Origin of the sequence: Paenibacillus sp. FSL R5-0887, assembly GCF_038002305.1 — a bacterium.
Lineage (GTDB): Bacteria > Bacillota > Bacilli > Paenibacillales > Paenibacillaceae > Paenibacillus_AQ > Paenibacillus_AQ odorifer.
The window spans coordinates 979,312-1,094,654 of record NZ_JBBOCE010000002.1 but is presented as its reverse complement, the minus strand read 5'-3'; the positions used below and the strand labels follow the sequence as shown (position 1 = coordinate 1,094,654).

Sequence of the window (115,343 nt, the reverse complement as noted above, 5' to 3'; positions counted from 1 at the left end):
TGATTCAGTCTTATATTGAGGCTTTACGTGAAAGCTTGTTGCGTTTGCCACGTGATATTGAGACAGCGCAGGACAGTGCGGATGAGAAGCTGAGCGATGCCCGCAGTGCTTTTGTCTCCAAAGAGAAGAAGAAAAATGCCTATATTGAGGCTAAAATCAATGAGTATTGGCTGCACGCCGATGTAGAACGCACTGAGCAAATGATTCAATTTTACGAGGACTTATATGAGCTCTTAAACGATGAGAACAGCCGGATTTACGGTGTGTTTACAGAGATTCTTAGTGCGCTTAGCTCGATTTTTGCCAAGAACGGGGACATCCTTATCAATGGCGAAGAGCAGGCAGACTATAAAGGAAACAAAACTTATTATTGGAACATTGTGAACGTGCCGGATATTTCGGCGACCATCTCCAAGATCATGGATCAGAAGGACGGCGACGACCTGATTCGTGACTTCACCCGTGAAATGCTGAAGCATTCCGGACGTTGGGTCAAAGAGCAGGAGATTGATATCGTTCGCTCAATTTCGGAATTCCTTAGCGATAAGTTTGGGGATCTGATTACCCGTTCGATGGAGGATTTCCTTGTGATGAAATTCGGCCATGAAGAGCCGCTGGATAAATTCGTTGAGCGGATTATTGCCGGTAAATTGGACGAAGAGGCTGTGCCTACCTTCCACCTTAGCAATAGCTCGGGTAGCTTACATTTCCCATCATGGGGTTTCGTTTCCGTGCCTGTTAAAGCGCCGGGTATCCTAAAAGGGATTCGTAATTATCAGAATAATGCGCTTGGCAAATCGCAATTTACGATCAAGGAAAGCCAAGTGAAAAATCGTATTTTCTGGCTTAATACACGTAATGGTGTGCCACTTTTCGTATACACGCCGCTGCGGGTGTTTGAAGAAAACTATGAGCGGACCATTCTCGACAAGGAAGGGATCGGCCGCCATCTCGTGATGACGGATAAGAACAACTGGACGTACCTGCCTTCTCCGATTCCAGAAAAATCATGGGGCGACACTTACGTCAATTCTCGTGTACGTGATTATAACGCTAGAGTGCGTGCAGACTTTGCAAAAGCGCTGGCAAGTGGAGTCATTATTGAAAAAGGTGTAGATGAGAACACAAGTAACAGATATTCTGTTGTGTTCACCAAACCTTTTGATCTGGACGCCATTTTGAACGGTTTCGATATGCAGCTGCAATCTACACGCCCAAATCTCGGTGAAGTGAAGAAGGCGGTTGATGAGCTGAAGAGCCTGCGTGAGAAGGGCTTGGAGCGGGAAGGCATTAAAGATATCTTTGGCAGCATCAACAAGGACATGGCGCAGGAGAATCTCATTCGTTCACCGCAGCTGATTTCACGTGTTCGTGTGGAGCTGGCTAAATATGCTGAACTGACTGCCAAAGCCGCTGAGCTTGAAGGTGTGCTTCATCAATATCTGGACGAAGATAAGTGGATGGATCAGTTCATTGAAGCTTTGTATACGGACAGCATTATCAAAAAAGGCGCACTCTACGTTTATGACCGTGATGAAGAAGAGGACGCTTGGGAGCCGTTTGCTAATTTGATGAAAGAGCGCAGCTACGTAGAGTATGCCGTGTATCGGCACTTCCGGGAGCTGGATGAGAAGAGCCGCAGCGTACTGCTGCGTAAGGCAGCACGTCGTGCAGGTGAAATGACTGCCGCTGAAGACGTTACCCCGCTGCTCTATAAGCTGGAAGGACTGTATGTATCATTCCTGGAAGCACGCGATAGCTTGGAGTACGAACGGGTAGAGTATGAGAGCGGCGATGAGATGTACGGATTCTACAAGAGCATGACTAGCAAGCTCGGCAGTATCCGCAGAAAGTTGAAATAGGCCTATGATCAAAACACAGGCATTATCTTATGGTGAACAATATGCGGTACAGGAAGAGGCACAGCGCAGCAAAGGGGATGGACGCAGCAGCATCCATTACCCTGCCCTGTTTCTGTTCGTAGGCGACAAGGTTGCTCCGGCCATCGGTCCGGTGCTGGATAGCTGCGAACGAAAATGGGATAACGCCGGCGGTGTTATGGCATTACATGCTGTGTCAGGTGCGGCAAAAGAGGGAATAGACGGAAGTATAAGTGGATCAGTTGCGGGAGGAAAAGACCGGGTGCTGGCCATGGCCTTGCCGGAAACGGCAGGGTCAGATCCACGCACTGTGCGTCATGAACTTTACCGCAAGTTTCATGAGGATACACGTTATCTTGCTGAAATGAATAAAGTTATCCGGCGGCTGAGCAACAGTATAGCGGATTATGGACGTCTATATTCATCTTTTGACGTCATCCATCTCTCTATCATTACGCGGGTTGATGATCCGCTTAATGTATTGCTGCCGGAAATTACACTGCTGGCTCGTGCTGTACTCGGCCAGTCCTTTAAGTCCGTACAGACAGATCTCTACGCTCTGATCAATGAGCGGGAGCAAGGGGATAATTTTGGATATTCCAGCTCAGTAGGGCTGGCTTTTCTGCGTGAATTGGACAGAATGCAAGCTACGGACTATAAGTTTAATGCGCCGTTACTTGTGACGGAAGACGGTCTGTCGATTCCAGTTGCCCATGGTCCTTCCGCATTATTTGACCTTGTGTATCTGCTCTCCGATAAGAATGAGCGCGGTATGATGTCTGCACACGGTATGGATGACAACTACGAGATTATTTCTCATATTAGTCTGCTCAAAAATCGGGTCCGCCCGGCTTCTGATCAGGCTACTGGTCATGGCGGATATAACAATATGACCTTCAAAAGCGGCATCAGGGGCAGCACTGGAAGACAAGGCTACGCCTCTGCTGGCTTTTCCGGGGTAAGAAGACCTAATGTTCAAATTGCTTTGGCGGTGCTGTATCATGCGTTCCGGCGGCTTGTCTCCGATATGCGTGAGGGCAGTTCGTGGACTATACGTGAACGGCAGGCTTTGTTAGGGCTGGACCCTGACAGCTTGCGGGAACACGCGGTACAGCTACTTCCGGAGAAAGACGGCCTGAATGAAATGACGGGGTTAATGAGTCACGGACGCCCTTCCTATAATGAACTGAAGCAGCTGTCACTTCGTGAAGCTGAACGGCAGTTGTTCGGTGACGGGGGCGAAGCTTATTTCCGCAATAACTTTGTGGCAGAGTCAAACCGGAGAGTAGAGGGAATGAATCCATTACGCCAATGGCGCACTATGCTGGCGGCACAGGAAACATCTACGCCAGCGGTAAGCTTTTATCAGCTTGCGGAGTGGACGGCAGATCGTGATGAAGCCGGAAGTGTGCTCCATCTTTTACGTCAGCATATGGCAGGCTTACGTTCCGCGATTCTCTCCATGCAGGAGGAGCTTGAGGATCTTTATGCAGAAAGCGTGGAGCGCCAGCCGTTCCAGCGTGTGCCGCTTTTTGACAAAAGAACAGTACGTAACTTCATTCATTACTTATTCTCAGCCGTATATGGCAAAAAATATGAACTATTGGGCCTAGAAAGTGAGCTTGCCCTATGCAGTCGTTTGGAATCTGCACTTGAGCAGCTTCATATGGAAAGTATGGCCCGTGTGAAAGCTATGGAGACTTTGGAGGAAGAATTGCGTATTACTGTTATGGACAGCATTGGGCGAACAAACGAAACAACGGGCCAGAACGTAATGGAATACTACCGCGTAGTCACAGAAGAAGTGATGAAGGATATCGAAACCCGGCGTGGACCTGGAATATTCTTCAGTGAGAAGTACATGGGCAGTATCTCCAAGCTCTTAGAACAAGGGAAAGAAGCTGTGATTGAGCGTTTGATTGATATTTGCCGCCGGGAGCTGCTGACAGCAGAACCTTTCAATTTATCTTTTGAGGAAGAGCTTCTGCGGCGTGCAAATGTTGCGGCAGCCTATGAGAATCGTCAGGTTCTATCGAGGGAAGAGCTGTTCAAGCGCTTGTATCATAATTTAGAAGAGGGCGCGGCCATTAATGTTCGGTTATTCGAATATACGCAAGAGCATCGTCATGAGGAGAAATATTTCTTCGGAGACAGTTCATCAGAGTTTCTACGCTACGCCTTTGGAGTAGATGAGACAACCCGGATTTACCGGTTAGGATTCGTGCATGAGCAGCGGAGGAGCGGAGTGGAGAAGCTAAACCTGATGGGCGGCTTTCATTTAGAAGACCTGCTCTATTATCGCAACGGTAAGGTCTATTATGAGACTTATGCTCAGAATGGCTATCAGCTCCATGGGCTGAGTGAAGATCAGCTTCCTGAGATGCGCTGATGGCGTAATAGTTAGGCCCCCTCACTTTGAGTCCCTTTATTGCCTTTGTGCAATAGAGTCATCGGATATAACGCTTAATTAGAGTTCCGGGATAGGGACATTTCTCCTTATTTCCAATGCACACTATGCAATAGAATAGAAATAGTTGTTCCTCCTACTCCATTCTATTGCACAAAGTGCAATCTGGGGGATGATATCACATCCGGGTAGCCCGTTTATCGGGCAGCATAACCCCCGGATTGTTTAAAGGATAAGAGTACAATTCAGATTTTACCCGGAAAGGAAGTATAACGATGCAGAGAAAAATCAATCTGCTGCTGCTCTTCTTCAGTCTGATCGGCGGCGGGGTCGCCTTTCTTTTTGGCGAATGGCTGCTAAGCTGGTATAACGATCTGCCTTCCATCCTGCTTGTGGGTATTTATTTTGCCATTGTGGCGCTGGGAGTCGGTGTAGGCTGCCTGCTTGCAGAGATGATCTCGCCACGGCTGAACGGAGCTTCATGGAAACAACGCTACCTGGGGTTATCGTGGAAGCTGCTGCCTCTGATGATTGTTCTTGCACTTGGTGTTGGAGCCTTAACGGAGTTTGTTTATGAGCTGAATTTTGGCGGAGCCAGACCAGTTAAGAATGTAGTAATGGCTATCGATGACTCAGGCAGTATGACACAGAGTGATCCCGATAATAGCCGGTATTCCGCAGCAAAAGCGTTAATTACAAAAATGGACACTGACAATAAGGTAGCCGTGGTGACCTTTAACAACGAAGCTGTAGTTGTCCAACCTTTAACGCCACTTTCAAATTCGGAGAATCGTGAGAAGGTGCTGACTGCAATCGATAATCTGCAGCCAACCGAAGGCGGTACGAATATTAGCGGTGCGGTCTCGGAGGCACTCAAGGAGATTGACAGTGACGGCAAAAAAGACCAAGGAGCCATGGTCATCTTGTTGTCTGACGGAGTGAGTAATTTCGATACCACAAGAGAGTTGCAGGCTTATGTAGAGCGCGGCATTGCCGTGAATACCATTGGTCTGGGCTTGAATGATCCAGCAGGCACTCAGCTGTTGCAGGATATTGCGAGAGTGACAGGCGGACACTATTATGATGTCAAGGATTCAGCCCTACTGGGCGATGTGTTCCAGCAGATCTATGACCGTCTGGGAGATCGGACGCTGCTAACTGAGCGCAGTGATTCAACGGCAGACAGTCCTTATTATGCTGCGGTTCGTATTTTGTCACTGATGTTGATGGGAGCTGCGCTTGGATTAGGTCTGGGAATTATGTTTGATAACCGTCATTTGGCTAAAAGCTTTGGGATTGGCGGCGTAATATCAGGCTTGTTCGCAGGACTGATTCTGGAATTTGGACTTAGCGGTGACTCCTTTACAGATAGTCTTATTCGTCTTCTGGCTGTTCTTATATTAGCTGCTATTATTGCATTATTTACAGGCGTCATTCCGGTAGGAGAAGGACGTATTTATCGAAATAGAAGAAACAATAACGCAGCGCCTGCACCAGCATCGGATAACTTTCCGGGTCGGCGCAGAAGCCGGAACAGCAAAGGATTCTAGTCTAGCGGAAAGGGGTTTACAGTAATGAGGTACGCCGAGGTTAATGCTTCCGCTCCGGGAATAACGGATGTGACATCCCAAGTGGATGACCGATTCTGTACGCTGAGATGGCGCTGGCCGGACGGCGTGCAGGCGGTGTACATCCACAAAACCTCCGCAGAAGCGGCTGACATGGGAACCGGAGATGATCCGCCGATCGGGATGAAGCTCTACACTCGTGAGGAATACAAATCTAACAATGGTTATCGTGATCGATTGGATGAGATCGGATTGATATCCTATACGATATTTGCTCGTCTTGCTGAGAACGGTGAGACTGCCCTGGTGAGGCAAAATGATGGTGTGAACCGGGTGATGGTCAGTGCAGGCAAAGCCCGGATCTATTATTCCATTCAACAAAAAAAGGCCTTATTCGGAAAACAAAAGACCGTACATATGGCGATTACGGCAGAAGTGCCCGTGGCACGGGATGTCCTCTGTTATGTCAAGAAACGTGGAGGGCATCCGGCAGGGAAAGAGGATGGTATTCTCTTTCCCTTCGTTCAGGATTTCGCTCCTGGACGCAATGTACTTCCGCCGATTGAAATCGGTAAGGATGATTTTGTACGCATCTTTTTCACCGATGGCAAGAAATATGGGCTTTATTACGAATTGGTACCGGAGTGAGACTCGGTCTACACGTACAAGCGGGTAATGAGCAGTGGCGTTCATAGCAAGTACGTAGATACAACTTTTGGGAGGATGAGTAGATGTCTTTTTTTAGCCGTTTTATGAAAAAGAATCAGCCGGAGCCGCGGCCGCTTTTTTACGATATAGTGTGTCCGTATTGCTTCACCAAGTTCTCTCCGGAGGATGTCGTCTTTCGGGCTATGCACAGCCGGGAGGACGATGAAAATTACGCATTGGGTGAGGATGACGCCTTGAACAAATACCGTGAGCGCTTTGGGCTTGATACGGTAGATGACATAGAAGCGATTATCAACCCGGCGGATATTCCGGAAGAATATCATCATTACACGGATCATGTGTTAACTGGGCTTACGGATCGTTACGGTGTGCTTACGCGCAGACGGCTTTGCCCGTCCTGCCATAATGAGCTGCCGGTGACTGCCGGGAAGGTGCCGAGTAACATCATCTCGATTATCGGGGCATCCCAAGTCGGGAAATCGGTGTATATGACCTCGCTGATCCACACATTGCAGCATACTACAGCAGGTCATTTTGATGCCGCTTGTATGCCGCTTAATGCAGAGATTAGCCGTAAGTTCCGTACATTATATGAGGAACCGCTTTTTGAGCGTGGGGATCTGCTGGCTTCTACACAGAAGGAAAAAATGCAGGAGCCTTTTATCTTTCAATTTGTCTTTAAGGATGAAAATAAACCGCCACTGACACTTGTATTCTTTGATGTAGCAGGTGAGGGGATGGTGGATCAGGATTATCTTGGACTTCATGGTCAGCATATCAAGAACTCTGCGGGTATTCTGTTTATGGTCGATCCGTTGCAAATCCGTTCTATCCGTGAAAAAATTCATATTAACATCGGTGACCGCCCGGGAGAATGGGTCTCACAATATGACGAGCCGCGCGATGTGGTGCTGACGATGTTCGGTGATTTTATTGCCTATCAGGAAAAGAGCAAAACAGACATTCCAACAGCGGTTGTGCTTGCCAAAAGTGATATGCTGCATTCACTGAAGGATGAGGATGGCGATTACATCAAGTCCAACAGCAATGTGTTCAATAACTATGTTCATCGCAAAACATTAAACATGGACGAATTCCATAATATCGACGGGGAAATTCGCAGATTTATTGGTAAGGTGGACAGACCCTTTAAAGATACAATGGATGTTTATTTCGCGAATACGGGTTATTTTGCAGTATCTGCGTTGGGCAGCAACCCTGTGAATCAAAAGATTGAGGGTGTAGTAAGCCCGATTCGTGTAGACGAGCCTTTTATTTGGCTGCTGCATAAGCTGAAGTATATTGAGGGGAGCGACGGCCCGTGAATGTTTTCTCAGGGTCAACAATCGCCCAACAGATGTACACCCGCGAACGCCGCGGAGTGTTTCGTTCCACAGAAGGCTTCGATACGGTAGCTAAATCAGATAGTCTAGACAATAATTTTGTGAAAAAAATCCTTCATCCCTTCTGCCTCTACGATGCTCCTGCGGAGTTAACCGCACGTGGAGAGAAGGATGAGGCTGCATATCCTGGTGCGCTGCACCTATTTCATGCTGAGAACGGGGATACAGTTATTGGGGTTAGTCGTTATCAAGCGGCCGATTTCACAGGCCAACGAAGCGCTTTTTTTGCACATAACTATGTAGTTCCTGCTTCACGTTCCGAAGAAATTGTGCAGAGCTATGTAGACTGGCTGCATGCTGATTTTGCAGAGCGTTATACTGGAGAGCTTGGTGGAACCTTGCCGGAGCTGCCCTCTATTCCAGTTGTTCGCACAGACCGCAGCCCGGATCCAATCGCAGGCTTACGTCTGTTAGGGATTGATGAAGGGATATTCAAGGCATTATTGCAAGCGGTGATGCTCTCTGTAGCAGGTAAGAAAAAAATCTACGTGGCTCTAAACGTACCTATCACCGAGTTGTCTGCGCGGGCGGTGGAGCTTACAGAAATTCTGTATAGCGTGCTGCCGTATGAATTCCGCCGTAGATTAGGCGTGATTACCTATGCGAATGAACCGCAAAGCCGTAAATATATACATCTTAGCTTTGTGGAAAAAGGTTCACTTCGTCCCGGTGACCGCAGTATTGAGAAGGATTATACCTTTGATTTGGCTTCCGGACGGATGGGGAATGTCGATTTTGGCGAGACCCGCCAGCCTTATGCTGATTTGGTGTGGAAGCTATTACTGCTGAATCCAGGAGATATTAACGACTTCGTTAGCTTCGCCGATCAGATTCTGCGTGGAGAGAGTCCTGAGCACAAGCTAACCCTTTCTTTCTATAATGAGCTGGCTATATTTTATGAGATTGAGCAAGGGAACGAGCATTTATATACGGAAAACAAGAGTGCGGTGCTAAGTGGTTTGCTTTCTTACCTTAAACCAGACGGTGCAATTCATTCTAGAATCCGCTTGAATGATATTTTCTTAGAACGGTTTGACCGGGAATTTGATCTGATTCGGCAAAGAAATGTGCCAGATCCGGCGATTATGGAATGCTTTAAAGAGTATTTTGTACTTAAGGATCACAATTACAGGGTCAGAATCGTGGATTATTTCATCAATGGGATGCTTCATAGTGTGGAAGCGGGCCGCAAGGATATTTTGAGTGCTGCTTACGGGATCATTGAGAGTAATGATGAGTTAAGTGCAGCTTACTTCCAGCGCGTGATGTCTGAAACTTATTTCCGTAAGCAGCTACTTGAGCCTTATATGGAATCAAGACTAGCTGCGGCGTCCAGATCTGCGGATATTCTGAGCTTTGTGCTCCATTGGGGGCGGTTCCTGCCAGTGGCGTTAGAGCAGTCTTTTGCTCAAAATGCTGTGAAGGATTATTTGCTAGAAAAGCTCCAGCTGGAGCATGATCCGGTGGCTTCTGTGGCGGAAATTCATGAAATTGTAGATAAGGCAGAAAAAGATCGCCGCAAAGGAACGGGAGTTGCTCCTAGAGCACTCTCCCTAATGCAGGATCTTGCTGCTTCAGCAGATAGATTCTTACTGAACCGCTTATCGCTTTCTGATATGACGCAGGAGGAGCTTCTGGAGGTAGTTTTTTTACGGTATGGTAATGTTGTCGATTGGCAGCCGCCACTGGATAGGATTAGCAAGCAGAAAGAGAATGCGCTGCGTGCCGCTTACCGCTGGTTTGGTGAAGAGAAGCCGAATGAGGAGATTTTTACAGGATTGTCTCCGCAGGAACTAGACGATGTGCAGCTACTGGGTCGTCGTTTGCTAAAAGAGGCGCGTGTTCTGGAACCCTTTGAACGGCTTCCGCTAGCCTTTTACTACACAACTCAGCGTGAAGGGGGTCCGCTGGATTACGATGCGCTTCTGGAGCTGTTAAAGCGTAAAGCCGGTTCCGACAAAGAAATCATCTATCGGTTTTTTGCTTGGTCGCAAGGCAATCCTTTATTTACGGTTTCGAATAAAAAGCTGCAACCGGGTTACCGTAAGGCGATTCTGAAGTATTTCCTGAGCAGTGATCGTGAAGCGTTCAAGAATCGGGAATTCCGAAAGAACTATGTCGCGGCAGCTCGGCCTGCTCTGCAAAATGTGTACAATGAAGCCCGTTCCCAACTGGCTTCCCCGCTGGCGCGCTGGATCAGCCGCAGCCGATTTCGACTCTTAATCTCCGGCTCCATTACGGGTATTCTGGTGATTATTGCAATTATCGTATTCAGTATGCTGCGTCCGGATGATACGAAGACGGCTCTGCCGGGGACAAGCCCTGAGCCGACCCCTGTTCAGAGTGCAGGCAATATGCTGCCTCCAGCTTCAGTATACTTGAAGGATCAGAGCGTCGAAGGAGATAAGGGGAGCAGCATATTGGTGTTCACCTTCGCAAGTGCAGATGACTGTGTGCAGTTTCAACCGACTGAGATTAGTTTAATGTCTTCGTCTACAGAGATAGATAAAAGCTTTAAGGTCGCTGCCACGAATGGCACTTGTCCAGTGCCGTTAACGGATGGGACGGATGAGGGAAACACCGCTGACGAGTCAGATACCGCTGGCACTACTGGAGGAACAGCAGAAGGTGCAGATGCTACTAATGCTGTAGCTGATGCATCTCCGTCTCCTACGCCTTCCTCTGATACTGAGGACAGCACTGGGTTGCCTTCCGCAACAGCTGTGACTGAAGGTGAACAACCTTCCTATCAGGTTGAGGTTACATTGGAGCCTGGAGTGACAATTCTAGAGAAAAGTATGATCAAAGCCGGAAGATTTACACTGATCGTAGATCCCGACCCTAATATTCCACCAGCTTCTGATTCAAGTGCTGAACCCTCCCCGACTGCAAGTCCGGAAGGAACAGCAGAATAACAAGCTTTCTGAACAGCAATACCTACCGGGAGGTGGTATATTGCTGTTCATTTTTTTTGCTGCCCATACTTAGCTTTTCTATAGACATGCTATGTATTAATAGATATGATTATGGATGTCAAAATAAGATACTACATACTGGAAAAGGTGCAGACTCTATCAATCTAGTCGTCTGCTTAAAAGGGAAGTCCGGTGCAAGAGTCCGGCGCGGTCCCGCCACTGTATGTGCGGAGCGTTTCTTCTATAAGCCACTGCCCCGAAGGTAGGGTGGGAAGGTGAAGAACAGCGATGAAGCATTAGCCAGGAGACCTGCCTTTTTCGTGAGCGTTTCTATTCTTCGTGGGGTAAGAATGTGGAACATATACAGATGGACTGTTGGCAGGAAGCAAGCGCCGCAGCCTCAATTTGTAATCTTCCCTGACCGCCCTCCAAAGGGGCGGTCTTTATGTTATGCGTCTTATTCCCGGCAGTACCCATTCTTATACAGAAAGAGGTTAAACAATGAAGAAAATCATGTCTTCCAAGTTTGTAGCACTTGGGCTGGCCTTATTCATGGTCATTTCAATTCTAGGAACATCTCTTGCTCCGGCGGGACAAATATTTGCAGAAGCGAGCGCTGGCGCCGGTCTGGAGGCAACTGCTGCGGAGCGGATTAATGTTGCGGATGCGACTTATGCGGCTGCAGAATATCTCTTGAAAGGTGGCGTGCAATCGGATTGGCAAGCCATTGGATTAGCGCAAGCAGGGTACAAGCTGCCAGCTAGTTACCATTCAGAGCTTGAGAAAAAAGTAAAGGATGCAGCTGGAAATTTCGCCAATGTAACCGATTATGCTCGAATCGTGCTCGCAGTGAGAGCGATTGGTGCAGATCCTACTAGCTTTGCTGGTAACGGAACGACTCCTGGCTATAATCTGATTGAGAAAATTTATAATAACAGCAAGCTCAGTGAACAGACGCTTAATAATCCGGTATATGCTTTACTTGCGCTGGATTCTGGTAAATATAATATCCCAAGTGACGCGAAATGGACGGCGGATAAGCTCCTTACGGAGATTCTCTCCAAACAGAATCCAGATGGGGGCTTTGCACTAACCTCAGGCGCAAGTGAGCCTGATATGACAGCGATAACCTTGACGGCTCTGGCGGCACATAAAAATAATCCCGAAGCCTACTTAGCAGGGCTACAAGCCGTAGCCTGGTTATCCGCAGCTCAAGATAGCCATGGGGGTTACGGTGACAGTGCTGAAAGTAGCGCACAAGCAATCCTTGGACTCACATCCTTCGGAGTTGATCCTAGTGGATTAGAATACACCAAAAACAAAGTGGATCTAATGGAGAACCTGCTTAGCTATCGTCTAGCTGATGGTAGCTTCACCCATAGCCGTGGTGGAAGCAGTAATGTTCTGGCGACAGAGCAAGGGCTTCAGGCGCTGGTTGCCTATAATTTGCTGTATAAAGGAAGCAACAGTAAGCTATACGATTTTTCCAAATCCTCCATTCAGAGCTCACTCATCTACGCTCCAGTAACGATTGAGGGACCACAGGCCACGTTGGCACAAGGGTACGCCTATGCTGGCAACGCACTTGGAGCGTTAGAGAAGCTGGCGCTTCAAACGAACTTGCCGATCACGAATCCTTCGGGCAGTTATGTGACTGGCATCGGAAGTATTGCTGCTGGAAGCTTTGGTGGTTATGACGGATGGATGTATGTTGTATCGCGTGACGGAAAATGGATTAATCCCGATGTAGGCATGAGTGATTTTGTACTTAAAGATTCAGATCAGGTACTGGTTTATTATGCCGGAGACGACACTAAGCTTGTGGATTCCGTTACGCTTTCCAAAGCAAATCTTAAAGAGGGCAATTCTTTTACCGTCACTGTAACTAGTAAGACGTGGAAATGGGACGCTGCTACGAATACTTCCTCTCCTGTAACTGCAAAAGCTGCGGGTGTTCAGGTCCAAATTGGAGCTCACAAGGTAACGACGAATGCTAAAGGTGAGGCCGTATTCTCAGGAAATATGCCCGCAGGTGACTATACACTGACTGTAACTGGCTACCGTGAAGGTAAAGCCCCAACGATTGCTAAATATACAAAAGCTCTAAAGGTGATTTCTAAGAATGTAACAGCTTCGCTTACCGTTGAAGGCCCGGAAGGGTTGATTAGTGAGGGGACTTTAAAAGCCTCCAATGCCCTTGAAGCGTTGCAACAACTAGGGTCTACCGATGATTTTAAAGTAGATATCACCAAATCGTCTTATGGCAACTTTGTATCAGGTATCCATGGAGTTTCGCAAGGTACTTACGACGGATGGTGGAGCTTCGTGGTATCACGCGGCGGGGAGTGGATATATCCAAGTGTGGGTATGGATGCGTTCGAACTACAGGAATCCGATCGTGTGCTTGTCTATTATGCAGGAGAAAATACACAGGTTGTAGATTCTGTGGTGCTTTCCCCATCACAGCCAAAAGCTAATGAAGCTTTTACTGTAAAGGTTTCACAGAAAAAGTGGGTGTGGAATCAGGAAAGCTTCACTTCTGATCCGGTTATCTCACCGGCTGCAGGTGTGCAGGTTTCGATTGGTGATAAGAAGGTAATCACGAATGAACAAGGTGTAGCTGTTGTTGATGGGGGTCTCCCGGCAAATAGCTATACACTGACTGTTACCGGTTATACTAAAGACAGCGTACCGAGCGTAGCGCGTTATACTCAGTCTCTGACTGTCGGATCGTCTGTTATTGCTCCAGCAAAAGCTACCGCTACCCTCTCAGTGATTGGAGATAGCCGGAAAGGAACCATCCTAGCCAGTACAACAGTAGCTCTAAAAGAGGGCGAAACGGCTTATAGCTTACTAGTCAGTCAATTAGGGACTAAGGTAGTATCATCCGGCAATGCTGGAAGCATCTACGTGAAATCTATTGACGGGTTGGCTGAATTTGATGGAGGTCCAAGCAGCGGATGGAAGTATAAAACGAACCGGGATGCGGATCCAAGCATCAGTGCAGACAGTTATATTTTGCAGAACGGTGATACTTTGTACTGGTACTATACCTCTGGAGAATAAGGAAGAGGAAGTTTGAGGAGGCGGGCACAGGGATTCGGAGTAATAGCGGATCGGGTGCCCGTCCTTTTTATATTTGAGGAAAGTCGTTTTATGACAATATATACTTTTATTCGACACAATATTTAAAAAATCATCAAACTCTTAGCCCTTCCGACCGATAAAAATAGATAGATCATAAGATAATGTGAAGGCGGAGTGTAGATGAAAAATTTGAAAGTGAAATACAAAATAGGGTTGCTTTTGGTATTCGCTGTAATCATGGTTAATGTTGTAGGTGGCATAGGCATCATTACGATGACCCAAATGGCCGAAAAAACAAATGAGACATATAATGAAAATTTATTGCCTGTTTCTTACGTAGGGCAGATGCGTACGAATAATCGGGCTATTGAATCCTATCTTTTGGAGCGTTTGATTAGCGTAAATGCCAGCAAAAACAAAGAACTTTCTGAGAGTATCCAAGTGAAGGTTCAGGATAATAATGAACTTATGAACAAGGTGAAAGCGATTCAGTATAATGATCCTGCTATTGTAAGTAAAATCAAAGAGTATGAATCCTTTTTGCCAGATTATCGTGCACAGCGGGATAACATTATAAAGATTGCTGATAGTAATCATAATCAAGAGGCCTATAAAGTATTTTCAGGCGAATTTAACGAATCCCGTGAAAAAATGATCAACCTACTTAAAGGAATTAGTGATTCTTTGCTTAAAGATGCTGATGAACACAATTCAGATTCCATGGCAACCGCTAAAAGCATGCGGGTAAACAATACCATAATGATTACGTTCGCCTGGGTGATTTGTTTCGTAATTAGTATTGCAATTATTCGACTGATAACAAAACCCCTTAAAGAACTGCAAGGACTAATGAAGCGGGCAGAAGATGGAGATTTGACTGTGGTAGCAACTTACACCGCTAAGGATGAGATCGGCCAAATTAACAGTTCATTTAACAATATGCTGCAGGGCTTGCGGAAGATGATGCAAGGGATTGCAGAGAGTGCAGAACTGCTGTCAGCTTCATCGGAAGAGATGAGCGCTAGTGCTGAGCAGACCTCATTGGCTTCACAAATGATCGCTGTATCTTCTGGAGAGATTGCTGCGGGATTTGATGAGCAGACAGAGAGCATTAACAGTACAACACGTTCAATAAAAGCAATGACCAATGATATTGCAGCCGTAGAGGGCAGCAGCTATGAAATGTCGGATCTTATGGGAGTAGTTTCCGGTTCATCGGATCGTGGAGTAGAGGCTGTAGACCAAATCATTGTGCAGATGAAGGAAATTGACCTCAGTGTAACTCAGAGTCAGGAGATTGTTTCTAATCTAGGGACATTGTCACAAGAGATTAATACAATTATTACAACGATTAACGGTATTGCTACACAGACGAATCTGCTTGCGCTCAATGCTTCTATAGAAGCAGCACGGGCTGGTGAGCATGGACGGGGATTTGCTGTAGTTGCTGGAGAAATTCGTAATCTGGCGGAAGCAACTAGAAATAGTTCTTTGCGGGTTACAGATATTATTACACATATCCAAAAGCAAACCGAAAGCGCAGTAGAATCCATGGCTTTGGGTACTGAGCTAGTCACCAATGGCGTAGTTCAAAGTCATCTGGTATCTCAAGCTTTTCATGAGATTCAGACTTCCATTAAAGAAGCTACCTTACAGACAGCGGAGATTAGAGAAGCGGTTGCTCATGTAGCCATGGAATCACAAGGTGTGGCAGCAGCTATGGAACAGGTCAACGTTATATCTAGCAAAGGTGCAGAAGGTGTTCAGGACACAAGTGCAGCGAGTCAGGAGCAACTATCCGCAATGGAGGAAATGTCAGCTTCAGCTCAGTATTTAGCGGTGCTCGCAGAAGATCTGCAAAAGACATTGTCCAGCTTCAAACTATAGGCTTCATAATATTGTTAAAACCAGCAGAGCAGCGGTTCTCCAGTAACGGAGATCGCTGCTCTGCTGTTTGTAATTATAGCAGATTGGGAGCAAGTGCGAGCCAACTGATCTCAGTTGGTCAAGGGGGAGGGATGTAAGCTGGTCTCAGTAGGTCAGGAGCGGATAGATGTAAGCTGGTTTCAGCGGGTCAAGGGGGGAGAGATGTAAGCAGGTCTCAGTAGGTCAAGGGGGGAGAGATGAAAGTTGATCTCAGTAGGTCAGGAGCGTATAGACGTAAGTTGGTCCCAGCAGGTTGCGGGCAAACATATGCTATGTGATCTCCAGCCCACACTAGTGGTAAGACGGAGGCGTGGAAACAATAAAAACCTAGGAGATGATCGGTATGCTCATACATCGTAACCCCGTACCCCGTAACTCGTATCCCGTACCCCGTACCCCGTACCCCGTAACTCGTATCCCGTACCCCGTACCCCGTACCCCGTACCCCGTACCCCGTACCCCGTACCCCGTACCCCGTACCCCGTACCCCGTACCCCGTACCCCGTACCCCGTACCCCGTACCCCGTACCCCGTACCCCGTACCCCGTACCCCGTACCCCGTACCCCGTACCCCATACCCCATACCCCGTACCCCTAGTGTTCCCGGCTGATCTCTAGTTTTTCAAACACACTGTCTACTTGATATTCCCCAGTTTAAGGTCATCTGGGTCCGATGCGTGGGCTCATACCCATCCCCATATGCTATCGGACTCAGTAGCCGCTATTTGCACATTTATCGCCTTTATAGCGAAGTTTCGGACACCAGTGCAGCTATTGGTGTGGAAAACGCTGATAACTGGTGTTTTTTGCACCAATAGCGGCTATGAGGTCCGATAGTATCCGAAATATAGCTAAATCCAGCAATTAAGGTCATCTGAGTCCGATAGCGTGGGCTCATACTCATCCCCATATGCTATCGGACTCAGTAGCCGCTATTTGCCCATTTATCGCCTTTGTAGCAAAGTTTCGGACTCCAGTGCAACTATTGGTGTGGAAAACACTGGTAACTGGTGGTTATTGCACCAATAGCGGCTATGAGGTCCTATAGCATCCGAAATGTAGCTAAATCCAGCAATTAAGGTCATCTGGGTCCGATGCGTGGACTCATACTCATCCCAACTGGTTTGGCGGACACAGCAGACGCCATTCGCTCATTTAGTGGCTTGGGAGTGGAGTTTAGGACTCAGCAGCCGCTATTTCCATATTTATCGCCATTGGAGCGAAGTTTCGGACTCCAGTGCAACTATTGGTGTGGAAAACGCTGATAACTGGTGTTTTTCGCACCAATAGAGGCTATGTGGTCCGATAGCATCCGAAATATAGCTAAATCCAGCAATTAAGGTCATCTGAGTCCGATAGCGTGGGCTCATACTCATCCCCATATGCTATCGGACTCAGTAGCCGCTATTTGCCCAATTATCGCCATAGGAGCAAAGTTTCGGACTCCAATGCAGCTATTGGTGTGGAAAACACTGATAACTGGTGTTTTTTGCACCAATAGCGGCTATGAGGTCCGATAGCATCTGAAATATAGCTAAATCCAGCAATTAAGGTCATCTGCGTCCGATAGCGTGGGCCCATACTCATCCCCATAGGCTATCGGACACAGCAGACGCCATTCGCTCATTTAGTGGCTTGGGAGTGGAGTTTCGGACTACACAGTAGCTGCTATTCGCATATTTGTCGCCATAGGAGCGAAGTTTAGGACTCAGCAGCCGCTATTTGCCCATTTATCGCCATTGGAGCAAAGTTTCGGACACGAGTGCAGCTACTGGTGTGGAAAACGCTGATAACAGGTGTTTTTCGCACCAATAGCGGCTATGTGGACCGATAACACCCGAAATAGAGGCAAATCCAGCAATTAAGGTCATCTGGGTCCGATAGAAAAATTCGGGAGCATGAATGTGGTTGGATTAAACAAAAATTAGTGTTTAGTTCAAGACCAAAAAAAGAGGGAATCCCAATAGCTAGTTCACAGCTGTTGGGATTCCCTCTTGATTTTTTTGAAAAACTCAGCGTGTATCCTTCCAGAAATTCAGAGGTTTCAGATCTGAGCTAATGACGTGGAATGTATATCCTTCTTTTTTCAATGACTCTAAGATACGCGGAAGTACTTTAAGCGTAGCTTTTTGATCATGCATCAGAATCACTGGATTGGTCTGCGATTTCTGCAGCTTATGAACCTGATTCATTACCGAATTATAGATCGTCGTACTAGCATCCTTGTATTTCCAATCCTCTGAGTCCACGTTCCAATCCCATAGATGATAACCTTGAGCCAAGACTTTATCTCTAAAGGCCTTTGTGAAATAAGGCTTGCTTCCATAAGGAGGACGAATCAGTGTAGTGCTTTGACCTGTAATCTTTTTCAAAATGGCATTATCGTTATCCATCTCTCCCAGCGCAGCCGCAGGTGAAGCATAAAACTTCTCTTTCCGGTGCGTCATTCCATGCAATGCGAGAGCATGCCCTTCATTCGCAATCCGTTTCACTTGCGCAGTATGCTGGTTCATATTCGGTCCGATCATGAAAAAAGTTGCCTTCGCATCATATTTTGCCAAAATATCAAGCAATGTAGAAGTTGTAGCCGTTGGCCCATCATCAAAGGTGAGGTATACGGTCTTACCTTGCTTCCCAACAGTTGGCGTAGAAGTTCCAGGAGTTGCGGTTGGCTTCAATTCCTTTTTAAACTTACTTACAAATGTTGCATCATCTAATGTAGCCGAGCCGTCTTTTACACGCAATAAATATTGATCTGCTTTAAAGGAAATTCCAAAACCAAGATAAGAGGTCAATTTCAGTGGAACCATTGTTTTTCCGTTTTTCAAAAATGTACTCATGGATATGGTCTTTCCATCGCCTAGAGTAGCTGTTGCATGATCATTCAGCAGTTTGATTGATCTGTTCTGACCTGTAACTTTTATCCCATCGCTCACTCCAGTTAGCGTTAACTTAAGTTCCTGTGATAGATCACGTAGAGGAACGTAATAGGTATCTTTTACCGAAACTGCTTCAATAGTTGTTAACTTATCGTTCACACCTAACCTAAGGGAGCCTGCACCTGCTGCATTCACTGAATCTATCGCTCGTATTGATCCGGAACCAATGAATAATACGATTAATAATAGCCATACTTTCTTTAAAGACATCGTCAAAAATCTCCTATCTATGTATATTTGTCTATTACCTTATCATACATTGATAGAATGAAATTTGAGAGATTGTAACCCCCAGCAGAATAATTTGTTACCTTTTAGAAGTTAACTGTGATTTCAACCACAATCATAAAAAGCACGCGACTCCGGCTAAATACTGGCGCATCAACAAAAAATGGTTAAAATCACCCCGTTTTGCGCAGAATAGATGTGTCTAAATTAGCAACTTTAGTAAACTATTGAACAAAGTTTGAACGGAATTTTTCAACCCATAAACAGCGCCGTTACAGTGATCTTTATCATACTATTAGAAACTTGTAACAAATTGATCACACATATTTAACTTGTTCGCCATTATTAAGGTCTTTTTTAGGCTAAATGGAAAAATAAGTCTTTTGCTTTCTTCCCCATAAATTCTTACTATATATTAAGGTTAATGTTGAGGGTTAATAAAAGAAGTATTGAAGGAAGGAGCTTAAGCATGAACAAAAAGGGACCGTTATACGCTTTATTTCTCAGCCTAATTTTACTCTTGCCAGGATGCAGTTCAATCGCTGTTCTGAATCCGAAGGGGCCGGCTGCAAGAACTTTATCTGACACGATCATTCTCTCCATTGTTATGATGCTCGGCGTTCTGGCAGTTGTCTACATCTTATATGTCTTTGTGCTTTTGAAATACCGTGCTAAAAAAAGCAACGAAGATTATATTCCTCCTCACGAGGAAGGAAACAAATGGCTGGAGGCTATCTGGATTACCATTCCGATTATTATCGTGGCATTCCTCTCCGTAGTCACCGTCAAAACAACAGTAGATGTAGAAAATGTTGCAGCGGATTATAAAGATCAGAAACCGCTAGTAATTTATGCTTCCTCCTCTAACTGGAAATGGCATTTCAGCTACCCAGAAGAAGGTATCGAAACAGTAAACTACGTTAACATTCCAGTTCACCGCGCTGTAGAGTTCAGATTGTATTCTTTCGGTACGATCTCAAGTCTTTGGATCCCACAATTGGGAGGACAAAAATACGCGATGAGCGACATGATCACAACCTTGCATCTTTCAGCTGATACTGTAGGTTCTTATGTCGGAAGAAATGCGAACTTTAATGGTAAGGGCTTTGCCCACATGGAGTTTGAAACACTTGCGATGACAGATAAGGACTATCAGGAATGGGTGAAAGACGTTAAAGAAACGGCGGGTCCACTGACGGAAGATGAATTTAAAGGTCTTTTGGAAATGGAACATGTCGGACGTAAAACGTATACGAATACTCACTTATCCTTTAGCCCGCCTCCGGGAAGCCATGGTGACCATATGAGTAATGGTGGCACTGAAATGGATACGGATAACGGAAGTATGGAGCATCAGGATAATAAAGAAATTCACCCGACTCCAGCACCATCCAGCGAGACGGAATTCAACACCGAGCCTAATCCAGAACTGGATGAGCCGACACCTAGTTCTCCATTAGAAGAGAGCACAACACATGACGGACACTAGTCAATGTTAATTGAACAACTTGAAAGGAGCGATTCCTAATGGATTGGGATAAATTTAAGGTCCACGGCGAACCCCTGATATACGGAGCTATGGCAAGTATTGTTCTGGCTACAATCGGGATTATCGTCGGCCTGACCTATTTTAAAAAATGGGGATATTTATGGCGCGAATGGTTGACTACTGTTGACCACAAACGTATTGGGATTATGTATATCCTCGCTGCATTGCTTATGCTTTTCCGCGGCGGCGTTGACGCTATTATGATGAAGCTGCAAACAGCAGCCCCGGACATGAAATTTCTTGACGCACAGCATTACAACGAGGTATTTACAACACACGGCTTGATTATGATCCTTTTTATGGCCATGCCGTTTATTATCGGTCTGATGAATGTTATCGTTCCGCTGCAAATCGGTGCTAGAGACGTTGCCTTCCCGCGTCTGAATGCTGTCAGCTTCTGGCTCTTCTTCTTTGGAGCTATGCTGCTTAACATTTCGTTTGTTATCGGGGGATCGCCAGATGCTGGTTGGTCCGCATATTTCCCGCTAGCAAGTTTAGAGTTCAGTCCAACGGTGGGTAATAACTATTACTCGCTCGCACTACAAATTTCAGGTATTGGTACGCTCCTCACAGGCGTTAACTTTATTGTAACGATTCTGAAAATGCGTGCACCAGGCATGAAGTTGATGAAAATGCCGATGTTTACTTGGTCCGTATTGATCACCAACGTAATTATCGTATTCGCATTCCCTGTGCTTACGGTTGCACTCGCATTGATGATGTTCGACCGGTTGTTCGGCTCTCAATTCTTTACGATGGCCAATGGCGGTATGGATATGTTATGGGCCAACCTGTTCTGGGTATGGGGTCACCCTGAAGTATATATCGTTGTCTTACCGGCATTCGGTATTTATAGTGAAATTATCGCCACCTTCTCTAAAAAGAACCTGTATGGATATACATCCATGGTATTCAGTATGTTGATCATTTCCCTCTTGTCCTTCCTAGTATGGGCTCACCATTTCTATACAATGGGTCAAGGTGCTATGGTTAACAGCTTCTTCTCGATTACAACCATGGCGATTGCCGTACCAACAGGTGTGAAAATATTTAACTGGCTATTTACCTTACGAAAAGGGCGAATAACCTTTACGACACCTATGCTATACACCCTGGCCTTTATTCCGATCTTTACGATTGGTGGGGTAACAGGTGTCATGTTGGCTATGGCCAGTGCCGATTACCAGTACCATAATACGATGTTCCTGGTTGCCCATTTCCACTACGTTCTTATTCCAGGTGCGGTCTTCGCCGTTATCGCAGGGTTCCATTACTGGTTCCCTAAAGTATTCGGTTTCCGTCTGAATGAACGTCTTGGCAAGCATGCCTTCTGGTGGATTATCATTTCCTTTAACGTATCGTTCTTCCCGCTGTTTATTCTCGGACTTAAGGGTATGACCCGCCGACAATACACCTATTCTGCGGATACCGGATTTGGCCCGCTGAGTATGGTCTCATTCGTAGGTGCGATCGGTCTCGCTATTGGATTTGTAATCCTGGTTTATAACATTTACTGGAGTACTCGTTACGAACCAAGAGATACTGATGGAGATCCGTGGGATGCACGTACTTTGGAATGGGCAACGAAAAGCCCGATTCCAGCTTACAACTTCGCAGTGGTTCCAAATGTAAAAACACGCGATGCTTACTGGTCTGCTAAACAAGATAAAGTACCGCTTTTTGAAGATAAGATTACTAAGATTCATATGCCTAGCAACACAGGAAAACCATTTATTCTGGGTGTTATCTTCTTCATAGCAGGGTTCTCTCTGGTCTTCAGTCTTTGGATTCCAGCGATCCTCTCTGGAGTAGGTATCCTCATTGTTCTAGCTGCTATGTCCTTTGATCGGGATCACGGATTCTACATCCCAGCAGAAGAAGTTATTGCTACTGAAAAGAAATTGCGGGGTGAGACAGTATGAAAATAGATGCGTCTAAGCCGCTTGAATACTCAACAGAAGAGAATAGTAATAAAATCTTTGGCTTCTGGGTTTTTCTAGGAGCGGAGATTGCACTGTTCGCTACGTTGTTCACTGTTTATTTTGTAATGGTAGACCGTTTTGCCAGCGGCCCTAGCGGGCCGGATCTTTTCGAAATTGGTCCAGTAATGATCGAAACATTGCTGCTGCTGACAAGTTCGTTCACGATTGGTCTTGCAGTTCATGCCATGCGGCATGGTTACCAAAAAGCCATGATGGTCTTTTTCGGACTAACCCTTCTAATGGGTCTCGGCTTCCTTGGTATTGAAATCACGGAGTTTGTCACTTATGTTCACGAAGGGGCTACACTTCAAACCAGTGGTTTCCTATCCAGTCTTTTTGTACTGCTGGGAACACACGGAGCTCACGTATCGTTCGGGTTCCTGTGGGGTGCGGCTATTCTAATCCAGTTGAAGCGTCAAGGTATTAATCCGGCTACGGCCAATAAATCCTTTATCTTCTCGCTGTACTGGCATTTCTTGGACGTTGTCTGGATCTTTATTTTCAGCTTCGTCTATCTGAAAGGACTGATGTAGCATGATGAAGCAATTGTTTCCAATTCGCCATGTGATGGGTTTCTTAGCCTCTCTTGTCCTTTCTGTGGCTGCACTTGCTGTAATCTACCTTGATCTATCCAACACTGCGAACATGGCTATCCTGCTTGTTACAGCCCTCATTCAGGCTTCCTTGCAGCTCTTCCTGTTCATGCATATTGGTGAATCAGCAGATACCAAGAAAGAACTTTACATCAATATCGCCTATGCCTTATTCGTTGGTCTAGTTACGATATTCGGTACGCTCTTCATCTTCGTATGGGGCTGGTATGCTTAATTACAGACACTAATACTCAAAGGGACGTCTCTAAAGCCAAAATGGCTTAGGGACGTCTCTTTTTTTGCGTTTATTTCGGAGGTTAGTTGTAGCGGATGCCCGGAAATGAGCATCTTTTTAGGCAATAGCTGCACGGGACTCCGAAACTTCGCTCAATAGGCGGAAAATGTGCGAATAGCGTCATTTGAGTCCGAAAGCTACGGGGGATGAGGTTGGCTCGGTGCGATCGGACTCAGAGGAGCTTAAAAGCGGGAAACAGCGTCATCAGGGTCCTAAAACTACTGTGGACGAGATTGGCTCGGCGCGATCGGACTCAGATGAGCTTAAAAGCATGAATTAGCGTCATTTGGAGTTGTAACGGACCCCAAAGCCGCTATTGGTGTGTAAAACGCCCAAAATGAGCGCCTTTCTAGGCAATAGTTGCACTGGAGTCCGAAACTTCGCTCAAAAGGCGGAAAATGTGCGAATAGCGGCATCTGGGTCCGAAAGCCGCGGGGGATAAGGGGGCTTGGCGCGATCGGACTCAGTTGAGCTTAAAAGCTGGAATCAGCGGCATTTGGAGTAGTAACGGACCCCAAAGCCGCTATTGGTGTGTAAAACGCCCAAAATGAGCACCTTTCTAGACAATAGCTGCAGTGGAGTCCGAAACTTCGCTCAAAAGGCGGAAAATGTGCGAATAGCGTCATCTGGGTCCGAAAGCCCCGGGAGACAAGGCTAGCTTGGCGCAATCGGACTCAGATGACCTTATAAGCAGAAATCAGCGTCATCAGGGTCCTAAAACTACTGTGGATGAGGTTGGCTCGGCGCGATCGGACGTAATTTTGATTAATAGTAAGAGATAGATAGATCCCCAAAGGATAATCTTGGGGATTTTTTGTTGACATATAAAACAAACTGTATTAATAATAGTAGTACAGTTAGTACACATCGTAATGGATTTAATGCAAGATAGTGGAAGGAGGGAAGTTATGTTCGAACTGGACGTTCGTAGTCGGAAGCCGATTTATGAGCAGCTGACCGATAAGGTCAAGGAGATGATTCTGCATGGTATTTTGCAGACGGATGAACAGCTACCTTCTGTAAGGACGTTATCCCAGCAGCTAACCGTGAATCCCAATACGATTCAGAAGGCTTACCGTGAATTGGAACGTGAGGGATATATCTATTCATTACAGGGGAAAGGAAGTTTTGTAGCCCCAGTGAAAAAAGAACAAAATGCGATCAAAAAAGCGGAAGTCCGGAACGAGTTGCTGAGGCTGATGGCGGAGGCGGTATACCTTGGGTTCACCGCAGCTGAGATTAGTTCTTTGTACCAACAAGTGGAGAAGCAAAGAGAAGGAGGGAAGAGTGATGATTGAGATTCGGGGAGTCAGCAAGTTATTTCAAGGCGAGAAGGCAGTCGACGATATCTCTTTAACGGTACATAAAGGAACAATTTATGGGCTGCTCGGCTCTAATGGCGCTGGCAAAACAACGCTGCTCAAAACATTGGCGGGCATCTACTCTCCAGATAAGGGGACCGTGCGGGTGGATGGTGAAGCGGTATTCGAACACCCGACGACTAAGCAACGGGTTATTTTTATGCCGGATGCTCCTTACTTTTTCCCACAATCCACCATGCTGCAAATGGCGGCCTTCTATCGCTCGATTTATCCGAGCTGGAATCAGAAGCGTTTTGAAGATTTGGGAACCGTATTTCAGCTCGATAAAAAACGCAAACTCAGTCGTTTCTCCAAAGGGATGCAGCGGCAAGCGTCATTTTGGTTATGTTTAAGCTGTATGCCGGATGTGCTGATTATGGATGAACCGATTGACGGATTAGATCCGGTGATGCGGCGTCAGATCAAAAACCTGCTATTTCAGGAGGTTGCTGAACGCGAGCTGACGGTAATCATATCTTCCCATAACCTTCGTGAGATTGAAGATCTGTGCGATCATGTTGGGATTATGCATGGTGGGAAGATGTTGATTGAGAAGGATCTGGATGATCTTAAGGCGGATACACATAAGATTCAAGTGGCGTTTCGGGATGAACGGCATGAGATTCCGTTAGCTGCCAAGCTACAAGTTCTGCATCAAGAGCGCCGGGGAAGTGTGAACCTATATATTGTAAAAGGGGATCGTGAACGGATCAAAGCGGCTTTTCAGGTGTACGAGCCATACGTATTCGATTTGCTTCCATTAACGTTAGAAGAGATCTTTATTTATGAAATGGGGGATGTCGGATATGATGCGCAGCCATTACTACTTTAATAGCAGTATTTTTCGCCAGAACTTCCGCCAGCATGGCTGGATAGGGATTATATATGCACTCGGCTTATTATTTGCACTTCCATTACAGCTCTTCATGAGCAGCAATCCGGATGCAAAACCGCAGGAAGTTGATCATTTATTTCGCATAGCTGGTAGTGTGCAAGCCTTGTTTATCATTACGATCCCAGTTGCCGCAGGACTATTCTTATTCCGATACCTTCAGGCAAAATCACCCGCAGATCTTTGGCATAGCCTGCCTTTACGCAGAGAGCATTTATTTACAGCTCATCTGACGAGTGGACTTACCTTACTATTGCTGCCTGTTTGGTTAACTGCTGGGGTGGTTGCCGTTGTTAAGCCGTGGAGTGGTAATTTTTATATTTTTCAAGGCGCAGATATTTGGCAATGGTGTATTACAGTTAGTATTCTGACTTTGTTCCTCTTTTGCTTTAGTGTTTTTGTGGGAATATGTACGGGCCAATCTATTCTTCAGGGAATTATCATTTATATTTTGCTTATTCTTCCTGCTGTACTGATCTCATTAATCCACAGCCATTTAGCTATGTATCTTTATGGATATGCAAATGCAAACTCTAACTTGCGTGATTCTATTTCGCAGATATGGTCTCCTTTTGTTCATATCGTGTATTATTTTACCGGCAAACCCTTCACCAATACAGAATTATGGATTTATGGGGTATTGGCACTTCTATTTATCGAGTTGTCGTACCTGTTATACCGTAAACGTAATACGGAAAAAGCGGGTCAGGCTATTGCCTTTGGATATTTCAACCCACTGTTTAAAGCAGGGGTTATGTTATGCGCCATGCTTATTGCCGGTAATTATTTTGCGCAAATGAAGCAACAGCAAATGGGCTGGGTGATTAGTGGATATGCCATCGGAGCCATTATTGGTTATGTTGCCGCAGAAATGATTGTTCGGAAAACATGGCAGATTATGACGCGTAAAATGGTAGCTGAGTTTGCAGTTTATGCGGTAATGATAGGGTTACTTCTGTATATCCCGGTATCAAGTGTTACGGGGTATGAAGCTAGAGTGCCTTCCGGTGATAAGATTAGCGGTGTATATATGGGAGCTAACTACCGGTTGTATGCCCCAACGGATGATTTGTACACTACACCCTACATGGGGCAGAACCCTTTTTCCGATGATAAAGATTATATAGAAGCTGTCCGTAAACTCCATCAAGCGGTAGTTGCGGTACGTCCAGAACTTACCTCACAACAATACGTTTATGAATATTTTACTCTGGCTTATCAATTGGAGAATGGTCACAAGCTAGTGAGGGAATACTGGATCCCTAATAAGGGGTTTGAATCAGAGCTCAAGGCGGTTAAGGATACCGAAGCTTACAAGTATGAAAAGTATAATTTAGCTCTCTTAGACAAAGACCTGGATTATATGTGGGTTACTAACAGGAATAAAAAAGTAGCGATCTCTGATCCCGGGGAAATTTTAGAGCTAAAGGAGATTATCAAACGCGAAATTTTGAATATGTCCTACGAAGTACAGATAGATAAGGATGGAATACCTGATGTGGCTAATATCCAAATAGAGGTAAAGGCAAAAGAGGACAGCAATCAAGTTTCTTCAAGTTATGGTTATAATTATCCATGGAAATCTTCTTTCCATGAGCTTGAAAAGTGGATGAACGAAAAAGGTTATGCCGATAAAATACGAATAACAGCTGAAGATATCCAATCGGCAGAGATTATAAAAGATGATTATATGGACGAGCAAACACCTAAGAACCCTACTAGTCCTGAACAAAGAGTAGCGCTTGCACGCGAAAAGAATCGTACGGCTGTTACGAAGGATAAGACATTATTAACAGATATTTTGGACCATCATTTCCATTATGGTGTTGAGAATGGCAACTACATTGTGAAGTTGATGTACAAAGAGGGTTATAGCGATTTCGTAATGTTAAAAGAATCGGATATGACGCCTGAATTGAAAGCATTGTTGGAATAAGTTAAGAATAAGTTTAGAATAAGGTAAGTAAAAGATTACAGATAAAAGACTACTGGTTGACATAAACTGGATAGTTGGATTATGCTTTTGGAGATACGATAAGGATGATATGGAACTTTCAGGTCAGCCTCTGAACCAGTATATTCGTTTCCGGTAAAATAACATCGCTGTATTAACTGGTAAGGAGTTTTGTATTTAGGTGAAGCCCGACCATGGACGATAGAGTCCATGGTCTTTTTTGCATAGTAAGAGGTAATACATGGATGTGTGATTGCTGTAATGCCTCTGGAATCTGCTTCGAAGAGATCCTTTACTGTAGAATAATATAAATAGGAAAAATTGAGGTGAAAATATAATGTTAAGCATTACAGCGGAAGTGTCGTTAAGTAAATTTATGACTAAGCTGCTTCGGCATACCCCGGAGCAATATGGTCTTATTTTGGATCCAGAGGATGGTTCCTGTAGGTTGGATGATTTACTGTCTGTTATTGTAAGCACTCCTAGATGGTCAGAGGTGACTGTGGGAGATATTCGGCAAGTGGTCGCAGATTGTGACAAGCAACGATTGGAAATCATTGACGACCGGATCAAAGCCCGGTACGGGCATAGCCATACAAAAATCACTTATGGGCCGGGGACTCCGCCTGCTATACTTTTTCACGGAACTCATTCTGGTGTGCTTTCTGTGATTTTGGAGGAGGGGCTCCAATCGATGGGACGGCAGTATGTTCATTTGTCTGAAGGGACTCATTTTGCCAGTTTAGCCGGAAGTCCGCAGAGGGAAATTGATATTGTTAACCGTTGATACGATTAGAGCGGGTCAAATGGGTGTAACCTTTTATAAGGCGGGTAATAAGGTATGGTTGGCAGGTCATATACCGCCTTCCTGTCTTAAGGTGTACCCCGTAAGTTGAACTAGATCGACGTTTGGTCAGGAGGCATAATAACATGGATGAAATTCCAGATCACTTAGATCACGGATTACAGATTGTATTTATTGGATTCAATCCTAGTATCCGTTCTGGCGAGGTAGGACATCATTACGCGAATCCGCGGAATAATTTCTGGAGAATATTACATCAGTCTGGACTTACTCCCCGGTTGTATGATGCGTCTGAGGATGGGGACTTGCTTAAGCTGGGCTATGGGTTTACAAATATTGTTGCCCGTCCCACACGGGGAATCGACGATATTACTCGTGAAGAATACCAGGAGGGTCGGGAAATGCTTCGCTCCAAGCTGGAGAAATATCGGCCTCAAATCGCCTGTTTTGTAGGTAAGGGTGTGTATACAGAGTTTAGCCGCAGAACAAAAGCTAACTGGGGATTTCAAGGGGACGTGCCTCCAAAGGTAGATGGTGTCCGTGAATTTGTTGCACCCTCTTCTAGCGGATTAGTTAGAATGCCGATGGAAGAGATAGTTGGGATTTATCGCAGATTAGCCGAGTTTACGCAAGAGAACGATGGGTGATTGATGTATTCGGAGGTAGGGTGCTAAAGGACACAGGAGTCGTTAAAAGTAACAAATCACTCTAATTTGCGTGCTATCGGACTCCGATGCAGCTATTGGGTGGAAATTGACTGATTATGAGTCCATTTTGAGTAGATAGCGTCTCTGGAGTCCGAAAACACGACTAAATGGCCGAAAATCCACGAATAACGGCGCTTGAGTCCGTAAGGATAAAGGCTGGAGAGTTCGCTAGATCTGTGGATCTCTGTAGATCCCGCAGATAGATCGCCGATAGATCTTTTCCCGCAGATCCCCGATCCCGCAGATCCCGCAGATCCCGCAGATCTCTTCCCAGATCCCGCAGATCCCGCAGATCCCGCAGATCAGATCCCGCAGATCCCGCAGATAGATCCCGTAGATCACCGATCTCCGTAGATCCCGCAGATCCCGTGAGTTTTAACCAGCGGCAGAATGTAGGATAGAAAGACTGAGCAGTAACGCTGCAAATGGAGCTAAAGGACACAGGCTAAAAGTAACAAGTCACAATTTGTGTGCTATCGGACTCCAATGTCTGATTATGAGTCCATTTTGAAGATAGCGTTTCTGGAGTCCGAAAACAAAAATGGCCGAAAATCCACGAATAACGGCGCCTGAGTCCGTAATAAAGGCTTGTGTGGATCTCTGTAGATCCCGTAGATCGCCGTAGATCTTTTAGGAGATCCTCTTCCCACTTGCAGCAGAGTGTAGGTTAGAAAGACTAGCAGTAATACTGCAAATGGAGCTAAAGGACACAGGAGTCGCTAAAAGTAACAAATCACTCTAATTTGTGCGCTATCGGACACCAATGCATATTGAAATAGACCGAATCCATTTTGGGTAGATAGCGTCTCTGGAGTCCGAAAACACGACTAAATGGCCGAAAATCCACGAATAACGGCGCCTGAGTCCGTAAGAGTAAAAGCTGGGGAATTGGCCATGGATCTACGTAAAATTCGTAGACCCTGTAGATCCCGCAGATCCCGTAGATCCCGCAGATCCCGCAGATCCCGCAGATCCCGCAGATCCCGCAGATCCCGCAGATCCCGCAGATCCCGTAGCTCTCGCAAGGTCTGGCAAACTCTCGCATCTTAGCTATCTCTCGCTACTCTAGAATACCCTCAAACACAAAAGGAGCAAGATTCCATATCGGAATCTTGCTCCTTTTATAACTTCAAAGGGCAGTCTCAGTATATGAGACATGCCCTTAGTCCCTAATACATTAGGTCTCAATCAGCAGCAGAATGATAGAGGATAAGGATAGGCAAACACTAATCAGGCAAAGCACGGCAACGACCTGCTTCTGGTTCAGGCCTGCCCGAAGCAGGCGGTAATGAGCCTGGGTGGCATCGGCTTGATAAATGGACTTGCCTTGGATGAAACGTTTGACTACGACAAAAATGTTGTCGAAGATCGGTACGCCCAGCGCCAGAATCGGAATGAACAGCGACAGGACGGTGGCTTGCTTGAACGCTCCGTCGAGTGCAATTACCGCTAGGATGAAGCCGAGAAAGGTTGCCCCGGCGTCGCCCATAAAGATTTTGGCGGGCGGCTTATTGTAGCGCAGATAAGCAAGCGTAACGCCAATCAGTGAAATTGCCATAATGGCAGATGAGGATTGCCCCTTTGCCAGTGCGACAACAAATAACGTAATCGCCGAAATGGCCGTCAAGGCACCAGCCAGACCGTCCATGCCATCCGAGAAATTAATAACTGTGGTTACACCGAAGATCCAGATAATCGTCAGCAGAAACGATAGAATGACAGGCAAAACGATATAATCGCCTGAGAATGGATTGTAGAATCCGGTAAAGGCATTGCCAGAAACATAAACCAGGATCGCTGCGCTAACTTGTACAATTAACTTGGGCAGAGCTGGGAAATCTTTGCCTTTCGTTTTGTACCAATCATCCACCGTGCCTATGGTCAGCAACAGTACGCCACCTACAAATAATGCGACAGTCTCCATGGAGAAATCACGCGCGAACACCAGATAAGTGATAAAAAATCCGATGAATATGGCGTAGCTGGCCGTTAGCGGAATGGGCTCTCTATGAATTTTACGCTCAACGTCCTGCCGAGGCTTGTCCACAAAATCAAGCCGAAAAGCAAGCTTGCCGAGCGGCGGAATTAGAAAGTAGACGATAAGAAATGACATTAGAAATGATAAAACGTATAAAATGACGCTCACCACCGTTTTCTTTTTAAAATACCACAGATCGATTAAATCTACCTTAAAAAAGTAAAATTTTGTCGTGAGGGGTGTGAAGTTGACTTGCCAGCAACGCTGTAGTACCTTGTTGAGAAAAGCCTTTGGGGGATATTTATGAAATACGATGTTATTTTATTTGATGCCGACGATACGTTGTTTGATTATGGAATGGCAGAAAGTCACGCGTTGTCTAATGCCTTTCTACACTTTGGGATGCCCACAGGTGCAGCAGATTATGCTGCCAGTTATCAAGAGATTAACCACGCATTGTGGAGGGATCTAGAACAAGGAAGGATTTCATCTGCGGCGTTGCGGGTAGAGCGGTTTAATCGGTTGTTTGCTGCACATGCGCTTGAGCTTGATCCTGAAACATTCAGTGAGGCCTATCTACGTTTCTTAGGCGAAGGAACCTTTCTGATGCAGGGAGCAATCGAGCTATGCGGAGAGCTTGCAGATTGCCGCCTGGCGATTATCACGAATGGAATCAAGGATGTGCAAACTTCCAGAATCCAAGGCTCGCTGCTGAGTGATACATTTGAGCAGATCATTATCTCAGAGGAGGCAGGATGTCAGAAGCCAGAGACGGGGATTTTTGATTATGCTTTTGCCAAATTGGGGATTGAGGATAAGGAAAAAGTATTGATTGTGGGTGACTCCTTAACCTCTGATATTCAAGGCGGAATTAATTATGGGATTGATACCTGCTGGTTTAACCCGCTAGGGAAGATTAATGAGTCCGGCGTTCAGCCAAAATACGAAATCCGAAACCTGTCGGAGCTACTAGATATTGTTAGGGAAAGCTACTAACCTTCAATAAAAAAATAAGGTGTGAGCGCATAAGCGGCTCACACCTTTTATTTAGTAACCTGAAGAGGTTTATTGCCGAGTATCCAGCGGCTTCAGATAAGCCTCGATTTGCTGGCGTTTCGATTCCAGAAATGGCGGCAGCGCAAGGGATTCACCTAAGCTTTCCATAGGCTCATCTGTAGCAAAGCCTGGTCCGTCTGTAGCCAACTCAAAAAGGATGCCGTTAGGCTCGCGGAAATAGAGGGAACGGAAGTAGAAGCGGTCGACGAAACCGGAATTAGGAAGCTGTGCCTGGCGGATGTGTTCGATCCATTGCTTCAATTCGTCTTCATTATCTACGCGGAATGCGACGTGATGTACCCCGCCACGTCCCAAATGCTCTTGCTCCAGATCATTGCGTTCCTCCAGATGAACCTCAGCACCTGATCCGCCTTCACCAGTCTCGAATACGAGCACATCTGGCTGACCGGCAACTGTTGAAGGGTAGGTTCCTATACGGCGGAAGCCGAGCAACTGCTCCAGCACTACCGCTGTATGTTCTGCACTTTCTACTGTGAGATGTGCGGGTCCTAAGCCTACAATGCCATATTGGGCAGGTACTGGGCTTTTAGCCCAAGGAGTACCGCCGGCAACACCGTTATCATTTTCGTCGGATACGAGAATGAAACGTTGGCTCTCGTGATCGCGGAAGGATAAAGTCTGGCGTCCACCAAGTTCCTGTATCGTCCCATGCTCCACGTTAAGCTCGGTGAAGCGTTGCTCCCAGTAGGTAAGTGCGGCATCGCTTGGCACTCGAAGGGAGAGCGCGGAGATGCTGTTATTGCCCTCACGGTTGCGGCCTGCCATCGGAAGCTCGAAAAAGGTTAATTCGGTTCCGGGATTACCCTTCTCATCTCCATAGAATAAATGGTACACTGAAATATCATCCTGATTTACTGTTTTTTTAATGAGACGCAGTCCGAGTACCTCTGTATAGAACTTAAAGTTCTCCTGTGCTTTGCCTGTAATAGCTGAGACATGGTGAAGTCCTTTTAACGTTAAACTCATGGTAGTTACCTCCTTGTAAATGCTTTGGGTTTGTGGATTATTTTAATTTATTTTTAATATATCGATAGAATCTTTGGTGAATATTATTAAGTTACTATAATTTTAAAAGTAATAAGAAACTTTTGCAAGTGGATATTAATGTTTCATGAAATTTAATTCATACATAAGGAGAGAGTATAGTGCACACAACAACAAGCTTGATGAAACAATTACAGGAGTTAGGGATTGATCCACGGGGGACCATTCTAGTTCATTCCTCGTTAAAAAGTGTTGGCGAAGTAGAAGGAGGCGCGAACACGGTGCTGGATGCACTCAGTGAATATATGAAGGATGGGCTGCTTGTTTTGCCAACGCATACATGGGCTTATATTAATGCGGATAATCCGCGCTTCTCTGTTCAAGATTCCCCATCTTGTGTAGGGATATTACCGGAGCTGTTCAGAAAACGTCCAGGTGTTGTCCGCTCTTGGCATCCGACTCACTCTGTAGCGGCTTTGGGTGTTGATGCTGAGGCATTTACTGCAGGGGATGAACGTTGGGATACGCCATGCGCCCGTGGTTCAGTGTGGGGCAAGCTGCTTGATCGGAAGGCGGAAATTGTACTGCTGGGTGTCGATCTGCGGCGGAATACGTTCATTCACGGTATTGAAGAGTGGGTGGATATTCCGGGCAGAATGACGGATAGTCATGAGGAATTATATACGGTGACGCCGGCTGGCGATGAAATCATGGTGCCTTCTCGCAGACATTGTGGTCTCTCTTGGTCGGAGCATTTTTGGAAAGTGGAACGCGAGCTTGAGGAAGGCGGTGCCATGCGTAAGGGGAATTTCGGGGATGCGCTAGTTAGAGTGTGTGGAACAGTAGAAACGACGGATATTTTAAGCCAGATGCTAAAAGAGAATCCTGATCTTTTCTCCGATAATGAACCGCTACATGGTGAGTCCAAACCAGATCCGCTTCCAAAGACCAGACGTGAACAACCGTAGGTGGGAGAGGCTAAAGCATTTTTTCAGCACGCACAATCTGGAAGCCGCTATCAATGTATGGTATATTAATCTCACTAAAACATAGTAAGGAGATTGGAAATGGAAAAAACATTGGTCTTTGGACACAAAAATCCGGACACGGATACTATTTGTTCGGCAATTGCTTATGCAGCACTCAAAAAAGAATTAGGCTGGGATGCTGAGCCAGTTCGCCTGGGAGACGTTAGTGGTGAAACGCAATTTGCGCTTGATCATTTCGGAGTAGAGGCTCCTCGTCTGGTAGAGAACGTAGCTGGAGAAGCTAATCAGGTTATTCTTGTTGACCATAATGAACGCCAGCAAAGTGCGAATGACATTGATCGAGTGCGTGTAATTGAAGTTATCGACCATCACCGGATCGCTAATTTTGAGACTGCACATCCGTTATACTACCGTGCTGAGCCAGTAGGCTGTACTGCTACTATTCTTAATAAAATGTATAAAGAAAACGGTGTAGCTATCCCTAAAGACATCGCCGGATTGATGTTGTCTGCAATCATTTCTGATTCCTTACTGTTTAAATCTCCAACCTGCACCGCTGAAGATGTAGCTGCAGCACGCGAATTGGCTGAAATCGCTGGTGTAAATGCAGAAAGCTACGGCCTTGATATGCTGAAGGCTGGTGCTGATCTTAGCGACAAGAGTATCGCTCAACTGATCTCCTTGGATGCTAAGGAATTCAAAATGGGTGAATACAAAGTAGAAATCGCCCAAGTGAACGCGGTTGACGTTAATGATGTACTCTCCAAGCAGGCTGAACTGGAAACTGCACTGACTTCCATTATTGCTGAAAAAGAATTGGATCTGTTCCTGTTCGTAGTTACTGATATCCTCAACAACGATTCGGTGGGTCTGGCTCTGGGCCGTGTTGCAGGTGCAGTAGAACAGGCGTACAACGTGAAGCTTGATGACAATAAAGCACTTCTTAAGGGTGTAGTATCCCGTAAATCGCAAATCGTACCGGTACTTACAGAGACGATTGCTAAACTGTAAAGCATTTTGACAGTTGCGTTGTATTTTGTACAATAGAAATCCTGTCTATGAGAGTAGATTGGATAAAAAGAGCTCATGCCCCATCAGTAGTTAAGATGGTGACATGAGTTCTTTTTGTTTTACGGCGTATTCTGCTACAATATTTTGGGAGGGGATCCAACTGATCCTCTTCCAATTGCATGAACTTTGAACCAGCATGAGGAATATGACAAAGGGATAGGGGATATTGGAAATGGAATTGTTTGCAGCATTGGAACGGGACGACTACGAGGAATTATTATTTTGTCAGGATAAGGCATCGGGATTAAAGGCGATCATCGCGATTCATGACACGACACTGGGACCAGCACTGGGTGGAACACGGATGTGGACCTATGCTACGGAAGAGGAAGCTATTGTTGATGCGCTTCGATTAGCAAAAGGGATGACCTATAAAAATGCAGTATCCGGCCTGAATTTGGGTGGTGGGAAAACAGTAATCATTGGAGATCCCAAGAAGGATAAAAATGAAGCCATGTTCCGTGCTTTCGGAAGATACATACAAGGTTTAAATGGACGGTACATAACTGCTGAAGATGTAGGGACTACGGAAGAGGACATGAACATTATTTATCAAGAGACAGATTATGTTACTGGCACCTCACCTACGTACGGTTCTTCGGGCAATCCGTCACCAGCAACGGCTTACGGTGTTTACCAAGGAATGAAGGCAGCCGCTAAAGCCGCCTTTGGCAGTGATTCGCTTGAAGGGAAGACAGTAGCTGTTCAAGGCGTGGGGAACGTGGCCTTTACACTGTGCAAACATCTTCATGAAGAAGGAGCACAGCTTATCGTAACGGACATCCATAAACCAGCCGTTCAACGTGCAGTAGAGGCCTATGGCGCCAAGGCTGTAGATCCAGGCGATATCATCAGTGTAGATTGTGATATTTATGCTCCTTGCGCTCTTGGAGCGACAATTAACAATGAATCCTTACGGGTAATCAAGGCGAAAGTGATTGCAGGAGCTGCTAATAATCAGCTGAAGGATTCCTCGCATGGTGATGCACTTCATGAGATGGGGATTGTATATGCTCCAGATTACGTGATTAATGCAGGTGGCGTCATTAATATTGCGGACGAGCTGAACGGCTATAATAAGGAACGTGCCTTTAAGCAGGTGGCGAAGATTTACGACAATATTACCCGCGTAATGGAAATTTCCCGTTTGAACGGAATACCTACTTATGCCGCTGCGAACCAGCTTGCAGAGGACCGGATAGCGCTATTAAGAAATAGCCGCAGCACCTTCCTGCGTAATGGTCAACATGCACTTAGCAGAAGATCGCTGCGGGGATAAGCTGTAAAAAAACTCGGCAAGCTCCATCCGATTACAACTTCGGAGGGACTGCCGAGTTTTTTATGTTCTTTTATTTCTACAAGAAACGTTTATTCTCTTTCGAGGACGGTAACGTGGTTTCTGCTTATTCCTAATTACTGAACCTTTTGCGGTTCTGGGTAAGTGACGCCGAAGGTGTCGACCGTCACTTTTTTCATGACTGGTGGCTCATCTGGACGATCAGAACCGTCACGAGGCAGGCTCACAATTCTTTTTACAGCTTCGATACCTTCAGTTACTTTACCAAAAGCGGCGTAGCTTCCATCTAGACTAGGGTAAGCTGCATCCATAATAAAGAACTGGGAACCGGCAGAGTCAGGAGCCTGTGATCTTGCCATGGATAGAACACCTTCTGTATGCAGAAGGTTATTGGTGAACCCGTTGCCAGAGAACTCTCCGGCGATACTGTAACCCGGGCCTCCCATACCTGTACCATCAGGGTCGCCGCCTTGAATCATGAAGTCAGGAATTACTCTATGGAATATAGTGTTATCATAAAATCCTTTTTGAATAAGTGAGATGAAATTGTTTACGGTGTTAGGGGCAACCTCAGGGTATAGCTCAGCTTGGATGATATCCCCGTCTTCCATTTCAATGGTTACTAAGGGATGACTTGCCGTAGCTGAAGGAACGCCTTCAGTTGGGGCTGCACCTTCCCCAGGTGCTGATCCGCTGCTTCCATTATTACTGCTTGCATTGTTATTGTTTGGTTTGTTACCGCAACCTGCCGCAATAACCATGACCAGGCATAACATGATCAGAAGAATAGCGGATTTTGTTCGTGTAGACTTCACTAAATAATCTCTCCTTTTTATTGAATAATCTCGTAGGTACTTCCCATAATACCTCCTTTGTCCTATTACATGCAAAGGTCAGTTATGACTTCTGGGATTGGCACATCTTAAAAAGAAGTTTACAATGGTAGGATGTTTCCAAAGAGAACATCGAGAAAGGATGTGCATAGGATGCTCTTTTCGTGGAAGCGGAATTTGATCGTGCTTTGGATAGGGGTTTTCTTTTGTAGTACAGCTTATTCGATCTCGATTCCCTTCCTTTCCATTTTTTTGAGCGACGAACTTGGGGTTTCAAATCATTTGGAGATTTGGTCAGGGGTTAGTTTTGGAATAACCTTTCTTGCCAGCGCTTTAATCTCTCCCTATTGGGGTTCGCTAGCCGACAAGTATGGTCGGAAACCGATGCTTATTCGCTCGGGTTTTAGTCTGGCAGCTTTATACCTTATTAATTATTTTGTACATGATCCTTATGTTTTTTTGATTGTGCGTGTGCTGCAAGGACTGCTTGCCGGTTTTGTTCCAGCAGCTATTGCAATGGTAGCCACCAATACACCTGAGCATAAGACGGGGTACGCTTTAAGTATTATGTCTACAGCCGGAGCGACAGGTAGTATTATTGGACCATTAATTGGCGGTGTAGTGAGCTATTATACCAGCAACCGGATTGCTTTTTTATTCTCAGCGGGTATTGTACTTATCTCAGCGCTCATTGCTACTTTTTTTGCAAAAGAGGAGAACTTCGACCGTTCGGCTCCAAGGTCACATGTAAGTGATGATATCAGGGAAGCGAGAAGTAACCGAGCTTTTATTACTTTGCTCTCGCTGGCGGGAATCAGTACCTTCTCCGTTATGATTCTGGAACCGTTAATCCCAATTTATCTACTGGACATGGGGATCTCCAAAAATAGTGCCTCGCTAAGCTCGGGAATCGTATTCTCCGCTGTGGGGATTGCTACGGTGCTGATGGCTCCGCAGTGGGGCAGACTCGGCAGCCGAAAAGGCTTTGGGATGATCTTATTTATTGGACTGATCGGGGGCGGCATCGGTAATATTCTGCAGTTTTTTGTTTCGGGCTATGTAGAGTTCGCTATCCTTCGCTTTGCTTACGGCCTGTTCTATGCAGGTGTGCTGCCGTCAGTGAATGCCATGATTGTACAAGTAATTGAGCCGGGATTCCGTGGACGGGCCTTTGGCCTGAATCAGGCGGCATCTCAGCTTGCGACGATGGCTGGACCGATTATCGGCGGCTTATTAGGCGCGGTGATTCCAATTCGCTGGGTGTTTGTAATCAATGGAGTGATGCTGCTGGTAGCAGCGATATTGGTTAAGACCCGCAAGCTGGAAGCACAAATCGCCGCTGCTCGTCCCGCAGAACAGCCAACAACGATGCAGGGTTAACTGCTAACTCAATGAGCATGTCGTTATTTAGAAACAACATAAAGCCGCCGGGCTCATAGCCCGGCGGCTTTATTCATATTAAGCTGCTATTCTCCCTGCGAACCGTTCAAAACGTCTGTTCCCGGCATAACATCCACTGGCGGGGAGGCAGGGTCAATAATGGAATTTGGATATACATCGTCTGCATCTGGAACATCCTCTAGCGGCTGATCTTCTTCTTCCATCTCCAAGAGTTCCTCATCCTTAGTATAATCCGTATCATCTAGGGTTAATCCTGCGGTTTCAGCGGCTAGATATGCATCGGATTCCACTAACTCATCTCTTTCGATTACATCCTTAGGTGAGTTTAAACCAATATCTGCTGCCAAGTATTTATCGCCAACCAAGACAGGATCTGCGTCATCATCAACAATATCCTCTTCATCCATATCAGCTTGTATATAACGTTCATATTCAAAGTCAGCCTCAGTTTTATTTGGTGAACTATCCATAGCCGTTCACTCCTTTTTTATGATAAAATTTGAACTTCCTATGTTTATCTTTACCCGTTTGACCATGATCGAATCGCTGATCCAATAAATGGGTATGTCTATATTAGATTAGTAAAAAATGGGTGAAAGCAAAAGCCGATGAAAAACGTTCTTTTTCGAGAAAATTTACAAGAATAGGCAGGGATAGTGCGAAGCTTGTCGAAATTAAGAAGCATATATGAACGTTTAAACAACTAATGAATTACTGAGGTGCTACGATGAAGTTGCCAAAGCCCAATATAGCGGCTGCTTTTTTATTAATTCTACTGCTGACCGCTATGGTTCCTTTTGGTACGGCGATAGTGAGTGCTGAATCATCAGACTCTACGCTGCCCAATTGGGAGATTAAATTTGAACGTATAGAAATAGATCATATTGAAGAAGCTGTGGCAGCTCTTGATGAAGAATGGACTCGTGTTATGCCTCATGGGAAAAGCCCAGAGACTCCAAGTGGAGCAACCTCAGCCTGGCTGCGGTTTACTTTACCACAAATTAGTGATAAATCTGCGTTATTCATAGATAAAGTATATGGAAATAATGTTAAGGCTTATTTAAATAACGAATTAATATATGATTCCGGAAAAGATTTTAATTTCAATGGCAGTAAGGTTTTCATTCCTCTGTCCAAAAGTGTTGGAGGACAACAGCTATATTTATGGACCCATGGTGGCAGCAAAGACTTAGGGATCCACGGCGAAATAAGAGTAGGCCAATACGATGAGCTGTTATCTGTTTATGTAAAGCAGGGCTTAATGGATCTGATCATTGGAACGACGCTTATTTTTATTGCGATTGTACTGCTGATCTGCTCGCTATTCATGAGAAAAGGCTATTTTTCAGGCGGATTTCTATTGGTGCTGATTATTTTATCCATTGGCGTCTTAGTGGTAACGTATTCATCATTCCTGCCGACAATCCTCGGCGATTATGGAGAGATCGTACTTGTTTTCTTTGATGTAGCTTTATATACGCTTTTGCCATCCTTTACATTTTATTTTGAGAAAATATTTGGTCCAGGGAAAAAGAGAATCGTTACACGATTCCGTAAGTTTCAAATTGTCTATTCTGTATTTTGTTTTTCCCTAATGGTTATTAATATTCTTCTGTCCTATCAGTTGGATGACTTTTATCGATTGATGACTACGAGTGTGCTAGGTATTCTTATGATTGTACAAATTATACTTTTGATCAGCTTAGCGTTTATACACGCGAACCGTGGCAATGTAGATGCTGTTATTTTTACTTCAGGGTTCTCAATATTTGCTTTCATGTCTCTTAGTGAACTGGTCATGTTCTATGCATCGGGGCAATCCTATCAATTATATTGGTGGAAATGGGGAATGGTGATTTTCGTAATTGCCTTAATCGTCATTCTGGGAAGAAGGTTTACTCGAAACCATGAACAGCTTATTGAATATTCCCATCAGCTTGAGAAGTTCAATAATGATTTGCAGCGCTCGGAGAAGATGGAGATTATTAGTGAGCTGGCAGCTTCGGTTGCCCATGAAGTACGGAATCCATTGCAGGTTACCCGGGGGTTTCTGCAGATTCTTGGGGAGCGTTCAGATCAAAAGGAGCGGGAATATCTGCAAATGGCAGTGACAGAACTGGATCGAGCTACGCTCATTATTACAGACTTCCTAACCTTCGCTAAACCAGGACTTGAAACCGTAGAGCAGCTTGATGTGTCCGAAGAGTTGAGGCATGTGACGGGTATTCTTTCTCCGTTAGCGAATCTGCAAGGGGGCGTCATTGAACTTAATCTGCAGCCAGGACTTTACGTTACTGGATCATCTGCCAAGTTCAAGCAAGCGTTTATCAACATACTCAAAAATAGTATTGAAGCTTTAAAGGACAATGGGCTGATTAAAGTCACAGCCTGGAAGTCTGGAAAACATATAATAATCAGTGTTCATGATAATGGGGAAGGGATGAACCGGAATGAGCTGGCTCGGTTAGGGGAACCATATTACTCCAATAAGACCAAAGGAACGGGGCTTGGACTGATGGTAACCTTTCGGATTATTGAGGCGATGGAGGGATGCACTGAGTTTCGCAGTGAGAAAGGGGAAGGGACTGAAATTATAGTAAAAATACCAGAACTTAGAAGAATTTAGAAGTAATTTATGATAATTCCGTTTTTTAGAAGGAAAGAGTGAGGGGCTGAGCGAAGTAGTACAGACAGAATATTGTTTCTGATACTTACTTCTGAGGTGCATATATGCGCTTGATGATTAAAGTCCTACATATAGCAATAGCTCTTACTCTCCTTCTGATAGGATATAGTTCAATTGTTGTATCAGCAGCGACCCCATATCCATCCCAAGAAATTACCAGTTGGCAGATGAGATGGGGCGATGGAACCGAAAACAGCGGCATAGAGGTTCCACAGAATAATGACCAGCAGTATTGGATAAATGTGAATGCTACGAAGGAAATCCCACATCTGCCATCAGGCGTATCCACTTCTTGGACTCGTATTTCCATACCTAACTTTAGTTATATCTCCCCTTCAATCTACATTGATACTTTATATGCTCTTCATGTGAAGGTGTATGTGAACGACCGTTTGATCTTCGAGGAAGATCGTAATTATATTAAGGATAACTATTCTTTGTTGTTGCCTTTGAGTCAAAGCGATAGTGGGAAAACATTATACATTTGGACTGAAACGCTGCAGGATAGAATCGGAATTAAAAATGAAGTAGTGATCGGTGAACACAACCTGTTAATCAATGATTATATTAAAAATGGACTCAGCGATGTGATTTTGGGCTGTGCTTTTTTTCTTGTGGCTATCGTTCTATTTATAAGCTCTCTCTACATTAATAGGGACTATTTTTCCAGTGTGGCTTCACTAGCCGTTGTAATAGGTTCCACCGGAATTCTCTCGATAACCTATTCTCCTTTTATTTATACCTTTTACAGCGATTTAGGCGCGATTAGTAATGTATTTCTTGATTTGGCTTTATTCTCACTTTTACCGGCGCTTACTCTTTTATTTGAAAAAATATTTGGCAGTGGAAAATATGCGATCGTCCGTCGTTTTCGTCAATTTCAAGTCATTTACTCCTCATTTTGTTTGCTATGTCTTTTGATCAATTTTCTATCGAATAATAGCTATATTGAGTTTTATTATTTTGTATCCACCACTATTATCGGGTTCATCCTCATCCTTCAGTTCATCTTGCTGATCGTATGTGTGATTATATTTTCGCTTAAAGGGAATAGGGACGCTATCATTTTTGCCATTGGCTTTGGAACGGCTGCATTTACTGTAGTGTCAGAGTTACTGTGGTATTACATTCATAAGGGGAACTATGATTTATTCTTGTGGAAGTGGGGCATTGTTGCCTTCATAATCTCCTTGATCGTAATTCTGGAGCGAAGACTAGCCTATAGCCATCAACAGGTTGTTAACTATTCTAAAGAATTAGAGCGTTTTAACAACGAATTGCAGCGTTCAGAAAAAATGGAAATTATTAGCGAGCTTGCTGCATCTGTTGCTCATGAAGTGCGGAATCCACTCCAGGTAACTAGGGGGTTCCTTCAGCTGCTTAGCGAGAAATCCGTTGGTGAAGAGGAAATATTTATGTCGATGGCCCTTAGTGAGCTGGATCGTGCTTCCGGGATCATTACGGATTTCTTAACCTTCGCAAAACCGGAATTTGAGACGATTTCCAGTCTGAATTTGTATAATGAATTTAAGCATATTGAGAGTATTATGCAGCCGCTTTGTCATTTAAATGGAGGAAAAATGATTCTCGATGTATCGGGCGAATTATGGGTGAAGGGGAATTCCTCAAAGTTTAAGCAAGCCTTCATCAACATTATCAAAAATAGCATTGAATCTTTCCGTGACGAAGGGTTTATCTATATGTCGGTGTATGCGGAAGAGGAGAACGTAATCATTCATATCAAAGACAACGGGGAAGGGATGGACGCGGATGTCCTGCACCGATTGGGAGAGCCTTATTTCACTAAAAAGAATAAAGGGACAGGTCTTGGATTAATGGTCACTTTCCGTATCATCGAAGCTATGCAAGGTAAAGTGAAATTTACAAGCAAAAAAGGAGTGGGAACCGAATCCATCACCATACTGCCATTGGCAGAAGCTCCGGATGATTCTCACTCCTTAGGGGGTTAATCTTGTTGTCTTACCACGAACCGCGTGGTGCTGCGGTTGCCTTCAATACATCGGAAGTAGGACTTGGTGGAATTACAAGATAGAATTCGTTGGAGCCTTCTTCAACGGCTTTCAAGGTAACGCTGTCGGGAATGATTACGCCTAATGCTTCTTGGAGAGCCGCTTTTGGGTCTGAGAGTAGTCTTTTCTTGAAACTTGGATCTTCCCATGCCTTTTGAATGACTTGATTTCTAAGAATTGCTTCTGACATAATAATCACCCTTCCCAAATTGTATATATTTACCTTTAATAATATAACATAGCAAAACTACTAATACTATTCTTTTTATTACAAAATAATAGAATTAATGGACATTTTTTGACAACCAATGATATAATCCTCCGTTTAGCAAGAGCTGCTTGTCCGCTTCGATGGAATCAGAGATCTGCTGTAAGTTACTTACTAGCATGGAATGGAACGCAATAAGATGAGGGGCATCAAGGTCGGAAGCTGTAACTTTGTTATGTGTGTCGTGTGCTAATTGCGTATAGGTATGTAGACCATTTGCAGTGAATAGATAAAATTCGACCTCTTGCGTAGTGAGTTTAGCTGCACTGCTGTTTGGCAGATGTTTGCGAGTTAGGGAGAGAAGACAATTATAGTTGCCCGCGGATAAATCTTCTTTCCAGTCCTCATAGTCATCCAGCATTTGCAGTGTAAGCAAAACCGAATGGATAAGTTCTTCAGCTTGCGGCACTAAATCACTCTTTCCAGACATCAGAAGGGCAGCGGTGCTGGAAAGCTTGAGCGGACTGGCTTTATAGGAGATTTTGACCCGATCATTAAGAAAATAGTCACTGGTATTTTCGTTGCTAACACTATCTGCCCACTCCATGATATAACGATTAAATAAGATCCAGAAAGCGGATGGCTCCGGAAATAGTATCCGGTAGATATTTAAAAATTCGACATAAAGCAAATTTGCCAAGGGCAATTTTTCGTATGCGGAGGATTCTTGGCTGTCCATCAGGTCATCCTGTATGAAGAAATACAACATAAAAAAGACGTTGCCCATCGACATCTGGCGAGTAACCTCTGCAGAGATTCCGCATCCCTTCTGCAGCCAAAAGGGTAAAAGATAACATATGTAGTTTTTGTGGCTTTCAGCGTTAAATACGTTAAAATGCTCAAGATAGGACATGCCTTGTTGATTTAGAGGTTCTGGAAATTCGGAAATAATCCGTCTGCTTTCTTGGAATACCAAGCGCAGTTCATCTTCGTAGTCATTTAGCCAATCCATAACAATCCTCCTATAAAATTTTTACGAAAATGGTTCTTTTGCCCTGATTATAGCTTTCTCTTTATTCCATTACAACTAAAATTTAGGAGGTATTAGCAAATATGGAATGGTATACTTTCGGCCAAATGCTTATGGCTATTCGAATGGGCCAAAAGGCGGAAACACCGGATGGCCGCATGGTTATGCGTACCTCCACAGGACTTTTTTGGATAAACGGAATCCTGCAGGGAAAAGTGGTAGAAATTAAAGACTATCTGTTCTCTGACCTATGGCGAATCTATGAGGATCAGGAAAGCCAGCAGGAGGGAATTGGCAGGGAACAACACGAGCAACGTGAGCGGGAGATGCTTGAGAATCAATATGAAGAGCTGCGTTGGGCGAACCGAAAACGTTAGTTCAACGTTCGATTACCCAACAGCAGCTATATAGTGAATCTTAATAAGAGGGATTAGGAACTTACGGATGCGGAGAGCTCTGATTTTAATGCTTCATATTGACTCCGCAGGCGTTGAAGTTTCGAGATACTTTGCTCCAAGCCGCCGAGCCGGTTGCGTTCCGTCCACAAGAGACGATATTGGTGAAGGAGTACATCAAGATCATTGATTTGCTTTGTAATCAGCGCAGGATCAAGCGAATCTGGTGCTGATGTCAACTGTAGCTTGATTCTGCCAAGCTGCACAGCATGCTTCACGAAATGGATGCCATTACTCAGTTCTTTCAACACAAGAGCAGCATCCTCGCATTGAAGATCTAGCCCCGATAGCCGCGCCTCAATGGAGAGTAGATATTCTTCGAGATCATTGAAGTGTTCCTCAGTAAGCTTCTCTATGATTAGGAAATTGTCCAGATGGGTACGCAGCAGCAGGGACATTTCTGCATCATTTGAACGGTTGATACTGGATTCAAGCTGATAGTAATTGCCGAGATCCAGGAGCAGTTGGCCAATTCCCTCAGAACGATCTGCAAAAATAAATCTATTTAAATACTGTGCAGTATCTGCTTCCAGATTATGATCTACACTCCAGGATAGGGCTGCGCCGTAGGCGAAGCCGGCATAGCTGACCGGCAGATGCTGCCAGTGTCCAAAATCTCCCCAATCCGTAATGAGATAACCGATAGCGCCGTTGTTTTTGCCATGAATAGCTGCACTGCGCAGGTTGGCTAACATATTGTCTGTGCGTCCTGTAATGGAGTTCCATGAGCTGGTGCCTGGGCAGACATAAAAAGGAATACCTGCTTCACGGAATTTGAGCGTATCGGACTCGAAGGGATGCTCCGCGCTATAACCCCATTCCATAGCAATAATATCCTTAGGAAGCTGAGGAATCAGTTCGGGATGCTGGATAATGATATCGCCCCAGAATTGCATCGTTTTGCCACGTTTTGTAACCAACTCATAAATTTTTTGCAGGAATGATAAATAGAGTTGACCTTTGCCTTGAGTTTCTGCCAGAGCTTTATTTTTACCAAGGCCGAGTTCATAGGTCTCATCGCAGCCTACATTAAACTGATTGGAGCTAAAGTAGGGCAGCAGATCGTCAAACATTTTGTCTAGCAGAGGTAGTACAGCAGGATCTTCGGTATCAAAAGTACCAGGGTGCATAAATAAGCCTTCTGGATAAACGTCCTGCGCATACAAATTCTTCGGAAGCATAAAGCCTTCGGGAATTTCAGCTAAAGCGTTGAATTCTGGACGAGAAAGCCAGCCCTCCATATGCCCAAAGCTATTCTGATTGGGAACAAGCTCTATATAACGTGCTTTGCAATAGGCATCCAGAAGCAGGATTTCCTCTCCGGTAATTGGGGTTTCAAGCTCCCAGACTTGAGGGAAGGATTCATAAGCGAACGGAGCACCTTCTATATATAGCTGAAGTTCATTCATCTTCAAATCAGCCATAAGGTCAATGATCCGGTACAAGGTTTCTTGCTTCGGGATTTTATTGCGGCTGATATCTATGAGCAGGCCTCTGGCTCCAAAATCAGGTTCATCGCGAATATGCAGCTGAGGTATAGATTTTCCACTTTGTTCTATGATTTGTTTCAGGGTTGCTGCTGCGTAGAAAGCGCCTACAGGAGAGCTATAGGAGACAACGATACCCTTCTGTTCGACAACAATCTCATAGGCCTGTGCAGACAATAATGGCACATAGTTAAAGTTACAGACAGATACAACGGTTGGACGTAAGCCAATGGATAAAGTCAGCTGCAGATTCAATGCTTGTGCAATTACTTCCTGTAGTTTTCGTGCAGCTGGCATGGCAGATTGTTCTTCCATATTAGGAAGCACGATGCTTCCGCTTGTTGGGAAATGGAAGGAGCCTTGTGACAATGTGATTTCACGCGGATTAGGGAAAAGCAGTAGTGTAGAATGATTAAGCATAGCGTGGACACCTCTTATTCATGTAGAATATGATCATCTTCACAATAACCTTATCACTACTAAACAAGGGGAGGAATGCCTATAATGTCCAAGCACATGGATTATATGATCAGTCCATATCCAATAAGAATTATTGATCCCAAGGTTGAATCCTCCAAGCTGAAGCTCAAGAATATAAGGGTGGGACAGGCAGGACATCTGCCAGGAAGAACGTTATTCCGTTCAGGTGTAGTTTTTGAGCACTGGGCCATTGTTTACATAGTGTCAGGTAGTGGCTCCTACATGGAGATTGGGGGAAAAGAGCAGCAGGTGCGTGAAGGCAGCTTATACTTTTTCCGCCCAGGTTACAGTTATAACTTTGGTCCACCACCGGGAGGCAGCTGGGATGAGTATTATATTAACTTTAATGGCACGCGTGTATCGGAATGGCTGGAATCGGGCCTCATAGCCGGGGGAAATGTTTTTCAAGCCCAATCTATAGTAGGTCTTACTACCTTATTTGAAGAAGTGCTGGAACGGATGGAGAGCGGAGAACCTGTAGATGCGGATCGGGCAGCATTATTGCTCGAAAGAATGCTGCTGGAGTGTTCTTTTATAATAGAAGAAAAAAGTTGGAATTCTCAGGCTGATTATATGCGTCAGATTCGGGAAGACCTGAACTTATGCATTTATGGTGAAATGGACCTAGAACAAATAGCGGCAAAACATCATGTTTCGATGTCTACGCTTCGTCGTCTTGTTCGGCGCAGCAGTGGATACCCGCTTCATGAATATATTCACCGTCTAAAAATGGCGGAAGCCAAAAAGTTGCTTTTCAACACCTCATTACAAATTAAGGAAATTTCTAGTATGCTTCATTATAATGATCCGTTCTATTTTTCTCGTTTATTTAAAAAATATATGGGGATCGCACCCCAGCTTTGCCGGAATAACATTTAAATCGACATCATCCTACTAGAGTCCCAACAGCAATTGTTATAATTTGTATAATTGTTGTCGTTTTATAAGATATGTTGAAAATTATGGATTAATATTACATAAATACGTTAGTTCTTATTAACTATAGTGGATAAAATTCCAAATTTTAGTGATAAAACCTACTAAAAAAATAATAAATTTTTTGTAACTATTTTTCAAATGGAAGCGCAAACATGGGAAATGTCAACTTGTTATTGTGATTTTTCTCATGTATGATGCTTTTATCGAGCACAGTACAATCTTGCATTTTCCAAAAAACTGGAGAATAGGGTGGTGGGATGAAAATCAAACCAACTGCAGAAGACAAACTGATTGCGTATTACAGGTATTTTTCATTGTCCCTCACATCACTCATGTATCTTCTAGATCAGACGGGACCTTCCATAATTTATAAATCACTTATTATTGCTATACTTGTTATGTTTGCACAAACGTTCTCATTTTGTTATCGAAGGCTACGCAGCAGGCCGAAGACTCTCGTCCTGGCTGTTAGTATAGAGATGGTGGGAATTATCGCATTGACCTTGTTTACGGGTGGGTACGAAAGCTCTTTTAGGCTTTATGTGCTAAATCCTGTATTGATTGCTGCAGGCTCATTGTCCATTTATTTTGGATGGTCGTTGCTCTTAAGCTACATCAGTATTTTTGCGGTGCTCTGTTATTTTTTTATCAATTCTGCGAACAGAAATTTTCTGGAAATTGTATTTATAAATGGAAATCTGTTTCTAACACTGGTACTTACGGTTATAATAATGCAGATCGTTAATCGGATGAAGCGGCAACGTGAAGAATCGAATGCTCGCACGAAAGAGACGATGGAGCATATCAAATCCCTGTACCATATCGTGGAAACCTCAAGCCAACATGATTTCATGAATATCGGTCAAGTGATCACCGATTATGTTGTTAAGCTAACGAAGCTGGATAAGGCTTTGTTTTGGTTCGCCAAGAAAAGCGGAGAACCAGCTCCGCAGAGCAGGCAGACCGGCTGGCAGCAGGAAGAGGAACAGTTCCTATTCTCAGAACTGGGAAAACATGAGCATGAATGGAGATTGCAGCGAGAGCCTATTTTTAGAAATCTGCCGGGATTAGGAGATTTCCTGCTGATGCCTGTACGGATGAGCACCCGTTTTGTAGGGATGATTGGACTCAAGCTGGAGTCTACAGAGGGGCTGGAAGGCCGCAGATGGTATATTCAACAATTGATATTCTTATCTGAGCTAAGTGCGAATATTCTTGAAAGACATGAGCTTGGTGTGATCGAGAACCGGTTGATCATCACGAACGAACAGAACCGGATTGCGGATGAAATGCACGACAGTGTATCGCAGAGCCTTTTTGGTATTGTGTATGCGACGCATTCGCTGAAGGAATCGTGGAAGAGAATGTCAGATCATGAGCTAGAAGAACAAATTGAGCTTATTCATGATTCTGCTACAAAGGTTGCTAAAGAACTGCGGATCACGATCTACAGTCTTAGCTCCAAGAAGAGTGGCGGTCCTACTTGGTTGGGCATGGTAAGATCACATTTGAAGAGCTTATCCAGGTTAAATGATGTTGATATTGATTTAAAAATAACGGGCGATGATTTCAGTCTCCCTTATCCTTACCACAAAGCGCTTTTTCGGATTATCTCCGAAGCCACTGGTAATGCCATCAGGCATGGTGCTGCCAGTCGAGTGGATGTAGAACTGTCTCTAAAGCCGACTTGGATTCGATTATTGATTTGTGATAATGGTGTTGGTTTTGATACTGATTTGTTATGGATTGAATCTGAAGATAGTGTAAGCGGACTTGGCATGAAGAATATGCAATATTTGACCCAGTCGCTCGGAGGCGACTTTCAGTTGTCCAGTAATGAGAGCACAGGAACAAGAATTATGATTTCGATTCCTGTCGGTGTAGCTGAATTAAAGAATGCATAAACTTTAGGCGGGAGGTCGTTTCTGTGAAAATCGTCATTGTAGATGATCATCCTTTAGTTAGAAGAGGACTGGCATCTGTCATTTCAATGCAGCCGAATGTGCAGTTTGCAGGTGAGGCAACGAATGGCCAAGAAGCGCTTCTTGTGATTGAGGAGACGCAGCCTGATCTTGTATTGATTGATCTTAAGCTAGCAGATGAATCGGGATTGGATGTCATTAAGACAGCACGTGCTCGTGGTATCGTTAGTAAGTTCATTTTGTTGACGTCATCTGCGAGCAGAGAGGATTTCCTGAAGGCTGAAGAAGTACTGGTAGATGGATATGTACTGAAAGAGGCGTTGCCTGAGGAGTTACTATTTGCTATCCAATTGGTGCACAAGGGAAGAAAGTATTACGATCCTGGTCTGATGGAAGATAAAATGCGCATGAGTGGAAGCAGCCCAACGGATGAATTGACACCCAAAGAAAAGGAAGTCCTGATCGAGCTGGGGCAGGGCGCATGCAACAGAGAAATTGCTTCACGTCTTTTCATTAGCGAATTTACGGTGAAAAAGCATGTCAGTCAGATTTTAGCTAAATTACAGGTGGCTGATCGTACACAGGCAGCGCTTTATGCAAATGCTGTCGGATTAACCAAATATGAGATGTCATACGAGTGAAAATTGAAATAATTCGTAAGGATTGTACATGAACACGGACAGGTTGTCCGTGTTTTTTTGTGCGTTAAAACTTAAATTAGCCCTATATATGGCACTAAAGTATACCTAATCCCCCTCTTAAGAGGTATAACGTCTTACTCCAAAGTGAAGAGGAAAGTGATGGTATGAGCCATGTGGCGAATGGTGTGGATTGATAGAATTAAAGCAACAACTGAAACTTTCATGAATGCTTTCAGAATGTAATTTTAGCGGAAGGAGGGTTACTGTGGAAAAGACGATTCTGGATTACATTAACCTGATTAAAAAAAGGTTTTGGCTCATCATGGTGTTCGTTTTGATCTCCTGTGCTACGACTTACTATGTTAGCAAAAACTTCGTTGAACCCGTCTATTCCGCTTCCGGACAGCTGCTTGTCAACAACATTGCCAAAGCTCCCGAGAGCAACAATCTTAACGATTTGAGCTTTAGCCTGAATTTAATTGAGAGTTACAAGGAAATTATGAAATCACCAACCATCATGAAAAGCGTAATAGAAAATCACCCGGAGTTTGGTCTCACGGCCGATGAACTAAGTCAGAAGCTTGAGATTAAAACTTCAGAGAAGAGTCAGGTGATCAACCTCAATGTTCAGGATGAAAGCTACACCAAAGCTGCCGGGATCGTAAATGCGGTATCGCAGACATTCATTCGTGAATTGCCGTCGCTGATGAGGGTAGACAATGTTACCTTGCTGACACCGGCCGATCCGACTGATGTTCCAGGGCCCTCGAACGGCGGGTTTGCGATGAATCTCATCATTAGCTTTGTTGTATCCCTTATGGCTGCCTTAGGAATTATTTTGCTGATGGAAACACTTAACGGCACATTAAGGTCTGAAAAGGAAGCGGAATACGACCTTGGTCTACCGGTAATTGCTTCGATCGCAACCATTCGCAAACGTGATTTGGGTAAGACGGCAGGCGACACTAGAGTGAAGGAGGGTGCTTATGTTGCGGCTAAATAAGAGTCTGGTTACAGACGTTAATCCGTCCTCACATATCTCCGAATCGTTCCGATCACTGCGCACATATATACGTCAGCTTGGACTAGCGCAGGGCGGTGGAGGAAAAGTGTTGCTCTTTACGTCAGCAGAAGCTGGAGCAGGCAAGACGACAATCTTGTCGAATCTCGCGGTTTCTTTCGTCCAGGACGGCAAAAAGGTAGCGGTGGTTGACTGCAATCTGAGACATCCCGGTCTCCATACCGTGTTTGAAGTAGAGGGGAGTGACGGGCTTGCGGCTTATCTAAGTGGGCAAGAGGAAGCAGATAACATCGCAGTCCTCGGAAACTTAGCCAATCTGTCAGTCATCCCGGCGGGAAAAACTCATGTTAGTCCGCCGGATTTGCTGGGGAACCCCAAAATGACCGCTTTGCTTGAGGAACTAAAAGAAAACTACGATCTGATCCTGCTGGATTCTCCTTCGGCAGTCGATTTCAGTGATGCTCGTATATTGGCACCTCAAGCGGACGGCGTGATTCTGGTGGCCAGATACGGAAAGTCCAAACGGGAATCGATTCGCAAAGCGAAGACGCTGCTTGAACAGACCGGCTCTAATCTAATCGGAATTGCCATGAACCAGGCGAAGTAAATGTTTATGCTTTCGAAGTAAGTTTTGCTCGAAGTCAAATCATTGAAGCTAATGCTCACAAAACTTAAGTTTATGCTTTCGAAGTGAGTTTTGTACGAAGTCAAATCATTGAAGCTAATGCTCACAAAACTTTTAGGAGGTAAAGTGCGATGAAAAAGGTAAAAAAAGTAATCATACCCGCGGCAGGACTAGGTACGCGCTTTCTTCCTGCAACGAAAGCCATGCCTAAAGAAATGCTTCCGATTATCAATAAACCAACCATTCAATACATTGTTGAGGAGGCTATTGCTTCCGGTATTGAAGATATCATCATTGTTACTGGTAAAGGTAAAAGAGCCATTGAGGATCATTTTGACAATGCGTTTGAGCTGGAGTCTAGGCTTCTGGAAGATGGAAAGCTGGATCTGCTTAAAGAGGTTCAACGTTCAGCTAAGGTAGAAATTCACTATATCCGCCAGAAAGAACCGAAGGGTCTGGGGCATGCCGTATGGTGTGCAAGACGGTTTATCGGAGATGAGCCATTTGGTGTCATGTTAGGCGATGATATCGTCACAGGAGCCGTACCTTGCCTTAAGCAGCTGATCGATCAATATGAAGAAACACAAAACTCGGTTATCGGAGTTCAAGAGATTCCTGATGAATTCACGAATCGTTACGGTATTATTGAACCGGATTTACAGGACGGTAAATTGTATCGGGTTAACAATTTTGTAGAGAAGCCGCCACTAGGTACGGCACCTTCCAATCTTGCGATCATGGGCCGGTATGTGTTTACTCCGAAGATCTTTAAGTATCTTGATTTGATGGAAGAAGGCGCTGGCGGAGAGATCCAATTGACAGATGCCATTCAGAAGTTGAATCAGAGCGAACGGGTATATGCCTATAATTTTGACGGAACAAGATATGATGTCGGCGAGCGGCTTGGATATATTTTGACAACACTTGAATTTGCACTGCAAAGCGAAGATTTGCGCTATCCGGTGATGGATGCAATGGCGGAATGGCTGAATAAAATGGGACAAACCAGCTTGAGTAGTTAAGTTGAGTTCGCAAAATTTTAGATGAGGAGGATGAGCATGCAAAAACTGCCGGAAGACTACGAGGCGGTCCTGCCGAAACTTTACATGCTGCATACCGATGAGAGAAGGAAAGAAGCAGAGTCCTATTTGATAATGAAACGGATGATCGATATCTTTTTTTCCGCTCTTGGTCTTCTCGTGTTAATGCCATTATTTGTTGTCGTGGCGATTCTGATCAAGCTGGAGGATCCGAAAGGAAAGGTGTTCTTTCGGCAAAACCGGGTTGGGAAGAATGAAAAGCAATTCCCGATGTATAAGTTCAGATCCATGGTCAGTAACGCTGAGGAGTTAAAAGAAAACCTGATGGCCTATAACGAAGTGAGCGGTGCCATGTTCAAGATTAAGAACGATCCGCGGATCACACAAATAGGGAGATTCCTGCGCAAGACGAGCATCGATGAGCTACCTCAGCTGTGGAATGTGCTGATAGGTCAAATGAGTCTGGTCGGTCCTCGTCCTCCGCTGCCAGAAGAGGTGGCTCAGTATACGGATTATGACAAACAGCGTTTGACGGTTACTCCAGGTTGTACCGGATATTGGCAAGTAAATGCCCGAAACAGTGTCGGCTTCGACGAAATGGTACAGCTGGACTTAACCTACATCCATATTCGGAGCACCATGCTGGATCTAAAAATCATTGCTAAAACCGGACTGATGTTACTCGGTTCAAAAGATGCTTATTAATAATGTGGAAATTAGGTGAATGCCGATGCGTGAATACGGAGACGTTCCTAAGCTTTCCATTATCATCTGTACCTACAACAGAGCACCTTTATTGATCAAGACGCTTCAGTCACTTTTAAAGCTGGATCACTTAGAGCAGGCGGAGATCATTGTTGTGGATAATTGTTCCAAGGATGATACTGAAGCTTGCGTCAAAAAGTTTATAGGAAAGCATGGAGCTGATGTGGATATCCGCTACATGATGGAGCCGATGCAGGGGCTTTCAGCGGCTAGAAATACAGGAATTCTGGCTTCCAAATCGCCGCTGATTGCCTTTCTCGATGATGATGCCATACCTTGCCAGCGTTGGATAACAACGATTGTCAGTACTTTCGAGAGTAAACCGGAGGTCATGGCTATGGGAGGCAAAATCGCTCCGATATTTGAAAGTAAACGTCCGGACTGGTTGATTAAACCCTTTGAGCTTCCGTACACGATTGTTGATTTAGGTAGCCGGATTAAGGAATATCCCAAGCAACTTCATCCTTGTGGGGCCAATATGGCGATGCGGAAGCTCGTATTCGACATCAGTCTTTTTCCCCTAGATCTCGGAAGAAAGGGTGATTCTCTGCTCTCTGGTGAAGAGACCTGGTTATTCGGACAGATTCAAAAAGAAGGGCATTCCATCCTCTACCATCCGGAAATGGCGGTTGACCATTTCGTTCCGGCGGCCCGTTTGACGGAAGACTGGATTATGAGGCGCTATTATAGCCAAGGTATCTCTAACGCTATGAAAAGCGAAGGACTAAAAGGCAAGCTGCTTCTAGTGGGAAAGACAGCCGCTAAGCTCGTGTATATCCTGGCTGATTCTATCCTCTCAAGAAGTAAAGGAAGAAGGCTTTTGAACAAATGCAGGCTGGAGAGTATTCGTGGAACGCTTCATATGATTCTCAATCGGGAGAGGCATTCCGCAGCGGGGTGAGGGATTAACATGACAAATTTTGAGTGGGGCTCCAAATTAAATGTTTTGCCATACGGGATGCTCTATCTCATGTCGGCCCTGTTCTTTGGAACGGCGGTCATCTACCAGCCGATGATTGCGATAGCTGCCGTGCTTCTGATAATTTTGCTGGGAATCTCGATTTCACGGCCTGAACTGATCAGTTATTTCGTTCTAATCACGACTGCAATATCGATTAACTTTTTATATGATGGCAGCATGTTCGGAATGGAGATACTGTCCCTTTATAAATTGGTTATCGTGATGCTGCTTGTTCCTTGTATTCTGGTCAATGGCTTGCGGTTTCGTCTGAGTCACCCCTTGTGGGCAATGGTAGCGCTGCTGGTGATTACCTTTGGGTCTTCGATCTGGCTGCCGGAAATGACCTCATCCATTGCAGTTAAAGCTTTTATCGGTCTATCCATTCCATTCGTATTTTTATTAATCAACTGGAAAAAGAATGTAGCCGAGCTGCAAATCAAAATTATCTGTATGCTTCCCCTTGTTAGTGTAGTGGTTGGTTTGTTGCTGCAGCTTGCGCATGTTCATAATTTTCTCAACATCGAGTATACAGGCGCTGTACGGATTCAGGGGGCTAATATTCCTGCGCATCTAGCGATGCTGGCCTTTATGGGAGTAGCGATTCCATTTATAGAGGTGAAGCGGAATCCGCAGCAAGCACGCTTTTTCTATATCATGTTAGTTCTAAATTTCTTTATCTTGATTGGAACAGGAACAAGAGGGCCTATATTGGCACTTGGACTTACCGTTCTCTATTACTTCTATGATATTCTCCGCCAATATTTGAAGGGCAGAACCTATCTGCTAATTCCGTTGATGGGTGCATTTTTCCTGATTATGGTCGCCGTTTTCTGGCAGCTCGATAATTTTGAGAAACGTTCCTTTGAGAGACAGACAGATACGGCTGTTGATTTATCAGGAAGGTCAGAGGCATGGGAGTATTTCTTAAACAAGGCTGCGGACTCTCCTTGGTCTGGTAGAGGGCTTGGAGCAGTGACGGTAGCAAATGATGGAACATTGTATAAGGGTTTTGTAGTTCCGCACAACGAGTATATCCGCTTTTACTTCGATGGGGGATATATTGGCGCTATTCTGTTGATGTTCTCTTTATTGGCTGTATTTATTCTGGTGTACAGAGCATTGGCTCCGCCGATCAAACCTTATTATCTGTTATTTATTGTAGCGTTTTTAATCTACTCATTCTCCGATAACACGCTGTCGACGGTCCAATTTATTATTCCGTTCTGTTGGTACCTGAACTGCCTGTATCGATCTTCACAGCCAACCGATTCCCCACAAAAAGAAGTGATACGATGAGTCAAGTGAATATGTTCGATGTCAATTTTGATAACTATGATTTCATGGATTTGCTTGATTACATTGATAAAACCATTCAGGAGAGGAATCAGTCTTATATCCTCACTTGCAATGTAGATCATGTGATCAAGCTTCGTAAGGATAAAGAATTTCAAACGGTATATTCGAAGGCAGGCGCAGTTGTTGCTGACGGAATGCCACTGATCTGGGCATCCAAAATGCTAGGCAAGCCGCTTAAGCAGAAGGTATCCGGCGCGGATCTATTTAATCGATTGGGCAACGCCTTTGAGCAAAGGAAGTACCGGCTGTTCTTCTTAGGCTCAGCTGAAGGTGTGGCGGAACGGGCAGCGATGAATTTGAAAACAGCACATCCCGGAATAAATGTGGTTGGCTGTTATTCTCCATCCTATGGATTCGAGCACAATGAGGAGGAGAATGAACGCATTATAGAAATGCTGACAGAGTGCCAGCCAGATATCGTGTTTGTTGGTGTAGGAGCACCTAAGCAGGAAAAGTGGATTTACCGCCACTATACCTCTTATCAAGCTCCGATATCGATCGGAGTGGGAGCGACCTTTGATTTTCTGTCAGGCTCAGTGAAACGAGCGCCTAGCTTCATGCAAAAAACAGGGTTCGAATGGTTCTGGCGGCTTAGCCAGGAGCCGGGCCGGCTCTGGAAAAGATATCTTGTGGACGATGCACAATTTCTACTTTTATTACTTAAGGAACTGCGTAAGCGGGATAAGGTGAAGGAAGGAGGCTTGGAATGAGTGTATTTACGCCCCCATCACTTAGGTTCATCAAGACAGTTGGATTAATAGGGGGGACTGCTGCTGTAGGTGTCTCTCTTCCGCTGATCATCGGCTTCTCCAGTGCGATGCTGAGTTCATCGAACAGTCTGCAGGGAGCCATTCTCTCAGCCATCCTATTCCCAGCTTTCTTGTTAGCCATACTTAGACCGAAAATGCTGGTTGCTTATACCTTGCTAATCTGGGCCGTAGCTCCAGAGCTGCGCCGCATTGCTGACTGGTCAGAAGGAGTGTATCACTCTGTATCCTTGCTGAGCTTAGCTCCCTTGTTAACCGGTGTAACCTTGATCATTCCGCTGCTGAAGGAGATTCATAATATTCAAAAAGCCTCCACGCGGATCATGTTAATGTTCGCAGTTGCGCTGGGTTATGGTGCTTTAATCGGTTTGGCTAAGAATGGCATGGGCTCAGTTTATGACTTAGCGAATTATATAGTGCCACTGCTGTTATTGCCGTACTTTGCCGTCACGAAGTTCAAGCCGAAGGATATCGATCGACTGCTTACCGCTTTTGCCAATATTGCAGTCCTAGTTGCCATTTACGGGATTGTTCAGTATTTGACGGTGCCACCTTGGGATGTGTTCTGGATGAAACATGCGGATATGATGTCCATCGGAAATCCATATCCATTGGAAATCCGAGTATTCTCTACGCTGAATTCGCCCGGACCGGCTGCAACCTTCTTAGCGTTTGCTTTAGTTCCGATGATACTGGAGAAAAAATGGCGGGGAACATTGCGCTGGATCGGCGTTCTGCTAGTTGTAATCTGCCTGCTGACTACTTTGGTACGTGCGGCATGGCTGATACTCCTGGTGATGCTGCTCATGTATATTGGAACCTCTCCTTCTAAGGGAAAGTGGAAAACCTTGATCCAATTAGTTTTTGTAGCTGCTGCGTTGTTCTGGGTTGTGCCGAAATTGCCTGGTGCCGAAGGACTGGTTGCTCGGGTAGAGACACTTTCTTCTGTTCAAGAAGATCACTCTTATAATGAACGGCTAAGCTTATGGCAAAACATGCTGCCGATGGTTGCCGCCAATCCAGTAGGTCAGGGAATTGGTAGTGTAGGCCAAGGGACTAAGCTTGGTAATGACGGCGAGCTTGGAGAGTACGGAATTATGGATAACGGAGTTATCGCTTTACTGCTTACCTTTGGTGTTCTGGGTGCTGTTTTCTTCTTCGGAGCTTTAGGCGCAGTTGTCAAACAGATATTCGCTAGAGTAATCAGCAGGGACCAATTGCAGCCCTACGCCCGACTTGCGTTAGCTACTTGGACCGGTGCGATTGTCAGTCTAGTTTCAGATAATGGGTTTCCCGGACTCAAGGGATACTTAATCTGGATGCTGATCGGTCTTGGCCTCAGCGCAAGGGAGATTACTCAAAGTAGAAGGAAGGGAACACCGTATGCAGCAGTTGAATGCAAAATCTCTCCCCGCTAGAACGATCTGGTCATCTTTTAGATTGTTCGCCAAGAGCAAGGACAACAGCTCGGCAGCCGTAAAAACTATGTTTGTCAGTGTCATGATCCTATTGATTAACATGTTAACTGGTGTACTGACCGCACGTTATCTTGGACCGACAGGTCGTGGGGAACAGACGGCAATGATTAACTGGTCACAGTTTCTGGCGTTTAGCATGAGCTTTGGCATTCCTTCAGCTCTCATCTATAACGCGAAGAAAAATCCGGAGGATGCCGGAGTGCTTTATCGTATGGCATTGCTGCTCGGTACCATTTTTGGAGTCATAGCGATGATTATAGGTATCGTGGTCTTGCCTTATTGGCTGAAATCCTTCAGTCCGGAGGTCGTGACCTTTGCTCAGTGGTCTATGATTCTGTGTCCGATTATAGTGATCTCTCAAATTAACAATGCAGCTTTTCAATTCAGAGGTGAATACAAGAGGTTTAATTGGATTCGCTATCTAGTGCCGTTGCTTACACTGACGATGATCGGGATATTGATCGCGCTGGATCAGATGAATCCATTTACAACTGCAGTTGCCTATCTTCTTCCGGGAGCGCCGCTGTTTATCGGAATGACGATTTCCTTGCTTCGTACCTATAAGGTGAAGATGAGAGGGGCCTATCAGAATTTAAAAAGATTGTTTACTTACGGACTTGGTTCCTACGGCAATGACTTGCTTGGCAATTTCTCTACCTATATCGATCAGATCGTTATTGCCGGTTTGTTAAGACCTGCTGATTTGGGGCTGTATGTAGTGGCTGTGAGTCTATCACGAATGGTTAATTTTTTCTCAAGCTCAATTACGATCGTGTTGTTTCCTAAGGCTTCTGAGCTGTCCAAAGAACAGGCAGTTGAGTTAACATTCAAAGCCTTCCGAATAAGTACGACCTTCACCATGCTTGGCGGGGTATTCCTGATGCTCTTAGCCCCTTTAGTAATTCCGTTGATGTACGGCAAAGACTTCAATGCGGCATTAACCGTGTTTCGCTTATTGCTCCTTGAAGTGACCATTAGCGGAGGGACGATCATTCTGGCGCAGGCATTTATGGCGTTAGGCAAGCCAAAAGTGGTTTCGATGCTTCAAGGTTTCGGCTTACTTTTGGTTATCCCAATGTTGTTCCTGCTCATCCCTAAATTTGGCTTACTCGGAGCAGGGATAGCGATGTTGTCATCAGCAATCCTGCGATTTTTCTTCATTGTTCTCAATATAAAGTACACCTTAAAAGTTAAACTTCCGCGGTTGCTCATTACCCGGGAGGACATTCAGTGGATGAAGACGACGATGAATTCTTACATTCGCAAGAAACCTATGGATATGAATGGATAATGCGAAAGATAAAGGAGGAAACCTTCATGGATTCAGTAAAAAGCGTGGTAGGCGGCCAAGGCAATTATCCAATATCGGCTGTCATCATCGCTCAGGATGACGAAGTTCGAATATCTAAGGCCATACAATCCTGCAGGTTATTCGCCGACGAGGTGGTTGTGATTGACGGAGGCAGCAAAGACGGGACAGTACAGCTTTCTGAAAGCTTGAATTGTCGTGTATACGTCAACCCTTGGCCCGGATATGCGAAACAGAGGGAGTTCGGAGTAGAACGCGCGGTTCATGATTGGGTCTTCCTTATTGATACTGACGAAGTGGTCAGCGACGAGTTGGCCGCGAGTATTCTTGAACTGAAACCGGGGCTTATGGATCAATCGGTTGCCTATTCTATCTACCGGATTGGCGATTTTATGGGCAGATGGCTGGATCGTGGCGAATATCTAGTGCGCCTTTACAACCGCAAAGCGTATGGCATTCGAAATAGCTTGGTGCACGAGATGCCCGAGGTCTCTGAAGAGCGAACCATACGTTTGACAGGAACCCTCTGGCATTATGGTTACCGCAGTATTAACGATCATGTGGCACGTTTCAATAAGTACACTGACTTGGAAGCTGAAAGTGCGTATGCCAAGGGCAAACGATTTCGGGTCAGTCATCTGCTGTTAAGACCACCAGCCCGTTTCCTGCAAAAGTATTTCTTACACGGGTTGTTCAAGAAGGGAATGTCAGGTTTCGGAGTATCCGTATTCTGGGTCATGTATGAATTCATGGTCGGCTTCAAGCATTACGAATTAATTAGATCGGGAAAGCTGACTCAGCACAATGCGAAGACGAGTCAGACCGAGAAGGAGAATAAAGGAGAGAGAAGCTATGCCGTACAGTGACGGATTGAACATTATGACGACAGGCCTTAGCTGGCCGTCGCTACAGCCGGGTGGGCTTAACACGTATTTCAAATCCGTTTGCGAGCAACTCTCCTCACGTAATCGGGTGCATGCGCTGATTTGCAGTCAAGAGACGCCTGCTACCCCTGAGGAATTGATTATTCACAATGCCGGAGATCCAAAAGATGGGATCTGGAAACGTAAGGATGCTTTCCAGCGTAAGGCGGCCGATCTGATGGGAGAGGGCAGTGGCCGTATAGATATTTTATACACTCACTTTGCTCCTTATGGTATTGGTCCAGCCTTGGAAGCAAAGAAACGTGGGATTCCTGTAGTGATGACTTTTCATGGCCCATGGAATGAAGAAATGAAAATCGAAGGCCAAGGCATTAAGCACCGGGTCAAAACAACCATCGCCAAATCCATTGAACATAGAGCCTATAAGCTTGCGGATAAGTTCATCGTGCTTAGTGAGACGTTCCGCGATATTCTCCATAAGCTGCACGGAGTGCCACTACACAAAATTATTGTGATTCCAGGCGCAGCTAATGTGGAACGTTTTATTCCCGCTACGAATCGATTGGCGATTCGCCGGACCTTGAATTTACCTGAGGGAGCAACAACCGTGCTGACTGTCCGGCGTTTGGTCAATCGGATGGGACTACTCCAGCTGCTTGAAGCCTGGAAGCAAGTTGCGGAGCGATTCCCAAATGCAATTCTGCTGATTGGTGGTAAAGGGCCGTTGCGGGGGGAACTGGAAGAAAAAATCGCCGACTATGGCTTAAGCAACAAGGTAAGACTGCTAGGCTACATTCCTGATCATGAACTAGCCTCTTATTATCAGGCAGCGGACATGTTCGTGGTTCCCTCACAGGCATTGGAGGGCTTTGGTTTGATTACCGTTGAAGCCTTATCTTCAGGATTGCCAGTGATGGCTACACCGATTGGCGGCAATAAGGAAATTTTGCAAGGCTTCCGGCCGGAGTTGCTATTTAAGAGTTCAAGTAGCGACCACATGGCTGAAGGCATGATCCATATGCTTAGCAATCGAAAACTGCTTCCGAGCCGGGATGAATGTAGGGAGCATGTACTGGAGAGATATACCTGGGAGCATGTTACGGATCAAGTAGAATCCGTGTTCCTACAAGCTTTAGGAGAGGAGGTGACCACGTAATGCTTAGAGTGGCTTATATAGATCACACTGCTAAATGGAGTGGTGGAGAAGTTGCCCTGTTTAACATCCTTACCCATATTGGAGAACAGATCGATCCCCTGGTAATCCTGGCTGAGGATGGTGCCCTGGCTGAACGGCTACGTGAAAAAGGAATGGATGTCCGTATTATTCCGCTGGATGAGAGCATCAGAAGTCGTGGTAGAAATGCAGTCAACTTGGGAGCACCTGCTGCAGCCTTCAAGCTGTTGGCTTATGGCCGCAAGCTTGCGCCGCTTTTAAAAGCGGAGAAGGTAGATTGCGTGCACACCAATTCCCTGAAATCTGCATTATACGGAGCCATCGCTGCAAAAATAGCGGGCGTTCCATTGATCTGGCACATCCGGGATCATATTGGAGCTCCTTATTTAAAGCCAATCGTTGCCAAAGGAATTCGTTTGCTGTCGCGTCTGCTCCCCAATGGAGTCATCGCAAATTCACATTCTACGCTGAATGCTTTGGAGCTGCCGCGTTCGAAAAAAACGCTGGTCGTATACTCCGCTTTCGCTAAAGCGATTGGTAATGGGATCGGTATGCGGGACCAGAAGGATTTTAACGTACTGCTAGTTGGTCGATTGGCGCATTGGAAAGGTCAGCATATTGTGCTGGAAGCCGCAAAAAGCTTTAAGAACGAACCTCGTGTGAAATTCTGGCTGGCCGGAGACGCTCTGTTTGGAGAAGAGGCTTATAAGCAGGAATTGCTGCAAAAGATAAAAAACGACGAGCTTACTAATGTAAGCATGCTAGGGCATGTGGATGATATTCAAGGCCTTATGAATACTGCTGATTTACTGATTCACACTTCGGTAACTCCTGAGCCTTTTGGCCAAGTTATCGTTGAAGGAATGGCAGCGGGATTGCCGGTGATCGCCTCCAATGAAGGCGGGCCGGTAGAAATTGTAGTTCAAGGTGAGACAGGGCTACTGATAGAGCCTGGTGACGCGGCGATACTGGCAGACTCCATTAAATGGATGCTGGATCACCCAGAGGAAAGACGGCGGATGGCGGACAATGGGATGAAACGAGTGAAAGAGCATTTTGTTATCGAGAATACGGTCAAGGACATCGTTGACTACTATAAAGGTTTGTTGGCGGGCACCTGACAGATGATGATATGACGCGGTAATTCTGAAGATGATGCTCCATAAAACTTTGAGGATGATTCACATGAAAATTGCGATAGCGCACGATTACTTAATCCAAATGGGCGGCGCGGAAAGAGTGGTGGAAGTCTTTCATCACATGTATCCCGAGGCTCCAATCTACACAACGGTTTTTAACGGAAGCCGCCTTACTGACAATCTCAAAGATGCGGATATCCGTGCCTCCTGGCTGCAAAAGATTCCGGGGGTAAAGACCAATTTTAAAGGGGTGCTGCCACTTTATCCAATGGCCATCCGTGATTTGGACTTTCGCGGTTTCGATATCGTCCTGAGTTCCAGCAGTGCTTTTATGAAAAGTATTCAAGTTCCTAAACATACGTTTCATCTTTGTTACTGCCATACGCCTATGCGCTTCGCATGGGATTATGACACCTACATGGAACGTCAGTCGAATTCCGGGCTGTTCAAAAAAATGCTTAAGGTATACATGCAGCAGCTCAAAACGTGGGACCAACGGACTTCCAAAAATGTGAATCAGTTCGTAGCCAATTCTTCAGTAGTGAAGACGAGAATTCAGAATTATTATCACCGGGATGCAGATGTCATATTTCCACCGATTAATACAGCCCGGTTTACAAGCTCTTCTACCATTGGTGACTACTATTTAATTGTCTCCCGGCTTGTTTCCTACAAGCGGATTGATCTGGCAGTAGAGGCTTTCAATCGTAACGGTCTTAAGCTTTATATCGTAGGGGATGGACCGGATCGCAAGCGTCTCGAAGGCATGGCTAAGGATAATGTATCGTTTTTGGGCCGGCTGGAAGATGAACAAGTAACTGGAATGATGGCACAGTGTAGAGCATTTATTTTTCCAGGAGAAGAGGATTTTGGAATTACACCGCTGGAAGCGAACGCTGCAGGAAGACCGGTAATTGCTTATCAAGCAGGTGGGGCACTAGATACTATTATTCCTTATGTAAATGGTGTGTTCTTTCAGCATCAAGAAGTGGAGGATCTACTTAAGGCTATTTATGAGGTAGAGTCCTACGCTTGGGATATCGATCAAATTATGGAACATGCACGTAAATTCGATGAGCAGGCGTTTATGGTTAAGTTCAAGCAGTATGTTGAGCAGGCGTACGTCAATTTTCTAAAAGGAGGATGATTATATGAAGCTGACAGTAATCGGTACTGGGTATGTGGGTCTTGTATCTGGCGTGTGCTTTGCACTGGGCGGACATCATGTCATCTGTGTGGATAAGGACGAGGAAAAGATTAAAAAGCTGAAACAGATGGAATCGCCCATCTATGAGCCGGGAATCGAGGAACTGATTGAACTGAATCTTCGTGAGGAACGGTTATCTTTTTCTGCAGATCTTCAAGCGTCGGTGCGCCGTTCAGATATTATCATTCTTGCTGTAGGTACGCCATCATTGCCTAACGGTGAAGCAGACTTAACCTACATTGAGGGTGCAGCCGCTGAAATCGCCAAAGCGATGGAAGGGCACAAAATTATAATGACTAAATCTACAGTTCCAGTAGGAACAAATGAAAAAATCTCTCAAATGATCTCTAAGTATACCCAACATTCTTTTGATATCGTGTCTGCACCTGAGTTTTTACGTGAAGGGTCAGCGATTCGCGATACCCTCCATCCTGATAGAATTATCATTGGCCTTGATAATCCAGAGCTGGAACCAACAATGCGCGAGCTTCATAAGGGTTTCACAGAAAATGTATTTGTAACAGATATACGCAGTGCTGAAATGATCAAATATGCTTCGAATGCATTTTTGGCCACGAAGATTTCCTTTATTAATGAGATCGCCAATATTTGTGAAAAAGTGGGAGCTGATGTAACCGAGGTAGCACAAGGAATGGGTATGGACCAAAGAATCGGGTCATCCTTCCTGCAGGCTGGTATCGGTTATGGAGGCTCCTGTTTCCCGAAAGACACTAATGCGCTCATTCAAATTGCGGGCAACGTCGATTACGAATTCAAATTATTGAAATCTGTAGTCGAAGTGAACAAGGGACAACGGTTTATGATCATCTCCAAGCTGCATGAATCACTTGGCAGCCTGCGCGGTTCGACGATTGGGATATGGGGGCTTGCCTTTAAGCCTAATACTGATGATGTCCGCGAAGCTCCCGCCAGAGAGATTGTTGAGGCACTGGTGGCTGAAGGGGCAACAGTCAAACTATATGATCCAATCGCAGCTACAAATTTCAGGCAGCAATATGATCATCCGCAGCTTCGCTGGTGCAATCTGCCTGAGGAAGCGGCTGAGGGCAGCGATGCCGTATGCCTCTTGACCGATTGGAGCCTACTCAAGGATATTGATCTGCATCAGCTGGCGAAAAGCATGCGCAATGGGGTGCTGATCGATGGACGCAATGTGTATTCCAAGGAGCAAATTGAGGGTACCGGACTCGTTTATCATTCTGTCGGCCGCCCGCAGATGGGTGGATTGAGCGGTTATTCTGCTAGTGTGGCTGGAGCGGTTTAATGATTTGTGTTAAGTGTCAGTCGCAACTGCGGTGAATGTTTGGACTTCCAGCCGCTGTTGTCTGCAGATTTCCTGATTTTAACCGCTGATAGCGGTAGAAATCCGCAGACAAAGGCGGACGCTATCGCTCTTACAGTTCCAAAATTCCCCTCCGCCCCTTCGTTCCCTTATCTTAAGTTTCTAAGCAATTTATAAAGTTAGGTACTCTGATTATATACCGCAGTAGCAGTAGCAGTTGTAGTTGTAGTTGTCATTGTCTCTGTCTCTGTGGTGGCAATTAGTCTTGCTCTTGTAGTTGCAGTTGTTCTTGCAGTTGCAGCTGCCTCCCCCGGAGCAGAAGCAAATCTTTAGAAAAACGTGCTTGCTTCCGGCTGGTACAGTCCGGTACGCACGGATCAAGTATTAAGAAGAAGTTGGTTAGGTGAAGAACGGAAAGGGAATTTGGAACTGTAGAAACGGAGTGTTCGCCCGAAAGATTTCCGTAGGAAAGCTAGCTTCGAAAGCATATGCTATCCTCGGATTTCTACCGCGAGAAGCGGTTCAATCAGGAAATCTGAGGATAACAGCGATCGGAAGTCCAAAATCCCTTGGAGTGGTTTCTACCTAACAAATTTTTTTAGTGCATCCGCTCGAAATAAGGCTAAGTGGAAGCTGACGTTTTGATAACAATTCAAATATGCTCGATTTCCATAATTCAAGGAGGGTTCATTCTATGAAAATGGTACTTCTATCAGGCGGTTCAGGTAAACGGTTATGGCCGTTGTCCAACGACTCACGTTCAAAGCAATTTCTAAAGGTACTTGAAAGCCCTCAAGGTGAACCAGAATCCATGGTACAACGTGTCTGGAGACAGCTGGAGGAAGCAGGGATGGCAGAATCATCTTATCTGGCCACCGGCCGCGGCCAAGTAGAAATGATACAAAGCCAATTGGGAAGTCATGTGCCGATTATCGTTGAACCGGAGCGTCGGGATACTTTTCCGGCTATCGCCTTAACAGCTACCTATCTTTATTCAGTGGCAGGTGTTTCTCCAGCGGAGACGGTAGCAATATTGCCTGTTGACCCTTATGTAGAAGCATCTTTTTTCGATACCATAGCTATGCTTGAGGGGACCATGCTGGAAAGTGGAGCAAATCTGGCTCTAATGGGTGTTGTTCCTGAACATGCCTCAGAGAAATACGGATATATTATTCCTACCACCGAAGAGGCGGGGGAAAATGGTTTTATGAAGGTGAGTCACTTTCAAGAGAAACCAGACCGCATACAAGCAGAACAGCTCATCGAACAAAATGCCTTGTGGAATTGCGGAGTGTTTGCCTTCCGCTTAGGGTACTTGTTAGATATTTTGCAGCGTAAAGGGTTGCCTTTAGGATATGAAGAATTGCAGAAGCAGTATAAGCTATTGTCTTCCATCAGCTTTGATTATGAAGTGGTGGAGAAAGAAGAACATATTGTGGTGCAGCCGTATGATGGATTCTGGAAGGATCTTGGAACGTGGAATACGCTGACAGAGGAAATGAGCAGCAAGCATGTAGGAAAAGGTTTTGTGACGGCGGATTCTGAGGGGACTTGCTTGATTAATGAGCTGGACATTCCGATTACGGTAATTGGTGCGAAGGATCTGATCATTGCGGCTAGCCCGGATGGGATTCTAGTTACCCATAAAGCTGAGAGCCCACGGATTAAAGAAGTGCTGAAGACCTTTGAACAAAGACCGATGTACGAGGAACGCCGTTGGGGCCATTACAAAGTTATTGATTATGTGAAATATGATGAAGGCAATGAAGTGCTGACCAAACGGATTTTTATATCCGAGGGGAATAATATCAGCTATCAATTACATCGCAAGCGTAGTGAAATTTGGACAATCGTCAGCGGCGAAGCAAGTATTGTGCTGAATGAGAAAAAACATAATGTGAAGGCTGGGGACGTGGTACGTATACCGGAAGGAACGAAGCACGCGATCCTTGCTTTGACGGATGTTGAGTTTATAGAGGTACAGACGGGGTCTGAATTAGTAGAAGAAGATAACATACGTATTACTTTAGACTGGAATGATATAGAACTACAACAATTCATTTCATAGGTCTAACCTATCTATTTAACCAATTCAAAATTTCTTGAAACAGGTAAATTGACTCAATTATCAAAAAAAGTCATAAAAACACTAAATATATCATTAATTGTCGTCGATACTTACGGTAAGAGAGATTATTTCTCTTAAATTGAAAAGGCAAACCTATCGAAAGGTAGGGACGCAAAGCTATAGGGCCTTCGAAAGAGTGGCAGCCTGGCTACCGAAAGGGAGATTATTTTGAAAGCTTACCGTACGTATCGATTGTTTGGTGCATTTCTGTCACTCGTCCTGTTTCTGACTGCACTTCCGCTTGCTGTTGGAATTTCGCCGTCTGTTGTCATAGCTGCTTCAAATTCTGGAACGCCAGTTACCCCAGGTGCCTCACCTGAAGCCGTAAAGCTGCTTAACTATTTTTACTCGATCTCAGGAAAAGGTATTATTGCCGGTCAACATGACTATTTAGAAAGTCCAGATGAAATTAACAATATGCTGAAGGGAACCAGCGGGCAATATGCGGCTCTTCACGGTTATGAAATGGGTGCGATCAGTGGTCAGTCCGAAGCAACGATGGCTTGGCAACGTCAAAATGTGGTGAACAGCGCCATCAACTGGAATAAAGCGGGCGGGATCGTAGCTATGACTTTTCATGCTAACCTGCCGGGCACCTCTTATGACTGGGATAATGTGAAAAAAACACTTAGCCAGAGTGAGTTCGATAGTTACGTTACACCGGGTACCAAGCAATATAACAATCTGATCGCTGAGCTTGATAAGGTGGCCGTCTCTTTAAAAAGCTTGCGCGATGCCAATGTTCCGGTGCTTTGGAGACCCTATCATGAAATGAACGGGAACTGGTTCTGGTGGGGGAAGAAAAATAACTTTTCTAAACTATGGAATATTATGTATGACCGTTTTGTTAACGTTCATAAATTAAATAATTTGTTATGGGTATGGAGTCCGAATGCTCCCAATGTTTGGTCAGATCCTTATGCGCTAACTTATCCAGGTGCTGATAAAGTAGATATTCTGGCAGCAGATATATACGAAAATGATTACCAGCAAAAATACTATGACAGCTTATTGAGTCTAGCCGCAGGCAAACCGATTGCGATCGGGGAGAATGGTGAAATGCCTAATCTGGAGAAGCTTCAGCAATCGCAAAGTAAATGGACGTATATGATGAGCTGGGGAAAAATGCTTTACGAGAATAACAGTGCAGACACAATCAAAACATTTATGAATAGCAACTATACCCTGACCAGAGATAAATTAAATACTGGTCTGGCACCGACACCTAGCGCCGCACCAGCGCCGGCACCTTCCGAAGAAGAGGGGGAGGCAGCAATTCCTCTCGCGAAGGGGCTTGCAGGAGAGTATTACAACAACATGCAGTTGTCGGGAGCAGCAGCTCTTAACAGAACTGATGCAATAATCGATTTCAATTGGCGGCAAGGCTCGCCGGATGCCGCCCTCGGGATTGATCGGTTCTCCATACGTTGGAGCGGTAAAATCAAGCCATTATATAATGAGCAATATACATTTTACACTACCTCAGATGATGGTATCCGTGTCTGGGTGAATGGGGAATCCGTGATTGATAGTTGGACTAAGCAAAGTGGTACTGAGCGTAAGGGCACTATAACGCTGAAGGCTGGCCAGCTATATGATATCAAGGTGGAGTATTACGAGAATGAAGGCGATGCGAGAGTCCGCTTGATGTGGGAAAGTGCTAGTCAAGCTAAAGAGACAGTTCCAGCAAGTGCACTTTTTCTTCCGGATGTCTCCTGATTGATGAAAATTAAAGGTCGATCCTTAGTGGCTCTGCGTTATTGCAGAGCTACTAAGCTATAGTCCTCATTAGGTCAGAAGACGATTGTCCGATAACAGGTATGTTTTTAACACCTGTGGAGGCAGTACAGCTACCGAAAGGAGGATTTATTTGCGTAAATATTATAAGAAAAACAGATTGTTGTTTACTATGTTACCGGTCTTTATTATTTTTTCCTTGCTGCCTTGGGGAGAGGTTAAAAGTCTTCCGAAGGCTATGAGTGTTTCTTCCTCCCTACCTCCGGCTATACCAAGTAATCCTTCGGCTTCTGAAGAAGCCAAGCAACTACTAAGTAATTTGGTAAATCTACGTGGCAAAGGGCTCTTGTCCGGCCAGCATGATTATCTAGAAAGTCCAGATGAACTGGTTCATAAGCTGAAGAATACTTCGGGACAAAATGCTGTTCTACATGGTTATGAATTAGGGGCGATTAATAATCAATCCGAAGAGACGATCGCAGAACAGCGGCAAGCTGTTATAGACAGTGCAATTGAATGGCATCAAGAGGGTGGCATTGTAGCGATGACCTTCCATCAGAGCTTACCGGGAACCTCTCCAGAGTGGTCCAATGTAAACAGAAGTCTCAGTCAAGAGAAATTTAATGCTTATGTTACACCTGGGACAGCTCAGTATAAGAGGCTAATCTCAGATCTAGACGAGGTTGCTGGATATTTGGGTCAGCTGCGTGATGCCGGAGTTCCGGTCTTATGGCGACCTTACCATGAAATGAATGGTGGTTGGTTTTGGTGGGGGAAAAAGGACAATTTTTCAGAGCTGTGGAGTATTGTCTATGATCGTCTTGTAAACACACACAAGCTAAATAATCTACTGTGGGTGTGGAATCCGAATGCGCCGAATGAATGGTCAGATCCATATGCTGCATATTATCCCGGTGGGGATAAACTCGATGTTCTGGCTGCGGATATCTACAATAACGATTATAAACAGTCCTACTATGAGGATCTGCTCGCATTGGCCGAGGGTAAACCTATCGGAATCGGGGAGAGTGGGCAACTGCCGAACCCGGATGTATTAACTGAGAAACAAAATAAATGGGTCTATATGATGACCTGGGGAAAATTACTTACAGAAAATAATACGCTACAGTCAATTAAAAGCTTTATGAAAGACTCGTTTATAGTATCAAGAGAGGACTATGTTCTCACAACAGGAGGTCCTTCGATAGCACCCGTAACTCCGGTAACCCTGACGGGTTTAACTGGAGAATACTATAACAATACTGATTTAGAGGGAGAAGCGGTACTTATCCGCAATGACCGTAAGATTGATTTTAATTGGCATGGCGGGTCTCCTGCCTCAGAGATAAATGAAGATCACTTTTCTGTACGCTGGAAAGGGAAACTCAAACCCAAATTCAGTGAAAAATATACGATTTCGGCATCCTCTGATGATGGAGTCCGTGTCTGGATTGACGGAAAGCTGATCATCGACAATTGGAAAAATCAAAGTGCAACCCTTCATAAAGGAAGTATCCCGCTCACAGCCGGAACGCTTTATGATATCCAAATTGAATATTATGAGAATGAAGGAGATGCCAATCTTCGTTTGCTATGGGAGAGTTCCCGCCAGAAGCAGCAGGTAATTCCACAAGGGGCATTGTTCCTTCCTTAATCTAATGAAATGATAGGGTAAGACATTCCGGAAGAAAGAGAGGACCTATGGATGGGAATAACGAGGAGAATATCTAATAGAAAAAATAAGATATCTGCAAACAAACCATTACTGTTATTACTAAAATTCGCCGCATTAACCGTCTTGTTTCTGTTGTCTGTCTCTGTCTTCGGAACGAATAGGACAAACGATTATAAGGTAGGTGCCAATATACCGAGACTATCTGCAGGAACTGATGCTGCAGCAGAAATACCGGATGGTACTGTGATCTGGAATCTGGGACAACATGATGGCTCAGCAGCTGAATTCGCTGCGAGTGGCACTTCTGGCAGCAAGAAGGAATTTAATGTTACTTCTTCGGTACTCAAATCATCGGCTCTTCAGAGCTTGCCTGCAGGCTTGAATGGAAAGACCCAGCCGGAATTAACGATCACCTATCAGCTAAATAAGATCCCGGAGAATGGGGTCTTATTTAGCGTAGGTATTCTGGATGCTTATAAATCCGTGCCGCAAATGAGTGTGTTCTCCAATCATCAATTGTCGGGGATCATTCAAATTGCGGGCGTTGCTGGCACAGAAAGCGAATATAACTTTCAAAAGACCTATGAATTATATATTCCCAAGGAGCAATTGAAGATAGGAACGAATGAATTGAAGCTGCAAACGGTTCGCTGTTTATATTGCAGTGACAAAGAAGACGAATATTCCTGGTGGACTTGGGATAATCTCCGTTTAGAATCTCTTAACGCTCCAATTTCTGAGCCTATCCATGGCAGCTATACACTGACGGGAACAGTAGTGAATAATAAACAATTTTATTTCGATGAAGGTGCAGTTACGCACTTGCCTTATGTTATCAAATGGCTAGGGATGGCTTATAGCGGGAATGTGATGCGTACTAGCTGTGCCAGTGATGTCGGGAGATCCTGCTCGGATATGATGGAATATTACAAGGTATTGCAGGATTACAACATGCAGGCGGTTGCTTTGTATTTGCATACTGGTGATATTAAGCTTAAGGCAGATGGATCGTTGCCTGCTGACGCGGAGAAAAAGCTGACAGATTATTTTGAGCAATATAGCCCCTATTTTCAATATTATGAGGTAGATAATGAGCCGGGATTATTCAATCGTTCTAAGGCAGTGAACCTGGCGATTGCGGACTGGCTGAATAAAAAGGGCAAGCAAATCGCGCCCCATTTACAAACTGTTGCTCCGGGCTGGGCATATTGGCCGAGCTACAGTGAGGATTCTTGCGGTAATCAGAAGGGAACTGGGAAGGAATGTGGAGATCCGGATGGCTGGGAACGTGATCCAGAGCAACGTATGGAGCTGGAGAAGGTTACGGATTTGACCAATGGACATTCCTACGGCGACTCTTATATTTTTAGTAATGGAGGAAGCTTTACTGAGAATTTGAAGACCTTCACTGGCGCAGACAATGGACTCGGCAAAAAAATGCTGACCACTGAATTTGGTACCTCGGACAGTCATGTGGATGCCTATCAATACGGGGCAACGGAGCGGACAGCGGCTGTATTCGACCGGATCATGCGTGCACATATTGGTTATGCGGATATGTTTGTGCAGCATGCTGCTTTTTTTAAGGATTTCAGTTTATTCAAATACGGGTTTAATTTAGAAGAGCATGATCCGGCGACCACAGAGATTTATTATACAAAAGAAAATGAGGATTCACGTGTCAGCATCATGAGAAGGCTCAGTCTTGCCTATGCTACACATGGAGCTCCGCTAACTTATCAAATTGCCAACAAAGATGTGTTAGCCGACAAGCTGGTATATGTTCGGGCCGTGGATACTTCTACATTGAAGCCTCTTGCGGGAAGCGGAGCGACCTCAAATAAGGTGCTGGTTAATTTCGTTAACTTTGAATCTACTCCACAAACTGTGAGTGTAAATGTGACTATGCCGAAAAACGGGGTGTATGAAGGGGAACGTTTTGGAAACGGGGATACGTATGAAAAAGCAAGAAGTTATGTAACAGGTAAAAAGGCTACTCCTACGTTAACCTTTACGGAGACCCTTGCTCCAGGAGAGGCTGTGCAGTATATTTTGCAGCCTTCCTCTGAAGTAAAGCCGTCGGCACCTAAAGGATTCAAAGCCGCAGCAACAAAAGGTTTAGCTGTAAAATTAAATTGGTTGGAGGCACCAGGAGCAAGCTATGAGCTGCTTCGCGCTGAAGGTAGCGGCGGGGAAATGAAGGTGGTGGCCACCGATGTGAAGCTTACAGAATATACGGATCATAATTTACGTGAAGGGACGTTATATACCTACGCGGTAAGGGTATCCGGCTCTAATTTACTGTCCGATAAAGTTCAGATTACAGCCACTGGACTGGTTCCTCTGGATCGTACTAAATGGAAGGTATCCTCAAATGTGAATACGGCAGCATCAGCTCCTAGTCTGGCTATCGATGGGGATCGGCGCACGCGCTGGGATACGGGGAAACATCAGGTATCCGGAGAGTATTTTCAGATTGATCTGGGTGAAGCACATGAAATTGAAAGAATAGATTTGGATAGCACGTTATCACCGTTTGATTATCCAAGAGACTATGTAGTCTATATTTCTGACGATGCTCAAAACTGGAAAAAACTCACGTCTGGAAAAGGTACGAAAGAGCTTACTAAGATATCCTTTTCTAAAGTGAAGACGAGGTATGTCAAAATTGTACAGAACGGAGCGGGTGGGAATTATTGGTCTATTCAAGAGTTACAGGTGTACTCCAGAGAATAAGCAATTATTTGAATTTATATAACTGTTAATAGAGCATACTAAATAACCTCAGCGGGATCCTTCTCCCGCTGAGGTTATTTTTGTGCTTTAAATAAAATGGAGGCCTGACATATAAGGTAAAGGAATTGCCTCAGATTCCCCTGAGGAATCAGAGGTGCGAAGCGGGCTCGCTGGATCAAACAGCAGCGAGATCAGCTCCTTGTCGTCCACGGACGACAAGTCGAGGCTACGATTGCGGCATACTTCCGTCTGCCGCAAAAGCGCTTCCCGGTCTGCGATGCAGACCGTCCCGCTGTTCGCGCCGGCGCTTAAGGAGGCGCCGGCGTCCCGCAGAAGCGCGAGCAGGCTGCGCTCCTGCCACGGCACAGGCACTTGCAGCGTGCCAACGCCGCCGCACAGAGCCGCCTTGGCCAGCAACGCCGCTACCGCTTGCGGCTGGCCCGCCCATTCCACCGCCGTCGCTGGGCTCGGCGCCGGCACATCCGCCGCAGGCACAGCCATCGCGGCGAACCCCTCGATGCTGCCGTCCCGCACGGCTACGAGTGTGCGCTGGGACAAGCCCAGCACACCCGCGTAAGCCTCGGCACCCAGCAGCAGCGCCAGCTCACCCGGACTGTACACCTGTCCGGCTTCGCGTTCATTCAGCAGCCGGTTGACGGCGAAGAAGTCGCCCGGCTGCATGGGCCGCAGCGTCCATTCTTCCCCTGCTGCGGCAGCAAGTGCGTGAGCCGAGCTTGCGTTCAGCTCGGCAAATTGCGTACCGCCGAACGGTACGCATCCCGCTCGGGTATACAGCGAGCGGTCACCCGAGACAAAGATAAGCGATGCGCCGGCATTCGCAGCATGGGTCTGGCATAGCTGTAGAAGCTGACCGGCTAGTCCCTGTCCGCGATAAGCAGGATCTGTGCAAACCGCGCCGATGGAGAACACGTTCAGGAGAGCTTCTCCAGTGCGGATCGTGGAGGGCACTAATCCCATAAAAGCAGCGATGTTACCGTCCTCGGCAACGGCTGCATAAGAGTGAGTGTAACCAGGGCTAAAAATCAGCGGAAACAGCTCTTTCATAGAAGTGTCGCCAGCTTTACGAAAGATGGAATGGGCTAGAAGAGCGGCTTGCTCCAGCTCCGCAGGTGTTATTAATCTCAATTGCATATACAGTCAGCCTCCTTATATGTAAATACGAGTAGGGTAGAAAGGAATTATTTTAAGTATAAGCCCCAGCGGATGAAATCTTCAATCCTGCTTATATTATTCAATGTCTCAAAAGGAGGTGGATAAGGGTAATAACGTACATAAATAAGGAAGCTTATATTTTAAGCTAGAAGCGAAAGGGAAGTGAATAAACGGTGACCCAACTTGCAGATAATATCATATTATTGCTGGCAGCTCTCTTACTTGTAGGTGTGTTTTCCACCAAATTCTCCACTAAATTTGGAATGCCAGCTCTAGTGCTTTTCCTTGCTGCGGGGATGGTACTGAGTCAATTTATCTTTTTTAACAATGCTTCCTTAACACAAATGGCTGGGATTTTTGCGCTGGTTGTTATCTTGTTCGAAGGTGGGATGCAGACCAGTATTAAGGATATCAAGCCTATTATTCGGCCGGCATTATCCTTATCCACGGTAGGCGTATTGTTAACGACAGCTATCGTTGGGGTGTTCGCTAAGCTGATTCTTGAGGTGTCATGGGCAGAAAGTTTTTTGTTCGGAGCTATCGTGGGTTCGACTGATGCGGCTGCGGTCTTTTCGGTATTAGGCGGTAAGAATATTGACAAACGACTGACCTCGACACTCGAAGCGGAATCAGGCAGCAACGATCCTATGGCGGTATTTTTGACAGTATCGCTGATCGAATGGATTCAGCATCCGGATATGGCGATATGGGGACTTGTGCTGTCCTTTATATGGGAGATGGCAGTTGGTTTGGTGATAGGGATTGTACTTGGTAAAGTCGCAGTATATCTTATCAATCGAATTAACCTGGATTCTACGGGACTTTACCCGGTATTGGCAATTGGATTTGCTGTCCTAACCTACGGCTTATCTGCACTCGTTCATAGCAGCGGCTTGCTGGCTGTCTATGTAATGGGTCTTACCCTTGGCAATTCCGAGCTGATGTATCATCGAACCATTATGAATTTTAGTCATGGCTTTGCTTGGATGATGCAAATATTTATGTTTATATTGCTGGGTCTACTGGTATTTCCACAGGAGCTGGCAGAGGTGGCTTGGCAAGGTATATTGCTGTCCGTCATTCTGATGGTTGTGGCAAGGCCAATAGGAGTGTTTATAAGCTTGCTCTTTTCCAGATTCTCTATTCGTGAAAAAACACTAATTTCTTGGGCCGGCCTGCGCGGAGCCGTTCCAATTGTGCTGGCAACCTATCCGCTGCTAGCTAATCTTCCCCACGGCCGACTGTTCTTCAATGTGGTATTCTTCGTCGTGCTGACCTCAGCAGTGATTCAAGGAACAAGCATTTCACCGCTGGCTTCCCGGTTGAAGCTGGTGGGGCAAGAGGATTCAGTACAGCCATCCCTGATGGAGCTGGTCGCCCTTGGCAAGACGGATTCCGAGTTCAACCACATAGGAATTGAACCTTACATGCCCATTGCCGGGCAGAAAATCTCCGATATCGGACTGCCAGATGATATCTTATTTACTGCTATTATCCGGAATAAAAGCATTGTCACCCCCCATGGCAGTACCGTCATTAAGCCAGGGGATACTGTATATGTCTTAAGTCCAAAGAGCAAACGCGATGAGATGAGGGCTTTTTTCCGGAGTCAGAAAGGGAAGACGGCGGAGGAAAATATATCTTTGATTTAAGTCTAGAAAGAGGACGTTATCCAGAGTGTGACAGAGATAATAGGCGTTATAACAAAAGTTATGCTAGAATCGGCAACATGCAAATCTTCAGAGTGGTTGCAAAAAGCAAAAGGATGTGTTAAATTATATATAGATTTAGAACGAGTCTAAATACAATATAATAAATTAACCATAGGAGGTTTTATTAATGACTACACAACTAAAGAGCCAAACTGAACTGCACGCTGCTTTGAACCGCCAGACCGCGAACTGGTTCCTGCTTGGGGTAAAGCTTCATCATTATCACTGGTATGTTAGCGGATCCCAATTCTTCACGCTGCATGAGAAGTTTGAAGAACTCTACAATGAAGCTGCTGGTTATGCAGATGATTTGGCTGAGCGCCTGCTTGCTATTGGTGGACAACCTGCCTCCTCTATGAAACAATATCTGGAGCTTTCCGATTTACAGGAAGCTCGTGGCGGCGAAGATGCCAAGGGTATGGTAATGGAGCTGGTTAGAGACTTTACAACTGTTTCTAAAGAACTGCAGGCTGCGATTGCTACTGCAGAAGAACTGGCTGATCAACCCACTGCGGATCTGCTGATTGGTATTAGAAGCAGCATTGAGAAACATGCTTGGATGTTGAATGCTTTTATCGCCTAAGACAACATTCTTATAAAGGATAGAACCACAAAGAGCGCCTGCGTATAGGATACGCATGGCGCTCTTTGTTTTGTTGTTTTACTGCTGAACACAACTATTTAATAAACACACCCCCGAAGGGAACTACCTCGCGTAGAAATCGTTTAACAATTCCATCATCGTTGTTATCTCTTTCGAATCGGCGGTTCTGACGTCCTGCCTGAAACAGCACAGGCCCGTGACCTGTCATCTTCCAGTGATAGCTCATATGCTGGCTAGCCAAATGGTTGCCGTAAACGGTGAGCTCCAGCTTGGCATTCTCAGGGTAGGCAATAATGCTGCCTGCATCGACATAAAGGGGGTTGGTCGGGTGCAGTACAGCTTCACAGACCGTACCATCCGTCAGTATGCCAATCATGCCATTGCCCGAGAATTTCACTTTTACAATGTCCCGTGTAACGAGCACATTCTTCATGCTTAGCACTCGGGTCTCCAGTGAAATACCTATACTGTAGAAGAAGAGATGCTTAAAGTCGTACAGCAGATCGCTTTTGCCATCGAGCTGCAGGATTTTTATGCGATAGCCTGGTGGAAGGGCGGCGACGAAATGGCAAGGACCTGCCATATCGGAACGAATCAACTTTCGCTTGCGGTATATGCCCTTCACATCCATAAATCTGTCCGCTCGTCCTGAGGAAGGACCTTGATAAGCGATAATTTGTTGTGGATGGAGTACATGAACCTCTTCCTTCTCCTCAAGGGAGAAGGCTACGGCTTGTCCGCTTCCACTGTCGCTTTCATCTTGGATATCGATGTTCATAGTTCATCTCCCTCATGCTGTGACTGTGATCTTCAATGAATACGTAAGACTAACGCAGACGGTCGCCTTTTCGCGAACGGTAAAGCATGCTGAAACGAATAAAACGGATCAGTATAAAATAACCTAGGATTAGTCCAATCCCTGTAAAAATAGTCACTTTGATTTTATGATAATATTCTTCGCGTGCCGTCCGGTCATTTTTTAATTCATCAACCATCTGCGTTAGTTGGCGATTCTGCTCTTGTAGGCTTTCGTTCTGTATCCGGTAAGCTTCTATCTCCTGCGTGGTATTCGCGAGCTTATCCTTTGCCTGCTGAAGCTCTTCAGCGGTTTGCTGAAAACCTTCCTTTAATTCATTCACTTCGTTTGGCAGCTCGGAGAAATTTTTAACTCCATTATAGATATCACTGAATATATTAGCTTTTGCTACAGGAGCTGGCAGGCATACAGTAAGCGTCAGCAAGAACAGGAGCGAATATAACAGCTGTAGATATGCTCGGGATTTATGTTGCTTCATCTATATAATCACCACCCAATTTAGGCTTGTAGTTCTTTTATTTTAACACAGCTTGACAGCTTCTGACAGCGTACGCCATGGGACTGGTAATGCTTATAATGAAAGTAATTTTTACCTCCTTAAGGTTTTCGTTTACTCATTATTAAACACGATCAGTCCGTGATTATCTCGATTGAGAAGAGGTACTATTTATCGTATACTTTGGACGAAAGGGGCTGCTGTCGATTGAACAAATGGCTTAAAACAATATTGCTTCTGATCGGATCTGCTTTTTTGACTAGATTGATCCCATTTTCATCTTTGTTTCGGAATTTAGACACGATGATTCATGAATTTGGTCATGCTCTGATGACCTTACTACTGTCGGGTAGTGTGCTGAGGATTGAATTATACGCAGATCATAGCGGTGTAACCTATTCAGCTATTCAAGAAGGGGGCAAGGCAATATTAGTTTCCCTCTCGGGTTATTTGCTAGCCTCCTTATTTGCACTTCTGCTCTTCTATTTATACAGTAAGGGACGCCATGATTGGGGCCTTATCTTAGCTACGGGTGTGGCGTTGATTATGCTCCTGCTATACGTGCGAGGAAGCTTTGGCATGATGTGGTTGGGCGGATTTATTGCGCTAAATATTCTAATGCTGGTGGTTTGGAAGAAGGCCAGCAAATATTATTATTTGTTATTGGCCTTTTTAACCTTGGAGGAGTCTGTAATGGGAAGTTTATTTCTGGTATACGCGGCTGCTGTATCACCGTCCCGTGCAGGAGATGCCAGCAATCTGGCAAGAATGACTCCCATACCCGCTATATTTTGGGCTACACTGTTTTTTATATTTTCTCTGTTGTGTGCCAAATGGGCACTGGGACTATTTTTCAAGCGAGAGCGAATGCAGACTAAATTAGGGAGTCGATGAGAAAAAAACATAAAATTTTCGTCATAAATAGACAAAAGGAGTTGTTTTTACAAGAGTCAGTCTACTAAGCATGTAGAATGACTCTTTTTTTGTCGATAATATAGAACCGAACATACATTCCATGACATGGAGTTGTCCGCCATTATTGGTACATTAATAGAAGACCCAAAAAAAGAAAGAGGTGGAAATAATGATAGAAAGTATTCATCCCGTATTCACATGGAGTCAAAATCGTATTTTTGCAGGCGGCAATCGTAATGTTATTTTGCTTGTCGAATGGAAAGGGAGTATACCTGCAGAGCACAGCCGACCCAGCAGTTATAAAGTGGTTGCGCGTGAAATTGAGCTGCGGGTTTGGCTTGAACCCCATGTAACTTTTAAGCGTTCGTATGGGTGTGAGTTTGAAGTCGGTGAAGGCAGATCGCTACTTCTTAAGCTTGGCAAAATAAAAACGGGGCAACGAAAGTTTATTGCTTTGGAATTCAATATCTCTACTACTATTGCAGGTAGATATGAAGCTCTTTCCTTACAGTGGAAATATAAAAAGCCAACCGTAGAGCGTGTTCAAGAGCTTCCAGTAAAGGTTCTTGAGCTAGAATACACGCATCATACTCAGGTTCTGAGTGAAACCTGCTGCTTTCACGTAGAGAAACATCTGGAATTGTTAAAAACAGCTGAAACGATTGAGGAGGCAACCACGTTGCAAAATGAAGGACAACATAGTCAAGCTCATGAAATGCTTTGCCGTCACGCAGATAAATTACTATTACTAGCCGTGCGTTCTGGAGATCCTTTACTACTTAAAGAGGCCGAAATGTTGTATAAACAGATTGGATTCGAGTATCAGAAGCGGGGGAAAACTGCTACTGGAAATTGATATAGGACATACAACTAGAAGATGCATATTGACGAAAAAAGACCTATACATAAATTTGTTTTGTCAGCGGGTTCGGCGGAAAATAATCAGAAGAATTGTAATATAAAATGTGGTAACATAGTAAAAAAGTTCTATCACAATATTACTTTTTTTCATAAAATAATGGGTCTATTTAACCATAAATCAAGGGGAACTGAATATGACAGACCGATTAATCCGACTGATGCGCATTATTACACTTGTTCAAGCCAAGCCAGGGATATTAGCCCGTGAATTGGCGGAACGCTGCGGCAACAGCGAGAGAACGATATACCGGGATATGGACGCGCTTAGCGCCATGCATATTCCTATAACCCACCTTGGACATGGAAAAGGCTATGCTTTTATTGGCAATTTTGCACTTTATCCTTTGGATTGGTCGGAAGAAGAGGCGTCTGCGTTTTCGCAACTACGCTATATTATGGAAGATATTAAACCCGTTCTGCCTATCGATTTTGAAGGCGCTTATGAAAAAGTAGTTGCAGCTGAATACAAGCGAAAGGCGGAGCGGGAAGAAACGATAGAACGTGCAAGAAGAGAAGCAGGTACAAGCTGGTTGGAAAGAAGCGGTGCACAGATGGAGCATCAATCTTTTTTAACACCTATATTGGAGGCTTTATTAAAGCAGAGGAGTATTCAAGCGAATTATTGTGAGAATGCAGTGGAGGAGAAAGAAATAACCATCGATCCTTATTGTTTAGTCCCACTGGAAAATCGTTATCATCTCATTGGATTTTGCCATCATCAGGGTGTTATTCGTACATATCATATCAACGATTTTTCAAACGTGAAGCCACTAAACCGCTGCTTCTCAAAGGAATCATTTGATTTGCAAGCTTTTATGAAGCAAAAATGGTCACTTGACCGCGACAGTTTGCAGGTAGAGTTTAAAGTGAAATTTTCGGAGCGAATCATGGAAGGGCTTAAGAGAGAGGATCTGCCCTATAAGCCGAATAAAGTAGACCGTCAAGCTCGGTGTTGTTATTTTAAAGTCGCGTTGGAACAAGATATTGCGTTTGTCCGCTGGATTAAGAGATTCGAAGAGGATGCTGAAATCATAGAGCCGTTATATTATCGTGAAGTGCTCAGGCAGCAGTTGGAGAAATGGATATCACAATATAAATAAGATGGATTCTCACCTTCAAATGAAATATTCGTTTACATATATTGTTACAAATCAAAAATTATAGAATATTTCTCTTGTTTGGTGAGTCTTTTTATAATATCATCATACATTAAATAACATAATTATAATTTATAGGGTTATTTTTATCCTCGAATTTGACCTTTGTTCAATTTTATATAGAAGAAAAGTATTCTCAAGATTCATTTGATTCTTAAAAATGAATATATTAATCCGGGTGAGGTTTCTGGGGGAGTGGATTATCCATTTTGTTGAATGTACTGGGCTTTAACGTGAAGAATTAATATCATTCGTGTTAGGTGTCTTTGCAGCCCTATTTAGGGGTGTCAGAGGCATCTTTTTTGTGTGCAAAAAGCCAAAATCATCGTTGTATATTGTCTAATTATAACAATATATAACTAAACATATACAAACACAACTGTACTTATAGAAAAACGAAAAACTGTATGCTAGAATAGCATCTAAATATATACATACGAAATTGGGAGGAATGGAAATGTTTAAGAAATGGGCACTCTCCGTGATGGGGATATTGGCAATCCTTCTGGTTGTGAATTTATCTGCAGGTTCAGGTGTAGAGGTGCAAGCAGCCACCAAGAAGACCGAAATTATTGTTTCCGCAGCGGCTAGTTTGCAAGACAGCCTGGATAAGATTGCTCTCCTTTATGAAAAGAAACATCCCGATATTGATTTGGTTTTTAATTATGCAGCATCCGGCACTCTGCAAAAGCAGATTGAGCAAGGGGCCCCGGCGGACCTGTTCTTCTCTGCAGGTGATAAACAGATGAATGCACTGGTGGAAGGTGGACTTATCTCCGATCATAAGGTTCTGCTTAAGAATCAATTGGTTGTAGTTGTACCCTCAGATTCAAAGGTCAAATTAACTACGATTACTCAGCTTACGGATAAAGCTTTTAAGAAGGTGGCAGTGGGACAGCCTGAATCTGTGCCGGCGGGTCAATATGCTCAGCAATCGCTGACAGCGAAAAAGGTATGGGATCCGCTGCAAAGCAAACTCGTATTCGCCAAGGATGTACGTCAGGTTCTCTCTTATGTAGAAACAGGAAATGCCGATGCCGGTTTTGTCTATAAGACAGATGCGCTTACTTCAAAGAAAACTAAAATCGCTTTGACGGTCGGTCCCCATGTACACAAAGCCATTAATTATCCGGCAGGCATCGTGAAGAGCTCGAAGAATCAAAAGGCAGCTAAGGAGTTGTATAGTTACCTTCAGAGCAAGGAAGCTAATGATATCTTTGTAAGTTATGGCTTCCTGCTTCCTTAAATAGAAATTACGAGTAGAAGCGGGTGGAATAAGGTTGGAAATAAACTGGACTGATTTCTTCGCCCCGGTATGGCTTTCCGTAAAAATATCTGTGATTACCAGCATTATTGTATTCATTTTGGCAACAGCTGCTGCGAAGGCCATGGCAGGCCGGAAGTTTCCTGGCCACAGCTTGGTAGAGACTATAATGCTGCTTCCACTCGTTTTGCCGCCGACGGTCGTAGGATTTGTACTTTTAGTTATTTTAGGCCGACGAAGCTGGATCGGTAGATGGTATGAACAGATGACGGAGCAGACGATCCTGTTCACATGGGGGGCAGCTGTTATCGCTGCTGTAGTTGTAGCTTTTCCACTCGTATATCGCACAGTGAAGGCGGGTTTCGAAGGGATAGAAGCAGATCTTGAAGATGCAGCGCGGGCACAAGGGGCAAGTGAACTGCAGGTACTGCGCTATGTCACGCTGCCGCTTGCGGGCCGGTCGCTGGCAGCCGGTTATGTTCTTGGCTTTGCCCGCGGTCTTGGGGAGTTTGGCGCTACCATTATGGTAGCTGGCAATATTCCGGGCCGTACGCAAACCTTACCCACAGCGATCTATGTTGCGGTAGATGGAGGCAATATGACGCTCGCGTGGATGTGGGTATGCTCAATTATTGTTATTTCAGCCGCTATGCTGATGTTTGTGAATCGGCGTTCTTAAAAAACACCAGACAGCGATTCTCCGGTTATGGGAGAGTTGCTGTCTGGTGTTTTTGGTTTGAAGCGGGCGGCTTGAGCAGATGCTGGGCAAGTGGAAACCCGGCGACTTTGATGCAGCTTTTAGCGCCGCCAAATTTTGATGGGAGTCTGTGAGTTAACTGCATTCTATACAGTTATTCGGTCTGCATAAGGGAACGTTCTAGTTTTAATTGTATTCTATACAACTAAAACTAGAAAAGACGCCTATGGGGTAGTAAATCAAAAGAAATAGGTGTACCAAATACAGTTATATCTAATTTGCTAGTTGTTCGAAGTTATATAGTTGTACGAAATACAGTTAAACGCTTCTGCAGATTGCTTCCTTCTTCTGTCTGCGACCATTAAGTCTCATAAATTATCGTCCCAGTTTCCGTGAGATCATATCCGTGAATGGATCCTAGCTCACTCTGGAAGGCTGGTGAACGCAAAATATCAATCACGGCAGCGATCCATTGCTCATGCTCCGGTTTTTTTATCATCACCAGGTCGTAGCACTCCTGAATCATAGGAATAAAATCAACGCCGTCGACAATCTTGGCGGCTTTCTCGGTGCCGATGGCTACATCAGCTTCTCCCCGGGCCACTTTACCGGCAACTGCCAAATGGCTGTTCTCCTCGTTCATATAGCCTGATAGGCTGGCTGCTGGAATGCCATGCAATCGAAGCTGTTCATCCAATAATACGCGTGCACCTGAGCCTCGTTCTCTATTGATCAGCGTGAGTCCATCCTGCTCTAAGTGAGACCATTCCTGAATACCTCTGGGATTCCCTTTTTGTACGTATAAACCAGCACTTCGGGTTAGCAGGCGAACTACAACATAAGAACATCCGACGAGTATTTTACGGATATAGGGTAGGTTGTATTCTCCAGTATCCCCGTCGAGTAAATGTGTGCTGACAATGTCCGATTCCCCTTTATACATGGCAATCAGGCTGTCTAGACTCCCGGCATAAGAACGAAGAGGACGTTCAGTAGGCAGAGCCCGTTCTAAATAGGTAGCTAGAATATCCAGTGACATATCCTGACCTGTAATCACCAAGCTGTGTCCTACAGCTTTAAGGTGAGGAGATTGTGCTGGATTTGTACCGGAAAAGGCCAAGGGGATTGCTGGTGGAGTCTGGCCCATTATAGTAGTAGGGTTAGCGGTAGACACCCCACTCCGTGTATTTTGTTTGTAGGCTTCCAAATCGGATTGATCCACGCGCATTTGTTTTCCTACACGGTAGGAGGGGAGCTCCCCTTTTTTAATTAGATCATATACTTTTAATTTTGATATTTTTAATAAGCGGGCAATTTCTTCTGTCGTATAGGATGTATTATCGGACATCACAAAAGCCTCCAGAACTTCATATTAGGACAAGACTACCCTATTTTGAAGTCCTGTGCAATTAGGCTATTGTTGTTTCCCAGCCTGTTGTGTACTGGATAATTTGATCAACTCAGAGACAGTGACAAATCGAAAGCCTTTCTTTTCTAATTCGGGCAAAATAATTTTAAGCGCTTCTCTAGTTTGTGACTGCCCGTGCACATGATCATGAAACAGAACGATGTCTCCATTACGTGCATTTCGAATGACCTTGTTCGAAATACTGTATACCCCTGGGCGATTCCAGTCACGTGTATCTTGATGCCAGGACCATAATATGGGCTTCAAGCCCATATTGTTAGACAGATCTACTAAGGTCTCGTCATACATGCCGCCTGGTGGTCTGAACAGTGAACTATGTTTACCGGAGACTTTTATAATCTCTTCTTCGGTCAATTTTAGCTCCTGCTCAAATTGGGCTTCATTAATAGGTCTTTTAAAATAAACGTGATTGTAGGTATGGTTAGCTAATTCATGCCCCTCAGCAATCACTCGTTTCGCTACCTCTGGATAGGCTGCAATTCTTTTTCCTATCGCAAAAAAGGTGCATTTCGCATGGTATTGATTCAATACCTTTAAGATTTGATCGGTTTCAGTAGGGTCAGGACCGTCATCGAACGTCAATGCAATCACTTTTTGGTTAGTATGTACTTCCCAAATCATGTCTCCTCTTTTTTCGTAGTAGTCGCGGTTTTTGCTTGGACTGCCTAGAGCAGAGTTCGTGAAGCATAAAAAGAGTGTAAGGGTGATCATCATAATTTTGCTGCGAGTTTTCATCATTTCACCTGTTTTTTTTATTTTAGAGTGCTCCTTTTGGGGGTCGGTATATTCATAGTTTAAGTTTTGTATAGACAACCAGTCTTTTTTTGTGCTCTTTCTTCTTTCTACTATCCTTCATGTACAGGTTATGAGATTCCTTTTGGGTTCTGATGATTACATAGTTATCGACATGCCCGTTTATAATTAAATTAGCTTTTGTATTTTGATGTGAAAATAGTTATGAAAATGCCTTATAATGAAGTACTATATACAGACATTTGGTTAGGGGTGGGAATATGACACTTATTGAAAAAAGAGAACACCGGCAATATCCGGAGATTACCCGCCTTGAAACGTCGAGAGCTGCTTATGAGCGTGATTATTCACGCCTGATTCATTCGCCTACTTTCCGTAGGCTACAAGGTAAATCACAAGTATTCGGAGCAGGGACGGGTGATTATTACCGTACGCGTCTGACTCACTCACTTGAAGTTGCGCAGATTGCCCGTGAGGCGGCGAAAAGTCTGCTGCGATCGTATCCAGAAGTGGAAACCACTAAGGCGGAGAATCCGGGTCTTGTTATCGATCCAGAGGTAGTGGAATGCGCAGCTATCGCTCATGATTTTGGCCATCCTCCCTTTGGACATAAAGGGGAAGAAGTGCTGGATAATATTTTGGAACAGCTTATTGAAAAGAAAACTAACGAAGCTGCGCTGCAATCAGGCGCAACGGGTGTGGATCGGCTGCTGATCCATGAGCAGATGAAGCAACGTTATGAGCATTTCGAAGGCAATGCCCACAATTATCGGCTGATTATGTTTCTGGAGAAGCGTGAAAATATTGATGGCCTAAATCTGTCGGATGCTGTGCTGCTAGGCATAAATAAGTATCCTTTTCCCGGCACCTCGCTGAAGAAGGGGATGTACCTGCACGAATGGGGATATATTTCGGAGATCCGCAAAGAGTGGGGAATACCAGCAGGTAAGAAAACGTTGGAGGCTCAGCTTATGGACCTTTGTGACGATATCGCTTATTCTGCACATGATCTGGAGGATGGGATTAAAGCCGGAAAGATTGAAGTGCATGAACACTTTATGCATGATTCTTATATCCAACGGTTAATCGTGGAGAAAATCACCACGCTCGAGGATTTCTTCTGGAAGGGCTGGGAAGAGGAAGGCATTCGCGCGAAGGTCGAGGAAGTGCTCAGTTCATTTCTTCGGGTTTGGAAGGAAAAAATGCCAACCTGTGAAAACGACTATTCCCGCACTCGACGTGAAGTTAAGGCTTATTGGGTAAGTACCTTTGTCGCAAGCTTGGGAGTGATCCAAGATGGAGACTGGAAGAAGGTCACCTTTATAAAGGAAGGAAAAGAAGATGAAGATATGCTGCGGACCGTCAGTGTGTTGAAAAGCTTCGCATGGGTCACTATGATCCGTGATTTGCGTGTGCAGCGGCTGCAGAAACGTAGTGAGTGGATTTTGCGCCGACTATGGGGAGCATTTCTGGATCCACAGACCTCTAAAGCCATTATTCCATCGGATTGGCTGCAGCGCTTTGAGAAAGATCAGAAGCAGGCAAAGCCGATTTGGACTTGGGAGCATATGGTGATTGATTATATCGCAGGGATGACTGATGCTTTTGCAGAGAAAATATATAATGAGCTGTACGGACTGAAAGTCGGCTCGATTTATGATTTGGATTAGAGGCTCTTAGACAAGTAGTCCCTGCTGTTCATTTAGGATGATCTAAATGAACAGCAGGGGCTATTTTTATAAGGGTTATTGATTTAAATACCACTCATATGCAGTTTTTTCAAGCTTAACCACAAATTCTTCTTTCCCGTCTATATAAGCTCCAATATCCTCTGGGAATTGTTTGGCAAGAGTATCTTTTAAATCTCCGTACTGTTTAACCGCCTCCGGATATGATCGAAGGTAGTCTCTTACAGCCAGATGACGACCGATATCTATCTTATTATCCATTTGGAAGACATGAACATGATGGGTTCTGCTATTTCCGCCTTTTCTGAAATATCTTCTGCCACTGATACCGAACTCACCCATACATTCATAACCAAGTGCTGTCATTTGCTGGTTGAACTCATCTACAGCTTCGATATTTCGTACTACTGGCATTATATCTATGATTGGTTTCGCTTTGAGTCCGGAAACAGAAGTGCTGCCAATGTGGTGAATATCAACGAGGGCATCAGCAAAGATATCTTTAATCTTCTGAGCTTCTTCGTTGAACATTAGACTCCATTGTTCGTTAAATTCTGTGACCGTGACCTTCATTGCACTAACCCTCTCTTTATGGATAACTTTGGATTTTCTTATTATAGAACAGATGTTCTTGTTTTGTAAAGCTTATTATTAATATTGCCGGTCATAATCAACAAGATTTAGAGAAGGTGTGCCTGATGATAAGTAAGACTTCACATTTTCGGTAAAAATATTAACGATCCGGTCAGCGTATTGATCTGTAATTCCAGCGGAGTGTGGAGTGATAATAACCTGCTCCATAGACCAAAGCGGATGATCCTGCGGAAGGGGTTCGGTCTCAAAAACATCCAACCCAGCACCACGGAGTTGTCCGCGATTCAATGCATCGATCAGCGCCTCTGTATCGGTAGTTGCGCCCCGGCCAATGTTAATGTAATAGGAGCCTTCTTTAAACGCGGAGAAGCTGGTGGCATTAAATAAATGCTTGGTCTCATCGGTAATAGGAAGGGTATTGATGATGAAATCGCCTTGACTTACAGCTTCGGATAAACGATCTGTTGTATAGATTTGATCAAAGTCTGCGACTGGCTTACCGGAACGGCTGACACCGATAGTCTTCATCCGGAAGGCTTTAGCAATTCTGGCGGTTTCACTGCCGATCGCTCCAGTTCCAGCTATTACGGCTGTTTTACCGAACAGCTCGCTTTCACTGCCATCAGATTTCCAAATCCGGTTCTGCTGATTGCGTACAGCTGTATGCAAATTACGGGTGAAGAGAAGAATGAACCCGAAGATTACCGCAGAAATAGGTTCGGCATGAACTCCGCTCCCACTGGTGAGCAGGATTCCTTGTTGCTTAAGACGATCGAGAGGAAGCTTCTCAATACCAGCAGACCAGGACTGAACCCAGCGAAGGGAGGACTCAGGGCGAAGGAGTGTATCCGAAATACCTTTTGCCCAGCCAATTACAATTTCTGCTTCTGCAAGCAGCTGCAAATCCGGATTTTTTGCGTCTCCTTGTGTAAATGTATAGCCTGGGGCAGCCGCTTTGATCCTTTCCTGCTGCTGAGATGTAAGTGGTTGTAGACATACTATAGACTTAGTCATGATGTGTTCCTCCTACTTTGTGGTTTAATGGATATGGATCATGTTATAGGTTAAGAATACCAAATCTATTGGAGAAGGTGAAATTGACCATGGATGCTAAAGCATCAGAGAACGAATCAGAACGGCTTTTTTTAGCTGTGAAATTACCTTCTGAGCTGCAAGAAATAGTGGCGCAGGCATGTTCAAAGCTATCTGAAAATTTTGATTTTGCTAAATGGACAAATCCGCAAGATTATCATATTACCCTGCAATTTTTAGGAGATACCCCAAAGGCCAAAATTCCAGATTTAGTGAAATCCTTGAGGCAGACTGCGGGTCAAGGCAGACCCTTCAATCTCTCTTTGGACAAATGGGACACATTTGGTCTTCCAGCTTCCCCAAGAGTCCTGTGGATAGGGGTTTCCGGCGAAATAGAGGCATTAAATCAATTAGCTGCCAGAGTGCATTCAGCGACGTTTCCACTAGGTTTTTCAGGCGAATCCAGGGCCTATAAACCGCATCTTACTGTGGCTCGAAAGTACCGGGGAAAAAATTCATATGATGATAAATTGCTGGAAAATTTACTGAAATTGGATGATGATTGGAACCTAAAAAACTATCAGAGAGACTGGACGATTGATAGTTTTGTGTTGTATGCTACCAGAATGTATGCCATTCCTATGTATGAAATTATTGAAAAGTTTACAGTTTAAAATCGATAATAAAGTTTTCAAAGCTTCCGTTTTCGGTTACATACAATAGGAATGTGCCGTGAAATAGGAGGAATATCATGTTAATTTTTAAACAAAACCGCTATATTGCGTTGCTCGTTGGCGTTATACTAGTGTGTTTCTCTGCCATAAGCTTATTGCAACCCGAACAAGTTGCGGAAGGGAAGATGGACAGGGTGCAGATGGATAAGTTGCAATCCACTAGCCGTGCATCCGTACTTTCTCTTTTGCAAGATGAATCGAAGTCTAGTATAACGAGTAGCATTACGAGGGGCATTACTGAAGTTACACAAGCCAATAAGCTTAATAACACATTCAGTCTTTTAAGTTCCGCTTGGAAACCGGCGAAGGGTGTGGAATGGCTTAGTGTAAAAAAATTAAAACAAAAAAACACAAAAAACACATCGAACGTTTCCATTATTCGGGTGAAGGCTGATGTAGTACAATCCAAGCCAGCTGCGCAAAAAGCGTCGCAATTGGCGGAAACAGCAACAAAGAGTAGTCAGGCGACAGCGAAGACAGTCTCGGCTTCTCAGAAACATCCCCTCACAACATTGTACTTCTCTCGGACAGAGCTATTAAGCCAGGAGCAGCAAAGTAAAGCAACCCGGCGCTACGCTGTATCCGAAGAAGAACTGCTTCTGCTACAAAAAATTGTAATGGCAGAGGCGGAAGGTGAACCGTACAAGGGCAAGGTGGCAGTTGCCAACGTTGTTCTGAATAGGCTGCGGTCAGCCAATTTCCCCGACACGATATATAAGGTTATTTATCAGAAGAGCCAGTTCAGCCCTGTAGCTAACGGGCGTCTTAACCGTGTGAAGCCTAACGATGATAGTATTAAAGCGGTGAATGCTGCACTCTCCGGAGTAAAGGAAGTTCCCGATAATACTTACTTTTTCTTGTCGCTAAAACTTGCACAGGATCTGACCGTACATCATACACAGACTTATGTTAAAACCATTGGCAATCATACTTTTTATAAATAAATTTGGTGGATCTGTGAACCTCAGCGCTATATAGGGTAAACTAAACTATATGAATCTGGAGGTGGAAGATAACCATGAAAATCACTTATTATGGACATTCAGCTCTGCTGGTAGAGACGGAGAACGTGAAGGTTATTATTGACCCTTTTTTGTCAGGCAATCCGAACTCCGGTATTTCACCTGCCAATATTTCAGTTGATGCCGTTCTGCTTACTCACGGCCACTCTGACCATTTTGGAGATGCTGTCGAAATTGCCAAGCAGAATGATTGTCCGATCTTTGCGGTGTTTGAGCTTGCCGAATATTGCCGGATGAAAGGTGCACAAGTAAAGCACATGAATATAGGTGGTAGTCATACCTATGCCGGGATGACTGTGAAATTTACGCAGGCATTTCATTCCTCATCCATTCAGGAGGGCGACTCTTGGATTTATGCTGGACAACCCGCGGGGATTTTGTTGACGATTGAGGGCAAGACGATTTTCCATGCGGGGGATACCGCGCTATTCAGCGATCTGCGCCTCATTGGAGAAAGGAATGCGATTGCCCTGGCAGCTCTGCCTATAGGCGATATGCTAACCATGGGACCAGATGACGCCTTGCTGGCCGCACGCTGGCTGCGGGCGGATAAGGTGATCCCGCTACATTACAATACATTTCCGGATATTGCTCAGGATGGTGCTGATTTCTGCGATCGCCTGCACCAAGAGGGAGTAGAAGGTTTCCCGCTTAAAGCTGGTGAGAGTGTAGAAATTTAAACCAACCCGATTTATATTAAAAAAAGCAGGTAGCCGGGAGAAATTCCCTGACTACCTGCTTATTCTTTAAGGTGTAATACATACAGGTTCTTCATTACGTGCTTGCGCTCTAGAGCCTCTGATTTCAGTTGCCTCGCTTACGGGGTTACCTAACATCTTCAGAACAGTAGTCGCACAGCTTTGCGGTTGATGTTTATCTGGAGCGAGACGTCGTCTGCGTTGCTCTTCCAGAACTGAATATTCACGAAGCATCATAGTGAACCATTTGTTCACTACTTCCGAGTCGAGCACCTCTGCCAGCCCAAGCTCTACGAAATATTGGCAGTTTTTCTCTTCCTGACCTGGAATAGCTTTATAGAAAAGCATCGGAATTCCTTTGGCCTGACCTTCTGTGCAGGTCATCCCTCCAGGCTTCGTGATCAGCAGGTCTGAGGCATCCATCAATTTATTGATTTCACTGCTATATCCCAGAATTTTAACATTGGGATGATTAAGCAGTGGATTGGACTTCATTTTGGCGATTAGCTTCTCATTGCTGCCCATACAGAACACGAGCTGAATATCATCCATTCTGGCGGTGAGGGAATGCATAATCTCTTTGCCGAACATTAACCCCCAGCCTCCACCCATAATGAGTACGGTTGGGATATCAGCCAATCCCAGTTCCTTGCGCAGCAGCGTCTTGTTGGAGCGTTCCCAGAACTTTGGATGCACTGGGATGCCAGTGACGGTTACTAGCTCTGGAGCGATCCCACGGCCTGTCAGAATGGATTTGACGCGTGGGGTAGATACGAGATAACGATTGACCTCGGAATTTACCCAGCTCCCATGTGCATCATAATCTGTAATTAATGTATACAGAGGCACATTTAATCCACGACGCTTTAGTCTGGAAATGACCGCAGCCGGAATGGGATGAGTGCAGATAATCAAATCAGGCTTTAGCTGTTCGATCACCTGTGAAGCATGTGTATAAAAAATCCGGTGAAGCGCCATTTTAGTCAACGGGTTCAATGATTTATGATATTGTGTCTTATACATCATGCCGACCAGCTTAGGCTGGCTGCTAACTGTTTTGCGGTAAGCGGAAAGAATCCAAGGGGCGACCGTCGGGTTAAGAAATTTCCCCAGCTCGATGACTCGGCACTGGACATCCGGATTCAGCAGCTTTATTCCTTCGGCCAGAGCATAGGCTGCTCCTGTGTGGCCCGTACCGAAGCCTTCCGAAAACAGCAGTACTCTTTTCTTTCGCATAAGTTCACCTGCTACTTTCCTTTTCTATAGAAATGCTTTCCTTCTTCTAATTATACTAGGAAATCTATACTATACTCACATTATACAAGTAAGACGTAAATAGAAAGTTAAAACCCTGCAATAAATAAAAAAATAAAAGGTTCGCCCAAAGTATTGCAAACTAGAAAACAACATGATAAAGTAGTGAATGACCAATTGACCGGATTAGTAAAGTGGTCAGAAGTCAGCGGGAACGATATTTTCTGGAGAAAGGAAGTGTGCACAGGTGGCAGTGGTGGATCGAAGACAGCAGGTGCTTCAGGCCGCAGCGAAATCTTTTTCATTATTTGGCTATAAGGCAACTACAATGGATCAGGTTGCTAAGATTGCAAATGTCGGTAAGGGAACCATCTACACCTTTTTTACAAACAAAGAGCAATTGTTTGACGAGATCCTGCGCGATATGATGATGGAAATGAAGACGATAGCTGAACGGGAGATCAGGCGAGACAGACCTTTCTTTGATAACTTGCATCGTGTGCTGGATGCTCTGCTTGAGTTTCGAAGTGAGCAGGAGCTATTCATAAAACTTTCCCAGGAGAATCGCGAATTCGGTACGCCGCAGGCTGGAGAAGGACTCGAGAAGATCGAGAACGTAGTTTTAGAATATTTAGAACGGGAGGTGCAACAAGCGCTCCAACAGGGAGAAATCAAACCTTGCGATCCCAAAATCGTCTCGGTAGTCATGTTCAGATTATATATTGTATTGACTGCTGAACTGAATAAAACACATACTCCCTTGGACAAGGAACAGATCAAGATGTATTTTCATTTGTTTCTCGCCGAAGGATTGGCACAGTAAGGGTTGATTCAGGATAGGGATGGCGTTCTCAGCATCACTCGATTCGCTTTCCCTTAACAATTCTCAAGATGATTAGGCATTGAAGAAGAGCCGCAAGGCATTTTTTTATACCCTGAATTGACCGAATGGGGAAAACAGTCACTTAGTGTTACGTAATATTTCGCAAACAAAGCATTTTAAAGAGAGCATAAGCTCATAAGGAGAGAACCAGAATGAAATCATTATCCGTATTTACCAAGGATCTTGGCGCAGCCCTTAGAAATCCGAAGGTGCTGATTCCAATGATTGCTATCCTATTTATTCCGGTGATGTACAGCGGATTCTTCCTGAAGGCATTCTGGGATCCGTATGGCAAGATGAATGAACTTCCGGTTGCTGTGGTCAACCAGGATGTCGGCGCTAATTATGAAGGCAAGCAACTACAAGCCGGTAATGATCTTATAGAAGAGTTGAAGGTAACCGACGGCTTCCAGTGGAACTTCGTTTCCCTTGAAGAAGCGGAAGCAGGAATGAAGGACAATACTTATTATATGTCGATCATTGTTCCGGAAGACTTTTCTGCCAAAGCTACTACTCTTATGGATGATGAACCACAGCCGGCAAAAATTATTTATGAGCCAAATGAAGGTTATAACTTCTTGGCTGGTCAGATCGGTGGTACGGCTGTAGCAGAAATTAAAAATAAAGTATCTGCTAAAGTAACAGAAGCTTATGTGGAGTCTGTATTCAATCAGATTACAGAAGTATCTGATGGATTGGGCGAAGCCGGAGATGGTGCTTCCAAGATCGCTGATGGCGCTGGTAAGCTAGATGACGGAGCCTTGAAGCTGAAAGATAATCTACTTGTACTGACAGATGGTACAGGTAAACTTCAAAATGGTGTAGAACCCCTTACACAAGGCGTGACTGATTTGAATGCAGGTGCTACGGCGCTTAAAACAGGATCAACCACGTTGGCAAGCGGATTGCAACAATTGTCTACTGCACATACGCAACTTCAAGACGGTGTTGCCCAAAGTTCTGCCGGCAGTAAACAGCTTAGTGACGGCTTGAAACAAGCTGTAACAGGTGCTACACAGCTTCAGGCGGGAACACAGTCTGCTGTGGATGGTACTTCTAAACTACAAGCAGGAACACAATCTTTAGTTGATGGCAGCGCGAAGCTGGAAGCGGGCTTAACTTCTTCCGTAGATGGCAGCGCGAAACTGGAAGCGGGTTTGCAAGCTTCCGCCGCAGGCAGCACGAAGGTAACTGAGGGTGCTAAAGCGGTAGCTCAAGGATTGGAGCAATTGGCACAGGCTAGTCCTGAGCTGGCACAAAATCCAGCGGTACAGAAGCTGCTGGCAGCTAGTGCAGCCGTGGCACAAGGCAGTGAGCAACTGCAACAAAGCCAAGAGCAGCTGGCACAGGGTGCTACTGCACTCCACAGTGGGCAAGAGCAACTGGCACAAGGTGCAACTCAACTGCACTCGGGGTCACAGCAGTTAGCTGCTGGTGTAACTCAGTTGCATGATGGAGCTAAGCAATTAAATGCTGGTAGCACACAGCTGTTGACAGGACAACAAAAACTGGCACAAGGCGCATCTGCACTTGTAGCTGGTGGCGATAAGCTGAATGCAGGAATGCAACAATTTGGTGCGAAGCTTAAAGAAGCTGCAGCTGGAGGCAGCAAGCTGGCTGAAGGCGGTAAAGCACTTGGTGATGGTACCTCAAAACTGCTTAGCGGTGTAGGCGAACTAGGTTCCGGTATCAGTGCGGTAGCAGATGGTTCGAAAAAACTGGCTGATGGCGCAGGCGAGCTGAAAGATGGTATGGATGATCTGAAATCTGGATCAACAGAACTGGCAACTAAGCTTGGCGATGCTGCTGAAAAAACAGGCAGTGTGAACAAAACAGATGCAATGATGGAAATGTTCGCACAACCAGTTGTGGTTGAGGATAAAGTTGTGAATCATGTTCCGAACTATGGTACAGGTTTTGCTCCTTACTTCCTATCCCTTGGATTGTTTGTAGGTGCTTTGATTTCAACAATTGTTATTCCAATGCGTGATTCGGCTGTCCTTGGTGCTAGCCGTATGAACCGTTTCATCAGCCGTACGCTTACCTTCACAATCATGAGCTTCATCCAGTCTATGCTGGCTGCTGTGGTTGTATTGTACGGACTTGGACTGGAAGTACAAAGTAAACCGCTATTCTTCGTATTTACATTCTTAACAAGCTTAGTTTACACATGGGTAGTTCAAGCGATTGTTACTTGGATGGATCAACCGGGACGTTTCGTTGTTATCGTTATTCTGATTTTCCAATTAACAACTAGTGCCGGAACATTCCCACTTGAATTGATCCCTGACTGGATGAAATTCTTTAATCCACTGCTTCCAATGACTTACACAGTTAGTGGTCTCAAAGCAGTAATTTCTACAGGTGATTTCAGTGCAATGTGGGGAGATGTAGGTATCCTGGCAATCTTTGGTCTTGGATTCCTTGCTCTTACCTTCGCTTACTTCATGACTCGTAGCCGTGAGAATGAAGTTGGAGTGAATAGTGAACAAGTTTTGACTGTATAAACTGATAAATTTTTTGAAAAAAAAGTATAAAAAAGCGTCTCCTCTGGGAGACGCTTTTTTTGATTTAAAATCATAAAAACCCTTTTTCTTGCAAACATATTAGAAGGAGTGAAAAATCTTGTAACGCTTTCATTGCATATGCACTTATGCGTTATTTATGTATAATTATGCAACATGAAGTTTTTTTAAACTTTTACTCGCTAAAGCTGTGATGCAAAAACAATTGTTAATCAGCATCATAAAAAAGTTTAAATTGCGCTGATGATACCTCGGTGATAAAATAATAGCACTAATCTGGATTGAATAATTATTAAGATTTTCATGTGAAAAATTTTCCTAACACATTGCATACTTTATAATAGAAAGGTTGCGTTCGATGAAACACACTGAACTGCCCGTAAAACAGGGCCTGTATGATCCCCAGTTCGAAAAAGATGCTTGCGGCATGGGATTTGTAGCTCATATTAAAGGCACACCGTCTCACAATATCGTAAGTAATGCTTTGACAATGCTCTTTAATATGGAGCATCGGGGAGGCCAAGGTAGCGAACCCAACTCTGGTGACGGAGCAGGTATCATGCTTCAAATTCCGCACCGTTTCTTTGCAAGCGAAGCTCAGAAGCTAGGCTTTGCTTTGCCGGAACAAGGCCATTATGGCGTGGGCATGATCTTTTTATCTCATAACGAAGAAGTTCGGGCGCAGCATGAAGCTCTCTTAAGCAATATTATTGCTGAAGAAGGTCAAATAGTACTCGGCTATCGTGATGTGCCTACCTATGATGAAATGCTTGGCAAGACAGCGAAAGCTGCTAAGCCTTTTGTGCGTCAAGTATTTATCGGCCGCTCGGCTTCGGTCACGAATGAGTTGTCTTTTGAACGTAAGCTTTATGTAATCCGCAAACGTGCAGAGCTTGCCATTCGTTACGGTGGTGCAGAAGAGGATGAATCCTTCTATATTCCAAGCTTGTCGTGCCGTAAGATTGTATACAAAGGCATGCTGACTACAGAACAAGTCGGACAATTCTACCTGGATTTGCAGAACGAAGAGCTGGAATCAGCGATCGCGTTAGTTCACTCCCGTTTCAGCACGAACACCTTCCCAAGCTGGGAACGTGCGCATCCCTACCGCTTTATGATCCACAACGGTGAGATCAACACCTTGCGTGGTAATGTGAACTGGATGCATGCGCGCCAGTCATTGTTTAAGAGCGAAGTGTTTGGTGAAGATCTGAACAAGATCAAGCCTGTTATTAACCCGGATGGATCGGACACTGCAATGTTCGATAACACCTTTGAGTTTCTCTATTTGAGCGGACGCTCCCTGCCACAGGTAGCCATGATGATGGTTCCTGAACCATGGAGCAATCATGATAGTATGGATGCTGATAAAAAAGCATTTTATGAATACCACAGTACTCTAATGGAGCCATGGGACGGGCCTGCTGCAATGGGCTTTACCGATGGGATACAAATCGGCGCTATTCTGGACCGTAACGGCCTGCGTCCTGCTCGTTATTATGTAACGAAAGACGATATGATTATTTTATCCTCAGAAGCCGGTGTACTGGACATTCCAGCAGAGGACATCTTATATAAAGACCGCCTGAAACCTGGCCGCATGCTGCTCGTGGATACGAAGGAAGGCCGCATTATCTCTGATGAGGAAGTTAAATCGGCTATCGCCTCTGAGAAGCCTTATCGCCAGTGGCTGGATGAGCATTTGATCAGTCTTGATGAGCTTCCGGATGCACCTGAACTGCCAAATCCTAAGCATGACAATGTACAACAGCTACAGCAGGCTTTCGGCTATACTTTTGAAGACTTGCGCAAGGTGCTTGAGCCAATGGCATCTACTGGTGCTGAAGCTGTCGGTTCCATGGGTTATGATGCTCCACTCGCCGTATTTTCGGACCGCCCGCAACGTCTCTATAACTATTTCAAACAAATGTTTGCTCAGGTAACGAATCCACCCATCGATGCCATTCGTGAAGAGCTGGTTACATCCACAACGACTACGATTGGACCAGAGCGTAATTTGCTTAAACCGGAACCGGAAAGCTGCCGCCAGATCTCGCTGCAAACGCCAATTCTTTCGAACGAAGATTTTGCTAAGATTCGCCATGTTCGCCGTGCAGGCTTCAAATCGATGTCTATTCCAATTCTTTTCCCGGCTGAGCTTGGGTCAGAAGGATTACGCATCGCGCTTGAGCGCATGAACGAGGCTGCTGACCGTGTTATGGCTAAAGGGCATAACATTCTGATTCTGACTGACCGCGGTGTGGACAGTGAGAATGCTGCGATTCCAGCTCTGCTTGCGGTATCGAGTCTGCATCACCATTTGATCCGCCAAGGAACACGGACGAAGGTTAGTATTTTGCTGGAATCCGGTGAACCACGTGAAGTCCATCATTATGCGTTGCTGCTCGGTTATGGTGTGAGTGCAGTAAACCCTTATCTGGCTTTTGAAAGCTTGGATGACATGATCGGCCAAGGCTTATTGCGGGGAATCTCGCATGAAAAAGCAGTGAAGAACTATATTAAAGCTGCGACTAAGAGCGTAGTTAAGATTCTTTCTAAAATGGGAATTTCGACGATTCAATCTTACCGCGGTGCGCAGATTTTTGAAGCTGTCGGTCTGAACTCTGAGTTCGTGGATCGTTACTTTACTTGGACACCTTCCCGGATTGGGGGGATTGGCCTGGAGGAAGTGGCAACTGAGGCGCTTATCCATCATAACCGTGCTTTTACAGAAAAAGACGGAAATGATAAGGTGCTTGACTCCGGTGGCGATTATCAATGGCGTAATGATGGGGAAGAGCATCTATTCAATCCACAGACGATTCATCTGCTTCAGCACTCTGTGCGTAGCGGGAATTATGATATGTACAAGAAATATGCTGCCCTTGTTCAAGGAGAAAGCGAGAAGCAATTGACGCTTCGTTCCTTGTTGCAATTCAAGTCAGCCTATGAACCGATTCCACTGGAAGAAGTAGAATCTGCATCGTCCATTATGAAACGGTTTAAGACGGGTGCAATGTCCTTTGGTTCCATTAGTAAGGAAGCACATGAGACACTGGCCATTGCGATGAACCGTATCGGTGGTAAGAGTAATACAGGTGAAGGTGGCGAAGATCCAGCCCGCTATATTCCGGATAGCAATGGTGATTCACGTCGCAGTGCGATTAAACAAGTAGCTTCTGGACGTTTTGGTGTTACCTCGAACTACCTAGTTAACGCTGATGAGATCCAGATTAAAATGGCTCAGGGTGCTAAACCAGGGGAAGGTGGACAGCTTCCGGGACGTAAAGTTTATCCTTGGGTCGCTGAAGTACGTGGCTCAACAGCAGGTGTCGGTCTGATCTCACCTCCACCGCATCATGATATTTACTCTATCGAGGATTTGGCAGAGCTGATCTATGATCTGAAAAATGCAAATCCACGTGCAAACATTAATGTTAAGCTCGTATCGGAAGTTGGAGTGGGTACGATTGCTGCGGGTGTAGCCAAAGGGCGCGCTGATATTATCTTGGTTAGTGGCTATGATGGAGGTACAGGGGCATCGCCGATGAACTCCATTCGTCATGCGGGTCTTCCGTGGGAGCTTGGCTTGGCTGAAACCCATCAGACATTGATGCTCAACAATCTGCGTGACCGTGTAGTTCTGGAAACAGATGGTAAAATGCTAAGCGGCCGCGATTTGGCTGTAGCTGTATTGCTTGGGGCCGAAGAGTATGGTTTTGCCACTGCTCCGCTAGTATCTGTTGGCTGTATAATGATGCGTGTCTGCCAAATGGATACTTGTCCGGTTGGTGTAGCTACACAGAATCCGGATCTTCGTAAGAATTTTACCGGTGATCCGCAGCATGTAGTTAACTTTATGACCTTCGTGGCACAGGATCTACGTGAAATTATGGCAAGTCTCGGCTTCCGTACAATTGAAGAGATGGTAGGCCGTACCGATTGTCTAGACGCAACTCAGGCGTCGAAGCATTGGAAGAAGAAAGGCATAGATTTGAGCAGCCTGCTGCATACACCGGAATTACCGGAAGGAAGCACACGCTTCCGCAGTAAATACCAGAATCATGGTCTGGAAGAGACACTGGATGTTTCGCAGCTGCTCGACCTGGCAGCACCTGCACTGGAATCAGGTACGGCTGTTGAGGCATCACTGCCAATCACGAACGTTAATCGTGCCGTCGGAACTATCCTTGGCAGCGAGCTGACCCGCAAGTATGGGGCCGCAGGTTTGCCGGATGATACGATTCGGCTTCATTTCACCGGTTCTGCTGGTCAAAGCTTGGGTGCATTCGTGCCTAAGGGAATCACGCTTACGGTGGAAGGAGATTCCAATGACTATGTAGGTAAAGGATTGTCGGGTGGTAAGATTATTATCAAGCCATCTCCGAAAGCTACCTTTGCTGCTGAGGACAATATCATTATCGGAAATACTGCATTCTACGGTGCAACAGGTGGAGAAGCTTATATTAACGGTATCGCTGGTGAACGTTTTGCCGTCCGTAACTCCGGAGCGAAGGTTGTTGTAGAAGGCGTGGGTGACCATGGCTGTGAATACATGACTGGAGGCCGAGTGGTTGTCCTTGGTGAAACTGGCCGTAACTTTGCGGCAGGGATGTCAGGCGGTATCGCTTATGTCTACGACCCAGATAGAACCTTCATCGGCCGCTGCAATCTCGAAATGGTACTGCTCGAGAGAGTGGAAGAGTCTGAGGAGATCGAAGAGCTGCGTGAGCTGATTATCCGCCATACCGAGCTTACAGGTAGTGCGGCTGGCGCACGAGTACTGAATCAGTGGGCAGATAGCTTGCCGAACTTCGTTCGTGTCATTCCGAAGGATTACAAACGGATGATGGAGCAAATTCGCAAGGTAGAACAAACCGGATTGACCGGAGAAGCTGCGTTGATGGCTGCATTTGAAGCAAATATGCGCGAGCTTGCCCGTGTTGGCGGTTAAACTGTTGTTCTTGAATGAAATAGGAACTAAATGAATAAGGGGACCTGACTCTTCCTAATACCGGAGAAGTCAGGTTCCTTTTTTAGCTGGCAGACTCTTATCCTCTAGTGATTTTCGAAAAAAAGGGTATATGTGGTAAACTAGGTTATAGATGAAAGGAAGTGAGACTATGTCGAATACAGAAATATTGATGGAGCCTGTTGCCCGCCTGCAGGGAGTCACCAAAAAAATCGGCTCGAAAACGCTGGTGAGCGATTTAACGCTGGACATCCCGCCTGGACAAATCTTCGGTTTTTTGGGACCCAACGGAGCAGGTAAGACTACTACAATACGGATGATGGTAGGGTTGATTTCCATTAGTCGTGGAGACATCTTGATCTGTGGCCGTAGTATTAAAAACCATTTTGAAGAGGCTATCGCAAATATAGGGGCCATTGTAGAAAATCCAGAGATGTACAAGTTCCTCACCGGTTATCAGAATCTGCGCCAATATGCACGGATGGTGCCAGGGGTAACAAAGCAACGGATAGATGAGGTTGTCGAGCTAGTCGGACTAGGTCAAAGAATTCATGACAAAGTTAAGACCTATTCGCTAGGTATGCGTCAGAGGCTGGGAGTGGCTCAAGCACTGCTGCACAGACCCAAGCTGCTGATTCTAGATGAGCCAACCAACGGGCTGGACCCACAAGGGATACGCGAGCTCCGAGACTATTTACGCCGTTTATGTCAGGAAGAAGGAACAACTGTATTCGTCTCCAGTCATTTACTTTCCGAGATGGAGCTCATGTGTGACAGCGTTGCGATTATCCAAAATGGACGACTGGTGGATGTGAAGCAGCTGAAAGGGGTAGGCAATACTGTAATGCCTCTGGGAGAAACCTTGTTCGAGGTTGATAATGCTGAGGCTGCGTTAGCCCTCATTGGACGTGGAGTATTTAAGAGTGGGGGACTTGTGCTTGAGGCAGAGCGTGAGGAGATTGCAGAATTAAATGCCAAGCTAGTGGCAGGTGGGATTAAGGTGTATAACATCAGAACCCTTGCCCGTACGCTGGAGGATCAATTCTTAGAGGTTACAGGAGGTGAAGGAATTGGGTGAGTTTACAGCTCTCATACATAATGAGAATATCAAAATATACAGCCGTGTCCGCACATGGATTATGCTGCTTATTCTTGCAGTGATGAGCGTGCTGCTTCCTGCGCTTATTTATTTCACAAGCGAAGGCGATTCATCGCTTATGGGGCTTTGGGACAACTTTCAGATGACGGTGAGTATTGCGTTCTTCTTGAATACAATCTTTACCGTTGTAGTGGCTTCTGACTCCGTAGCGGGCGAATTTACCTGGGGAACCATTAAGCTGCTGCTGATTCGCCCGTGGAGTCGCTCCAAGATCCTGCTCTCGAAATATATTTCCATGGTGTTATTCAGTTTGCTTAGCACCGCAGTATTGATTGCTTTTGGGTTTGGTGCTTCGTTAATCTTCTCCTCATCTTCGGGAGATACGATGTCATCCATTACGGCTTGGAGTCCAGCGGAATATTCCTTCCTAGATCTCCTATGTCGTTACATTGAGCTTTTCCTGACTGCTGCTCTGGCTTTCATGGTATCTAGCGTATTCCGCGCAAGTGGGCTGGCTATTGGATTATCCTTATTTATTATGTTTGCCAAGAGTATTTTTACGGTTATTTTTAGTCCAGAACGGTTTGAATGGGCCCAATACTTGATCTTCACACATATGGATCTAAGAGGTTACCTATTGTCGGATACGGGTCCGGGGGGCTCAACACTTGGCTTCTCCATAGCTGTATTAGCGGTGTACTATATCCTATTCCTGGCCATTTCCTGGATTGTCTTCCGTAAAAGGGACGTTGCTTCATAGAAATAAGTCTAGCCGGCCTCAAGTGTTCCTTGAGCTTTGGAGGAGCGCTTGGCTGCCTTGTCCTTTTTCATATTACTTTTGGGCTCACCTGCTTTTTCAGAGGTGGGCTGTTCTTGCATGGCAATGGAGCCATTCAGGAGGCTGCCTTCCATAATGCTAAGTGCTCCTGCTGAAATATTGCCATGCAATTCTCCGGTTCCGGTCATAATGAGTCTGCGATCTGCCGTAACATCCCCGTATACTTTGCCGGCAATCACGATTTCTTCCGCTTTAATACTGGAGCGCACTGTTCCTTCTTCTCCTACAGTCACGACACCACTGCAAATAATCTCACCGCTAAAGGTACCCTCAATCCGCAGGTTTGTATCACATTGCACCTTACCCTCCAGTGTTCCTCCATGCCCAATTAGGGAATCGGTAGATTTAAAGGGGACACGCTGCTGCCGTTTGTTCCACATTTATAAATTCCTCCTATTTTGAAATTAAATGCAACCCTTTAGGGTTTGACATACGCCAAAGGGTTGACTGTTTTATTCTGCTTCACAACCTGAAAATGAAGATGAGGACCTGTGCTTCGGCCAGTGCTTCCAAGCAAGCCGATTTTCTGCCCTTTGCTAACCTTGTCTCCCGCAGATACGATCATTCCGTTCAAATGCATGTACCAGGTTTCCAATCCATTTGAATGCTTAATCACGATGTATTTTCCGCGTGCGCCCATTTGTTCCGCAGTAATAACCTCGCCATCTAAGGCAGCATATACAGGATCACCGATGTTCCCAGCAATATCGACACCGGAATGGAACGCAGACAAACCTTTGAATGGATCTGAGCGGTAGCCGAAGCTTGAAGAAATGACTTTGGACTCGGTAGGCCAGAGCGGTACAGCGTTAAGTTTAGCCTTTTCTGCACGGGCCTTTTGAGCTTGCAGATTTGCCTGTACGTTATTCTCGTGCTCTGCCTGTGTGATCGTCTGTGTGATACTTTCCACCATTTCATCAAGCATCCCGTGAATCTCCTCAAAGTCATCCTTAGTTTCTTCCACCAAGCTCGTAGCGTCGTTCTGATACACCGCGATGTATTCTCCACCAACCTGCGGGGTGAGTGTTTTTGGAAGGGCTGCGGTGATGGCCCCAAAGCGGAAACTTATGGCGGATAGAGAAGTGGAAGATGAGTTCTCTTCTGTACTCTGCTTAAAGGAAGTCTCTTTAGGAACAGGAGAAGAAAGACGGTTCGATAAACCTAATGTTGAATTTGAAGTGGCCGATCCAGCTTTTGATTTTTCTGTTGCGGATTTCTCCGGTTGAGATTCATTCGTGTCTGTAGCGGCAGCAGCACCTTTGCTTTTGTTAATCAATGCTTGCAGCTCCTGTTCCAGTGCATTTACACTCTTCAGCTTGTCTTTAATGTTATCTGCCTCTTCCGAAAGTTCGCTGACCTGGCTACGAAGCTGTGTTAAATCTTTATCCTTGTCGGCGACCTTCATTTCCATGCGGAGATTGGTTAGCGATAGTGCGGCTGCCTCGGCTTCTAGCTGTGAGATGGACTGAGAGGCATGGAAATGCATAGAGGTGACCAGACTGGAGATAGACAGGGCTGCTGCTGCCGGTAAGGCGAACGCTAGCGGTTTGGAGATGTGGAGCTGTTTGACTGGACGTCCGGCATCCCTTACGACAAGCAGCGTAATCCGTTTATGATCTGGCTGACTCTTCATGGCTTCTCCTTTCTGCGGCTTATGGCAGCCGCTTGCGATACCTGAGGCTAACGACTTTTCTTCCATTAGGCTCATCCGAATTGTCCTACTACTCTATGTATTCCATATCTTTCAGGAACATGACAACGGTTTGTTTGAATAAAGAAGGAGAGTTACGGCAAAACCTGTACTAGAGTCATCGCAGAGAGTCTATTGCATCTGTTTTTATTAATTGAGGGGGTAGAGAATTGAAGATTTTCGCGATAATTCTAATTCTTTTTATCATACAGATTGCATTGATTGTATTTCTGGAGTACCGACGCCCGCAAAGGGCTATAGCATGGTTGTTTATTTCCTTCTGTTGTCCACCGCTCGGTCTGGCATTCTATTATTTTCTAGGTCGTGACTACAGACAGAATAGAAAATTGAACAAAAGATGTACTTCACTCTTCCGGGAAATCCGTTCGTATGTCACTGGTAAGATTAAGGTAGTAAAACAAGCGTCGGATACTGGAAACGCTCAGTTTGAGAATAACGAGGGTTTATTGGTTTTGCTTGCAAAGCTCTCGGAAGGGCCTATTACAGGCCATAACAAAAGCAGAGTGCTGTCAACTGCAAGAGAAGCTTACGACGCTATGCTGGAAGCCATGGAAGAGGCAAAAGAACATATCCACATGCAATTTTATATTTATCGTGATGATGAGATCGGAGAACAGTTTCAGGACGTTATGATTCGAAAGGCGCGGCAGGGAGTAAAGGTGCGTTTGCTTTGTGATGGACTGGGCAGTCATCGATTAAGCCGTAGGTTTATTCGAACCCTGAGAAATGCCGGGGTGGAGTTCCACTTTTTTTTACCTCCGATTAGTTCTTTACTGGATCGTCGGTTTAATTTCCGCAATCATCGGAAGATCCTAGTGGTGGACGGATTGATTGGTTTTACGGGGGGAATGAATATCGGTGATGATTACTTAGGAAAGGACGCCAAGATGGGTTACTGGCGCGATACCCATCTGCGTTTAGAAGGAGATTCTGTTTATTATATTCAGTATGTCTTCCTGAAGGATTGGAGACTGGCCTCTGGTGAAGGTATGAGTCATCCTCGTTTGTTCCCTGAGCACTCTTGCAAGGAGCAAGAGGCCGTGCAGATTGTAGGAAGTGGACCGGATGCTGCGATCGATGCTTCTCAGGAGATGTATTTTGCCGCTTTTTGCTCTGCTAGGGAACGGATCTGGATTACTTCACCGTATTTTATTCCGGATCCTGCGATTTGTCGTGCTTTGAAGAGTGCAGTCCTTCGTGGAGTGGATGTTAGAATCATCATTCCGGCAAAGCCTGATAATAAGCTTGTTTATCATGCTTCTTTGTCTTATCTGGAGAATTTACAAGATGCAGGCGTGAAGTTCTATCGCTACACCAAAGGATTTATGCATGCCAAAGTCATGATTGTGGATGATCTGCTGGGTACGGTGGGAAGTGCGAATCTGGATATGCGCAGCTTCTATTCTAATTTCGAAATGACAGCGGTTTTGCTGCATCCTGAGACGATAGCAGAGCTAGTTGCGGGGTTTGAAAAGGATCAAAAGAACAGTGAATTCATTGATCCTGTAAAATTTAAGGAGAGAGGGAGAATTGTCAAACTCGGTGAAGGGCTATGTCAGTTGTTATCACCGCTGTTATGACCGGAAAGAGGACTAAATCTGAATTTTTCGAAGGATAGTACGTGTTCCATTCATTATTAGAGCATATTTTGTGATATAATAATTGTATAAGAAGAAATGTAAGAAAGTATAGATTGTAGTTATACTTCCGAATGTTTCAAAACTATACTGTTAAATTGTAGGGGGAGTTCTATGAATGTGAGTCCACAAATGTTTACCAAAGAGGAGCAGAACAAACTGCAGAAGACCGGTGCCCATAAAATGGCTAAGTTCGCGCAGCGTATGATCATGTTATCCGTAGGGGCCGCCATGATGGCTGTTGCACTTGAGATATTCCTAGTACCTAATCAAATGATTGATGGCGGGATTACCGGTATCTCCATTATTTTATCACATTTATTTGACATTCCTCTGGGTATATTATTGACACTGCTCAACCTTCCGTTCCTGTTAATCGGTTATAAGCAAATCGGTAAGACATTTGCCTTATCTACCTTATATGCGATTTTACTTATGTCTATCGGCACTTCAATGCTGCATCATGTAGAGGCCTTTACAGTTGAACCGATGCTTGCTGCCGTGTTTGGCGGTATCATTCTAGGTGTAGGTGTTGGATTGGTTGTACGTTTCGGGGGATCTCTAGACGGTACAGAAATTGTTGCGATTTTGGTAGCCAAGAAGCTTCCCTTTTCTGTAGGTGAAGTAGTTATGTTCTTCAACCTGTTCATCTTGTCCGGAGCTGGATTTGTGTTCGGTTGGAATAACGCGATGTTCTCCCTGATTGCTTATTATATTGCATTTAAGGTTATTGACATCACCCTTGAGGGTCTGGATCAATCGAAATCAGTATGGATTATCAGTGATAAATTCCGCGATATCGGGGAAGCTCTGACAGAGCGTCTTGGACGTGGTGTTACTTATTTAGATGGAGAAGGCGGATTTTCCGGTGAGAACAAGAAAGTGATCTTTGTAGTTATCACCCGTCTGGAAGAAGCTAAGCTTAAAACCATTGTTGAAGATTGGGATTCTGATGCATTCATCGCAATAGGTAACATCCATGATGTTAAAGGTGGCCGCTTCAAGAAGAAATCCATCCACTAGCGTAGCTCTTAAGTATCATTAACTGAAAGAAGGTATTTTTACGGATAAAAAAGCAATAAATACGGTGAACAAAGCTCGGCCTGCCGTATTCTTATATAGTATACCTTCTGTCCTTGAGTGGGACGCCAAATAAGCTCGTAGCATGTAGTTGATGCTGCGGGCTTATTGCTGTTTTTAGGGTCTTTTTTCTATGGGATTGCTCCTTTATGGGAGCTTAGCAATGAGCTGTTCAACGGGCTGTGGGGGCACTTTCTCTAAAAGATCTCCCATACGCAGAAGGCGTTCCTCGATATTGAGCAGATGAAAATTAGAGGGAGATACATTTTGCTGAACCTCCTCCCAGAGCAAGGGTGTAGAAACTGTAGCAAATGGTCTTGCGCGTGGTGTGTAAGGTGCAGCTAATGTTTTGCCGCTATAATGCTGAAGGTAGTCAAAATAAATTTTATCTCCGCGATTCTTTTTTAGACGTTCCAGGGTGAACAGGTTGGGATGCTTTTCGGTGACATAACGACCCACAAAATGCCCGATTTTCCGCAATCCATCAAAAGTAACGCCAGTCTCGATAGGGACGATGATTTGCACCCCGGTAGCACCGGAGGTTTTGGGTACAGAGGAGAGGCCAAGGGAGGTTAAGACCCCCCCAACGATCGCAGTTGCTTCCATGATACGAGGTTCGATTTCAAGTGACGGATCAAGATCAATCATCCACTCACAGGGCAGCTCGCTGCCTACATAATGCAGGGAAGGGTGGAATTCCAAAGCGGCGAGATTTCCCAGCCAAATCAGCTCAGGTAACCCTTGCAGCTTGATATAGTTAATATTCTCGTGCACAGCGGTTTGGACAAAGGCCGGAAGCGGATCAGGCGCATTTTTCTGATAAAAGGACATTCCAGTGATGCCGTGCGGATAACGAATGACGGTAAGCAGCCGGTCTCGGCAATAACGCAGCAGATAGGGAGAGAGTGCAGCGAGCTTTTGCAGATAAATCCGTTTGGTAATGCCACATTCAGGCCATAGCAGCTTCTCTGGGTTAGTGATGATGATTTCTTCTCCGTCTATGGTAATTGTACCTTTGATCGCTGCCGGCATCGGGGAAACTCCTTTCTGTGATAGGAATGAAGGTATTATGTGTCAGTCTGCTCCTTTTCATGAAAAAAATATTCCCAAAGTGTCCCTTTTGGATGATCATAAGACTTATAAGGATATACGTTAATGAGAAAGGGGAGTTTGCTGATTTTGGACGGGATCGAGCACACTGTTGTTCGGGTACAGTCAGGCGAGGTAGATTCCTACGCCTTGATCGTCGAGGCTTTTCAAAAGCCGATTTACCGCTATTGCTGTCGGCTGCTTGGGAGCCGTACTGAAGCGGAGGATGCAGTACAGGAAATTCTGGTAAAGGCATATCAGCATATAGGCACATACCGCCCTATCGCGAGCTTCTCTTCATGGCTATATAAAATTGCCTACCATCATTGCCTCAGTCTGATCCGCAAACGTCAAAGCCAAATAAAGTTTATGGCGCTTTTTCAACCAGATCCGCCTGCAGAAAGCCCGGAACAGTTGATGGACCGTTACATATTTAACGAACATCTGACTTTTGCCCTCGAGAAGCTGAAGACAGAGGAGCGAAACCTGTTAGTACTTAGAATCTTTGAGGAACAGAGCTTCCCGGAGATTGCGGAGATTCTGGATAAGAATACTGATGCTGTGAAGAAAAAATACAGGCGAACGATTACGAAGCTTGGCAAAATGCTGAATGCTCAGAAAGGGGGAACGGAATGGTGCGGCAACGAGGCTTTGTTGAAGAGAAAATGATCAAGAAAATGGATGCGGTAGGGAGCTGCGAAGAGCTGGATGTAAAAGCAGCTGTTATGAAGCGGGTAAGAGCAATTCATGAACAACAGAATAGGATTGACGGTGAAAGGACGAACATCGTTATCGAGCTGAATCCGTTTCCAGAACCGGAAGATCCTATTATGCAGAAGCAAAAAGAGATGCCCCAACACCCGTCTAGGTTTAGAAAAAGAGTGCTCACTGGAGTCTCCGCGGCTGTATTGCTAGGGATTATCGGGTTGGGTGCTTTTCAGCTATCTGCTGATGGAGATTTATCGGAACAAGGTAGCCAGGTTACAATTGATATCTCAAAACCCCAAGGTGGTATTATTACACTAGTGAACAGCGGAGGGAAGGCTGTTGTGAAGACGGTGCATAATAATACGCCTGATCCGACAACCTCGCCTGCGATAGAAAAGTATCAGAGCTTATCTATGACTTATAAAGAGCAAGTGCTTGCTCGTTTAAACACTGGGGAAATGGCTGCTTATTATGTGAAGGATGCTGAATTAAATAAGCTGGAGTTAGGGTTAGGCTATGGAAATCAATTGCAGTTTGCTTTTATTTCGCCGGTGTATTCGAAATATCAAGACTTCGTAAAAGAATTAAAAACGGTTGGCGATTTCTGGCCAGGGTTGCCTTCCTCGTTAGCTGATGGTTATGAATTCGAGCAAGGAACTTTTAATGCAGCTCCCCTATACAAGTCGCTAGACACAGAATATGAAGAAATCCTTGAACAATTTCAAAAAAAGGCTACAACCGATAAAACTGGACAAAACTTGTTTATGGAGAAGATAGCTGCAAATTCCATAGATAATGCTGAGGTTACCTACCACAACGGAGATCAAAGAATTACACTATCCTTAAGGCAGAGTGTTTTTAAGGGTTATACCATGCAAGTGTCTATCTTGGAAGGCCAGACTGCTGAAAAATGGTCTGTGACAGGTACAGGTAAAGAGGCAATATTTATCGCGGCGGGTACTGGAAAAGGGAAGAATGCTTGGTCTTCTCAGAATCGATTGTATTGGTATGATGAAGTCACCCAGATGGTTTTTTCTCTAAGCGACAAGCAGGAGAGTAAACTGACTCGTGAGCAATGGCAAAAGATTGCCACCAGTTTTATTCACTAGCTACTGTTCTAACTGTACATTAGGAGAAGCTGTCTCAAAAGTAGTGAATTCTACTTGGGAGGCAGCTTTTTTATGGAATAGGGGAATAATGGATTTTACTGTGCCATGTGACGATATGCCACGCGTAGAGTTCTATGCTAATGGTTGGGACGGTGGGCGATGTGCGATGTGCTATGTATGATTTTCGTGCGGCTTGCAGTAGATGATTTGTGGAATTAGTGGTATATGTGACGGTGGACTATGGGCGATACGTTCTGTGTTTGTGCAATGTATAGAATGCTTTAAACTAATTAGGGAAAAACTCCCTGAAAATAGCCGCTATTTGCTCTAAATGAACGAAATCAGGGAATTCCTCCCTAATAATCAGGAGAATTGCTTTATTCGTTGCCGAATTGGCTGAATTTCAGGGAAGTTTTCCCTAATTATAGGTCCAATGAACAGAAATATCTGAGGTTTAGGGAGAAATTCCCCAATTGTTCTAAAAGTGCTCACTTATTGCATCATTAGGAGCATCACTTGATGCGTCACTTGATGCGTCACTTGTAATGTTAAGAACAAAAAAGAGGCTTTCCCAAGCAACTATTTCATGGCTTTTGGGACAGCCTCTTTTTTGTGAAAAAATGTCCCTTTTTCTAATGTTGGATTGTTATAGAAGTGTAGTTAAAAAACAGGGGTGAAAATACATTTACCTTATTGAAGGAGAGGATGTTAGAAATTGAAGCTCCATTCTGATTTCAAAAAAACAGTTATCGCGTTCTCTGCAGCAATCTTGCTGGGAACAGGAGTGGCCGGGGGTGTGGATGTACCCGGCTTGTCTCTTACAATTGCGGCGGCATCAGGAGCGCAGGTTGCATCACAAACCGATCAGAAGACCCAAAAGGAATTGCAGGCACTCGTAGCTGGAGTGAAGGAAGGTACGCTTTTGGCCTACTACGTACGGGATAAAGTCTCCAATCCACAGGATGCGATCAGCTTCTCTGGCAAAGGGTTTGTTTTTAAGGACTATAAATCCTTTGCTGCGAAGTTTAAAGCGCTAAGGGGTCCGTCTATTCCGCAGCCCGGAAATCTTCCTAAAGGCTTCACTCTGGCGAGAGCCATCATCTATCCACCGGCTGTAGCTAATGATTCAGAGCTGTATTTGCAACTAGAGCAGGAATTGAAGGCAGCAGCGGTTGCTGGTAATTCTAATAAACAGTTGTTTAGTAAAATCATCAGCTGGAACCAGACGAATTTGTCTATGCAGCTGTATGCCAAAGGAAAAGCCAATTTTAGCATTGTAACTGGGTCGCCGCCCGCCAAACTTCCGGAAGGAGCGGTACCTTTTGTAAGAGCCTCGGAATCTAAAAAAGAATTAACGGTCAACGGCAGGAAAGTAGTACTTACAACTGATTCCGCTAAAGACGCAAGCTTTAACACAAAGCTAGTATGGCTGGATAACTCAGGCACGATACAATATACCCTTTCAGACAATCGGGCCAGTACGCTGACGACAAATGAAATGCTGGCGGTAGCTAAAACCATGATCAAATAACCAAGGGGCTAAAGGAGGATATTATAATGATGATTAAGAAAAGCGCGGCGATTACAGCCTTAAGCTTATTAGTATTGATAAGTGCGGTGAGTGGAACAGCAGGCGCAGTGCCTGCGGGGAGTAATAATAAAAGTAAAGCTACCGCACCCGTTGAGCAGAATACGCCCATATCTTCAACGATTGAAGCTTTGATTGCCAAAGAAAATACAGTTCCCTTACAAGCAGGCGAACTTAAGATCCTGTATGTAAATGATAAGAAATCTAATCCACATGAAACCTTGAGTATAAGCTATATGCCATATAGATTCAGTTCTATAAACGAAGCGGCGCAGAAGTTACTTTCATTAAGCGGGAAGTCACTCCTGATACCTACTTCTCTACCAGAGGATTATAAGTTACAGGATGTCGTTTTAAATCCAGTGATTCCAATGTTTTTTAGCTCAGAGTATAAAACCCTTAGGGATCAGTTAAAAGTTAAAGCCCAAGCTGGTGGTAAAAAGGTGATTTCGCAAAGCTTGAAGTGGAGCAATACAGAAACCTCTATCACCTATCTACGAAATGGAGAGAGATTGAATTTAAGATCTGCACCTGCATACACGCTACCGGAAGGGGTGACTTTGGCCCAGCTGCCTGGGGATCAGGATGAGAGCTTGACCATCAACGGGGTTGAGGCGATTTACACAGTTTTTGGGCCTCATCAGGGTGATCTTAAAGTCCAGCTGGTATGGTCCAGTGCTGATGGAAGTGTCGATTATACACTTACGAGTACAAAAAATACTGCGCAGACAAAGGCAGAGCTTGAGGCCCTTGTAACAAGTTTTACAGCACAATAAGAAACGTCCTCCCATTTCAGATTGGGAGGACGTTCTTTTATCCTTTTTGCTCCATTGTGCATGCCTCCGGGGGAAGATTCACTTTAGCTTGAGTAACAGGCTGACGCAGAGTGCCCGAGGTGTTCCATTCCAGAAAATGAACTTTGAAGACGAGCTCCGGCTTTATCCAAAAAGCACCCTTACCTCGTTGTGGAACATCTGCAAAGGGCATCCGATCCAGCTTAAGGCGGTGTGCCTCCGCAGTTAAGTCGCGTTTATCCTGCACAGTCAATTTTCCCGGACCGGCATGTCCGATATAATGCAAATTTCCTTTATCATCATAAAGACCAAGAAGCAGTGCGTTGACGATACCGTCACGGAACGTCACACCCCCGGCTACAGCTGTAATATCAGAACTGATTTTGCGTTTCTGCCAACGTTTATCTTTTCCGCCCGGAGCATAAGTGCTGTTGATGTCCTTGCAGACGATTCCTTCCAAGCCCTGGTTCTGAGTGGCGGCGAACAGTTCTGTAGGATCGGTATAACTTGGCACAGCTTGAACATGGGGATGCGGCAGCAGAATGTCACTTAACAGCTGCTGCCGCAAGAATAATGGTTGATCCATCGTCGATTGGCCATTATAAAACAGAATATCAAATATCATATAAATGACAGGAACCTGATGCCTAACGACGGAAATCGTGGAACCGTTTTTCAAACTGTCCCTCCGCATCACCTCATGAAATGAGGGTTTGCCGTCCTTGAGCGCGATAATCTCACCATCAAGAATCACGGAGTCAGCCTTGCAGTAAGCAGATACATCAATAAGTTCTGGATATTGCGTGGTACGGTAATTGCCACGTCTGTTAATAAGCTGAGTAGTGCTTCCATCGTAATAGGACAACATCCGTACGCCGTCCCATTTAATTTGTGCGATCCACTGGTCACCTGCTGGAAGCTGCCCAGCCAGTATAGGTTCAAAAGGAATAATGGGCTGAAGCTTCATCCGCAGAGCCTCCTAAGATACGGTTGTTTTGCTTTTCGTGCTGCGGCGTTTCGGTTTTGGCGTGATGACTGGAGTCGGCCCGGAGACCTCGTTTTGCTGCTCCGCAGGTTCCGCGGCGGTTGTTTTGGTCTTGGCTGTTTTTCTTTTGGCAGCAGGAGCCGCTTTAGTTTTGGTTTTTGTGTTGCCTGTTAATGAAGGACCAGGGTCTGAAGGAATATGCTGCACAGCTTGAATACTAGCCTGCAAGGCAGCCATTAGATCAATCACATTGCTTTCCTGTTTAGCAGGAGCGATATGAAATTCCTCGCCTGCAATTTTATGTGAGATCAGATCAAGCATACGCTGGCGATAATCATCGGTATATTTTGCCGGATCAAAAGGAGTGGATAGCTGTGAGATCAGCAGCTTAGCCATTTCCAGCTCTTTATCGTTCACTGTCCCTGCTTCGGGCAGACCAGGCACTTGCGAGATCGGCCGCACCTCATCAGGATAAAAAATGGTCTCAATCGCAAGGCAATCCTCAAGCACACGGATCGCTGCCAGACTGCTTTTTGAGCGGATTGAAATTTTGGCGATACCAATTTTACCTGTCTGCTTCATGGCCTCCATAAGAAGTCGATAAGCATTTGAGCCTGCCTGATCCGGGGATAAATAGTAGGTTTTTTGAAAATAAATCGGATCGATCTCCGTCAGGTCTACAAAGTCGAGAATGGAGATGCTTTTACTGGTCTCGTCGGATAGTTGATCCAATTCCTCTTTGTCGAAGAGCACAAACTTCCCTTTTTCATACTCATATCCTTTACCGATCTCTTCCCAAGCTACCTCTTTGTCACACACCGGGCATTTGCGTACATACGACAGCGGGCTGCCACACTCCTTATGGATATAACGCAGAGAAATGTCCTTGTCTTCCGTAGCGGAGAACATTTTAACCGGAACATGCACAAGCCCGAAGCTGATGGCTCCTTTCCAAACGGTATGCATGAGAAACACCTCCTGATCTAAGTTGATTTGCTTTGGGTTAGTATGAGGCAGGAAAGGCTTTTCTAGCCGGGTGCATTTTTTGAGAAGCTTGGGAAAAAATAAACTCGGACCTGTGAAGTTGAGGAGGAGAATCTAAGGTATGGAACCAAGAGATAACGAATGGAGCGATGCGCTGAGCGAGCAGGATATTCCGGCCACAGTTGTGGATTGGGAGAGCATTATTGCGTCCACGGAGGCCAGTCAGGTTTCCGATTCGGAAAAGCTAGATGCGGAACGAACCCTCGAAGATACGTCACCCTTAGAATCGTAAACTTTAGGAAAGATAAAGGAGGAGAACAGTTGTGGACGTCAAACGGGCACAGGATATTTATGCTTCTAAAGAAACTGTAAGTGTACATTTGGATGGGGAGCCTGTATGGATTGAAC

General features: G+C 45.0%; 94 protein-coding genes and 2 riboswitches (2 of these 96 only partly in view). Of the genes, 70 read left to right on the top strand and 24 right to left on the bottom strand.

The features are described from left to right. From MKY14_RS22860 to MKY14_RS22825, 8 genes are all read left to right on the top strand, one after another. Window positions 1–1,862 carry the 3' portion of a tubulin-like doman-containing protein gene (locus MKY14_RS22860; RefSeq protein ID WP_076194441.1) on the top strand. Its footprint begins 1,528 nt before the window's first position, so 1,862 of the gene's 3,390 nt are visible here — the last part of the coding sequence; its start codon lies off the left edge, out of view; its stop codon occupies window positions 1,860–1,862. Window positions 1,863–1,866: 4 nt separating this feature from the next. Then, complete coding sequence (locus MKY14_RS22855; protein WP_081387959.1) at window positions 1,867–4,269, top strand: transcription initiation factor TFIID; 2,403 nt, start codon at window positions 1,867–1,869, stop codon at window positions 4,267–4,269. 293 nt (window positions 4,270–4,562) lie between these two features. Continuing rightward, entirely contained in the window at window positions 4,563–5,837 is a 1,275-nt protein-coding gene (locus MKY14_RS22850; protein ID WP_076129588.1) for a vWA domain-containing protein, read from the top strand. A gap of 24 nt (window positions 5,838–5,861) precedes the next feature. Beyond that, window positions 5,862–6,503: a beta-mannanase gene (locus tag MKY14_RS22845; RefSeq protein WP_076099551.1), complete on the top strand. Its 642-nt coding sequence runs from the start codon at window positions 5,862–5,864 to the stop codon at window positions 6,501–6,503. A gap of 83 nt (window positions 6,504–6,586) precedes the next feature. Beyond that, window positions 6,587–7,849 (top strand): hypothetical protein, encoded by a 1,263-nt coding sequence (locus MKY14_RS22840; RefSeq protein ID WP_076129587.1) that lies wholly within the window; start codon window positions 6,587–6,589, stop codon window positions 7,847–7,849. Continuing rightward, entirely contained in the window at window positions 7,846–10,842 is a 2,997-nt protein-coding gene (locus tag MKY14_RS22835) for a GAP1-N2 domain-containing protein (RefSeq protein ID WP_340977386.1), read from the top strand. Before MKY14_RS22840 ends, MKY14_RS22835 begins: the two co-directional genes overlap by 4 nt. A gap of 128 nt (window positions 10,843–10,970) precedes the next feature. Next, window positions 10,971–11,173, top strand: a riboswitch (cobalamin riboswitch). Between the two features lie 170 nt (window positions 11,174–11,343). Continuing rightward, window positions 11,344–13,908 carry a DUF4430 domain-containing protein gene (locus tag MKY14_RS22830; RefSeq protein ID WP_340977385.1) on the top strand — a complete coding sequence of 855 codons (2,565 nt, stop codon included), beginning with the start codon at window positions 11,344–11,346 and terminating at the stop codon, window positions 13,906–13,908. 201 nt (window positions 13,909–14,109) lie between these two features. Continuing rightward, entirely contained in the window at window positions 14,110–15,816 is a 1,707-nt protein-coding gene (locus MKY14_RS22825) for a methyl-accepting chemotaxis protein (protein ID WP_076185021.1), read from the top strand. A gap of 366 nt (window positions 15,817–16,182) precedes the next feature. Here the strand turns inward: MKY14_RS22825 and MKY14_RS22820 are convergent, their stop codons facing one another. Both MKY14_RS22820 and MKY14_RS22815 read right to left on the bottom strand, forming a co-directional pair. Continuing rightward, window positions 16,183–16,431, bottom strand: a complete 249-nt coding sequence (locus tag MKY14_RS22820; RefSeq protein WP_340977384.1) for a hypothetical protein — start codon at window positions 16,429–16,431, stop codon at window positions 16,183–16,185. 1,436 nt (window positions 16,432–17,867) lie between these two features. Beyond that, the gene (locus tag MKY14_RS22815; protein ID WP_076185022.1) at window positions 17,868–19,004 is read right to left on the bottom strand and encodes a polysaccharide deacetylase; all 1,137 of its coding nucleotides are present in this window, start codon (window positions 19,002–19,004) and stop codon (window positions 17,868–17,870) included. A 487-nt stretch (window positions 19,005–19,491) separates the two neighbouring features. Between MKY14_RS22815 and qoxA the strand changes: the two genes are divergently transcribed. The 9 genes from qoxA to MKY14_RS22770 all read left to right on the top strand — a co-directional run bounded on the left by qoxA (window position 19,492) and on the right by MKY14_RS22770 (window position 29,100). Then, entirely contained in the window at window positions 19,492–20,511 is a 1,020-nt protein-coding gene (gene qoxA / locus MKY14_RS22810) for a cytochrome aa3 quinol oxidase subunit II (RefSeq protein ID WP_036680822.1), read from the top strand. Between the two features lie 38 nt (window positions 20,512–20,549). Further along, window positions 20,550–22,493: a cytochrome aa3 quinol oxidase subunit I gene (gene qoxB / locus MKY14_RS22805; RefSeq protein ID WP_076194156.1), complete on the top strand. Its 1,944-nt coding sequence runs from the start codon at window positions 20,550–20,552 to the stop codon at window positions 22,491–22,493. Continuing rightward, entirely contained in the window at window positions 22,490–23,086 is a 597-nt protein-coding gene (qoxC, locus tag MKY14_RS22800; protein WP_042124373.1) for a cytochrome aa3 quinol oxidase subunit III, read from the top strand. The genes qoxB and qoxC overlap by 4 nt, the downstream gene beginning before the upstream one ends. A 4-nt stretch (window positions 23,087–23,090) precedes the next feature. After that, on the top strand, window positions 23,091–23,381 hold the full coding sequence (gene qoxD / locus MKY14_RS22795; RefSeq protein ID WP_036680878.1) for a cytochrome aa3 quinol oxidase subunit IV: 291 nt from the start codon (window positions 23,091–23,093) through the stop codon (window positions 23,379–23,381). A gap of 968 nt (window positions 23,382–24,349) precedes the next feature. Further along, window positions 24,350–24,739, top strand: coding sequence for a GntR family transcriptional regulator (locus MKY14_RS22790; RefSeq protein WP_076129581.1), 390 nt, complete (start codon window positions 24,350–24,352; stop codon window positions 24,737–24,739). Continuing rightward, window positions 24,732–25,634 carry an ABC transporter ATP-binding protein gene (locus MKY14_RS22785; protein ID WP_036680830.1) on the top strand — a complete coding sequence of 301 codons (903 nt, stop codon included), beginning with the start codon at window positions 24,732–24,734 and terminating at the stop codon, window positions 25,632–25,634. Before MKY14_RS22790 ends, MKY14_RS22785 begins: the two co-directional genes overlap by 8 nt. Next, the gene (locus MKY14_RS22780; protein WP_340977382.1) at window positions 25,588–27,630 is read left to right on the top strand and encodes a hypothetical protein; all 2,043 of its coding nucleotides are present in this window, start codon (window positions 25,588–25,590) and stop codon (window positions 27,628–27,630) included. The genes MKY14_RS22785 and MKY14_RS22780 overlap by 47 nt, the downstream gene beginning before the upstream one ends. Window positions 27,631–27,985: 355 nt before the next feature. Further along, window positions 27,986–28,435 carry an RNA 2'-phosphotransferase gene (locus MKY14_RS22775; RefSeq protein ID WP_340977380.1) on the top strand — a complete coding sequence of 150 codons (450 nt, stop codon included), beginning with the start codon at window positions 27,986–27,988 and terminating at the stop codon, window positions 28,433–28,435. Window positions 28,436–28,578: 143 nt separating this feature from the next. Then, window positions 28,579–29,100 carry a mismatch-specific DNA-glycosylase gene (locus MKY14_RS22770; protein WP_340977379.1) on the top strand — a complete coding sequence of 174 codons (522 nt, stop codon included), beginning with the start codon at window positions 28,579–28,581 and terminating at the stop codon, window positions 29,098–29,100. Between the two features lie 163 nt (window positions 29,101–29,263). Here the strand turns inward: MKY14_RS22770 and MKY14_RS22765 are convergent, their stop codons facing one another. The 3 genes from MKY14_RS22765 to MKY14_RS22755 all read right to left on the bottom strand — a co-directional run bounded on the left by MKY14_RS22765 (window position 29,264) and on the right by MKY14_RS22755 (window position 31,273). Beyond that, window positions 29,264–29,602, bottom strand: a complete 339-nt coding sequence (locus MKY14_RS22765; protein WP_340977378.1) for a hypothetical protein — start codon at window positions 29,600–29,602, stop codon at window positions 29,264–29,266. Between the two features lie 385 nt (window positions 29,603–29,987). Next, the gene (locus MKY14_RS22760) at window positions 29,988–30,185 is read right to left on the bottom strand and encodes a hypothetical protein (protein WP_340977377.1); all 198 of its coding nucleotides are present in this window, start codon (window positions 30,183–30,185) and stop codon (window positions 29,988–29,990) included. A 152-nt stretch (window positions 30,186–30,337) separates the two neighbouring features. Then, the gene (locus tag MKY14_RS22755; RefSeq protein ID WP_076129282.1) at window positions 30,338–31,273 is read right to left on the bottom strand and encodes an MraY family glycosyltransferase; all 936 of its coding nucleotides are present in this window, start codon (window positions 31,271–31,273) and stop codon (window positions 30,338–30,340) included. A gap of 168 nt (window positions 31,274–31,441) precedes the next feature. On the opposite strand from MKY14_RS22755, the gene MKY14_RS22750 reads away from it, so the two are divergent. Further along, entirely contained in the window at window positions 31,442–32,134 is a 693-nt protein-coding gene (locus MKY14_RS22750) for a YjjG family noncanonical pyrimidine nucleotidase (protein ID WP_340977376.1), read from the top strand. 69 nt (window positions 32,135–32,203) lie between these two features. Here the strand turns inward: MKY14_RS22750 and MKY14_RS22745 are convergent, their stop codons facing one another. After that, complete coding sequence (locus tag MKY14_RS22745) at window positions 32,204–33,181, bottom strand: ring-cleaving dioxygenase (RefSeq protein ID WP_076129280.1); 978 nt, start codon at window positions 33,179–33,181, stop codon at window positions 32,204–32,206. Between the two features lie 179 nt (window positions 33,182–33,360). Between MKY14_RS22745 and MKY14_RS22740 the strand changes: the two genes are divergently transcribed. The 3 genes from MKY14_RS22740 (at window position 33,361) to MKY14_RS22730 (ending at window position 36,538) form a co-directional block, all read left to right on the top strand. After that, on the top strand, window positions 33,361–34,167 hold the full coding sequence (locus MKY14_RS22740) for an AAC(3) family N-acetyltransferase (protein WP_076147149.1): 807 nt from the start codon (window positions 33,361–33,363) through the stop codon (window positions 34,165–34,167). Between the two features lie 99 nt (window positions 34,168–34,266). Further along, window positions 34,267–35,199: a manganese-dependent inorganic pyrophosphatase gene (locus MKY14_RS22735; RefSeq protein WP_076129278.1), complete on the top strand. Its 933-nt coding sequence runs from the start codon at window positions 34,267–34,269 to the stop codon at window positions 35,197–35,199. Between the two features lie 232 nt (window positions 35,200–35,431). Further along, window positions 35,432–36,538, top strand: a complete 1,107-nt coding sequence (locus tag MKY14_RS22730) for a Glu/Leu/Phe/Val family dehydrogenase (RefSeq protein ID WP_248547923.1) — start codon at window positions 35,432–35,434, stop codon at window positions 36,536–36,538. Window positions 36,539–36,672: 134 nt separating this feature from the next. Here MKY14_RS22730 and MKY14_RS22725 read toward each other — a convergent pair whose 3' ends face one another. Next, window positions 36,673–37,332 (bottom strand): peptidylprolyl isomerase, encoded by a 660-nt coding sequence (locus MKY14_RS22725; RefSeq protein WP_051491160.1) that lies wholly within the window; start codon window positions 37,330–37,332, stop codon window positions 36,673–36,675. Between the two features lie 210 nt (window positions 37,333–37,542). Between MKY14_RS22725 and MKY14_RS22720 the strand changes: the two genes are divergently transcribed. Next, window positions 37,543–38,769, top strand: coding sequence for an MFS transporter (locus MKY14_RS22720; protein ID WP_076137142.1), 1,227 nt, complete (start codon window positions 37,543–37,545; stop codon window positions 38,767–38,769). Window positions 38,770–38,855: 86 nt separating this feature from the next. On the opposite strand, the gene MKY14_RS22715 is transcribed toward MKY14_RS22720, so the two are convergent. After that, window positions 38,856–39,260 (bottom strand): hypothetical protein, encoded by a 405-nt coding sequence (locus MKY14_RS22715; protein ID WP_051490926.1) that lies wholly within the window; start codon window positions 39,258–39,260, stop codon window positions 38,856–38,858. A 257-nt stretch (window positions 39,261–39,517) separates the two neighbouring features. Here MKY14_RS22715 and MKY14_RS22710 point away from each other — a divergent pair, with 257 nt between their 5' ends. Both MKY14_RS22710 and MKY14_RS22705 read left to right on the top strand, forming a co-directional pair. Then, the gene (locus MKY14_RS22710) at window positions 39,518–41,416 is read left to right on the top strand and encodes a sensor histidine kinase (protein WP_076147144.1); all 1,899 of its coding nucleotides are present in this window, start codon (window positions 39,518–39,520) and stop codon (window positions 41,414–41,416) included. A gap of 113 nt (window positions 41,417–41,529) precedes the next feature. Beyond that, window positions 41,530–43,446, top strand: a complete 1,917-nt coding sequence (locus MKY14_RS22705; protein WP_256717070.1) for a sensor histidine kinase — start codon at window positions 41,530–41,532, stop codon at window positions 43,444–43,446. 10 nt (window positions 43,447–43,456) lie between these two features. Here the strand turns inward: MKY14_RS22705 and MKY14_RS22700 are convergent, their stop codons facing one another. Both MKY14_RS22700 and MKY14_RS22695 read right to left on the bottom strand, forming a co-directional pair. Further along, a complete protein-coding gene (locus MKY14_RS22700; protein ID WP_170914256.1) occupies window positions 43,457–43,696 on the bottom strand; it encodes an NHLP leader peptide family RiPP precursor in 240 nt (79 codons plus the stop codon). A 94-nt stretch (window positions 43,697–43,790) separates the two neighbouring features. Then, window positions 43,791–44,726 (bottom strand): hypothetical protein, encoded by a 936-nt coding sequence (locus tag MKY14_RS22695; protein WP_076147137.1) that lies wholly within the window; start codon window positions 44,724–44,726, stop codon window positions 43,791–43,793. Window positions 44,727–44,827: 101 nt separating this feature from the next. On the opposite strand from MKY14_RS22695, the gene MKY14_RS22690 reads away from it, so the two are divergent. Beyond that, on the top strand, window positions 44,828–45,121 hold the full coding sequence (locus MKY14_RS22690; RefSeq protein ID WP_076129272.1) for a hypothetical protein: 294 nt from the start codon (window positions 44,828–44,830) through the stop codon (window positions 45,119–45,121). A gap of 53 nt (window positions 45,122–45,174) precedes the next feature. Here the strand turns inward: MKY14_RS22690 and MKY14_RS22685 are convergent, their stop codons facing one another. Then, window positions 45,175–47,106: a glycoside hydrolase family 20 zincin-like fold domain-containing protein gene (locus MKY14_RS22685; protein ID WP_340977374.1), complete on the bottom strand. Its 1,932-nt coding sequence runs from the start codon at window positions 47,104–47,106 to the stop codon at window positions 45,175–45,177. A gap of 84 nt (window positions 47,107–47,190) precedes the next feature. Between MKY14_RS22685 and MKY14_RS22680 the strand changes: the two genes are divergently transcribed. The 21 genes from MKY14_RS22680 to MKY14_RS22580 all read left to right on the top strand — a co-directional run bounded on the left by MKY14_RS22680 (window position 47,191) and on the right by MKY14_RS22580 (window position 73,973). Next, a complete protein-coding gene (locus tag MKY14_RS22680; protein WP_038568894.1) occupies window positions 47,191–48,045 on the top strand; it encodes a helix-turn-helix transcriptional regulator in 855 nt (284 codons plus the stop codon). 317 nt (window positions 48,046–48,362) lie between these two features. After that, a complete protein-coding gene (locus MKY14_RS22675) occupies window positions 48,363–50,009 on the top strand; it encodes a sensor histidine kinase (protein ID WP_076137153.1) in 1,647 nt (548 codons plus the stop codon). A gap of 23 nt (window positions 50,010–50,032) precedes the next feature. Then, window positions 50,033–50,668: a response regulator gene (locus MKY14_RS22670; protein WP_036676623.1), complete on the top strand. Its 636-nt coding sequence runs from the start codon at window positions 50,033–50,035 to the stop codon at window positions 50,666–50,668. Window positions 50,669–50,933: 265 nt separating this feature from the next. Then, window positions 50,934–51,671, top strand: coding sequence for a YveK family protein (locus MKY14_RS22665; protein WP_339811960.1), 738 nt, complete (start codon window positions 50,934–50,936; stop codon window positions 51,669–51,671). Continuing rightward, complete coding sequence (locus tag MKY14_RS22660; RefSeq protein WP_036676617.1) at window positions 51,655–52,296, top strand: CpsD/CapB family tyrosine-protein kinase; 642 nt, start codon at window positions 51,655–51,657, stop codon at window positions 52,294–52,296. Before MKY14_RS22665 ends, MKY14_RS22660 begins: the two co-directional genes overlap by 17 nt. Before the next feature lie 149 nt (window positions 52,297–52,445). Next, window positions 52,446–53,336 carry a UTP--glucose-1-phosphate uridylyltransferase GalU gene (gene galU, locus MKY14_RS22655; protein WP_042185171.1) on the top strand — a complete coding sequence of 297 codons (891 nt, stop codon included), beginning with the start codon at window positions 52,446–52,448 and terminating at the stop codon, window positions 53,334–53,336. Between the two features lie 30 nt (window positions 53,337–53,366). Further along, on the top strand, window positions 53,367–54,059 hold the full coding sequence (locus MKY14_RS22650; protein ID WP_076129267.1) for a sugar transferase: 693 nt from the start codon (window positions 53,367–53,369) through the stop codon (window positions 54,057–54,059). Window positions 54,060–54,084: 25 nt separating this feature from the next. Continuing rightward, a complete protein-coding gene (locus MKY14_RS22645) occupies window positions 54,085–55,020 on the top strand; it encodes a glycosyltransferase (protein ID WP_036676610.1) in 936 nt (311 codons plus the stop codon). 9 nt (window positions 55,021–55,029) lie between these two features. After that, the gene (locus MKY14_RS22640) at window positions 55,030–56,376 is read left to right on the top strand and encodes an O-antigen ligase family protein (RefSeq protein ID WP_340977371.1); all 1,347 of its coding nucleotides are present in this window, start codon (window positions 55,030–55,032) and stop codon (window positions 56,374–56,376) included. Then, window positions 56,373–57,146 carry a WecB/TagA/CpsF family glycosyltransferase gene (locus MKY14_RS22635; protein ID WP_036676606.1) on the top strand — a complete coding sequence of 258 codons (774 nt, stop codon included), beginning with the start codon at window positions 56,373–56,375 and terminating at the stop codon, window positions 57,144–57,146. Before MKY14_RS22640 ends, MKY14_RS22635 begins: the two co-directional genes overlap by 4 nt. Beyond that, window positions 57,143–58,621, top strand: coding sequence for an O-antigen ligase family protein (locus MKY14_RS22630; protein ID WP_076129265.1), 1,479 nt, complete (start codon window positions 57,143–57,145; stop codon window positions 58,619–58,621). The genes MKY14_RS22635 and MKY14_RS22630 overlap by 4 nt, the downstream gene beginning before the upstream one ends. Beyond that, window positions 58,587–59,972 (top strand): oligosaccharide flippase family protein, encoded by a 1,386-nt coding sequence (locus tag MKY14_RS22625; protein WP_076129264.1) that lies wholly within the window; start codon window positions 58,587–58,589, stop codon window positions 59,970–59,972. The genes MKY14_RS22630 and MKY14_RS22625 overlap by 35 nt, the downstream gene beginning before the upstream one ends. Before the next feature lie 26 nt (window positions 59,973–59,998). Next, complete coding sequence (locus MKY14_RS22620) at window positions 59,999–60,856, top strand: glycosyltransferase family 2 protein (protein ID WP_038568901.1); 858 nt, start codon at window positions 59,999–60,001, stop codon at window positions 60,854–60,856. After that, entirely contained in the window at window positions 60,843–62,030 is a 1,188-nt protein-coding gene (locus tag MKY14_RS22615) for a glycosyltransferase family 4 protein (protein WP_036676596.1), read from the top strand. The genes MKY14_RS22620 and MKY14_RS22615 overlap by 14 nt, the downstream gene beginning before the upstream one ends. Further along, window positions 62,030–63,169, top strand: a complete 1,140-nt coding sequence (locus tag MKY14_RS22610) for a glycosyltransferase family 4 protein (protein WP_036676593.1) — start codon at window positions 62,030–62,032, stop codon at window positions 63,167–63,169. The genes MKY14_RS22615 and MKY14_RS22610 overlap by 1 nt, the downstream gene beginning before the upstream one ends. 64 nt (window positions 63,170–63,233) lie before the next feature. Continuing rightward, the gene (locus MKY14_RS22605) at window positions 63,234–64,334 is read left to right on the top strand and encodes a glycosyltransferase (RefSeq protein WP_036676592.1); all 1,101 of its coding nucleotides are present in this window, start codon (window positions 63,234–63,236) and stop codon (window positions 64,332–64,334) included. A gap of 4 nt (window positions 64,335–64,338) precedes the next feature. Further along, on the top strand, window positions 64,339–65,679 hold the full coding sequence (locus MKY14_RS22600) for a UDP-glucose dehydrogenase family protein (protein WP_076129263.1): 1,341 nt from the start codon (window positions 64,339–64,341) through the stop codon (window positions 65,677–65,679). A gap of 712 nt (window positions 65,680–66,391) precedes the next feature. Next, complete coding sequence (locus MKY14_RS22595; RefSeq protein WP_076129262.1) at window positions 66,392–67,765, top strand: sugar phosphate nucleotidyltransferase; 1,374 nt, start codon at window positions 66,392–66,394, stop codon at window positions 67,763–67,765. Window positions 67,766–67,901: 136 nt separating this feature from the next. Beyond that, window positions 67,902–67,981: riboswitch (cyclic di-GMP riboswitch) on the top strand. Window positions 67,982–67,993: 12 nt separating this feature from the next. Beyond that, window positions 67,994–69,544, top strand: a complete 1,551-nt coding sequence (locus MKY14_RS22590) for a glycosyl hydrolase (RefSeq protein ID WP_081387268.1) — start codon at window positions 67,994–67,996, stop codon at window positions 69,542–69,544. A 151-nt stretch (window positions 69,545–69,695) separates the two neighbouring features. Then, window positions 69,696–71,216: a glycosyl hydrolase gene (locus MKY14_RS22585; protein ID WP_340034002.1), complete on the top strand. Its 1,521-nt coding sequence runs from the start codon at window positions 69,696–69,698 to the stop codon at window positions 71,214–71,216. A 51-nt stretch (window positions 71,217–71,267) separates the two neighbouring features. Beyond that, window positions 71,268–73,973, top strand: a complete 2,706-nt coding sequence (locus tag MKY14_RS22580; protein WP_081383792.1) for a discoidin domain-containing protein — start codon at window positions 71,268–71,270, stop codon at window positions 73,971–73,973. Between the two features lie 87 nt (window positions 73,974–74,060). Here the strand turns inward: MKY14_RS22580 and MKY14_RS22575 are convergent, their stop codons facing one another. Further along, complete coding sequence (locus MKY14_RS22575; protein ID WP_340977369.1) at window positions 74,061–75,125, bottom strand: GNAT family N-acetyltransferase; 1,065 nt, start codon at window positions 75,123–75,125, stop codon at window positions 74,061–74,063. A gap of 194 nt (window positions 75,126–75,319) precedes the next feature. Between MKY14_RS22575 and MKY14_RS22570 the strand changes: the two genes are divergently transcribed. Both MKY14_RS22570 and MKY14_RS22565 read left to right on the top strand, forming a co-directional pair. After that, window positions 75,320–76,798 (top strand): potassium/proton antiporter, encoded by a 1,479-nt coding sequence (locus MKY14_RS22570; protein WP_340977368.1) that lies wholly within the window; start codon window positions 75,320–75,322, stop codon window positions 76,796–76,798. 187 nt (window positions 76,799–76,985) lie between these two features. Then, window positions 76,986–77,441, top strand: a complete 456-nt coding sequence (locus tag MKY14_RS22565) for a Dps family protein (protein ID WP_076129259.1) — start codon at window positions 76,986–76,988, stop codon at window positions 77,439–77,441. A gap of 94 nt (window positions 77,442–77,535) precedes the next feature. Here MKY14_RS22565 and MKY14_RS22560 read toward each other — a convergent pair whose 3' ends face one another. Both MKY14_RS22560 and MKY14_RS22555 read right to left on the bottom strand, forming a co-directional pair. Beyond that, window positions 77,536–78,240 (bottom strand): AIM24 family protein, encoded by a 705-nt coding sequence (locus MKY14_RS22560; protein ID WP_340977367.1) that lies wholly within the window; start codon window positions 78,238–78,240, stop codon window positions 77,536–77,538. Window positions 78,241–78,289: 49 nt separating this feature from the next. Then, window positions 78,290–78,757, bottom strand: coding sequence for a hypothetical protein (locus tag MKY14_RS22555; protein ID WP_076129257.1), 468 nt, complete (start codon window positions 78,755–78,757; stop codon window positions 78,290–78,292). Between the two features lie 225 nt (window positions 78,758–78,982). Here MKY14_RS22555 and MKY14_RS22550 point away from each other — a divergent pair, with 225 nt between their 5' ends. The 5 genes from MKY14_RS22550 to modB all read left to right on the top strand — a co-directional run bounded on the left by MKY14_RS22550 (window position 78,983) and on the right by modB (window position 83,711). Further along, entirely contained in the window at window positions 78,983–79,669 is a 687-nt protein-coding gene (locus tag MKY14_RS22550; RefSeq protein ID WP_076194197.1) for a M50 family metallopeptidase, read from the top strand. 190 nt (window positions 79,670–79,859) lie between these two features. Continuing rightward, window positions 79,860–80,546, top strand: a complete 687-nt coding sequence (locus MKY14_RS22545; protein ID WP_076279907.1) for a hypothetical protein — start codon at window positions 79,860–79,862, stop codon at window positions 80,544–80,546. Between the two features lie 199 nt (window positions 80,547–80,745). Then, window positions 80,746–81,711: a helix-turn-helix transcriptional regulator gene (locus MKY14_RS22540; RefSeq protein WP_076129254.1), complete on the top strand. Its 966-nt coding sequence runs from the start codon at window positions 80,746–80,748 to the stop codon at window positions 81,709–81,711. A gap of 508 nt (window positions 81,712–82,219) precedes the next feature. After that, window positions 82,220–83,014 (top strand): molybdate ABC transporter substrate-binding protein, encoded by a 795-nt coding sequence (gene modA / locus MKY14_RS22535; RefSeq protein ID WP_445253391.1) that lies wholly within the window; start codon window positions 82,220–82,222, stop codon window positions 83,012–83,014. 40 nt (window positions 83,015–83,054) lie between these two features. After that, window positions 83,055–83,711, top strand: coding sequence for a molybdate ABC transporter permease subunit (modB, locus tag MKY14_RS22530; protein ID WP_172628881.1), 657 nt, complete (start codon window positions 83,055–83,057; stop codon window positions 83,709–83,711). 379 nt (window positions 83,712–84,090) lie between these two features. Here modB and MKY14_RS22525 read toward each other — a convergent pair whose 3' ends face one another. Then, the gene (locus tag MKY14_RS22525; RefSeq protein WP_076129251.1) at window positions 84,091–85,077 is read right to left on the bottom strand and encodes a substrate-binding domain-containing protein; all 987 of its coding nucleotides are present in this window, start codon (window positions 85,075–85,077) and stop codon (window positions 84,091–84,093) included. Window positions 85,078–85,143: 66 nt separating this feature from the next. Continuing rightward, complete coding sequence (locus tag MKY14_RS22520) at window positions 85,144–85,893, bottom strand: polysaccharide deacetylase family protein (protein WP_076129284.1); 750 nt, start codon at window positions 85,891–85,893, stop codon at window positions 85,144–85,146. A gap of 278 nt (window positions 85,894–86,171) precedes the next feature. Between MKY14_RS22520 and MKY14_RS22515 the strand changes: the two genes are divergently transcribed. Next, the gene (locus MKY14_RS22515; protein ID WP_038568916.1) at window positions 86,172–87,581 is read left to right on the top strand and encodes a deoxyguanosinetriphosphate triphosphohydrolase family protein; all 1,410 of its coding nucleotides are present in this window, start codon (window positions 86,172–86,174) and stop codon (window positions 87,579–87,581) included. A gap of 75 nt (window positions 87,582–87,656) precedes the next feature. Here the strand turns inward: MKY14_RS22515 and MKY14_RS22510 are convergent, their stop codons facing one another. Both MKY14_RS22510 and MKY14_RS22505 read right to left on the bottom strand, forming a co-directional pair. Further along, window positions 87,657–88,172 (bottom strand): GrpB family protein, encoded by a 516-nt coding sequence (locus tag MKY14_RS22510; protein ID WP_076129249.1) that lies wholly within the window; start codon window positions 88,170–88,172, stop codon window positions 87,657–87,659. A gap of 78 nt (window positions 88,173–88,250) precedes the next feature. Beyond that, window positions 88,251–89,207, bottom strand: a complete 957-nt coding sequence (locus MKY14_RS22505; RefSeq protein WP_076129248.1) for a D-2-hydroxyacid dehydrogenase — start codon at window positions 89,205–89,207, stop codon at window positions 88,251–88,253. Between the two features lie 89 nt (window positions 89,208–89,296). Between MKY14_RS22505 and thpR the strand changes: the two genes are divergently transcribed. From thpR to MKY14_RS22490, 3 genes are all read left to right on the top strand, one after another. Next, a complete protein-coding gene (gene thpR / locus MKY14_RS22500; RefSeq protein ID WP_076218347.1) occupies window positions 89,297–89,899 on the top strand; it encodes an RNA 2',3'-cyclic phosphodiesterase in 603 nt (200 codons plus the stop codon). Between the two features lie 77 nt (window positions 89,900–89,976). Then, window positions 89,977–90,903: a cell wall hydrolase gene (locus MKY14_RS22495; RefSeq protein ID WP_076137184.1), complete on the top strand. Its 927-nt coding sequence runs from the start codon at window positions 89,977–89,979 to the stop codon at window positions 90,901–90,903. A 74-nt stretch (window positions 90,904–90,977) separates the two neighbouring features. After that, window positions 90,978–91,661, top strand: a complete 684-nt coding sequence (locus MKY14_RS22490; RefSeq protein ID WP_076129245.1) for a metal-dependent hydrolase — start codon at window positions 90,978–90,980, stop codon at window positions 91,659–91,661. A 66-nt stretch (window positions 91,662–91,727) separates the two neighbouring features. On the opposite strand, the gene MKY14_RS22485 is transcribed toward MKY14_RS22490, so the two are convergent. Continuing rightward, window positions 91,728–92,915: an MGDG synthase family glycosyltransferase gene (locus MKY14_RS22485; protein WP_076129244.1), complete on the bottom strand. Its 1,188-nt coding sequence runs from the start codon at window positions 92,913–92,915 to the stop codon at window positions 91,728–91,730. Window positions 92,916–93,180: 265 nt separating this feature from the next. On the opposite strand from MKY14_RS22485, the gene MKY14_RS22480 reads away from it, so the two are divergent. From MKY14_RS22480 to MKY14_RS22460, 5 genes are all read left to right on the top strand, one after another. After that, entirely contained in the window at window positions 93,181–93,756 is a 576-nt protein-coding gene (locus tag MKY14_RS22480; RefSeq protein WP_076129243.1) for a TetR/AcrR family transcriptional regulator, read from the top strand. 212 nt (window positions 93,757–93,968) lie between these two features. Beyond that, a complete protein-coding gene (locus MKY14_RS22475) occupies window positions 93,969–96,323 on the top strand; it encodes a YhgE/Pip domain-containing protein (protein ID WP_076129242.1) in 2,355 nt (784 codons plus the stop codon). A 376-nt stretch (window positions 96,324–96,699) separates the two neighbouring features. Beyond that, window positions 96,700–101,295, top strand: coding sequence for a glutamate synthase large subunit (gene gltB / locus MKY14_RS22470; protein ID WP_076194209.1), 4,596 nt, complete (start codon window positions 96,700–96,702; stop codon window positions 101,293–101,295). A gap of 169 nt (window positions 101,296–101,464) precedes the next feature. Continuing rightward, complete coding sequence (locus MKY14_RS22465) at window positions 101,465–102,391, top strand: ABC transporter ATP-binding protein (RefSeq protein ID WP_232061156.1); 927 nt, start codon at window positions 101,465–101,467, stop codon at window positions 102,389–102,391. Then, window positions 102,384–103,172, top strand: coding sequence for an ABC transporter permease (locus tag MKY14_RS22460; protein WP_076185050.1), 789 nt, complete (start codon window positions 102,384–102,386; stop codon window positions 103,170–103,172). The genes MKY14_RS22465 and MKY14_RS22460 overlap by 8 nt, the downstream gene beginning before the upstream one ends. An 8-nt stretch (window positions 103,173–103,180) precedes the next feature. On the opposite strand, the gene MKY14_RS22455 is transcribed toward MKY14_RS22460, so the two are convergent. Both MKY14_RS22455 and MKY14_RS22450 read right to left on the bottom strand, forming a co-directional pair. Next, window positions 103,181–103,630 (bottom strand): bactofilin family protein, encoded by a 450-nt coding sequence (locus MKY14_RS22455; protein WP_038568928.1) that lies wholly within the window; start codon window positions 103,628–103,630, stop codon window positions 103,181–103,183. Window positions 103,631–103,668: 38 nt separating this feature from the next. Continuing rightward, a complete protein-coding gene (locus MKY14_RS22450) occupies window positions 103,669–104,949 on the bottom strand; it encodes a M23 family metallopeptidase (RefSeq protein ID WP_076185051.1) in 1,281 nt (426 codons plus the stop codon). A 161-nt stretch (window positions 104,950–105,110) separates the two neighbouring features. Here MKY14_RS22450 and cls point away from each other — a divergent pair, with 161 nt between their 5' ends. Further along, complete coding sequence (gene cls, locus MKY14_RS22445; RefSeq protein WP_076129238.1) at window positions 105,111–106,541, top strand: cardiolipin synthase; 1,431 nt, start codon at window positions 105,111–105,113, stop codon at window positions 106,539–106,541. Between the two features lie 240 nt (window positions 106,542–106,781). Then, window positions 106,782–107,621 carry a YitT family protein gene (locus MKY14_RS22440; protein ID WP_248547977.1) on the top strand — a complete coding sequence of 280 codons (840 nt, stop codon included), beginning with the start codon at window positions 106,782–106,784 and terminating at the stop codon, window positions 107,619–107,621. Window positions 107,622–107,825: 204 nt separating this feature from the next. On the opposite strand, the gene ligD is transcribed toward MKY14_RS22440, so the two are convergent. After that, window positions 107,826–108,710 (bottom strand): non-homologous end-joining DNA ligase, encoded by an 885-nt coding sequence (gene ligD, locus MKY14_RS22435; protein ID WP_076309554.1) that lies wholly within the window; start codon window positions 108,708–108,710, stop codon window positions 107,826–107,828. A gap of 123 nt (window positions 108,711–108,833) precedes the next feature. Here ligD and MKY14_RS22430 point away from each other — a divergent pair, with 123 nt between their 5' ends. From MKY14_RS22430 to MKY14_RS22415, 4 genes are all read left to right on the top strand, one after another. After that, window positions 108,834–109,436: an RNA polymerase sigma factor gene (locus tag MKY14_RS22430; RefSeq protein ID WP_248547910.1), complete on the top strand. Its 603-nt coding sequence runs from the start codon at window positions 108,834–108,836 to the stop codon at window positions 109,434–109,436. After that, window positions 109,400–110,584 (top strand): hypothetical protein, encoded by a 1,185-nt coding sequence (locus tag MKY14_RS22425; RefSeq protein ID WP_076302846.1) that lies wholly within the window; start codon window positions 109,400–109,402, stop codon window positions 110,582–110,584. Before MKY14_RS22430 ends, MKY14_RS22425 begins: the two co-directional genes overlap by 37 nt. Window positions 110,585–111,299: 715 nt before the next feature. Further along, a complete protein-coding gene (locus tag MKY14_RS22420; RefSeq protein ID WP_076302847.1) occupies window positions 111,300–112,115 on the top strand; it encodes a hypothetical protein in 816 nt (271 codons plus the stop codon). Window positions 112,116–112,141: 26 nt separating this feature from the next. Continuing rightward, window positions 112,142–112,948 (top strand): hypothetical protein, encoded by an 807-nt coding sequence (locus tag MKY14_RS22415; RefSeq protein ID WP_340977362.1) that lies wholly within the window; start codon window positions 112,142–112,144, stop codon window positions 112,946–112,948. A 37-nt stretch (window positions 112,949–112,985) separates the two neighbouring features. Here MKY14_RS22415 and MKY14_RS22410 read toward each other — a convergent pair whose 3' ends face one another. Together MKY14_RS22410 and ku are read right to left on the bottom strand one after the other, a co-directional pair. Beyond that, window positions 112,986–113,933 carry an ATP-dependent DNA ligase gene (locus MKY14_RS22410; RefSeq protein ID WP_076185057.1) on the bottom strand — a complete coding sequence of 316 codons (948 nt, stop codon included), beginning with the start codon at window positions 113,931–113,933 and terminating at the stop codon, window positions 112,986–112,988. A 12-nt stretch (window positions 113,934–113,945) separates the two neighbouring features. Then, the gene (gene ku / locus MKY14_RS22405; RefSeq protein ID WP_076185058.1) at window positions 113,946–114,917 is read right to left on the bottom strand and encodes a non-homologous end joining protein Ku; all 972 of its coding nucleotides are present in this window, start codon (window positions 114,915–114,917) and stop codon (window positions 113,946–113,948) included. Between the two features lie 139 nt (window positions 114,918–115,056). Here ku and MKY14_RS22400 point away from each other — a divergent pair, with 139 nt between their 5' ends. Together MKY14_RS22400 and MKY14_RS22395 are read left to right on the top strand one after the other, a co-directional pair. Further along, window positions 115,057–115,227 (top strand): hypothetical protein, encoded by a 171-nt coding sequence (locus MKY14_RS22400; protein WP_175617343.1) that lies wholly within the window; start codon window positions 115,057–115,059, stop codon window positions 115,225–115,227. Between the two features lie 31 nt (window positions 115,228–115,258). Further along, window positions 115,259–115,343: the 5' end (the start) of an H-type small acid-soluble spore protein gene (locus tag MKY14_RS22395; RefSeq protein ID WP_036676525.1), read on the top strand. Its footprint extends 101 nt past the window's final position; the window shows 85 of its 186 coding nt (coding positions 1–85); it begins with the start codon at window positions 115,259–115,261; its stop codon lies off the right edge, out of view.

What these genes read in the sequence shown, in the direction of transcription:
- galU (WP_042185171.1), top strand. Translation starts at nt 52,446, where the DNA reads ATGAAAAAGGTAAAAAAAGTAATCATACCCGCGGCAGGACTAGGTACG.
- thpR (WP_076218347.1), top strand. Translation starts at nt 89,297, where the DNA reads ATGGATGCTAAAGCATCAGAGAACGAATCAGAACGGCTTTTTTTAGCT.
- MKY14_RS22400 (WP_175617343.1), top strand. Translation starts at nt 115,057, where the DNA reads ATGGAACCAAGAGATAACGAATGGAGCGATGCGCTGAGCGAGCAGGAT.
- MKY14_RS22850 (WP_076129588.1), top strand. Translation starts at nt 4,563, where the DNA reads ATGCAGAGAAAAATCAATCTGCTGCTGCTCTTCTTCAGTCTGATCGGC.
- qoxA (WP_036680822.1), top strand. Translation starts at nt 19,492, where the DNA reads ATGAACAAAAAGGGACCGTTATACGCTTTATTTCTCAGCCTAATTTTA.
- MKY14_RS22620 (WP_038568901.1), top strand. Translation starts at nt 59,999, where the DNA reads ATGGATTCAGTAAAAAGCGTGGTAGGCGGCCAAGGCAATTATCCAATA.
- MKY14_RS22770 (WP_340977379.1), top strand. Translation starts at nt 28,579, where the DNA reads ATGGATGAAATTCCAGATCACTTAGATCACGGATTACAGATTGTATTT.
- MKY14_RS22635 (WP_036676606.1), top strand. Translation starts at nt 56,373, where the DNA reads ATGAGTCAAGTGAATATGTTCGATGTCAATTTTGATAACTATGATTTC.
- MKY14_RS22495 (WP_076137184.1), top strand. Translation starts at nt 89,977, where the DNA reads ATGTTAATTTTTAAACAAAACCGCTATATTGCGTTGCTCGTTGGCGTT.
- MKY14_RS22415 (WP_340977362.1), top strand. Translation starts at nt 112,142, where the DNA reads ATGATGATTAAGAAAAGCGCGGCGATTACAGCCTTAAGCTTATTAGTA.
- MKY14_RS22845 (WP_076099551.1), top strand. Translation starts at nt 5,862, where the DNA reads ATGAGGTACGCCGAGGTTAATGCTTCCGCTCCGGGAATAACGGATGTG.
- MKY14_RS22820 (WP_340977384.1), bottom strand. Translation starts at nt 16,431, where the DNA reads ATGGGGTACGGGGTACGGGGTACGGGGTACGGGGTACGGGGTACGGGG.
- qoxB (WP_076194156.1), top strand. Translation starts at nt 20,550, where the DNA reads ATGGATTGGGATAAATTTAAGGTCCACGGCGAACCCCTGATATACGGA.
- MKY14_RS22485 (WP_076129244.1), bottom strand. Translation starts at nt 92,915, where the DNA reads ATGCGAAAGAAAAGAGTACTGCTGTTTTCGGAAGGCTTCGGTACGGGC.
- MKY14_RS22630 (WP_076129265.1), top strand. Translation starts at nt 57,143, where the DNA reads ATGAGTGTATTTACGCCCCCATCACTTAGGTTCATCAAGACAGTTGGA.
- MKY14_RS22710 (WP_076147144.1), top strand. Translation starts at nt 39,518, where the DNA reads ATGAAGTTGCCAAAGCCCAATATAGCGGCTGCTTTTTTATTAATTCTA.
- modA (WP_445253391.1), top strand. Translation starts at nt 82,220, where the DNA reads ATGGAAATGTTTAAGAAATGGGCACTCTCCGTGATGGGGATATTGGCA.
- MKY14_RS22730 (WP_248547923.1), top strand. Translation starts at nt 35,432, where the DNA reads ATGGAATTGTTTGCAGCATTGGAACGGGACGACTACGAGGAATTATTA.
- MKY14_RS22565 (WP_076129259.1), top strand. Translation starts at nt 76,986, where the DNA reads ATGACTACACAACTAAAGAGCCAAACTGAACTGCACGCTGCTTTGAAC.
- MKY14_RS22555 (WP_076129257.1), bottom strand. Translation starts at nt 78,757, where the DNA reads ATGAAGCAACATAAATCCCGAGCATATCTACAGCTGTTATATTCGCTC.
- MKY14_RS22645 (WP_036676610.1), top strand. Translation starts at nt 54,085, where the DNA reads ATGCGTGAATACGGAGACGTTCCTAAGCTTTCCATTATCATCTGTACC.
- MKY14_RS22520 (WP_076129284.1), bottom strand. Translation starts at nt 85,893, where the DNA reads ATGAAAACTCGCAGCAAAATTATGATGATCACCCTTACACTCTTTTTA.
- MKY14_RS22440 (WP_248547977.1), top strand. Translation starts at nt 106,782, where the DNA reads ATGGCTAAGTTCGCGCAGCGTATGATCATGTTATCCGTAGGGGCCGCC.
- MKY14_RS22650 (WP_076129267.1), top strand. Translation starts at nt 53,367, where the DNA reads ATGAGCATGCAAAAACTGCCGGAAGACTACGAGGCGGTCCTGCCGAAA.
- MKY14_RS22780 (WP_340977382.1), top strand. Translation starts at nt 25,588, where the DNA reads ATGAAATGGGGGATGTCGGATATGATGCGCAGCCATTACTACTTTAAT.
- MKY14_RS22640 (WP_340977371.1), top strand. Translation starts at nt 55,030, where the DNA reads ATGACAAATTTTGAGTGGGGCTCCAAATTAAATGTTTTGCCATACGGG.
- MKY14_RS22700 (WP_170914256.1), bottom strand. Translation starts at nt 43,696, where the DNA reads ATGTCAGAAGCAATTCTTAGAAATCAAGTCATTCAAAAGGCATGGGAA.
- MKY14_RS22430 (WP_248547910.1), top strand. Translation starts at nt 108,834, where the DNA reads ATGAGAAAGGGGAGTTTGCTGATTTTGGACGGGATCGAGCACACTGTT.
- MKY14_RS22735 (WP_076129278.1), top strand. Translation starts at nt 34,267, where the DNA reads ATGGAAAAAACATTGGTCTTTGGACACAAAAATCCGGACACGGATACT.
- MKY14_RS22775 (WP_340977380.1), top strand. Translation starts at nt 27,986, where the DNA reads ATGTTAAGCATTACAGCGGAAGTGTCGTTAAGTAAATTTATGACTAAG.
- MKY14_RS22515 (WP_038568916.1), top strand. Translation starts at nt 86,172, where the DNA reads ATGACACTTATTGAAAAAAGAGAACACCGGCAATATCCGGAGATTACC.
- MKY14_RS22690 (WP_076129272.1), top strand. Translation starts at nt 44,828, where the DNA reads ATGGAATGGTATACTTTCGGCCAAATGCTTATGGCTATTCGAATGGGC.
- qoxC (WP_042124373.1), top strand. Translation starts at nt 22,490, where the DNA reads ATGAAAATAGATGCGTCTAAGCCGCTTGAATACTCAACAGAAGAGAAT.
- MKY14_RS22855 (WP_081387959.1), top strand. Translation starts at nt 1,867, where the DNA reads ATGATCAAAACACAGGCATTATCTTATGGTGAACAATATGCGGTACAG.
- MKY14_RS22685 (WP_340977374.1), bottom strand. Translation starts at nt 47,106, where the DNA reads ATGCTTAATCATTCTACACTACTGCTTTTCCCTAATCCGCGTGAAATC.
- MKY14_RS22595 (WP_076129262.1), top strand. Translation starts at nt 66,392, where the DNA reads ATGAAAATGGTACTTCTATCAGGCGGTTCAGGTAAACGGTTATGGCCG.
- MKY14_RS22715 (WP_051490926.1), bottom strand. Translation starts at nt 39,260, where the DNA reads ATGGATAGTTCACCAAATAAAACTGAGGCTGACTTTGAATATGAACGT.
- MKY14_RS22425 (WP_076302846.1), top strand. Translation starts at nt 109,400, where the DNA reads ATGGTGCGGCAACGAGGCTTTGTTGAAGAGAAAATGATCAAGAAAATG.
- MKY14_RS22475 (WP_076129242.1), top strand. Translation starts at nt 93,969, where the DNA reads ATGAAATCATTATCCGTATTTACCAAGGATCTTGGCGCAGCCCTTAGA.
- MKY14_RS22755 (WP_076129282.1), bottom strand. Translation starts at nt 31,273, where the DNA reads ATGTCATTTCTTATCGTCTACTTTCTAATTCCGCCGCTCGGCAAGCTT.
- ligD (WP_076309554.1), bottom strand. Translation starts at nt 108,710, where the DNA reads ATGCCGGCAGCGATCAAAGGTACAATTACCATAGACGGAGAAGAAATC.
- MKY14_RS22680 (WP_038568894.1), top strand. Translation starts at nt 47,191, where the DNA reads ATGTCCAAGCACATGGATTATATGATCAGTCCATATCCAATAAGAATT.
- MKY14_RS22490 (WP_076129245.1), top strand. Translation starts at nt 90,978, where the DNA reads ATGAAAATCACTTATTATGGACATTCAGCTCTGCTGGTAGAGACGGAG.
- MKY14_RS22610 (WP_036676593.1), top strand. Translation starts at nt 62,030, where the DNA reads ATGCTTAGAGTGGCTTATATAGATCACACTGCTAAATGGAGTGGTGGA.
- MKY14_RS22675 (WP_076137153.1), top strand. Translation starts at nt 48,363, where the DNA reads ATGAAAATCAAACCAACTGCAGAAGACAAACTGATTGCGTATTACAGG.
- MKY14_RS22750 (WP_340977376.1), top strand. Translation starts at nt 31,442, where the DNA reads ATGAAATACGATGTTATTTTATTTGATGCCGACGATACGTTGTTTGAT.
- MKY14_RS22465 (WP_232061156.1), top strand. Translation starts at nt 101,465, where the DNA reads ATGTCGAATACAGAAATATTGATGGAGCCTGTTGCCCGCCTGCAGGGA.
- MKY14_RS22525 (WP_076129251.1), bottom strand. Translation starts at nt 85,077, where the DNA reads ATGTCCGATAATACATCCTATACGACAGAAGAAATTGCCCGCTTATTA.
- MKY14_RS22660 (WP_036676617.1), top strand. Translation starts at nt 51,655, where the DNA reads ATGTTGCGGCTAAATAAGAGTCTGGTTACAGACGTTAATCCGTCCTCA.
- MKY14_RS22510 (WP_076129249.1), bottom strand. Translation starts at nt 88,172, where the DNA reads ATGAAGGTCACGGTCACAGAATTTAACGAACAATGGAGTCTAATGTTC.
- MKY14_RS22580 (WP_081383792.1), top strand. Translation starts at nt 71,268, where the DNA reads ATGGGAATAACGAGGAGAATATCTAATAGAAAAAATAAGATATCTGCA.
- MKY14_RS22695 (WP_076147137.1), bottom strand. Translation starts at nt 44,726, where the DNA reads ATGGATTGGCTAAATGACTACGAAGATGAACTGCGCTTGGTATTCCAA.
- MKY14_RS22560 (WP_340977367.1), bottom strand. Translation starts at nt 78,240, where the DNA reads ATGAACATCGATATCCAAGATGAAAGCGACAGTGGAAGCGGACAAGCC.
- MKY14_RS22615 (WP_036676596.1), top strand. Translation starts at nt 60,843, where the DNA reads ATGCCGTACAGTGACGGATTGAACATTATGACGACAGGCCTTAGCTGG.
- MKY14_RS22720 (WP_076137142.1), top strand. Translation starts at nt 37,543, where the DNA reads ATGCTCTTTTCGTGGAAGCGGAATTTGATCGTGCTTTGGATAGGGGTT.
- qoxD (WP_036680878.1), top strand. Translation starts at nt 23,091, where the DNA reads ATGAAGCAATTGTTTCCAATTCGCCATGTGATGGGTTTCTTAGCCTCT.
- ku (WP_076185058.1), bottom strand. Translation starts at nt 114,917, where the DNA reads ATGCATACCGTTTGGAAAGGAGCCATCAGCTTCGGGCTTGTGCATGTT.
- MKY14_RS22540 (WP_076129254.1), top strand. Translation starts at nt 80,746, where the DNA reads ATGACAGACCGATTAATCCGACTGATGCGCATTATTACACTTGTTCAA.
- MKY14_RS22825 (WP_076185021.1), top strand. Translation starts at nt 14,110, where the DNA reads ATGAAAAATTTGAAAGTGAAATACAAAATAGGGTTGCTTTTGGTATTC.
- MKY14_RS22745 (WP_076129280.1), bottom strand. Translation starts at nt 33,181, where the DNA reads ATGAGTTTAACGTTAAAAGGACTTCACCATGTCTCAGCTATTACAGGC.
- MKY14_RS22605 (WP_036676592.1), top strand. Translation starts at nt 63,234, where the DNA reads ATGAAAATTGCGATAGCGCACGATTACTTAATCCAAATGGGCGGCGCG.
- MKY14_RS22600 (WP_076129263.1), top strand. Translation starts at nt 64,339, where the DNA reads ATGAAGCTGACAGTAATCGGTACTGGGTATGTGGGTCTTGTATCTGGC.
- MKY14_RS22410 (WP_076185057.1), bottom strand. Translation starts at nt 113,933, where the DNA reads ATGAAGCTTCAGCCCATTATTCCTTTTGAACCTATACTGGCTGGGCAG.
- MKY14_RS22455 (WP_038568928.1), bottom strand. Translation starts at nt 103,630, where the DNA reads ATGTGGAACAAACGGCAGCAGCGTGTCCCCTTTAAATCTACCGATTCC.
- gltB (WP_076194209.1), top strand. Translation starts at nt 96,700, where the DNA reads ATGAAACACACTGAACTGCCCGTAAAACAGGGCCTGTATGATCCCCAG.
- MKY14_RS22625 (WP_076129264.1), top strand. Translation starts at nt 58,587, where the DNA reads ATGCAGCAGTTGAATGCAAAATCTCTCCCCGCTAGAACGATCTGGTCA.
- MKY14_RS22575 (WP_340977369.1), bottom strand. Translation starts at nt 75,125, where the DNA reads ATGCAATTGAGATTAATAACACCTGCGGAGCTGGAGCAAGCCGCTCTT.
- MKY14_RS22450 (WP_076185051.1), bottom strand. Translation starts at nt 104,949, where the DNA reads ATGGAAGAAAAGTCGTTAGCCTCAGGTATCGCAAGCGGCTGCCATAAG.
- MKY14_RS22725 (WP_051491160.1), bottom strand. Translation starts at nt 37,332, where the DNA reads ATGTTATGCCTGGTCATGGTTATTGCGGCAGGTTGCGGTAACAAACCA.
- MKY14_RS22545 (WP_076279907.1), top strand. Translation starts at nt 79,860, where the DNA reads ATGATAGAAAGTATTCATCCCGTATTCACATGGAGTCAAAATCGTATT.
- MKY14_RS22815 (WP_076185022.1), bottom strand. Translation starts at nt 19,004, where the DNA reads ATGTCTTTAAAGAAAGTATGGCTATTATTAATCGTATTATTCATTGGT.
- MKY14_RS22505 (WP_076129248.1), bottom strand. Translation starts at nt 89,207, where the DNA reads ATGACTAAGTCTATAGTATGTCTACAACCACTTACATCTCAGCAGCAG.
- MKY14_RS22790 (WP_076129581.1), top strand. Translation starts at nt 24,350, where the DNA reads ATGTTCGAACTGGACGTTCGTAGTCGGAAGCCGATTTATGAGCAGCTG.
- MKY14_RS22705 (WP_256717070.1), top strand. Translation starts at nt 41,530, where the DNA reads ATGATTAAAGTCCTACATATAGCAATAGCTCTTACTCTCCTTCTGATA.
- MKY14_RS22785 (WP_036680830.1), top strand. Translation starts at nt 24,732, where the DNA reads ATGATTGAGATTCGGGGAGTCAGCAAGTTATTTCAAGGCGAGAAGGCA.
- MKY14_RS22840 (WP_076129587.1), top strand. Translation starts at nt 6,587, where the DNA reads ATGTCTTTTTTTAGCCGTTTTATGAAAAAGAATCAGCCGGAGCCGCGG.
- MKY14_RS22830 (WP_340977385.1), top strand. Translation starts at nt 11,344, where the DNA reads ATGAAGAAAATCATGTCTTCCAAGTTTGTAGCACTTGGGCTGGCCTTA.